The sequence below is a fragment of the uncultured Aquimarina sp. genome, from assembly GCF_947495315.1.
GTDB lineage: Bacteria > Bacteroidota > Bacteroidia > Flavobacteriales > Flavobacteriaceae > Aquimarina.
Genome location: NZ_CANLYD010000015.1, coordinates 57,672 through 173,014 on the forward strand (window position 1 = coordinate 57,672; position 115,343 = coordinate 173,014).

The 115,343-nt window shown below is 33.7% G+C and carries 100 protein-coding genes and 1 tRNA gene (2 of these 101 cut by a window edge); 56 read left to right on the forward strand and 45 right to left on the reverse strand.

From position 1 onward, the window contains the following. From Q0910_RS21875 to Q0910_RS21895, 5 genes are all read right to left on the reverse strand, one after another. Positions 1–2,239 carry the 5' portion of a TonB-dependent receptor gene (locus Q0910_RS21875; RefSeq protein WP_299221461.1) on the reverse strand. Its footprint begins 485 nt before the window's first position, so only the first 2,239 of its 2,724 coding nucleotides appear in the window; it begins with the start codon at positions 2,237–2,239; the stop codon falls past the left edge of the window. A gap of 278 nt (positions 2,240–2,517) precedes the next feature. Beyond that, positions 2,518–5,193 (reverse strand): TonB-dependent receptor, encoded by a 2,676-nt coding sequence (locus Q0910_RS21880; RefSeq protein ID WP_299221465.1) that lies wholly within the window; start codon positions 5,191–5,193, stop codon positions 2,518–2,520. Between the two features lie 205 nt (positions 5,194–5,398). Continuing rightward, on the reverse strand, positions 5,399–7,246 hold the full coding sequence (glmS, locus tag Q0910_RS21885) for a glutamine--fructose-6-phosphate transaminase (isomerizing) (RefSeq protein ID WP_299221466.1): 1,848 nt from the start codon (positions 7,244–7,246) through the stop codon (positions 5,399–5,401). 18 nt (positions 7,247–7,264) lie between these two features. Then, the gene (locus Q0910_RS21890; protein ID WP_299221469.1) at positions 7,265–9,004 is read right to left on the reverse strand and encodes a DUF4270 domain-containing protein; all 1,740 of its coding nucleotides are present in this window, start codon (positions 9,002–9,004) and stop codon (positions 7,265–7,267) included. Between the two features lie 14 nt (positions 9,005–9,018). After that, a complete protein-coding gene (locus Q0910_RS21895; RefSeq protein WP_299221731.1) occupies positions 9,019–9,828 on the reverse strand; it encodes a glycogen/starch synthase in 810 nt (269 codons plus the stop codon). A 108-nt stretch (positions 9,829–9,936) separates the two neighbouring features. Between Q0910_RS21895 and panC the strand changes: the two genes are divergently transcribed. The 5 genes from panC to radA all read left to right on the forward strand — a co-directional run bounded on the left by panC (position 9,937) and on the right by radA (position 14,883). Beyond that, positions 9,937–10,785 (forward strand): pantoate--beta-alanine ligase, encoded by an 849-nt coding sequence (gene panC / locus Q0910_RS21900; protein WP_299221472.1) that lies wholly within the window; start codon positions 9,937–9,939, stop codon positions 10,783–10,785. A 19-nt stretch (positions 10,786–10,804) separates the two neighbouring features. Then, a complete protein-coding gene (gene panD / locus Q0910_RS21905) occupies positions 10,805–11,155 on the forward strand; it encodes an aspartate 1-decarboxylase (RefSeq protein ID WP_118459936.1) in 351 nt (116 codons plus the stop codon). Between the two features lie 4 nt (positions 11,156–11,159). Beyond that, on the forward strand, positions 11,160–12,137 hold the full coding sequence (locus Q0910_RS21910; protein WP_299221477.1) for a lysylphosphatidylglycerol synthase transmembrane domain-containing protein: 978 nt from the start codon (positions 11,160–11,162) through the stop codon (positions 12,135–12,137). 110 nt (positions 12,138–12,247) lie between these two features. Further along, positions 12,248–13,396, forward strand: coding sequence for an alpha/beta hydrolase-fold protein (locus Q0910_RS21915; protein WP_299221480.1), 1,149 nt, complete (start codon positions 12,248–12,250; stop codon positions 13,394–13,396). A gap of 119 nt (positions 13,397–13,515) precedes the next feature. Then, positions 13,516–14,883: a DNA repair protein RadA gene (gene radA, locus Q0910_RS21920; protein ID WP_299221483.1), complete on the forward strand. Its 1,368-nt coding sequence runs from the start codon at positions 13,516–13,518 to the stop codon at positions 14,881–14,883. Positions 14,884–14,886: 3 nt separating this feature from the next. Here the strand turns inward: radA and Q0910_RS21925 are convergent, their stop codons facing one another. Further along, on the reverse strand, positions 14,887–15,918 hold the full coding sequence (locus Q0910_RS21925) for an aldo/keto reductase (protein ID WP_299221486.1): 1,032 nt from the start codon (positions 15,916–15,918) through the stop codon (positions 14,887–14,889). A gap of 617 nt (positions 15,919–16,535) precedes the next feature. On the opposite strand from Q0910_RS21925, the gene Q0910_RS21930 reads away from it, so the two are divergent. Then, the gene (locus tag Q0910_RS21930; RefSeq protein ID WP_299221489.1) at positions 16,536–16,754 is read left to right on the forward strand and encodes a hypothetical protein; all 219 of its coding nucleotides are present in this window, start codon (positions 16,536–16,538) and stop codon (positions 16,752–16,754) included. A gap of 446 nt (positions 16,755–17,200) precedes the next feature. On the opposite strand, the gene Q0910_RS21935 is transcribed toward Q0910_RS21930, so the two are convergent. The 3 genes from Q0910_RS21935 to Q0910_RS21945 form a co-directional block, all read right to left on the reverse strand. Continuing rightward, a complete protein-coding gene (locus Q0910_RS21935; protein WP_299221491.1) occupies positions 17,201–17,497 on the reverse strand; it encodes a hypothetical protein in 297 nt (98 codons plus the stop codon). A 211-nt stretch (positions 17,498–17,708) separates the two neighbouring features. Beyond that, positions 17,709–18,422: a DUF434 domain-containing protein gene (locus tag Q0910_RS21940; RefSeq protein ID WP_299221494.1), complete on the reverse strand. Its 714-nt coding sequence runs from the start codon at positions 18,420–18,422 to the stop codon at positions 17,709–17,711. A 29-nt stretch (positions 18,423–18,451) separates the two neighbouring features. Next, entirely contained in the window at positions 18,452–18,964 is a 513-nt protein-coding gene (locus tag Q0910_RS21945) for a hypothetical protein (RefSeq protein ID WP_299221497.1), read from the reverse strand. A gap of 281 nt (positions 18,965–19,245) precedes the next feature. Between Q0910_RS21945 and Q0910_RS21950 the strand changes: the two genes are divergently transcribed. Then, positions 19,246–19,647, forward strand: coding sequence for a hypothetical protein (locus Q0910_RS21950; RefSeq protein WP_299221500.1), 402 nt, complete (start codon positions 19,246–19,248; stop codon positions 19,645–19,647). 70 nt (positions 19,648–19,717) lie between these two features. Here Q0910_RS21950 and Q0910_RS21955 read toward each other — a convergent pair whose 3' ends face one another. From Q0910_RS21955 to Q0910_RS21975, 5 genes are all read right to left on the reverse strand, one after another. Continuing rightward, positions 19,718–20,677 (reverse strand): OmpA family protein, encoded by a 960-nt coding sequence (locus Q0910_RS21955; RefSeq protein ID WP_299221503.1) that lies wholly within the window; start codon positions 20,675–20,677, stop codon positions 19,718–19,720. A 147-nt stretch (positions 20,678–20,824) separates the two neighbouring features. After that, entirely contained in the window at positions 20,825–21,589 is a 765-nt protein-coding gene (locus Q0910_RS21960) for an exodeoxyribonuclease III (protein ID WP_299221506.1), read from the reverse strand. Between the two features lie 190 nt (positions 21,590–21,779). Next, positions 21,780–22,166 (reverse strand): endonuclease domain-containing protein, encoded by a 387-nt coding sequence (locus Q0910_RS21965; RefSeq protein WP_299221508.1) that lies wholly within the window; start codon positions 22,164–22,166, stop codon positions 21,780–21,782. Positions 22,167–22,202: 36 nt separating this feature from the next. Beyond that, the gene (locus Q0910_RS21970; RefSeq protein ID WP_299221511.1) at positions 22,203–25,472 is read right to left on the reverse strand and encodes a CHAT domain-containing protein; all 3,270 of its coding nucleotides are present in this window, start codon (positions 25,470–25,472) and stop codon (positions 22,203–22,205) included. 217 nt (positions 25,473–25,689) lie between these two features. Next, positions 25,690–26,118, reverse strand: coding sequence for a cytochrome c oxidase assembly factor Coa1 family protein (locus Q0910_RS21975; protein ID WP_299221513.1), 429 nt, complete (start codon positions 26,116–26,118; stop codon positions 25,690–25,692). 230 nt (positions 26,119–26,348) lie between these two features. Here Q0910_RS21975 and Q0910_RS21980 point away from each other — a divergent pair, with 230 nt between their 5' ends. Beyond that, positions 26,349–29,813, forward strand: coding sequence for a hypothetical protein (locus Q0910_RS21980; RefSeq protein WP_299221515.1), 3,465 nt, complete (start codon positions 26,349–26,351; stop codon positions 29,811–29,813). 78 nt (positions 29,814–29,891) lie between these two features. Beyond that, on the forward strand, positions 29,892–30,230 hold the full coding sequence (locus Q0910_RS21985) for a hypothetical protein (RefSeq protein WP_299221518.1): 339 nt from the start codon (positions 29,892–29,894) through the stop codon (positions 30,228–30,230). Here the strand turns inward: Q0910_RS21985 and Q0910_RS21990 are convergent. The 4 genes from Q0910_RS21990 to Q0910_RS22005 form a co-directional block, all read right to left on the reverse strand. Then, positions 30,227–33,223, reverse strand: a complete 2,997-nt coding sequence (locus Q0910_RS21990) for a GEVED domain-containing protein (RefSeq protein ID WP_299221521.1) — start codon at positions 33,221–33,223, stop codon at positions 30,227–30,229. The genes Q0910_RS21985 and Q0910_RS21990 overlap by 4 nt on opposite strands. A 180-nt stretch (positions 33,224–33,403) precedes the next feature. Then, positions 33,404–36,382 carry a GEVED domain-containing protein gene (locus Q0910_RS21995; RefSeq protein ID WP_299221525.1) on the reverse strand — a complete coding sequence of 993 codons (2,979 nt, stop codon included), beginning with the start codon at positions 36,380–36,382 and terminating at the stop codon, positions 33,404–33,406. Between the two features lie 135 nt (positions 36,383–36,517). Then, a complete protein-coding gene (locus Q0910_RS22000; protein WP_299221528.1) occupies positions 36,518–38,053 on the reverse strand; it encodes a glycine--tRNA ligase in 1,536 nt (511 codons plus the stop codon). Between the two features lie 146 nt (positions 38,054–38,199). After that, complete coding sequence (locus tag Q0910_RS22005; protein WP_299221531.1) at positions 38,200–39,081, reverse strand: hypothetical protein; 882 nt, start codon at positions 39,079–39,081, stop codon at positions 38,200–38,202. A 78-nt stretch (positions 39,082–39,159) separates the two neighbouring features. Between Q0910_RS22005 and Q0910_RS22010 the strand changes: the two genes are divergently transcribed. Both Q0910_RS22010 and Q0910_RS22015 read left to right on the forward strand, forming a co-directional pair. Continuing rightward, positions 39,160–39,840: a ComF family protein gene (locus Q0910_RS22010; RefSeq protein ID WP_299221533.1), complete on the forward strand. Its 681-nt coding sequence runs from the start codon at positions 39,160–39,162 to the stop codon at positions 39,838–39,840. Between the two features lie 59 nt (positions 39,841–39,899). Next, entirely contained in the window at positions 39,900–41,513 is a 1,614-nt protein-coding gene (locus tag Q0910_RS22015) for an Ig-like domain-containing protein (protein ID WP_299221536.1), read from the forward strand. On the opposite strand, the gene Q0910_RS22020 is transcribed toward Q0910_RS22015, so the two are convergent. The 3 genes from Q0910_RS22020 to Q0910_RS22030 form a co-directional block, all read right to left on the reverse strand. Further along, positions 41,500–42,291, reverse strand: coding sequence for an amidohydrolase (locus Q0910_RS22020; protein WP_299221539.1), 792 nt, complete (start codon positions 42,289–42,291; stop codon positions 41,500–41,502). The two genes, Q0910_RS22015 and Q0910_RS22020, sit on opposite strands and share 14 nt — an antisense overlap. Before the next feature lie 46 nt (positions 42,292–42,337). Further along, positions 42,338–42,802: a hypothetical protein gene (locus Q0910_RS22025; RefSeq protein WP_299221541.1), complete on the reverse strand. Its 465-nt coding sequence runs from the start codon at positions 42,800–42,802 to the stop codon at positions 42,338–42,340. Between the two features lie 130 nt (positions 42,803–42,932). Beyond that, a complete protein-coding gene (locus Q0910_RS22030; RefSeq protein WP_299221543.1) occupies positions 42,933–43,568 on the reverse strand; it encodes a MarR family transcriptional regulator in 636 nt (211 codons plus the stop codon). A 147-nt stretch (positions 43,569–43,715) separates the two neighbouring features. On the opposite strand from Q0910_RS22030, the gene Q0910_RS22035 reads away from it, so the two are divergent. The 9 genes from Q0910_RS22035 (at position 43,716) to Q0910_RS22075 (ending at position 54,385) form a co-directional block, all read left to right on the forward strand. After that, a complete protein-coding gene (locus Q0910_RS22035; protein ID WP_299221545.1) occupies positions 43,716–46,073 on the forward strand; it encodes a TonB-dependent receptor in 2,358 nt (785 codons plus the stop codon). A gap of 165 nt (positions 46,074–46,238) precedes the next feature. Continuing rightward, entirely contained in the window at positions 46,239–49,643 is a 3,405-nt protein-coding gene (gene ileS / locus Q0910_RS22040) for an isoleucine--tRNA ligase (protein ID WP_299221547.1), read from the forward strand. A gap of 4 nt (positions 49,644–49,647) precedes the next feature. Then, positions 49,648–50,031, forward strand: a complete 384-nt coding sequence (locus Q0910_RS22045) for a TraR/DksA C4-type zinc finger protein (RefSeq protein ID WP_298319767.1) — start codon at positions 49,648–49,650, stop codon at positions 50,029–50,031. A gap of 127 nt (positions 50,032–50,158) precedes the next feature. Continuing rightward, the gene (locus Q0910_RS22050; protein ID WP_299221552.1) at positions 50,159–50,692 is read left to right on the forward strand and encodes an RNA polymerase sigma factor; all 534 of its coding nucleotides are present in this window, start codon (positions 50,159–50,161) and stop codon (positions 50,690–50,692) included. Positions 50,693–50,696: 4 nt separating this feature from the next. Further along, positions 50,697–51,488, forward strand: coding sequence for a HEAT repeat domain-containing protein (locus tag Q0910_RS22055; protein WP_299221555.1), 792 nt, complete (start codon positions 50,697–50,699; stop codon positions 51,486–51,488). Positions 51,489–51,519: 31 nt separating this feature from the next. Beyond that, a complete protein-coding gene (locus Q0910_RS22060; protein WP_299221558.1) occupies positions 51,520–52,278 on the forward strand; it encodes a DUF4097 family beta strand repeat-containing protein in 759 nt (252 codons plus the stop codon). Between the two features lie 33 nt (positions 52,279–52,311). After that, positions 52,312–53,028 (forward strand): DUF4097 family beta strand repeat-containing protein, encoded by a 717-nt coding sequence (locus tag Q0910_RS22065; RefSeq protein ID WP_299221561.1) that lies wholly within the window; start codon positions 52,312–52,314, stop codon positions 53,026–53,028. A gap of 67 nt (positions 53,029–53,095) precedes the next feature. Beyond that, entirely contained in the window at positions 53,096–53,716 is a 621-nt protein-coding gene (locus Q0910_RS22070) for a hypothetical protein (protein WP_299221564.1), read from the forward strand. A gap of 42 nt (positions 53,717–53,758) precedes the next feature. Continuing rightward, the gene (locus Q0910_RS22075) at positions 53,759–54,385 is read left to right on the forward strand and encodes a lipoprotein signal peptidase (RefSeq protein ID WP_299221567.1); all 627 of its coding nucleotides are present in this window, start codon (positions 53,759–53,761) and stop codon (positions 54,383–54,385) included. On the opposite strand, the gene Q0910_RS22080 is transcribed toward Q0910_RS22075, so the two are convergent. From Q0910_RS22080 to Q0910_RS22100, 5 genes are all read right to left on the reverse strand, one after another. Continuing rightward, on the reverse strand, positions 54,377–54,778 hold the full coding sequence (locus Q0910_RS22080; protein WP_299221570.1) for a response regulator: 402 nt from the start codon (positions 54,776–54,778) through the stop codon (positions 54,377–54,379). The genes Q0910_RS22075 and Q0910_RS22080 overlap by 9 nt on opposite strands. A gap of 64 nt (positions 54,779–54,842) precedes the next feature. Beyond that, positions 54,843–55,409: a 5-formyltetrahydrofolate cyclo-ligase gene (locus Q0910_RS22085; protein WP_299221573.1), complete on the reverse strand. Its 567-nt coding sequence runs from the start codon at positions 55,407–55,409 to the stop codon at positions 54,843–54,845. Positions 55,410–55,412: 3 nt separating this feature from the next. Beyond that, on the reverse strand, positions 55,413–56,390 hold the full coding sequence (locus Q0910_RS22090) for a succinylglutamate desuccinylase/aspartoacylase family protein (RefSeq protein WP_299221576.1): 978 nt from the start codon (positions 56,388–56,390) through the stop codon (positions 55,413–55,415). A gap of 6 nt (positions 56,391–56,396) precedes the next feature. Next, positions 56,397–57,269 carry a 30S ribosomal protein S6--L-glutamate ligase gene (rimK, locus tag Q0910_RS22095; RefSeq protein ID WP_299221579.1) on the reverse strand — a complete coding sequence of 291 codons (873 nt, stop codon included), beginning with the start codon at positions 57,267–57,269 and terminating at the stop codon, positions 56,397–56,399. Next, a complete protein-coding gene (locus Q0910_RS22100) occupies positions 57,269–57,697 on the reverse strand; it encodes a RimK/LysX family protein (RefSeq protein WP_299221581.1) in 429 nt (142 codons plus the stop codon). The genes rimK and Q0910_RS22100 overlap by 1 nt, the downstream gene beginning before the upstream one ends. 161 nt (positions 57,698–57,858) lie before the next feature. On the opposite strand from Q0910_RS22100, the gene uvrC reads away from it, so the two are divergent. From uvrC to Q0910_RS22155, 11 genes are all read left to right on the forward strand, one after another. Beyond that, entirely contained in the window at positions 57,859–59,658 is a 1,800-nt protein-coding gene (uvrC, locus tag Q0910_RS22105) for an excinuclease ABC subunit UvrC (protein WP_299221583.1), read from the forward strand. A 7-nt stretch (positions 59,659–59,665) separates the two neighbouring features. Continuing rightward, positions 59,666–61,951, forward strand: a complete 2,286-nt coding sequence (locus Q0910_RS22110; protein WP_299221585.1) for a patatin-like phospholipase family protein — start codon at positions 59,666–59,668, stop codon at positions 61,949–61,951. A gap of 183 nt (positions 61,952–62,134) precedes the next feature. Then, positions 62,135–63,292: a homogentisate 1,2-dioxygenase gene (locus Q0910_RS22115; protein ID WP_299221588.1), complete on the forward strand. Its 1,158-nt coding sequence runs from the start codon at positions 62,135–62,137 to the stop codon at positions 63,290–63,292. A 67-nt stretch (positions 63,293–63,359) separates the two neighbouring features. After that, positions 63,360–63,728: a four helix bundle protein gene (locus Q0910_RS22120; RefSeq protein ID WP_118459892.1), complete on the forward strand. Its 369-nt coding sequence runs from the start codon at positions 63,360–63,362 to the stop codon at positions 63,726–63,728. Between the two features lie 142 nt (positions 63,729–63,870). After that, positions 63,871–65,010: a 4-hydroxyphenylpyruvate dioxygenase gene (hppD, locus tag Q0910_RS22125; protein ID WP_299221592.1), complete on the forward strand. Its 1,140-nt coding sequence runs from the start codon at positions 63,871–63,873 to the stop codon at positions 65,008–65,010. 388 nt (positions 65,011–65,398) lie between these two features. Then, the gene (locus Q0910_RS22130) at positions 65,399–66,175 is read left to right on the forward strand and encodes a DUF3108 domain-containing protein (protein ID WP_299221595.1); all 777 of its coding nucleotides are present in this window, start codon (positions 65,399–65,401) and stop codon (positions 66,173–66,175) included. Next, positions 66,175–67,140, forward strand: a complete 966-nt coding sequence (locus Q0910_RS22135; protein ID WP_299221598.1) for a tryptophan 2,3-dioxygenase family protein — start codon at positions 66,175–66,177, stop codon at positions 67,138–67,140. Before Q0910_RS22130 ends, Q0910_RS22135 begins: the two co-directional genes overlap by 1 nt. A 6-nt stretch (positions 67,141–67,146) precedes the next feature. After that, positions 67,147–68,403, forward strand: coding sequence for a peptidoglycan DD-metalloendopeptidase family protein (locus Q0910_RS22140; protein ID WP_299221601.1), 1,257 nt, complete (start codon positions 67,147–67,149; stop codon positions 68,401–68,403). Positions 68,404–68,407: 4 nt separating this feature from the next. Further along, positions 68,408–70,045 carry a glucose-6-phosphate isomerase gene (gene pgi / locus Q0910_RS22145; protein ID WP_299221603.1) on the forward strand — a complete coding sequence of 546 codons (1,638 nt, stop codon included), beginning with the start codon at positions 68,408–68,410 and terminating at the stop codon, positions 70,043–70,045. Between the two features lie 175 nt (positions 70,046–70,220). Further along, positions 70,221–72,824, forward strand: coding sequence for a TonB-dependent receptor (locus Q0910_RS22150; RefSeq protein WP_299221606.1), 2,604 nt, complete (start codon positions 70,221–70,223; stop codon positions 72,822–72,824). 94 nt (positions 72,825–72,918) lie between these two features. Continuing rightward, positions 72,919–73,359: a hypothetical protein gene (locus Q0910_RS22155; protein WP_299221609.1), complete on the forward strand. Its 441-nt coding sequence runs from the start codon at positions 72,919–72,921 to the stop codon at positions 73,357–73,359. On the opposite strand, the gene Q0910_RS22160 is transcribed toward Q0910_RS22155, so the two are convergent. Next, on the reverse strand, positions 73,356–73,778 hold the full coding sequence (locus Q0910_RS22160; protein ID WP_299221610.1) for a secondary thiamine-phosphate synthase enzyme YjbQ: 423 nt from the start codon (positions 73,776–73,778) through the stop codon (positions 73,356–73,358). The two genes, Q0910_RS22155 and Q0910_RS22160, sit on opposite strands and share 4 nt — an antisense overlap. A 97-nt stretch (positions 73,779–73,875) precedes the next feature. On the opposite strand from Q0910_RS22160, the gene Q0910_RS22165 reads away from it, so the two are divergent. Next, complete coding sequence (locus Q0910_RS22165) at positions 73,876–74,694, forward strand: HAD family hydrolase (RefSeq protein ID WP_299221612.1); 819 nt, start codon at positions 73,876–73,878, stop codon at positions 74,692–74,694. A gap of 222 nt (positions 74,695–74,916) precedes the next feature. Here the strand turns inward: Q0910_RS22165 and Q0910_RS22170 are convergent, their stop codons facing one another. Beyond that, on the reverse strand, positions 74,917–76,272 hold the full coding sequence (locus Q0910_RS22170; protein WP_299221614.1) for a carboxypeptidase-like regulatory domain-containing protein: 1,356 nt from the start codon (positions 76,270–76,272) through the stop codon (positions 74,917–74,919). Between the two features lie 100 nt (positions 76,273–76,372). Then, positions 76,373–78,169, reverse strand: a complete 1,797-nt coding sequence (gene lepA / locus Q0910_RS22175; protein ID WP_299221616.1) for a translation elongation factor 4 — start codon at positions 78,167–78,169, stop codon at positions 76,373–76,375. 279 nt (positions 78,170–78,448) lie between these two features. Between lepA and dusB the strand changes: the two genes are divergently transcribed. Then, the gene (gene dusB, locus Q0910_RS22180; protein ID WP_299221619.1) at positions 78,449–79,441 is read left to right on the forward strand and encodes a tRNA dihydrouridine synthase DusB; all 993 of its coding nucleotides are present in this window, start codon (positions 78,449–78,451) and stop codon (positions 79,439–79,441) included. Positions 79,442–79,454: 13 nt separating this feature from the next. On the opposite strand, the gene Q0910_RS22185 is transcribed toward dusB, so the two are convergent. Together Q0910_RS22185 and rbfA are read right to left on the reverse strand one after the other, a co-directional pair. Then, positions 79,455–80,660 (reverse strand): FtsX-like permease family protein, encoded by a 1,206-nt coding sequence (locus tag Q0910_RS22185; protein ID WP_299221621.1) that lies wholly within the window; start codon positions 80,658–80,660, stop codon positions 79,455–79,457. A gap of 98 nt (positions 80,661–80,758) precedes the next feature. Beyond that, complete coding sequence (gene rbfA / locus Q0910_RS22190) at positions 80,759–81,151, reverse strand: 30S ribosome-binding factor RbfA (protein ID WP_299221624.1); 393 nt, start codon at positions 81,149–81,151, stop codon at positions 80,759–80,761. A 202-nt stretch (positions 81,152–81,353) separates the two neighbouring features. Here rbfA and mce point away from each other — a divergent pair, with 202 nt between their 5' ends. From mce to Q0910_RS22205, 3 genes are all read left to right on the forward strand, one after another. Continuing rightward, positions 81,354–81,785, forward strand: a complete 432-nt coding sequence (gene mce / locus Q0910_RS22195; RefSeq protein ID WP_299221734.1) for a methylmalonyl-CoA epimerase — start codon at positions 81,354–81,356, stop codon at positions 81,783–81,785. 92 nt (positions 81,786–81,877) lie between these two features. Continuing rightward, positions 81,878–81,951: transfer RNA gene (locus tag Q0910_RS22200), tRNA-Ile, on the forward strand. A gap of 369 nt (positions 81,952–82,320) precedes the next feature. Continuing rightward, positions 82,321–82,494 (forward strand): hypothetical protein, encoded by a 174-nt coding sequence (locus Q0910_RS22205; protein ID WP_299221627.1) that lies wholly within the window; start codon positions 82,321–82,323, stop codon positions 82,492–82,494. 16 nt (positions 82,495–82,510) lie between these two features. On the opposite strand, the gene Q0910_RS22210 is transcribed toward Q0910_RS22205, so the two are convergent. Then, a complete protein-coding gene (locus Q0910_RS22210; protein ID WP_299221629.1) occupies positions 82,511–83,098 on the reverse strand; it encodes a riboflavin synthase in 588 nt (195 codons plus the stop codon). Positions 83,099–83,183: 85 nt separating this feature from the next. On the opposite strand from Q0910_RS22210, the gene pdxA reads away from it, so the two are divergent. The 10 genes from pdxA to Q0910_RS22260 all read left to right on the forward strand — a co-directional run bounded on the left by pdxA (position 83,184) and on the right by Q0910_RS22260 (position 91,925). Beyond that, positions 83,184–84,251: a 4-hydroxythreonine-4-phosphate dehydrogenase PdxA gene (pdxA, locus tag Q0910_RS22215; protein WP_299221632.1), complete on the forward strand. Its 1,068-nt coding sequence runs from the start codon at positions 83,184–83,186 to the stop codon at positions 84,249–84,251. A 255-nt stretch (positions 84,252–84,506) separates the two neighbouring features. Further along, on the forward strand, positions 84,507–85,046 hold the full coding sequence (locus Q0910_RS22220; RefSeq protein WP_299221635.1) for a DUF177 domain-containing protein: 540 nt from the start codon (positions 84,507–84,509) through the stop codon (positions 85,044–85,046). A 9-nt stretch (positions 85,047–85,055) separates the two neighbouring features. After that, positions 85,056–85,253 carry a 50S ribosomal protein L32 gene (rpmF, locus tag Q0910_RS22225; protein WP_027394691.1) on the forward strand — a complete coding sequence of 66 codons (198 nt, stop codon included), beginning with the start codon at positions 85,056–85,058 and terminating at the stop codon, positions 85,251–85,253. Between the two features lie 275 nt (positions 85,254–85,528). Beyond that, complete coding sequence (locus Q0910_RS22230; RefSeq protein ID WP_299221638.1) at positions 85,529–86,524, forward strand: beta-ketoacyl-ACP synthase III; 996 nt, start codon at positions 85,529–85,531, stop codon at positions 86,522–86,524. 28 nt (positions 86,525–86,552) lie between these two features. After that, positions 86,553–87,044, forward strand: a complete 492-nt coding sequence (gene accB, locus Q0910_RS22235; protein ID WP_299221641.1) for an acetyl-CoA carboxylase biotin carboxyl carrier protein — start codon at positions 86,553–86,555, stop codon at positions 87,042–87,044. A 92-nt stretch (positions 87,045–87,136) separates the two neighbouring features. After that, positions 87,137–88,489 (forward strand): acetyl-CoA carboxylase biotin carboxylase subunit, encoded by a 1,353-nt coding sequence (gene accC, locus Q0910_RS22240; RefSeq protein WP_299221643.1) that lies wholly within the window; start codon positions 87,137–87,139, stop codon positions 88,487–88,489. A gap of 47 nt (positions 88,490–88,536) precedes the next feature. Next, positions 88,537–89,649 (forward strand): FAD-dependent oxidoreductase, encoded by a 1,113-nt coding sequence (locus Q0910_RS22245; protein WP_299221646.1) that lies wholly within the window; start codon positions 88,537–88,539, stop codon positions 89,647–89,649. A gap of 22 nt (positions 89,650–89,671) precedes the next feature. Next, positions 89,672–90,346 carry a monofunctional biosynthetic peptidoglycan transglycosylase gene (gene mtgA, locus Q0910_RS22250; RefSeq protein ID WP_299221649.1) on the forward strand — a complete coding sequence of 225 codons (675 nt, stop codon included), beginning with the start codon at positions 89,672–89,674 and terminating at the stop codon, positions 90,344–90,346. Positions 90,347–90,404: 58 nt separating this feature from the next. Further along, positions 90,405–90,857 carry a 3-oxoacyl-ACP synthase gene (locus Q0910_RS22255; protein ID WP_299221652.1) on the forward strand — a complete coding sequence of 151 codons (453 nt, stop codon included), beginning with the start codon at positions 90,405–90,407 and terminating at the stop codon, positions 90,855–90,857. A 135-nt stretch (positions 90,858–90,992) separates the two neighbouring features. Next, positions 90,993–91,925, forward strand: a complete 933-nt coding sequence (locus Q0910_RS22260; RefSeq protein ID WP_299221654.1) for an alpha/beta hydrolase — start codon at positions 90,993–90,995, stop codon at positions 91,923–91,925. 4 nt (positions 91,926–91,929) lie between these two features. Here Q0910_RS22260 and Q0910_RS22265 read toward each other — a convergent pair whose 3' ends face one another. Both Q0910_RS22265 and recJ read right to left on the reverse strand, forming a co-directional pair. Beyond that, on the reverse strand, positions 91,930–92,235 hold the full coding sequence (locus Q0910_RS22265; RefSeq protein WP_299221657.1) for a hypothetical protein: 306 nt from the start codon (positions 92,233–92,235) through the stop codon (positions 91,930–91,932). A 110-nt stretch (positions 92,236–92,345) separates the two neighbouring features. Beyond that, positions 92,346–94,031 carry a single-stranded-DNA-specific exonuclease RecJ gene (gene recJ, locus Q0910_RS22270; RefSeq protein WP_299221660.1) on the reverse strand — a complete coding sequence of 562 codons (1,686 nt, stop codon included), beginning with the start codon at positions 94,029–94,031 and terminating at the stop codon, positions 92,346–92,348. Positions 94,032–94,219: 188 nt separating this feature from the next. On the opposite strand from recJ, the gene Q0910_RS22275 reads away from it, so the two are divergent. Further along, positions 94,220–95,932: a hypothetical protein gene (locus Q0910_RS22275; RefSeq protein WP_299221663.1), complete on the forward strand. Its 1,713-nt coding sequence runs from the start codon at positions 94,220–94,222 to the stop codon at positions 95,930–95,932. 76 nt (positions 95,933–96,008) lie between these two features. After that, on the forward strand, positions 96,009–96,599 hold the full coding sequence (locus tag Q0910_RS22280; RefSeq protein ID WP_299221666.1) for a carboxymuconolactone decarboxylase family protein: 591 nt from the start codon (positions 96,009–96,011) through the stop codon (positions 96,597–96,599). A gap of 112 nt (positions 96,600–96,711) precedes the next feature. Here Q0910_RS22280 and Q0910_RS22285 read toward each other — a convergent pair whose 3' ends face one another. The 9 genes from Q0910_RS22285 to Q0910_RS22325 form a co-directional block, all read right to left on the reverse strand. Next, positions 96,712–97,365 carry a response regulator transcription factor gene (locus Q0910_RS22285; RefSeq protein WP_299221669.1) on the reverse strand — a complete coding sequence of 218 codons (654 nt, stop codon included), beginning with the start codon at positions 97,363–97,365 and terminating at the stop codon, positions 96,712–96,714. A gap of 30 nt (positions 97,366–97,395) precedes the next feature. Continuing rightward, positions 97,396–98,178 carry an ATP-binding protein gene (locus tag Q0910_RS22290; RefSeq protein ID WP_299221672.1) on the reverse strand — a complete coding sequence of 261 codons (783 nt, stop codon included), beginning with the start codon at positions 98,176–98,178 and terminating at the stop codon, positions 97,396–97,398. Further along, a complete protein-coding gene (locus Q0910_RS22295; protein WP_299221675.1) occupies positions 98,154–98,804 on the reverse strand; it encodes a hypothetical protein in 651 nt (216 codons plus the stop codon). Before Q0910_RS22295 ends, Q0910_RS22290 begins: the two co-directional genes overlap by 25 nt. Positions 98,805–98,847: 43 nt before the next feature. After that, on the reverse strand, positions 98,848–99,642 hold the full coding sequence (locus Q0910_RS22300; RefSeq protein ID WP_299221678.1) for a hypothetical protein: 795 nt from the start codon (positions 99,640–99,642) through the stop codon (positions 98,848–98,850). Positions 99,643–99,785: 143 nt separating this feature from the next. Further along, positions 99,786–100,484, reverse strand: a complete 699-nt coding sequence (locus tag Q0910_RS22305; protein WP_299221736.1) for a M50 family metallopeptidase — start codon at positions 100,482–100,484, stop codon at positions 99,786–99,788. 340 nt (positions 100,485–100,824) lie between these two features. Continuing rightward, complete coding sequence (locus Q0910_RS22310; protein ID WP_299221681.1) at positions 100,825–101,172, reverse strand: HopJ type III effector protein; 348 nt, start codon at positions 101,170–101,172, stop codon at positions 100,825–100,827. Positions 101,173–101,175: 3 nt separating this feature from the next. Beyond that, entirely contained in the window at positions 101,176–101,847 is a 672-nt protein-coding gene (gene rsmI / locus Q0910_RS22315) for a 16S rRNA (cytidine(1402)-2'-O)-methyltransferase (RefSeq protein WP_299221683.1), read from the reverse strand. A 3-nt stretch (positions 101,848–101,850) separates the two neighbouring features. After that, on the reverse strand, positions 101,851–102,198 hold the full coding sequence (locus Q0910_RS22320) for a DoxX family protein (RefSeq protein WP_299221684.1): 348 nt from the start codon (positions 102,196–102,198) through the stop codon (positions 101,851–101,853). Between the two features lie 60 nt (positions 102,199–102,258). Next, on the reverse strand, positions 102,259–103,059 hold the full coding sequence (locus Q0910_RS22325; protein WP_299221687.1) for a hypothetical protein: 801 nt from the start codon (positions 103,057–103,059) through the stop codon (positions 102,259–102,261). A 170-nt stretch (positions 103,060–103,229) separates the two neighbouring features. On the opposite strand from Q0910_RS22325, the gene Q0910_RS22330 reads away from it, so the two are divergent. The 4 genes from Q0910_RS22330 (at position 103,230) to Q0910_RS22345 (ending at position 106,732) form a co-directional block, all read left to right on the forward strand. Then, positions 103,230–103,877: a thymidine kinase gene (locus Q0910_RS22330; RefSeq protein WP_299221689.1), complete on the forward strand. Its 648-nt coding sequence runs from the start codon at positions 103,230–103,232 to the stop codon at positions 103,875–103,877. Continuing rightward, complete coding sequence (gene alr, locus Q0910_RS22335) at positions 103,870–104,982, forward strand: alanine racemase (RefSeq protein WP_299221692.1); 1,113 nt, start codon at positions 103,870–103,872, stop codon at positions 104,980–104,982. Before Q0910_RS22330 ends, alr begins: the two co-directional genes overlap by 8 nt. A 101-nt stretch (positions 104,983–105,083) precedes the next feature. Then, a complete protein-coding gene (mscL, locus tag Q0910_RS22340; protein ID WP_299221695.1) occupies positions 105,084–105,503 on the forward strand; it encodes a large conductance mechanosensitive channel protein MscL in 420 nt (139 codons plus the stop codon). Positions 105,504–105,739: 236 nt separating this feature from the next. Further along, positions 105,740–106,732, forward strand: coding sequence for an aspartate-semialdehyde dehydrogenase (locus Q0910_RS22345; RefSeq protein WP_299221698.1), 993 nt, complete (start codon positions 105,740–105,742; stop codon positions 106,730–106,732). 84 nt (positions 106,733–106,816) lie between these two features. Here the strand turns inward: Q0910_RS22345 and Q0910_RS22350 are convergent, their stop codons facing one another. Further along, complete coding sequence (locus Q0910_RS22350; protein WP_299221702.1) at positions 106,817–109,363, reverse strand: M14 metallopeptidase family protein; 2,547 nt, start codon at positions 109,361–109,363, stop codon at positions 106,817–106,819. Positions 109,364–109,504: 141 nt separating this feature from the next. Between Q0910_RS22350 and Q0910_RS22355 the strand changes: the two genes are divergently transcribed. From Q0910_RS22355 to Q0910_RS22370, 4 genes are all read left to right on the forward strand, one after another. Continuing rightward, entirely contained in the window at positions 109,505–109,876 is a 372-nt protein-coding gene (locus Q0910_RS22355; protein WP_299221705.1) for a DoxX family membrane protein, read from the forward strand. Between the two features lie 307 nt (positions 109,877–110,183). Then, entirely contained in the window at positions 110,184–112,352 is a 2,169-nt protein-coding gene (locus Q0910_RS22360) for a prolyl oligopeptidase family serine peptidase (protein WP_299221707.1), read from the forward strand. Positions 112,353–112,431: 79 nt separating this feature from the next. Further along, positions 112,432–113,400, forward strand: coding sequence for an ABC transporter ATP-binding protein (locus tag Q0910_RS22365; RefSeq protein WP_299221710.1), 969 nt, complete (start codon positions 112,432–112,434; stop codon positions 113,398–113,400). 187 nt (positions 113,401–113,587) lie between these two features. After that, the gene (locus Q0910_RS22370) at positions 113,588–115,144 is read left to right on the forward strand and encodes an Ig-like domain-containing protein (protein ID WP_299221714.1); all 1,557 of its coding nucleotides are present in this window, start codon (positions 113,588–113,590) and stop codon (positions 115,142–115,144) included. A 64-nt stretch (positions 115,145–115,208) separates the two neighbouring features. Here the strand turns inward: Q0910_RS22370 and Q0910_RS22375 are convergent, their stop codons facing one another. After that, positions 115,209–115,343, reverse strand: the 3' end of a protein-coding gene (locus Q0910_RS22375; RefSeq protein ID WP_299221739.1) for a UDP-2,3-diacylglucosamine diphosphatase. The gene runs 627 nt beyond the window's last position; the window shows 135 of its 762 coding nt (coding positions 628–762); its start codon lies off the right edge, out of view; its stop codon occupies positions 115,209–115,211.

Here is a 115,343-nt window from a genome sequence, read left to right on the forward strand (position 1 = left end):
GAAAAGATTCTACAGAACCTACAGCTCCATAAAACGGAACCAAAACATTATCGCTAGTAATAAAATCTTTATACATATTATAATAACCACTTACCTCTAGTGATATCTTATTATAATCTCCTCTGTATCCTAGTTCTAAACTCGTAACCTTTTCTGGTTTTACCAATTCTATAGCTGATTGAATTAATTGTGATGGATCCGATGTTTGAGAAAAAGCAATTGAAGAAGCCAATGTATATGAATTTTCAAACGCATCTCTTCCTGTTATGGTTACAGAATCTTGCCCTACTAACACCGCTCCATTAGCGCTTAGCTCAAAATCTCTTTGCTCTCGATCCAAATTATCCTCTGCAGAACCAATAGTAATTGCTCGAACTACGTCTAATCCCATGTACAGATTTTGGGTAGTTGGATTCCTGAAACCGGTTTGAAAGGAAGCTCTAATATTATGATTCCTATCTTCTCCTAAAGTATAGCCTAATGCCAGTCTTGGAGAAAAATTACCATCAAACAACTCAGCTTTATCGAATCGTACGGATCCCGTTATTTTTAATCGCTCATCTAAAACCTTCTTTTGTAATTGAGCATATGCACCCAGTTCAGAATAGCGAATAGGTCCATCAACATCTGTAAATATTGTACCAAAAGATCTTAGCTTATATTCCCTAAAAGATCCTCCAACTTGTATATCTGCAAAATCCTTAGTCAAGTAACTAAGATTGTAATTAGCATCTACGTGTCGTAGTTGAGTTTCATCCTGAAATCTTGCCCCAGTAGAAAAATCCGGATCAGATATTACTGATTCAAATACTTCCTGGTACTCAGATGTTCCCGGTACTAACCTTCCTGTATCTGCTTGATCTCTTGCGGCCACATGTGCTTGATCAGAAGTCAAACCTCCATTTATAGCAGCAAAATACGTGCCCGCATATTCACCAAACCAAGTGCGATTATCCTTCCACCTATTATTAATATTAAATGCCGCAATTCTGGTATCATAAGTATCTCCAGCATCTCCATCGGTTATGTAACCTCTAATAAAAAAGTTGTTGTTTTTAACTTCTAATTTATGTTGTTGCAAGAAAAAGTCAGGAGAATAAAATCTATTTGCATTCTGAAAAATTGTTGTTCCTCTTCCTATTCTACCATTATAAATAATTTCAAAATCATCGGCAAATGGCCTGTAATGTAGTGCTCCACTAAATTTTAAACTTTCTGCATCATAATCTACTAAATCTCTTTCCTCATATCCTGTTCTACTAACAAAACCGATACCAGGAATATTTAGATTTATTTCATCACCATAAACATTAACACCATCATAATTGGGGTCTGTAAAGCGATCAAGTGAAGCATTATTTATATTCGTTTCATTAACAGCAAACCAATCTGTTCCTTTGAAAAAAGAGAAATTTACCTTTGCCGCAAATTTATCCGAAAATGCTTTTGCCATCCTAATACCAACATCATAGAAGGAATTATTTCCCGCAGCTTCTTGAGATGTTACACCTCCTCGAGCATAAGCACTTACCCCTTGATTATCAAATGGATTTTTACTATTAATAAATAAAATACCATTAAAGGCATTGGCTCCATATAATGCAGATGAGGCTCCTGGTAACAGTTCTATATTACTCACATCTAATTCTGAAACTCCTATTAAATTCCCTAAAGAAAAATTTAATGCTGGTGAACTATTGTCCATTCCATCAACTAACTGAACAAATCTCGTATTAGAAAACGATCCATATCCTCTCGTATTTACAGACTTGTAGGTTAAACTATTCGTATTAACATCTACTCCTTTAAGATTCTCTAATCCACTGTAAAAATCAATCGAAGGAGTGTTTTTTATTTGCCTTGATCCATAATATTCAACTCTTACAGGCGATTCAAATATCCTTTCCGGTGATCTTGAAGCAGAAACAATAACAACATCCAGCTCAGTTCCTTCTTTTAATACCACTAGAATTTCTTCAGCACTAGAAGCAACATCTAATGAGACGGTTTCATATCCAATACTGCTTACAATTAATGTCACCGGAAGTTTATCCTTTATTGTTAAAATAAACTCACCATCAAAGTCAGCAACGGCTCCAACTCTTTCACCTCTTAACTTTACATTAGCTAATGGAATCGGCTCACCAATCTCATCGGTAACCCTTCCTGATAATGTTGTTTGTGCAAAAGAAAATGCACACCAAAGAGACATACTAAATAATAGTAATTTTTTTTTCATAGATTTTTAGGTTTAAGTTCAAGTGTTTGGGACACTAAATTGAATTAACATAAGCGCCTACAGAAGTCGCTAATATTTAAAACATATCGCCTAAAGTATAAAAAAACCGATAAAAAACAATTTTTGCAATAAAAATATTACGGTTTACACGTAAAAATCTTACAATTTTAACAAATGTTCAATTCGTTTAAAATAAAAAATCCCCGTTTAGTTTCCTAAACAGGGATTGTATTACGGACAACAAGTTAGCTAACTAGCTTGTCATCTATTTTCTTATATTAAAAATTATTAATTGTCAATCCAAAGTAGTATAATGAACCAATTGGAGCTGTTCCTACAGCTGTAAAATACTCACTACCTCCAATATTAGTCCCACCAAGCTTAAGAGTTGTTTTTAATGATGGTATTCTATAATTAACCTGCGCATCAAAAACAGTAAACGATGGTACATCTCCTACCGCGAAAGCAGATTCCCAAACATATTCGCCACTCCATTTAACAGCTGTATTGAAACCAAAATTTCTAAATAAATTATCGTGTCCAAAACTTGCTTTAGCCTTATGCTCCGGAGTATTGAAATTAGTTCTGAATCCAGGATCTTCGTTTTGATCAAAATCTTGTTTAGCATACGTATAACTAGCATTTAGATCAAAATCTCCGAATACCTTAGCAGTAATTCCTAATACAGCTCCATACGAATTGATATCTGCTTCAGAGTTTGTAGTCGCTTGAAAACCTGCAAAACTACCTGTACCAATTGCAGCTTGACCTTCAGGAGTTCCGACTGTTCCACTTAGTGGACTTACTACATCAACTGTAGAGATAAAATCTTGATACATATTATAGTAACCACTTAAATCAAGCAATAGTTTCCCGAAATCCGCTCGATAACCTATTTCAATCGCTGTTACTCTCTCTGGTTGTACAATATTCGGATTTGCAACTACCAGTGCAGCTGTACCTCCAGATCTTATAAAATCCTCAACAGATTCTGCTGTATACGAATTTTCGTAAGCAGCACGACCTGTAATGGTAGTTCCGTTGATAATTCTTGAATATCGATCTAAATTATCTGGTGCAGAACCTACAATAGCCCCTTCACCAATATCAAGACCTAAATATAAATCCTGAGTTGTTGGATTTCTAAAACCTGTTTGGATAGAAGCACGAAGGTTACGGTTTCTATTCTTTCCTAAAGTATATCCTACAGAAAATCTTGGTGAAAAATTACCGTCAAATAACTGAGACTTATCATAACGAACAGATCCAGTTAGTTTTAATCGATCATCTAATAACTTTTTCTGAATTTGAGAATAAATACCTAGTTCAGAATAATTAATTGCTCCATCAAAATCCGTATAGAAAGTACCTTCAGAATTCAAAGAATATTCCCTGAACGATCCTCCTACCTGAATATCCGCAAAACTATTAGTAATATGACCAAAATTATAATTTGCATCAACGTGACGTAATTCTGTTTTAGAAATAAATCTTGATCCTGTTTGAAAATCAGGAGTACTTATTACTTCATTAAATGCATTTTCAAAACCAGTAGTACCAGGCTCTAACCTACCTGTATCTGCAAAATCTCTTGCAGCAGCATGTCTTTCCTGATCTGTACCTGATGTAGTCGCAAATGCAGTTGCATACTCTTGGAACCAATCTTCATCACTTTTCCAACTTCTGTTGATATTAATACCCGTAAATCGTAAATCATAAGTATCTCCAGCATCTTCCGCAGAAATGTAACCTCTTACAAAAAAGTTATCATTTTTTACTTCTAATTTATGTTGCTGAAAAAAGAAATCCTTTAGAGAAAACCTATTAGAATCCTGAAAGATTGTTTGTCCCTTTCCTAATTTACCAGCATAAATAATTTCGAAATCGTTCTTAAAAGGCTTGAAATGCAAGGCTCCATCAAATTTGATACTTTCAGCATTATAATCTGTTAAATCAGATTCGTTATATCCTGTTCTGGTTACAACACCAGCACCTGGTAGAAGCGCTCTAACTTCATCACCATAAACATTGAGACCATTATATGCAGGATCTAATTCGCGACTTAACCCTGGGTTTTCGATATTATCTTCGCTAAGTGCAAACCAATCCGTACCATTCATATAAGAAAAGTTCACCTTGGCAGCAAAAAAATCTGCAAACTTATGAGCCGCTCTTATTCCAACATCGTAATATTCATTATTCCCGGCAGCTTCCTGAGATGTAATACCTCCTTTTGCATATGCGCTGATACCTTCCTTTTCGAATGGGCTTTTACTGGTCATAAATAATATACCATTAAATGCATTGGCTCCATATAATGCAGATGAGGCTCCTGGAAGGAGCTCCACATTTTCAACATCTAGCTCATTCATTCCAATAAGATTACCTAATGCAAAATTTAAAGAAGGAGAAGTGTTATCCATTCCATCTATCAACTGAACAAAACGGGTATTTGTAAATGAAGCAAAACCTCTTGTATTAATAGATTTAAAAGTTAAACTATTCGTATTTACATCTACTCCTTTTAAGTTTTCTAAACCATCATAGAAATCTACAGAAGGTGTATTTTTAATCTCTTTAACACCGAATCTCTCAATACTTACCGGTGATTCAAATAAACGCTCCGGCGCTCTCGATGCAGATATTACGATCAAATCTAGAACATTACCTTCAGTAAGAACTATAGTCACTTCTTCTGATGTCGAAGTTACTTCTACCGAACTAGATTCATATCCAATACTACTCGCTGTAATCGTGAAGGGTGGTTTTTTGGTCACAGTTAGGGAAAAAAGACCGTCAAAATCAGTAACTGTTCCTATAGCTTCTCCTTTTAAAGAGATGTTCGCTCCTGGAATTGGTTGATTAAAGTCATCAACAACCCTACCATTAATAGTAGTTTGTGCATTACTAATAACACATATCAATAGTGTTACTATAAAAGTAATTTTTTTCATAAATAGGTTATTTTTAAAGCTTTAAGTTTTTTTGGGGTAACTTAAGTTTATTTAAAATGGTATATTTCCACTTTTCGGCCGCGAAACTAGAAAAAAAAAATTACAAACAATAGCTTTTTACTATTTTTTTATCGATTAAATGCAAAAATGTGCGATATATCGCACATTTTTGCATTTAAATAAATATTTTGGTGTGTTTCAAATATTACTCTACGGTAACTGATTTCGCAAGATTTCTTGGTTGATCTACATTCTTATCTAACATAACAGCAATATGATATGATAATAACTGAAGTGGTATTGTTGTTAAAAGCGGAGTAAGAAACTCAATAGTTTCTGGTATTTCGATTACATGATCCGCAAGTTTTTTTACCGTTTCATCTCCTTCTGTTACAATCCCTATAATCTTTCCTTTTCTGGATTTAATTTCTTGAATATTACTTACTACCTTCTCATAGTGTCCCTTTTTGGTAGCAATTACAACAACAGGCATGTGCTCATCTATAAGAGCGATCGGGCCATGTTTCATCTCTGCTGCGGGATATCCTTCTGCGTGTATATATGAAATTTCCTTTAATTTCAAAGCGCCTTCTAGAGCTACTGGGAAGTTATATCCTCTCCCTAAGTATAAGAAATTTTTAGCTTCTTTATACTTATCAGCAATTAATTTAATATGATCATTAGACTCCAATGCAAGTTTCACTTTTTCCGGAATGCGTTCTAATTCCTGTAAATAATAATGAAAATCACTATTAGAAATAGTCCCTTTTCTTTCTGCTAACTTTAATGCGATCAACGAGAGTACCGTAATCTGAGTTGTAAAAGCTTTGGTAGATGCTACTCCAATTTCCGGACCTGCATGTGTATAGGCTCCTGCGTGTGTTTCTCTGGAGATAGAAGATCCTACTACATTACATACTCCAAAAACAAATGCTCCTCGCTCTTTTGCTAATTTAATTGCAGCCATTGTATCTGCAGTCTCTCCACTTTGTGATATAGCTATAACTACATCATCCTGATGGATAACAGGGTTTCTATATCTAAATTCTGAAGCATACTCTACCTCTACAGGAATTCTTACTAACTCCTCAAAAATGTATTCAGCTACAAGACCAGCGTGCCACGAAGTACCACAAGCAATAATAAGAATACGTTTAGCATTGAGTAATTTTGCAAGGTTATCATCAATACCTGCCATTTTTATGATCCCTTCAGCGACTCTCATTCTACCTCTATAGGTATCACTTATTGCACTTGGTTGCTCATAAATCTCTTTAAGCATAAAATGGTCGTATCCACCTTTTTCTATTTGCTCTAGATTTATCTGCAATTCTTGAAGATAAGGATCAACTAGGCTATCATCTTTGATCTTTCTTACTTTTATCTCTTTATTTCTACGAACAATAGCCATTTCGCCATCTTCGAGATATATAGCATTATTCGTATATTCTATAAATGGAGAAGCATCTGAAGCGATAAAAAACTCATCTTCACCTACACCGATTGCCAGAGGGCTTCCTAGTCGGGCTACAACTATTTCATCGGGTTTTTGTCTATCAAAAACTGCAATAGCATAAGCACCAACTGTTTGATTTAATGCTATCTGAACAGCTTTTCCTAATTTGACATTTTCATTTGTCTTTACATCTTCAATCAAATTAACCAATACTTCCGTATCCGTCTCAGAAGTAAAAGTATACCCTCTATTTATTAATTCTTTTTTAAGTGATTCATAATTTTCTATAATTCCATTATGAATAATCACCAGGTCACCAGAATTAGAATAATGAGGATGAGAATTTACATCATTTGGAACTCCGTGAGTAGCCCATCTAGTATGCCCTATTCCAACATTTCCATCCGTTGAAATTTCTTTTACTAATCTTTCTTCAAGATCAGCAACTTTTCCCTTAGTTTTGGATAACTTAATATCCTGACCATCATAAAGTGCAATTCCTGCGGAATCGTATCCTCTATACTCTAATCTTTTTAATCCCTTTAATACAATTGGATAAGCCTCCCTATGGCCTATATACCCTACTATTCCACACATGGTTTACTTGTTTGTCAGTTAATTACTTTTTGATCTTGTATAAAAAATATCAAGCTTTAAACGTTTTTCTTCAGGAACATTGGTTGTATTTCCATAAAGAATTGTCCCTTCATGGGATATTATAGATGAAAAGGGGATAAGTTCATCTTCAGTGTTATTAGGGGTAACTCCTTCAGCGCTCGCTACAACATTAACGTTTTGAGACACTGATAATCCTAGTTTTACATTATCTGTATCTTCATTCAGAACATTGATCACATGACGTGTCAATCTTATTTTATAAAATTCTCCATTTTCGTCACTATCTCGACTAATCCTTCCCAAATGATTAGTAACAGATAGTATTGGACTAGTCTGATTAGATGTTGGGTCTGCTAAGAAATCAACAAGAACTTCTCCTGTTTCAAGGTTAAAGACATATATCCTCTCTGGTTCGGTATCTCCAGACACCATTTCATCCTGATTGATATAAATTTTCATACTGGCCTCATTAATCAACCAATTTTGTCGTTTTAAGAAATCTAATTCATTTTCTAATTCTCCATCTTCATTAGTTACCATACCATTAAATAAGTCCATAACGGCATAAGATCCTTCTCCACCTTTCAAAAACAAGTTTGCTTCACCATTAACTTCATCTTGATTATCTAAAGCATTTTCTATACTAGTGATACCATCATTTAATATAGCATTCGCAAAATTAAAATCAATACTATTTACAATATTATTTGAGAAATTAAGTATAAAACTACCCTCACCTCTAATGGGTTCCGTTATATCTCCATCTCCATCAGCATCATCCTCATCCTCCTCACTTGTATCAAAAGAATAGTGTAATGTGAAATTCGCATCAGCTATATCAAAAAACAAAAGATTTTCATCTTCAGTATTTATATTTGATTCTGCTTTAAAATAAAGACCTCTAAAATAGTTACGGAAATTATTAGTATTACTTAACTCTATACTTCCTTCTTTGTCTAAAAATAAGGTTTTAAAATAATCAATTAGGTCTTGATTATCAGTTCTTTCGTTATCAGGATTCAATTCTGTAGCTGCTGCTGCTGCATCTTCAGAAACTAACGTCAATCTTAAGGCTGGAATAAAAGTTGATAATTGAGGTTCATCATCCTCATCTGTATCATCATCCTCAGTTAACAAACGTATTTGGTTTGGTGAAGGTTTAAAATTATCTACCGTGAATAATAACCTGTTTTCCAAACTAGGTCCAAAATTTTCATTAATATCATCAGAATAATACACTTGTCTTTCTTCTGCTCCTTGATCAAAATCAAAATCTCTTAGGAAATAGTCAGAATGATAAATGGATAATTTTATTCCGTTGGAACCATACACAGAATCTAATTCAAATGTATTTGTAACTACTCCATCATCTCCTGTAGTTGATTCTGTTAAAGTACTAAAGTATGGTAGATTCAAGACTACACTATCCAAAATCGCATTATCCCCAAAACTAGGATTAAATTGACTAGGTAATACCTCAGAAACTACACTATAAACAGATTGACCATACACTGGATCATCATAAACACCTAATAAATTATTAGGTAAACCACTGGTTTGCACTTTTTCAAATCTTTTACTGTAGGCTATTGGAATAGCATTGTATTCATCATCTTCAAAATTTACATCTCCAATTACCTCACTTCCAACTGAATTAAAATCATCATCACAAGATACAGCAGTAAAAATAACAGCTACTATAGCTGTTATTTTGATCAAAACATTTTTCAAATTCATAATAGTTCCTTTTGCTACACCAACACTTCTGTCTGATAGAAGGCTTCATAGGCATCAGCAAATTCATCTGGTTTTTTATATTCTAATACAGGTTGATCTATAGTTTCTAAATGTTTGGAAAGTTCTTCAGGAATTTCTTCTGACCCAACAATTATTGCATCAGAATTATCTATTGCAACTTTCATTACATTATTATACGTTGGTTTAGCAAGATCAGTTATCTTCTCTTCATCTATTCCATCAAACTTAACTTTTTCTAACATATTTTTGTCTAATGTTCCTTTGTATCCATGATCATAAACAGAAGTTACAATCTTACTATGGCTAAATAACGGTTCATTAGCGTAATAATTTCTTAGATATAATGGCAACATAGATGCCAACCATCCATGAACATGAATTACATCAGGAGACCAATTTAATTTCTTAACAGTCTCAATAACTCCCTTTGCAAAAAATATTGCTCGCTCATCATTATCTGGAAACAAATTTCCTTCTTCGTCAGTAAGCGTAGCTTTTCGCTTGAAATAATCTTCATTATCAATAAAATAAACCTGCATCCTTTCTTTAGGGATAGAGGCCACTTTAATAATTAAAGGCATATCTAAATCATTAATAACAAGATTCATCCCTGATAAACGAATTACTTCGTGTAGTTGATGTCTACGTTCATTAATGTTTCCGTATCTGGGCATAAAAATTCTAATTTGCCCGCCTTTGCTGTTTACCATTCTTGGTGCTTCAAAAGACATAGATGAAATCTCTGTCTCTGGTAGGTAAGGTATTACTTCTGATGATACGTACAATATCCTCTTATCTTTCATATGATCTACTTTTCTCGTCTCCTTAGGAATAAATTTTTGCAAAATTACGAAAATTTATGTAGTCTGCCAGTAATATCTTATTTTTGCACGCCTTTAACTTTTAGATAAATGCGGGTATACGAGAAAAGACTGGACGTTGAACAGGATGTTGCAGACTTACATAAACAAAATAAGAGCATTGGTTTTGTTCCTACAATGGGAGCTTTACATCATGGCCATCTAGCGTTGGTACAAAAAGCAATCGACCAAAATCAAGTTGTGATTGTGAGTATATTTGTCAATCCTACTCAATTTAATAACTCTGAAGATTTAGTTAATTACCCACGTACTCTCGATTCAGACATAGCACTTCTTTCTAATATATCTAAAAATATTATTGTTTTTGCGCCAAATCCGGAAGAAATATATGGGTCAAAAAATAATTCTCTTAAGTATGATTTCAATGGCTTAGAACATGAAATGGAAGGTAGATTTCGTCCAGGTCATTTTGATGGGGTTGGAACTGTTCTTAAACATTTATTTACTATTGTTTCCCCAACCAAGGCTTATTTTGGCGAAAAAGATTTTCAACAACTTCAAATTGTAAAAAAACTGGTTGAAATTGAAAAAATGTCAGTAACAATTATTGGCTGCCCTATTTACAGAGAAGATAGTGGATTGGCATTGAGCTCCCGAAACAAAAGACTAAACAAAAAACAACTTCAAGAGTCTCCCTTGATATACAAGACATTAAAACAAGTCAAAAATGATTTTGGCACAAAAAGTGTAATAGATTTAACCGATTGGGTTTCAGAACAGTTTAAAAATAATGACACGCTAGAATTAGAATATTTTGAGATCGCTAAAGTTTCTAATCTTAAATCGATTAAAAGAAAACGAAAGAATACAAAGTATCGAGCTTTTATTGCAGTTTTTGCAGGAGAAGTTAGACTTATAGATAACATTGCCCTAAATTAAAAATAACTAAATTTGTAACATGTTTGTACACGTTGTAAAATCAAAAATTCATCGCGTTAAAGTAACAGGTGCTGACCTAAATTATATAGGTAGCATCACTATTGACGAAGATTTAATGGATGCCGCTAATATAATAGAAGGTGAAAAGGTACAGATCGTTAATAACAATAACGGTGAACGTCTGGAAACTTATGCTATTCCAGGGCCTAGAAATAGTGGAGAAATTACATTAAATGGAGCGGCCGCCAGAAAAGTAGCTAAAGGAGATATATTGATTTTAATCACTTATGCAATGATGGATATTGAAGCTGCTAAGAAGTTTAAACCATCATTGTTATTTCCTAATGAGGAAAATAATTTGCTAAAGTAAAAGAGTGAATCCTAAACTCATAAAATTCTTAAAAATAATACTCCCGCTTATGTTGGGAGTTTTTTTAATTTGGTATTTTCTCAGCTCTGCAACTCCAGAATACAGAACAAAATTATTACAAAACATTAAAAATGCCGATCCGCTTTGGGTACTAATATCACTTACATTAGGTATCATATCTCATATCTCCAGAGCATATCGCTGGAAGTTTTTACTAAACCCTCTTGGTTACAACCCTAAACTATATAATAGTTTTATGGCAGTAATGGTAGGTTACTTATCCAATCTAGGAGTTCCCAGGTCTGGCGAAGTGCTAAGAGGTTTTACAGCATCTACTTACGAAAAAATTCCTTTTGAAAAAGCTTTCGGAACTATAGTTTCAGAAAGAATAACTGATTTAATTATGCTTATCATAGTAACCACTATGGCAGGTATTCTGCAGACAGAGTATTTACTTAACTTTCTTGAAGAAAAAAACATTAATCCTTTACTTACACTTGGGATAATTCTATTACTAATACTTATTGGCTTTTTAGGACTAAAAATTCTTCAAAAATCTTCTAACAAATGGATTGTAAAAATTAGAGATTTTGGGATGGGTTTATTAGATGGGATGAAAAGCATTTTCTCTATGAAGCAAAAATGGGCTTTCCTTTTTCATACTATCCTGATCTGGTTTTTATATGTATTAATGTTTTATGTTGTAAAATTTGCCGTCCCAAATTTGGATAGTGCTTCTATAGGCGTAATTCTGGTTGCTTTTGTGGTTGGCTCTTTTTCCATGTCTACCACTAATGGAGGTATTGGGATATTACCATTCCCAATTGTTGTCGGAGCAGTATTTATTTTTTTTGGTTTCGAAAAAAGTGACGGAGAAGCTTTTGGCTGGATTCTATGGGGTTCGCAAACTGCAATAAATATTATCGTTGGGGCGTTATCATTTTTATTCCTACCAATTTTAAATAGAGGAAAGAAAACTTAATAAAACCCTTATAAACAATAGATTGATTATTTTATCGGTTTGTTATAAAATTTTAAAGGTTTAAAATAATTTATATATTGTCACTCGCTTAACCCTAATCTTTACCACTTATGAAGAAAAGTATATTTTTAATTCTTATATCAATCCTTACCTCGATCTCATATGGTCAGGTAAAATACGAAACATTTAGATCTATCAAACTAGATCAAAACCGAGATTTAAAAATCCAATTGCCTCGTAATTATGAGAAAAACGAGGATAAAACATATCCTGTAATTCTTGTATTAGATGGTGATCATTTATTCGAACCGGTAGCTGGTAATGTTGATTATTTCTCGTATTGGGAGGATATGCCTGAGTCCATCGTAGTAGGTGTTCTTCAGAGAAAAACAAGAGAAGATGATTGTAGATATGATTTAGCTAGCTATTTACCCGAAGGTAAAGGTGCAGAATTTTTTGAATTTATTGGTCAAGAATTAATGCCGCATATCGAAGAAACTTATAGAACCGCAGAACTTAAAATTATTGTTGGTCACGATTATACGGGAAACTTCATCAATTACTTTTTATTTAAAGACAATCCAATTTTTCAAGGGTATATTAATTTAAGTCCCGAATTAGCACCTCCAATGAAAGAACGCTTAGAAAATGTGCTTACTAGTGCAAAAACTGATTTATGGTATTATCTAGCTACTGCAAGTAATGATGCAGAAAATATTAAAAATGATCTGATTTCTTTAGATGAAAAACTAGCGTTAATTGAAAACACCGAATTAAATTATTTCTTTGATAATTTTGATGAATCATCACACTATACATTAGTAGGAAGAGCAATTCCAAAAGCTATGGAGGTTTTTTTCAAAATGTATCGACCAATTAGTAAAAAAACTTATAAAGAAGATATCCTAACGCTAGAAACATCACTATACGATTACCTTGTAGATATCTATGATACTACTGAAAAATTATATGGAATCAAGCGTCAAATTAGAATCAACGATTTTATAGCTATTTCTACAGCGATAGAAAAAAAGGAATTATGGGAAGAGCTAGAGCCACTCGGTAAATTAGCTATTAAAGAACATCCTGAAACTATGTTAGGGTTTTATTATCTAGGATTAGGTTATGAACAGCTAGGGGAACCTAAAAAAGCCATGAGGGCATATGAAAATGGATTTCAATTAAATGAAGTAGCTTTTTTAACCAAAGACTATATGTTAGAGAAAGTTAATAAAATAAAAGAGGATTTCGGTTATTAACACTTAGTTTAAAAGACAAATCAGATAGTAAAAAGATCCCGTTTTTGGGATCTTTTTGTTTTGGTACTAATTGCAGAATGAACTTAAATAATAGTATTTTTACAATCAATTTATAAGCTATGGCCAAAACCAAAACTGTCTTTTTCTGCCAAAACTGCGGTTCACAATATGCTAAATGGCAAGGGCAATGTACTTCTTGCAAAGAATGGAATACCATTGCAGAAGAAGTAGTCCAGAAGGCTCAAAAAAATGATTGGAAAGATCCTAACACGTCATCAAAAGAACGTCGAGTCTCAAAACCTTTAAAAATCTCTGAAATTGATACCAGCCACGAAGCTAGATATAACACAGATGATGCTGAATTAAACAGAGTTCTTGGCGGTGGGTTGGTTCCCGGATCACTCACATTATTAGGAGGAGAACCAGGGATTGGAAAAAGTACGCTGTTACTGCAGATTAGTTTAAAACTACCTTACAAAACCCTATATGTTTCTGGTGAAGAAAGTCAAAAACAAATAAAAATGCGCGCGGAGCGTATACATTCTAAAACAGATAACTGTCTGATTCTTACTGAAACCAAAACTCAAAATATTTTCAGACAAATAGAAACTACAGAACCAGATATTGTTATTATTGACTCCATACAAACCCTACATAGTGATTATATCGAAAGTAGTGCTGGTAGTATTTCACAAATAAGAGAATGTACCACAGAACTCATTAAGTTTGCTAAAGAAACGGCAACTCCAGTAATTCTTATTGGTCATATCACAAAAGACGGAAATATAGCCGGCCCTAAAATACTAGAACATATGGTAGACACCGTACTTCAGTTCGAAGGAGATCGAAACCACGTCTATAGAATTCTAAGAGCCTTGAAAAACCGTTTTGGTTCTACATCAGAATTAGGAATTTACGAAATGTTAGGTAGCGGTCTTAGAGAAGTCAGTAATCCTAGTGAAATTCTAATCTCTAAAAAAGAAGAAGAATTAAGCGGAACTGTCATCGCAGCCACTGTAGAAGGTATGCGACCATTGATGATAGAAATACAGGCACTGGTTAGCACGGCAGTTTATGGTACTCCTCAACGAAGTGCTACTGGATACAATCTCAAACGATTAAATATGATCCTTGCTGTACTCGAAAAACGTGCTGGCTTCAGATTAGGTGCTAAAGATGTATTCCTGAATATTACAGGTGGTATTTCTGTGGATGATCCCGCTATTGACCTTGCTGTTGTTGCTGCTATATTATCATCTAACGAGGATATCCCAATCGCTAAAGACTATTGCTTTGCCGCAGAAGTTGGACTTGCCGGTGAAATCAGACCTATAAACAAGGTTGAACAAAGAATACAAGAAGCCGAAAAGTTAGGTTTCTCGACTATTTTTGTTTCTAAATACAATAAAATTTCCCGAAAAAACACACAGATTAATATTCAATTAGTTGCCAAAATTGAAGACGTAGTAGAATATCTATTTGGTTAATTTTTAAGGCGCTGGATTAGGAATCTGCATATGAACTTCATTGATTTCGTTGATAATTTGATCGGACAAAGTAAGGTGAATACTACCAATATTTTCTGTAAGCTGATCGATAGAAGTAGCTCCAATGATATTGCTCGTTACAAAAGGTTGTTGATTTACAAACGCTAATGATAATTGGGTTAAACTGATATTATGTTTTTTAGCAATTTCGTTATATAATCTAGTTGCTTTATAGCTATTCTCATTCATATACCGATTGTAATTAGGGAAAAGATCAACTCTAGAATTTTTTGGAATTTCTTCAAGATACTTGCCAGTCAGCATCCCAAATCCTAGTGGTGAATATGGTAAATGACCGATATTTTCACGATGTAAAACCTCTGTAAGACCAATTTCATCCTTTCGATTTAGTAAATTATATGGATTTTGTATCGTAATCATTTTGGGAGCTCCTTTTCGGGCTTCTTCAGTATATCGCATCAACCCATATGCCGTTTCATTAGAAACTCCTACTTGTCTTATCTTACCTTCTTTTACAAATTCATTGAGATTTTCCAAAACTTCGACAAAATTATCAGTCCACGTGTCATTTTCATCATGTGTATATCCTAACTTGCCAAAATAGTTAGTATGCCTTTCTGGCCAATGTAATTGATAAAGATCTATATAATCAGTTTGTAATCTTTCTAAACTTTTATGGATGGCATCTGCAATTTCTTGTTTGCTAAATTCTCCTTTTCTTATGTGTTTCGAAAACTCTGCTGGCCCAACAATTTTCGAAGCAATTACTACCTCATCTCTTTTCCCAGATTTCTTTAACCAACTTCCTATAACTCGTTCTGTACTTCCCTGTGTTTCTTTTTTAGCAGGTACAGAGTATAACTCTGCAGTATCTATAAAATTAACCCCTTGACTAATTGCGTACTCAATTTGCTCATGACCTTCTGATTCTGTATTCTGCTGTCCCCAAGTCATAGAGCCTAAACATATTTTACTAACCTTTATATCTGTATTTGGTAATGTAGTATACTTCATTCTTTAATCTAAAATTTATTAAATGAACCAAAATTAAAGACTCTCTTCTTAGATATTCCAAAAATTATCATAATAAATCCGTCAATGCTACTTGCTTATATTTTTATCATCATAAAGCTCATAAAGTGAGAAATTTATCTACAACAACACCATAAATATCTACACATTAATTAAGTATTGAATCATTAATTCAAAATTCAATGTATTGATTATTAGTGTTTTATGTATTTTTAAGATTTGCGGAATAATTATTTCAATAAGTATAATATATCCGAATAAATTTCTAAACGGATATGCAAAAAATAAAATTACAGCTTGTTTTGATGATGAACAAAATCTAAAAAAGTTTATACCAACCAAAAGGAGGTACGATTGTTACCTCACTGAAAAGGGTTTGTATTCCCCGAACCCTTTACTTTTTTAACCGGAAAAAGAGCTTCTTAACTAGGAGCTCTTTTTTTATAGTATTTTTTCTTTAAAAAACACTTAACCAAATATGCTTGGTTATGACTAAATTAATTATTTTGTATATTATTTTATACAAAAAATGATATTTGTATATATTTTTATATCTTTAGTTTGCTTTTAACTTTATAACTAACTCGTGAGACAAATCCATGCTAAACACATATTATAAAGACTTAACTAAAGAAAATAAGCTATTTGCCATACACAGAATAGCCTCTAAAACTGATTTTACTGAAGAAATCGTAAAAAAAGTGCTACAACGTTACAATCCCTTGATGGAAATACAAGAAAACAGAATCGTGATCAATCGGAACTCTTATCATAAACTAGTTCGAGAAATATATAAAGAAAATGTACTGTCTAAATAAAAAAACGGATGCAGTTACCCCATTACTACATCCGTTTCACAACTAACCAACCTAAAAATTAATTCCTCACTCATCCAACACTTATTATTCTTTAGATTCATATAAAAGTATTGTCTTTCTATGATTGATAAAAGCAAGAATGAGGGAAGCAAGGTTTCTATTGAGGGAAATAGTGGATTTCCTTATGCTGTAATATACATTGTGATGCAGAGATGATGTTTTATAGCCTTCTTATTTCAGAAAAAACAGGAAAATTATTACCCGTCTATGAGTAATATGCAAAAATTCTTTCCTTTGGTACAAGGTTAGGACGGGTACTCTAAGTAAAAATCTCAATCCTTACTCGAAAAAAGGAAGTGTAATGTGAACTAAACACACTATGAGGACACAACTTTTTTGATTGATCTATCATTTTATAAACAAAAAAAGCGCTTATCGCGCTACCATTATGACATTGGTAATATCTCTATCACTTTGCCATATACATTTTTGGTCCATCCATTGATGCGACCTCGGTTGTTACCGATTAGTAATCCTCGTTTTACATTTTTGCCTTTGACTAAATGTGTAAAACAGTTTCCTCTTACTTTACAAAAAACAATATCTCCTGCTTTGCAATCTTCCCAATTTATGGGTTCCAATACCACAGGTTGTTTTGATCGTAAGATAGGCAACATAGAATTACCTGGTTCTTTGGAGACAATTGTCTCACCATTCAATAGTTTTTGAATTTTCCAATTCATCTTCATAGTTTTAAAAATTTATATTTAATTCAAGAACTATGGAGTATGGTTTTACAAAGAACGTGTACGTGAGTACGTTGCAAAGATAGATGTTTCTTAACAATCTTACTTTAATAGGAGTTGGACAGGAGCATTTGTATTTCTAAAAATCTACTTTCGATAGCTTTGCTAAGCTTATCAATGTACAATTTTTCGATGAAAAATAACTCTGTTATCTAGCAGTTACAACAGAAGCTTTGGATATATTATTTTCTATAAGATACGCTCCTAAATTAAAGCTTTGTAGTGCTCTATCCAGTACCCAGGCATCAGAGCTTACTACTATATGATCAGAATCCGCTAAGACTTTATCTGGATTATTCTCTAAATATATGTTCCAAGGGAATTGATACTGTTCTGCCAATTCACGCAGCATCGTTTTTAATCTACCACTATTAGAGACTGGGGCATCAAAATACCAGTCTACAGCAATTGCGCCCAATTCATTTAAGGTATTACCTATTAACAATAGCGTTTCTTCTGTTTTTTGAACTCTTTTATACGTTCCATGTACACCAGAAACATCTCGATAATATCCATCCAATCCCTTAAAAACATACGCTCCAGATATAGCACTTTCCATAATAATGAGTAGATTAAACCCATCTATTGCAATAGTTTTATCTTTAAGATTATCAGGAGTTATACTTCTTTCTCCGCGTAGTAGTATTTTTTGTTCACTTGCACTTATTCCTTGAAGCGCTCTTTGTTGCCGGGCATTAAGTCTGTATCGATTGCCTACTAATTGTAATGATGATTTTTCTGCAAATCCTCTACTAAGTAAATAACACATATCTTTTGCCGCTTCCTTTAGCTTTTCTTGCATCTTCGGATCACCAAATAATCGATCGTCACTGGCTTCTTTTCCTCGGTTTCTGACAGGCATTTTTACTTAGAATATGGTTAATAGTTATACTATTCCTTATTCACTTTTTTGGTGATACCGCATTTTCTGCGAATGGTTCTTTCGGAGAGCGCTGCAGCATTTCTAGCTTGTTGCTCAGAACGACCGTCTTTAATTATCGCATCATACACTGTTTTACTTTCGATAAGACCTTGTATAACACAATTAAAACCTGGACTGTCTTTACCCTTATAAGGACTCTTTTTTTTGGGTTTTGTAATCAACTCCCTGAATAATCTATCTTTTAATACTTTATCTTGCTGAACCTCTACCACAAATTTATATAGTATTTCTTCTTCTTCTGAACTCATCTCATTCACTTTATCCAAGACATTGGAATACTCATCATTAGTAAAATCAAAATATTTATAGAAATCGAAATAATTGTTTTGATCCTCCTCCTCATCCTGTACCTCTTCTTCACTTTGCGTTTCTTCTTCGTTCTGGTACTCTTCTTCACTTTCCTGACTCACTCCTTTAATTACAGATAATAATACTATTACAAAAATGGATAACCTCTTCATTTGCTTTATAGTTTTAAATTAATTGGGTATTATAAACGTCTGGTAATGTCCTTTTGTTATCTGCGCTCTTTGTTTTTACGCTTTTTACTACATGCATAATTAAGGATTTTATTTTTGTTTACTAAATTCATGGCACACTTTTTGGAAACTTCAAATTAAATTGGTTATTTTAAACCGATTTTTTAAGATAACTTTAATACTAAATTTATATTTATTCCGTTTTGGAATACGTGAAATCAAATACGCAGTTTTGATACTAAATTTTAATACACCCAAATATTATGAAAAAATTATTTCTACTTTTACTTATGGTAGGCGCAGGATTAACTAGTCAGGCTCAAGAAGATTGGACTAAAATGACTGAAATTTTTGATCAGGTATATAGTCTTGCTACAGATCTGAATGTACAAACGGATAAAGTAACCGCTCAAGGAAGTGTAATCTCAATTGTTACGGGAAAAGGTACGGTATCTGTTGAAAGAAAACTAGATCCTAAAAAAGCTAAAGAATTGAAGCATTATCAATATAACTTATTAACTTCTGCTGGAAAAGTTGTCGTTTTAGATAAAATGAATGCGGAAAGAGTTATTGAAACTTTTCAATCAAAACTTTTGAAACTTAAAGAGGAGTTAAGAGTGAATCAAGATGCAGATGTAGAGGATATTCTTAAGAGTTTATTTTAACAAACATATATATCTTAAAGCATAAAAAAGCGGTCCAATGGACCGCTTTTTTTATACGCTATACTTACCATTATATATCATTCAATAATTTGGATATTTCATCTAACTTAGGGGTTAAAATTACTTCTATCCTTCTGTTCTTTGCTTTACCCGCTGATGTTTCATTAGATGCTACTGGAGAATGCTCTCCTCTTCCTGCAGCAGTTAAATTCTCCGCATCGATTTGTTGATTCTCTAATAATAGATTTACAATTGCTGTTGCTCTTTTGGTAGACAGATCCCAGTTTCCTTTTAACTGTCCATTTCCTGTATACGGCACATTATCGGTATGCCCTTCTATTAACACTGCAATATCAGGATTTTCTGCTAATACAGACGCTAGTTGCTTTACTGCTTGTCTTCCTTGTGTTCCTACTGCCCAACTACCGGAGTCAAATAATAATTTATTCTCCATAGAAATATATACCTTACCATTTCTTTCCTCTACGGTTAATCCTTTTCCTTCAAAATTTCGTAAAGCTTTAGAGATTGCAGTTTTTAGGGCTTGCATTTTAGCATCTTTGGCCGCAATCAGTCCTTCTAATTCATCTACACGTTTAGAACGAGCATCTAAATCTCTCTGTAGTTTTTCTAATCGATTTCGTTCTGCCGCCAGTGTTCTTTCTTTTTCTTCTAACTGAGACAACAATTCTCTATTTCTCTTATTATTCGCATTTAATGCAGCTGCACTATTTTTTCCTAATGCATCATATGAATTCTTCAGGTTTTCATAATTACTAGAAAGTGCATCATACTTGGATTGTAATGCATCTCTTTCTGTTCTGGTTTTTTCATACGCATCATTAAGCTGATCCATAGCCAACTTATCAGCTTCACTGGTCTTTTGTAAATCTCTAAATTTGTCTTCCAGCTTACGATTATCACGTTTTAATCGTGCATACTTACCTTCTAATTCTTTATGTACTTTAGAAGAAACGCAAGAGGTAGCAAATACTCCTATGAATACTATTATTGCAATTCTTTTTATCATATTTTTTGTTTTTTATGTCAGTCTGAGCTTGTCGAAGACTAATTAACTAGAATACACTTCGACAGGCTCAGTGTGACAATTTTACATATTTTTGTATTCTCATGCTTGTCACCCCAACCCTCTCCTACAGGAGAGGGAGCTATAGTTTTACATATTCAATTCTACCATGATTGGGCAATGATCACTATGTTTAGCATCTGATAAGATAACGGCTCTTTCTAATTTATCTTGTAGTGGCTGAGCAACCATTCCATAATCCAAACGCCAACCTTTATTATTTGCTCTAGAATTAGCTCTGTAACTCCACCAAGAATAATTATGTGGTTCTGAATTAAAATGCCTAAAAGAATCTATAAACCCACTATCAATAAAACTTCCAATCCATTCTCGTTCTACTGGTAAAAATCCTGATACATTTTTGTTACGCACAGGATCATGAATGTCAATGGCTTCATGACAGATATTATAATCTCCCAGAATTACTAAATTGGGATGAGATTTCTTTAGATCATTTATATATCCCTGAAAATCATCCATAAACTTCAGTTTATGTTCTACACGTTCTATATTAGAACCACTTGGCAGATAGAGACTCATAATAGAAACTCCATTAAAATCGACTCTTAGATTACGACCTTCGTGATCCATATAATCGATTCCGGTTCCATATTCTATATGATCAGGCTCTGTCTTCGATAAAACGGCAACACCACTATATCCTTTTTTCTGAGCACTATACCAATAGTTATATTTATATCCAGCTTCTGCAAAAACATCCAATTCCAGTTGTTCCTTATTGGCTTTGATTTCTTGTAAACAAATCACATCCGGATCTGCTTGTTGTAACCATTCTATAAATCCTTTTTTTAATGCTGCACGGATTCCGTTTACGTTGTATGATATTATTTTCACTTGATTTATTGTTTGAATCTTTAATTACTTTTCATTTTTATTTTAAATTTCCCTCTTGAGAGGGATAGCATTTCAGCTTGCGCCGAAGGCAAAAGCTAGAAATTCTTGGGTGTGTTGGGAAAAAACTCATTTACTAATTCTAAAAAAACACACCCCTAACCCCTCTCAAGAGGGGAACATATACTCTCTATTATACTTTTTTCTTTTCATAATTTTGAATATAATCTTCTATTGCCAGTAAGATATTGAACATGTCCTTGAATACTTGTTGATCAGTAAATCTTAAGATTTTAATTCCAAGTTTATTCATAATCTTTTCTTTAATTACATCTATGTTGTGTATATCAACTAATTGATGGGAATATCCGTCAATTTCTATTCCCAACATCAACTCATAAGAAAAGAAATCTAATATATAATTATCAATTGGTTTTTGCCGATGAAAATCATACCCATATAACTGCTTTCTTTTTAATTTTTGCCATAATAAAATTTCGGATTTAGTACTATTATTCCTTAACTGCCTTGCGTATTCTTTTAGCTTAGGATTATACAGAATGATTTTTCTTTTTTTCATTTAATATCTTCTAATACAACAACCATAGTCTTCCTTCTAAAGAGCAGAATTTCTTCTTCTATACCAAAACAAACTTAGTAAGATCAATCCTAAAATACCAAATCCTATTAACCAATATATATAATCATTGTTTTCAAACTGAATCGGAGTCCTATCTCCAACCAAATAAAATCCTCCCCAATAAAACGGCTGAGTTCTATTTAGGTTTGCGTTACTCAAGTATTGTAATTTTGCTTGTTGGAGTGCTTTGGCCTTACTCATTCCTTCTTTTAGATTGGTATAGAAATATTTCATCAACTCTGGAGTAGTTTGATCGGATACTTCCCAACTACTTAACAACAAACTTTTAGTTCCTGCATACTGAAAAGCGGTTCCCAGACTCATAATACCTTCTCCTTTAGCAATCTTACCTGTTCCTGTATTACACGCACTCAATACAGTAAGTTCTGCAGGGATATTTAATGCAAATAGCTCATGACTATAGAGTAAATTATCTTCTATACTATCCTTATTTTTGGTGAAAAAAAGTCTAGAATTCTCTGGTCGTTCGTTATCCACTTCACCGTGTAAAGCTAGATGCAAAATATTATATTGACTCGCGTTTTTCTTAAAGTTAGCTTCTACTGCTTCTGATCCATAAAAATACTGTCCATCAATAATATCGGCAATGGCTTTAATCTCTTTACGGGTTCCAGGTAAATCATCACCTGTACCTCTAAGCGTTGCCAAACTCATTGTTTTAGCATCTAAATTATTAGTGCTATCCGAAAACGAAAACGCTAAACATTCTTTTTGTTTTTTAGATACTTCTAAGGCATTGTTATCTTCAGAAAATAACAGCGTTGCCGAATTCGCATATGAAATCATATACTTCTTCAATAAATATGATAATTCTTTTGGATTGTTAGAAGTATCTTCTTTACTCAATAATAAATCAAAATTAAGATGCCATAAAGGACCATCTGGTACTATGACTAATTCTTCTCCTACAATCTCTTTTTCTATAGGCGCTATTAATTGCTGATAGAGTCGATATGACGAAGTCTTATAAGTTTTTGTGTTTTTATCTGTAATAGTAGTTCGTAACTTTTCTATTTGTTCTGTGAGTTTAGGAGTAACTAGTTCTTTTACGGCAATCTTATTTTTTGAAATCGTAAAAGCATAGGTAGTACTATCAGCTGTAAAAAACTCTAGCAAGGTAGTTTTATCATTTAGTTTTTCTTGAATATCAGTAACCGATATGACCTCATTTTTATACTTTAATTGATGATATTCTGGATAGTTTTTTTCTAAAACTTCGGTTAAAGAATCTTGTCTTCTGGAGATATCGAATAGTTTACTTTCATAGCTAGAAAGGTTTGCAGAATCTATTTCTTTTTTAGAAAATTCTTCTTCTACTTTCGATTGATAAAATGCTTTATCAATTCTTACATCTTTTTCTAAACCAACCAAGTGAGTCGATAATCCAGAAAAACCTTTTGCATTTGTATCATTTAATAGATCCTTTAATGTATTAGATTTGCTTTTTTCTGAATAGTAGAATGCTTTTTCTAAAGCTTTCTTATCCTTAATAATTTCCTGATTTAATAATAACAATGCTTCTGTTGCACTTAAATAAGACATTTTAGACGTTCCAGAAAAACTTAGTTTGTCTTCATATTTCGTATACCTTTCTCTAATGAAATCAATTAGAGTATCAATTTTTTCATACATCTCTATGCTTTCGTGCAATTTTGCCTTATCCTTAGTTAATTTGTATATATCAACTATTGTTTTAGTCTTATTTTTGAAAATATTATGTAAAACATTTAAGTCACGAAAATCATTAAAATTTACCTCTGCTTTTCCGGTAATATCAATATTATCTTTTGCGTTAGCTATTATTGCATACTCATAATACATCAACGCTTTGTTATACATTTTTTTACCATTATAACAATCCCCAATAAGTCTATAAGTCCTTGAAATTTTTGGGTTTTTCTCACCAAACGCATTCTTAAAGAGCAATAACGCTTTTTCATAATTCTCAATTGCGCTATCAAACTCTAATATTTGTTTACTCATTAACCCAACGTGTAAATATGAAGCAGCCGTTCTAGAGGATCCATTGCCCAAAACAGATAAATACATTTCAAGTCCTTTTTTATGATATCCTAATGCCTTATAATATTCATTTTTGCTCTGATAAACTTCTCCAATACTGTGATATATCCTTGCAATACTTACGTGCTCTGCTCCATATACTTGTTTACATATCGATAGCGCTTTATCAAAATATATGAGCGCATTATCATTCTCTTCTTTATGTTCTGACAAAACGCCCAAATTATAATACAAGTTTATAAATTCTGCATTATTAGGATTAAATTTTTGACCCTTAATATCTAAGGATTTCTTTAAATATTCCAAAGCCTTATCCATTTGTCCTTTCGAAAAATACACTCCTCCAATATTATTATATGTACTAGCAACATATGGATGATCTTTACCATATTTCTCAATGAAAATATTAAGAGCTTTATGAAAATAATTTAAAGACTTTTCATAATCCCCTCTTTTATTATAGGTAATAGCCATATTACCATAAAGGGGTGCCATTTTTAACGACTTTTCTCCCGCTATCTTAATTTGAATATCAATGGCTTTATTAAAGTAAGCAATTGCTTTTTTATATTCTCCCTGTAAATTATAACAATCTCCTAAACTATTATATGTCAACACAATACCAGTGGCATTTTGATCTTTAGCTCTGCTAAATATTTGTTCACTTTTTTTGAGAAATTCTATAGCTACTGCATAAGATGACTTTTTATTATAAACAGAACTAATTTTAATATAAGAATGAGCTATACTAAATTCGTCGTCTATTCTATTTTCCTTTTTAAGGGCAAGGGATTTTTCGTAAAAAATAAGCGCATTATCATAATCTGACAAAGAATAATAATATTCTCCAATATTATCATTAGCATAAGCCGCTTCATCTATCCTTTTATCAAAATTTCCATTACTTAATTCTAAAGCAATTTTTGCATTCACTAAAGATTCTTCAAGATTTCTTTGTCTCCATTGACTTTCTGAGATCCTATTATAACAACCTGCCACTCGCTCCCATACTTTTGCTTTCTTATAAACAGGCAAAGCTTTTTTAAAATACACAATGGAGCTATCTAGTTTCCTGTTAGTTAACAAAGAATCTCCCTTCCTAAAATATTGAGAAGCTAGAATAGTATCATTTGTTATTTTAGTTTGGGAAAAAGTAACACTGGTAAAAAATAAAAAGAGGACGATGGTTTTTAGTGGGTTCATTTGGTTACGTTTATTAGCTAGCTATTTTTGGGTATGTTTATAAAACAAAGATACTATAAACAAAAACACTACTCCTACTTCGACACGGCTCACCACTAGCTTCAAGAAGGGGATTTAATTTCTTATTTTTAAAACTTTTACAAATTCAGATAACTCTTTCTAAAATATCTTGTTTTCGATACATCTGCCTATGACGAGCACTCAAACTCACCCTATTTTATTTATTACCTAAAATCTCTATAATTTTCCTTGGTCTTTTGGTCCGAACTCTGATAGTTTGGTATTGCCAAATGTTATTCTTTTTATTGGCAACAATATCCATCTTCCCTTTTTGTTTTGATCCTTTGACTCCAACTGTTATGATTGCTTTACCTTCTTCTGCATAGCGCACTTCTCCTTCCAAAAGTTCAAAAATACTAATCGGTTGTACTTCTCCTAATAATTTGATCACTCGCTCATCATCTTGTACCATATCGAAAGCATTGTTATACACTGATGGATCCACAATCGCTTTGGTAAAATCTCCGATAGGTTTTCCTAAAACTGTCAGTATTGTTAAAATAAATCCAAATACTAGCACTAAAACTACCAAAACCCAACTTCGGTTTTTACGCCACCAACTTTTTTTATGTATGTAATCGGTCATAAGTTTTTGTTTAAATAATTACAAACTGATAAAACTTAATGCTACTTTTATCGTTATTGCTACTATAAAAACCTTTCCAATCAATAGTTGTTGCATAAATAGTCATTTATTCCGTAGTGCTGCGTCAGGGATAGCAGTGGAAATCCCGGAGTTTTGTCTTCCTGAGCTTGTCGAAGGATATACAATGCGAGGAATTGAAACGTATAGCCCGCTTGGACGCCCAAAGGTCTATGAATAAACATATCAGGGTTTGTGCGAAAAACTTTAGTTTTGTATCGATGCGCATTTTTACGGTTTTAGGTTTTTTATTATTTTTCAGTACTAGCACTTTACTTGGGCAAGATACTTCTGGAAACTTCAGAAGTAAAAAAGTACGTGTTACTGATACTATCCGTATTGACTCTGTGAGTATCAACTCTTTTGATTTTAAATTACTTTCTAAGCAAGGTGTTGCAATTGATAGTACATTATACAAAGTTAGTTTTGAAAATGCTTCGGTTATCTTATCACCGCAACTAAAGTCTCAAAACGATTCAATCACCATACAATACTATCGTTATCCTAATTTTTTGACTAAAAAATATTTCGAATTTGATCCATCGATTATAGTTGAACAAAACGGTGATCTGCAGAAATTGTATAGCCTGTCTGAAGCAAATAACAAAAAAGAGTTTACACCTTTTGATGGGCTTACTACCAACGGAAGTATCTCTAGGGGAGTAAGCGTAGGTAGTAATCAAAGTACAGTTTTAAATTCTGAATTGGACCTACAAATTTCTGGAAAAATAAGCGATAATATATCCCTACGGGCTTCTATACAAGATGCAAATGTGCCTGTACAACAAAGTGGATATTCTCAAAATCTTGACGAATTTGATCAGGTTTTTATTGAATTGTATAGCAAAAACTGGAATGTTAGAGCTGGTGATGTACAATTGCAAAACACCACAAGTTACTTTAACAGGTTTACCAAAAATGTACAAGGAATATCTATCAATGGAACTTTAGACCATCCCGAATCTAAGACAGGTCTATTTGCTTCAGGAGCTTTGGTAAGAGGAGTTTTTACTAGAAGCCAGTTTACCGGACAAGAAGGAAACCAAGGTCCTTATAAACTAACAGGTCCTAATGGAGAATTGTTTATTCTTATTGTATCGGGTAGTGAACGTGTATATGTAAATGGTTTACTTCTGGAAAGAGGAGAAAACAAGGATTATATTATCGATTACAATGCGGGAGAGGTACGTTTTAATCCAACCTTTCCAATTACTTCGGATATGAGGATATCAATAGAATACCAAACTACAGAACGTAATTACTCCAGAATCATCGTTTACGGTGGTGGTGAACATGCTAGTGAAAAACTAAAAATAGGTGCTTTTGTATACTCGGAGAATGATGCAAAAAACCAACCTTTACAACAAAACTTAAGTGATCCGCAAAAAGAAATTCTATCCAATGCCGGTGATGATATTACACAGATGATTTCTCCATCTGCCGTTCCTGATGTATTTAGCGAAAACAAAATTCTATACAGAAGGGATATTATTGATGGTCAGGAAGTTTTTGTGTTTTCTAATAATCCAGAAGATGAATTGTTTAACGTTCGATTCTCTTTGGTAGGTGATAATCAAGGTGATTACATCGTAGGAGATGTTACTACAATTAGTCGAATTTTTGAATATGTAGCTCCCGTCAATGGCATACCACAAGGTAATTTTGCTCCAGTAATTCAGTTGGTAGCTCCAACTAAGCTTCAGACAGCAGTAGTTCAGGGCTCCTATATTCCAAATGAAAAAACAACCATTGGATTCGAAATTTCGGGAAGTAAAAATGATTTAAATCTTTTTTCGGATCTGGATGACGATGATAATGATGGAGTGGCAGGAAGACTTCAGTTGAAACAACGTATTTTTTCGAGAGATAGTAGTTGGACAATGAATGCATTTGCTAATGGAGATTATATTCAGAAAGAATTTAAAAGCATCGAAAGAATCTACAACGTAGAATTTAATAGAGATTGGAACTTAAATAATCCTCTGGGGGATCAGCAGTTTTTTACATCAGGTCTGGAGTTACTTCATCCTAAAAAAGGATTTACTAGATATTCTTTTCAGCATCTTAATTTCTCAGAAAATTACAATGGTAATAGACATTTGTTAAACACAGAACTTAGATTGAATAAACTAGGTGTTTCTTTATATTCAAGTTTGTTAAATAGTAAAAATACTGACTTAGATTCAAGGTTTTTCAGAATGTATAGCATATTAACTTATAGCTTTCCAAAAAACTGGATTGGAGCTAAAATTGCAACTGAAGAAAATAAAGAGATTAATCTAAGTGACCAGACTTTTACCTTAAATACCCAAAGATTTAAATCTTATGAGATCTTCAGTGGGGTAGGTGATAGTACAAAAATTTATGCTGAAGTTGGATATAGGCATCGTATCAATGACAGTGTAAAGAATAATCTTTTGGATAAAGTAAGTACCTCTAATACCTATTTTTTAAAATCTAATTTACTAAATACTACCAACACGCAATTATCCTTGTTCGTGAACTACAGAACACTAAACAATGAAGATCAAAACCGTGACACCGAACAATCTTTAAATTCTAGATTGTTATATAATCAAAAATTCTTTGCTGGTAAAATCAACTGGAATACTGTTTTTGAAACCAATAGTGGAACCTTACCTCAGCAAGAATTTACTTATGTTCAAGTGGATCCCGGGCAAGGAACCTATACTTGGAATGATTATAATGATAATGGAGTTCAGGAATTAGAAGAGTTTGAAATTGCTCAATTTACAGATGAAGCTATTTATCTGAGGGTATTGCTCCCCAACCAACTTTTTGTAAAAACACATCAAAATCGACTAAGTCAAATAATTACCTTAAATCCTCTTTCCTGGTCCGGGTCAGAAAATAAAACAAAAAAACTTTTATCTCATTTTTATAATCAAACATCTTATATAGTAGATAGAAAAAACCTGCGAGATGATACTTCTTTTGACATTAATCCCTTTAGAAAAGATGATAATGAACTAGCGTTAAATCTAAGCTTTAGAAACACCCTATTCTTTAACCGTGGAAAACAACGCTACACTACTTCGTACACTTTTCTTTCTACTAAAAATACTAACTTACAAGTTACAGGTCTTCAGGAAAATATTATAAACAGCCATCAATTAACTTTTGCACATAAAATGGCAAAAACCTGGCTTTTCGACCTAAAAAATGAATTTGTAGAAACCGAAAGTGTTTCAGAAAACTTCAGTAACAGAAACTATCTCCTAGAAGGTTATAAAATTGAACCTAAGTTATCCTACTTACTTTCTCCACAAACACAGTTTAGCGTATTCTATCTCTTAAATGATCAGGAAAATATTGAGGGAGAAGAGGCACTAGCTCAACAAAAATTGGGAGTTTCTTTTGCCTATGCGAATAAGCAGCAAGTATCAATTACCGGTGAGTTTAATTATTTTAATAATGAATTTACAGGAAATGCTTTTTCTCCGGTTGGATATCAACTACTTAACGGTTTGCAACCGGGTGACAACTATACCTGGTCCGTTTTAGCACAAAAAAAATTGACCAAATATTTGGATCTTAACATTTCATATTTAGGTCGAAAAAGCGAAACCGCTAATACAATTCATACGGGGAGTATACAACTTAGAGCATATTTTTAGCAATGACCTTAAGACTTATTCTTATCTTTATAAAACAAATTAAATACTATGAGAGGGCTTCTAAAAATTTCTTGCTTAATGGCTATTATTTGCTTCTACAGCTGCAATACAACTAAAAGAACAGATGGAAAAGCAGTTAACGATGATAAAAACAATTCTCAAACCATAAATTCGGAAAAAATGCTAGAAAAAGGGTTTATTAAAGGAACACTTTCTACTAATAAATCAAAAGGCTGTCCATATATTCTGACTGTAGAAAAATATGCTGATAAGCTAGACCCTATAAATATTCAGGATTTCTTTAAAAACGATATGCCAGAAAAGGTATGGGTAAAATATAGCGATCTAAGAATGAATAGTAGATGCAATGATGCAAGACCTGTCTCTATTCAGGAAATAAGTACACGTACTGATTAGTTTACAGAAAATTTAGCTGATTTCCCTGTCTTACTTCCACCAAGACGAACAAAATAGATTCCGGTACTTACATAAGACATATCTAGTAGATATGTAAACCTACTATTAGCATCTTTTTCTACAAAATTGGAAACTATTGTTTTTCCGGTGATTGTAAATACGCTTAATCTGAGGACATTGTTTGCATTCGCATCGCTCATAGTAATCAAAAACTGATTATTCGGCTGACTAATTACTATAAGGTCCGAATTGGGATTCGTGTTCTCTCCTATTTCTACAGTATAATCATGTGTAGTGCCAAACTGCATAGAACCACAAGGATCATTAAGATCTGCCCCATTATTGGTATTGGTATCACCAGCTCTAATTCTTAATAAGTGTCTTCCCAAAGTAGCTTCATTACCCAATGAAAAAAGAAAAGTTTGATTAACATTTTCTTCTGCAATTACTTGGTTACTGATAATCAATTCTTCATCTTCAAAAATAGTATCATCATCATAATCTATCCATAACGATAATTGTTCCGAATCACCTTGCGCAAAGCCTACCTGAACTGTTAATGTATACACTCCTATGGATCTATCTAGATTAATTACCATATTAGTGAAATCATCATAGCCATTTCCACATTCGATATTTCGGTTTGAGACATTGGATAATTCAAAAGATGACAATCCATCTCCAAACCTTAAGCAATCAGATGTGGGTGAACATAATCGATGCTCAATTACTCTATCTATTGCATCATTATTAATATCTTCGTCTGTTGTCAAGGAGGTTCCTACACGAAACGCATAGTTGCCAAATTCTGATAAATCAACAGTTGTCGTAAATGTATATTGGGCAGTTTCTCCAACATCGATAGTTCCTGTAAATATTTCATTCACTGCTGCTCCGCCATCAAGTGTATAAAAAACCGGAATATTGGATTGTGGAGAACCTCCATAATTTCTGATAGTTATCGTAATAGCTTCCGTAGACGAAAGACCTCCTCCAGATACAGGAGATACTAAACTAATGGCTCCCACATCATTTGGTAATAAATTGGAAACCTCTTTAGTTATACAATCATTTTCGGGCATAACATCACCAACTTGGTTTGTTTCTGCTACAATGAAAGAGGTACTACTACCTGTTAAATTTGCAGTTGTATTAAAAGTAAATGACGCCGTTTGGCCTGCTCCGATAGATCCTGTAAAAATTTCATCAACGGCTGTTCCTCCATTAATAGAATAACTTATCGGAATATTACTTTGTGTTGTAGTTCCAAAATTCTTAATCGTTACAGTAATCACTTCGGAAGTAGTAAAAGTAGCATCATCAGGAGCATCAATACTGATAACACCTACATCATTTGCCACGTTTTCTGCAATTTTGAATACTCCAACAATATTTCTAGCATTGTTTCCTGAACTCTCAAAGTACTCCGCAATATGCCAAAATGTTTGATCATCAATTGGATCTACCGTAATCTGAGCATAATCGCCATAACGGTTTCTTGTAGTTCTACTTACATCAGTACCTACAGCTATCGTTTGTTCTGCAAATGTCATAGTTCCTAAAGGATCATCAGCTAACCGCCCAGTATATCTAATAGAACCAAAACTATCAGTACTTGCAGCATCAGCTACTGTACCCATAGTCGTATAACCCATTCCGATATTTCCAAAAATATCCATAATCATACTCGCACACCAAGCACTTTTACCATCAGGAGAGGTGTAAGTCCCTTCCTGAAATACTGACCAAGGTTGATCATCGCCATTCTGACGGAGTTCATACCATCTAATTCCAGATACATTATCAGAATCTAGTCTATTGTCAATATCTACCGGAAAATTTAATACCACAGAATTATAACTACAAAATCTTCTATAATTAGTAGCAAACATTACAGTACCCTGTAGCACATCGATATCTTGACCATCTATACCAGGTTGTGGAAGATTAGCAAATGAACCTCCATTAAATGTAGAATCAAAAGGAGTTATATTTCCATTGCTAACATTTAGTTCTTCTGCTTCAGTAATCGTAGATTGTTCAGGATTAATCCAATCTACATTAATTGTCCATAATTTTAATGCATCTTCATTTACTCCTTCCCATTCATCGTCCTGAAAATAAATGATCTTTGCATTTCCTTCTGGAGGAAGAGAACTTCCTATTGCATTAAAAGAAGCTGGGCTATAAAACCCTCCTATTCTGGCTCCAGGCAATGGAAAACCAATCATTTGAGCTGTATCAACACCAGCTAGCATTTGTTCTCTATCGATAACATATACCACCTCACTTGTCATTTGTTGCCCCTGATCTTTATTGGCTGTCACATAATATCCATCTGACCAAATTGAAAATTTAGTATAATCTGGAAAGCTCCCGGTATTAAAACGATAGGTATACCAACCATCATTAACAGGATCTGATCCTCTGCAGACTGCCACTAAAAAACCATTAGGAGTCTCACTAAACTGTGTTATTACAAATCGATCAACAAAATTGTCATAAAACACTATTGGATCTCCCAAAGATTCTCCTGGAAAAATATTGGTCAAAGAAGTAGAGGGCACTAAAACATTTCCGTTTCTATCGTATATTGCAAACGCAGAATTTTTAGCAGTTATGTAATGATTAGGTCCTATTGCTCCTGTAGGATCAGTTGGAGAAACGGAACTGGAATTAGCCTCAAAAACTAATGAAGGAGCTCTATTAGCTCTAGTGTTACTAGCATTCTTCTGCCTCAGTAATAAAGCATCTTGCCCTTTTGGTAATCCTTTACCCGGTACAATTTTATTAGCATCAGTTCTCTTAGGATTCACTTCTCCTTCTCTAGATTCTTCAGGAATCAATTTCTTACCAATCAATGGCTCTACCTTTTTCATATAACTGGAAGTAGTAACCAAAGTAGCAGTCATGACAGATTTCTTTTTTTGTTGAGAAAAACCTGTCAAAGAGACTAGTAAAAAAGAAAGGAAAGCTATCCTTTTCAATGACATAAGAGAATTTTTAAGATGAGAATTATCTTGATTTTTGGTCTAAAATACAATTAAACTTCAAAATATGGTAAAAACTAAATACTTAATCTATACTTGCTTTAGAAAAAGAAAGAGATTTCTTACAAGTGAAACCTCCTTCTTTTCTAAAACACATTATGACATTTGCTAGACTAGACTGTTTTATCTAACAATTATTTTCTCAGTTATCCTGCTAGCATTGTCTCCCATACTTATTATATAGATTCCAGAAGCCGCATATGACATATCTAAATCGTATTCATATACACCTTGTTGGTTTTTAGTTATATAATTGGATACCAATATTTGCCCAGATAATGTAAATACATTAAAAGTCAATCGCCCTTCGAATTCTGTTTTCAGCTGTACGTTATACTGATCTTCTGGTGAACTTATTACAATCATTTCTCCATTAGTATCTGCAAAATCAGGAACCGACAAAGGTACTCCAACACTTACTGTATAGTCGTGTGTAGATCCGTATTGCATAGAATTACACGGGTCATTAAGATCTCCTCCAAAACTAGTATCTCCTACACGAGCTCTCATTAAATGGTCTCCTAATGGAGCATCTGCCGGAATAGTAATTGGAAAATCAGTCGCCGTATTTGCCGCCGTTATCACCCCATCAGTTACTAGTTGCTCTGAAAGATCAAAAGTATTACTATCGTCAAAATCAATCCAAAGCGAGAATTTTTCTACATCTCCACTTGCAAAACCACTTTGCACAGTAACGTTGTACTCTGTTGCTATTTCTAATGAAGCAGAAAGGTTCGTAAAATCTTCATAACCTGTATTACAAACTATTCCTGTATTTAACAAGTCGGAAAGTACAAAAGATACTATATTATCTCCAAAAGTACAATCAGAAGTAGGAGCACATATATCTTTAACTACTTCTACCGTAAGAGAATCATTTGATGTATCTGCATCTCCAGCTTGAGAAACGGTCAACACAAAAGTATACGTTCCAAATACAGAAAGATCTGCTGTTTGACCAAAAGTGTAATCCACGCTTTCTCCTATGGCTAAAGGACCCGCAATAACCCCATTAACCGAAGCTCCTCCATTAATAGTATAAGAAACAGGAATATCTGATTGAGTTTCTGCTCCTCCATTTCTTACAGTAATCGTTACGTTAGCAGTTGCAGAAAGCTCATCATTGGATTCTGGCGAAACTAACGCTGTCACTGATAGATCTATAGCATCTATTTTCTGTACTAATTTAGAATTACAGTCATTTTGTGGATTTTCATCACCCGCTAAGTTAGTTCTTGCAGAAACATCAAAAGAAGACGCTCCTGTTAAATCCGCTGTAGTGCTAAAACTGAAAGACGTTGTATCTCCTCCTGGAATTGATCCAGTAAATACTTCGTTTATAGCTGCTGCTCCGTCAATTTGATAACTTACAGGAAAATTAGATTGTGTTGCAGTTCCTAAGTTTTGTATAGTAACTGTAATCGTCTCAGCATTCGTTAAAACAGCATCAGATGGCGAATCAATAGAAACAATTCTAACGTCATTAACTGGATTTGTTGCAATTTTAAATACTCCAACTACATTTCTGGCATTATTACCCGAATTCTCAAAATACTCACCAATATGCCAAAAAGACTGATCATCTACCGGATCAACAGTTAATTGTGCATAATCTCCGTATCTAAAATTTACATCATCGGCAGTTCCTTCTGCGATAGTTTGTTCTGCGACAGTCATAGTTCCTAAAGGATCTCCGGCAAGTCTACCTGTATATCTTATAGAAGCAAAACTATCGGCTGTTGCATTATTAGCCGTAGTTCCCATAGTTGTATATCCCATACCTATATTACCAAAGGCGTCCATAGCCATACTAGCACACCAGGCACTTTTACCATCAGGTGATTCATAAGTTCCTTCTTGATATACCGTCCATGGTTGACCATCACCAGCCTGTCGTAATTCATACCATCTCACAGCTGCAATATTATCTGAATTTGTACGGTCATCTATATCTACCGCAAAATTCATTACCACAGAATTGTAGTCACAAAATCTTCTATAACTAGTCATATACATCATAGTCGACTGAATTACATCAATATTTTGTCCTCCTCCAGGTTGTGGAAGATTTTGAAAACTTCCTCCATCAAAAACCGAATCGAAATCAGTTATAGTGTTACTATCTGCAGTAAATTCTTCCGCTTCTGCTATAGTCGAAGAACCTGGATTCTCCCAATCTACATTAACAGTCCATAATTTCAATGCGTCATCTGATACACCTTGCCAGGAATCATCTTGCATAAAAACGATTTTCATATCTCCCGGTGGTGGAAGTTCGGGTCCTGTAGCATGAAAACCTCCAGGGCTGTAAAACCCATTATCCTCAACTCCCGGAAGAGAAAACCCTACCATTTGCGCATTAGGATCTCCTTGTAATAATTTTTCTCTTTCCAGAGCAAAAACCACTTCGTTAGAAGCCTGAGCTCCTTGATCCTTATTAGCTGTTACATAGTAACCATCCGACCAAATAGAAAACTTAGTATAATCTGGAAAAGTACCTGTATTAAAACGATACGTATACCATCCATCATTTACTGGGTCTGGCCCTTTACAAACCGCAACTAAAAATCCATTTGGAGTATCGCTAAATTGTGTAATTACAAATCGATCTTCATAATTATCATAAAATATTATAGGATCCCCTAAAGACTCTCCAGGCCATATATTTGCTAAAGAATTAGAAGCAACCAAGACATTACCACTTCTATCGTGAATGGCAAAAGAAGAATTTTTTGCGCTTATATAATGATTTGGTCCTACTGCTCCTGTTGGATCTGTAGGTGAAGAAGATGAGGAATTTACCTCAAAAACTAATGATGGCGCTCTACCTGCATGGGTTGCTGCAGTATTTCTCTGTATTTCTCTTAACGGGTCAACTCCTTTAGATCCCTTTCCTGGAATAACTTTACTTCCATTGGTACGTCTTGGATTAATTTCACCGCTTCTAGGTTTAGCAGGTATTAGTGTCCTGCCTGATAAGGGAGGGGTTTCTCCAAGATAGATAGCTTTTACTACTGATGAAGCTTTATTTACTTCTTTTTCTTGCGCATTCCCCATAATAATCGCAAAAAAGAGAAACAATAAGAATAATTGTGATCTCATAGTTTTATTTTAAATGATTTGATAATAAGTTAGTATATATTTAAACAAGTAAAAACCCATAAACCCTACTTGATTAATTTATTTTATCCACAAAAAAACCGCTTAAAAGGCGGCTTTTTCGTTATTATTAACACCTTATTTTAACCAAAATTCAGCGTCTACTTTTTCTGAGATAATGGATTTTAGTTCTGAAATCGGAACGCGTTTCTGTTCCATTGTATCTCTATCTCTTATAGTCACTGTTTGATCATTTAATGTATCATGATCTACCGTAATACATATCGGAGTTCCTGCTGCATCTTGTCTTCTGTAACGACGTCCAATGGCATCCTTCTCATCATATGCTACATTGAATTTCCATTTAAGATCTTCTACAATCTTTTCTGCAACTTCTGGTAAACCATCTTTTTTAACTAATGGAAGAATAGCTGCCTTCACTGGCGCTACCACTGCCGGTAATTTTAATACCACTCTACTAGATCCATCTTCTAGTACCTCATCCTGTAATGCGGTAGAGAATACAGCAAGGAACATTCTGTCCAATCCTACAGAAGTTTCTACCACATAAGGAACATAGCTTTCCTTCAATTCCGGGTCAAAGAATTGTAGTTTTTTACCAGAAAACTCCTCGTGTGCTTTTAAGTCAAAATCTGTTCTAGAGTGAATTCCTTCTAATTCTTTAAATCCAAACGGAAAATTAAATTCTATATCTGCTGCTGCATTGGCGTAATGTGCTAACTTATCGTGATCATGGAAACGATAATTTTCTTTTCCTAACCCTAATGATAAATGCCAGTTTAAACGCGTTTCTTTCCAGTGTTCGTACCACTTCATTTCTTCACCTGGACGCACAAAAAACTGCATTTCCATTTGTTCAAACTCACGCATTCTAAAGATAAATTGTCTTGCAACAATCTCATTCCTAAATGCTTTACCAGTCTGTGCAATCCCAAAAGGAATCTTCATTCGACCTGTTTTCTGAACATTCAAAAAATTAACAAAAATACCTTGAGCTGTTTCTGGTCTTAAAAATAAATCTGTTGCGGACTCTGCAGAAGCACCAAGTTTAGTCCCGAACATTAGATTAAACTGTCTAACATCTGTCCAGTTTTTAGATCCTGTATCGGGATCAGCAATACCTAATTCCTCAATTAAAGCCTTCACATCAGCTAGATCTTCATTTTCCAAAGATTTTGCCATACGCTTTAATACTCTCTGCTGTTCCGAAAGATATTTTACAACTCTTGGATTGGTCGTAACATATTGTTCTTCATCAAAAGAATCTCCAAAACGCTTTTTAGCCTTTACAATCTCTTTTTGAGCCTTTTGGTATTGTTTTTCAGCATAATCCTCTAACAATACATCCGCTCTATATCTTTTTTTAGAATCTTTATTATCTATAAGTGGATCACTAAAGGCATCTACGTGGCCTGAAGCTTTCCAGGTAGTTGGGTGCATAAATATTGCAGCATCGAGCCCTACAATATTTTGGTTCATATACACCATACTTTTCCACCAATATTCTCTAATGTTCTTTTTAAGCTCAGCTCCATTTTGTCCGTAATCATATACCGCACTCAATCCATCATAGATCTCACTAGAACCAAAAATATACCCATACTCCTTCGCATGAGCAATAACCTTCTTAAATTTATCTTCTTGATTTGCCATGGCGCAAAAATAACTGAATTTACAAGAATTGAAAACGAATTTATTTAATTAATGATCGGATAAAGTAATTTCTGACAAAAACACAAAAAAACCACCATATTACTAATAACATGGTGGTTCGGTATTTATGTTTTGAAAAATTATTCTTATTTCAATTCAAACTGTGTGTTAGAAATCATTCTAGGGCCTGAGAATAAGTTTACTACATAATTTCCTTTTACTAATTCTCCTTCTTCGGTATCTACCATTATACAAACATCTAGCGCATCGTTTTCATAAAACACTTTATTACGTCCACTATACGTAAGAACTGCATCATCAAAGTTTATCGAAACTTTATCTCCTATAAGATTATTTTCAGGATTAATAACCTGCGCAAACAACTCCTTATCTCCTTTTTCAGTCAATTTATTAGGTGATAGTGTAAAACATACCCTCACTTTTTCGGCTCTGCTTGATCTAGAAGTAGTGGTTACTTTACCATTATTACGAACACGTACTCCTTCTGCCCTAGTATCTGACGCTGTTAAAGCAGATCCTCTTTCTACAATTTCTGCCAATTTACTATTCTGTGATGCCAAAGAATCAGAGAATACAATTCTTTCTGATAAAGCTGTATTAGTGCTATCTAGATCAGTAGCCAACTGAGCATTAGCTGTCGTTAAACTATCTGCAAGTTTAAACAATCTTTCACGCTCTTTTTTCAGTTTACTTACTTCTCTTCTATATCGCGCAATCAATGCTACATTAGCATCATAGTCTTTTAAACTATCTAATAAAACAACAACACGCTGCTTTTCTTTTAATAAATGATCATCCATTACTTCATTAAGAGCAATAGCATTGTCATATTTTGTTATTAATTCTCCTAATTCACTTTCAATTAAATCCTTTTCTTGTTGCAAAATTGCTTTTTCTCTCTTTTCTTCGTTGTAAAACTTATACGTGAAGATCCCCAGAATTAATAAAAGAGCTCCCAGAACACCAATTAGTATCTTAAGGGTCAAGTTATTGTTTTGAGTTGTCATAATAAATTTCTAATTTTTGATGGTTACGTTAAATAGTAAATTTAGTTAAATATAATAATTAATGTTAATTCACCTAATATGTTAAGCGACTTAGCTTATTTATTCTATCCTATATATTGTGCTGCTTGTGACAATCCTTTATATAAAAACGAAAGGATCCTGTGTACTTCTTGTAGACACAAGCTCCCATTAGGTAATTTTCATAAGGTAAACGCTAAAAAGATCGAAAAAGTATTTTATGGGCGAGCCAAAATAGAAAATGCTACCTCATTATTGGTGTTTGAAAAGGATAGTTTAGTACAAAATCTGATACACAATCTTAAGTATAGAGGTAGAGAAGAAATAGGTAAAGAACTTGGTATTTGGCTAGGTCAAGAACTGAATCAATCAACTGATTATCAATGTGTTGATTCCGTAATTCCAGTACCTCTCCATCCTAGAAGATTGAGGGAAAGAGGTTTCAACCAAGTAGAGAAATTTGGGAGGGAAATTGCTAAAAAACTAGATGCAGAATATATTGATATTGTTTTGAAAAAAAATTCCTACAACAAAAAACAATCAAAAAATAGTCGTTTAACTCGCTGGATAAACACTTCTGAAACATTTGGAATACAAAATGAGTCCTTATTGATAAACAAACATATTTTGATTGTTGATGATATTGTTACAACGGGTGCTACCATAGAAGCTTGTATTCAAGTTCTTAAATCGATCCCAGGTATCAAAATAAGCGTTGCGACCATGGCTATCACTATATAGATTTTTTGTTTGTTATAAATAGTCGTTTCTTTGTGTCTTTAAAAAATTGTAACGGAGCTATGTATAAAAGATCCTATACGTTATTGTTAACTGCTTTTTATTTAATCTTGATTGTTAGTTGTGCTAAAAAAGGTACTATAACAGGAGGCGAAAAGGATGAAATTCCTCCCAAATTTGTGAAGGCCACTCCTCCTAATTTTTCGACAAATTTTGACAAGAATGAAATTCGGATTTATTTTGATGAATACGTAAAGCTGAAGGATCCCCAAAAACAAATCATTGTATCTCCTCCTATGGATCCCAAACCAGAGATAACACCTTTAGGAGGCGCTAGCAAATATCTGAAAATTAAATTTTTGGATACTTTATTAGAAAACACCACCTACAGTATCAATTTTGGTCAAAGCATCGAAGATAATAATGAAGGAAACGCTAATCCATTTTTTAAATATGTTTTCTCTACTGGAGACTCATTAGATTCGCTTAGAATACAAGGCACTGTTGGAGATGCTTTAGAGAAAAAAGCAGATCCTTTTATAACAGTTGCATTATATGAAATTGATAAAAACTACTCTGACTCCTTAGTTTTTAATGAAGTCCCCAGATATATAACAAGTACTTTAGACAGTATTAATTTTGACTTAGATAATCTAAAAGAAGGAAAATACAAGTTAATTGCTCTAAAAGATGTTGCTACAAACTATACCTACCAACCAAAACAAGATAAAATTGGTTTTTATGAAGAGATTGTGACACTTCCTGCGGATACAGCAAAAGCCTTTAACATAGATCTATTTAAAGAAATTCTAGATTTTAAAGCATTAAAACCAAAACAAGTATCAAAAAATTCTTTTGTTTTTGGATATAACGGTGTAGCCGATTCTATGAAGATCAACATAGTAAGTAAAACTCCAGAAAATTTTGAAACTAGAATTCTTCCGGATAAAACAAAAGATACTTTACACTATTGGTTTAGACCTTTTTTCGAGGCAGATTCGTTGATTTTTGAAGTAACCAACAGTAAAAATTTCCGAGATACTCTAGTTGCTAGATTTAAAGATCAATACAAAGACTCCATAAAACTTACGAGCAATATAAAAAGAAGTTTGGCTTTTAATCAAGATTTTACACTGTTCTCCAACACTCCTATAGAAACCATTGATGAAAAATTAATCTCATTAACAGATAAGGATACTTTAGACGTGCCATTTTCAGTGAAATTGGACAAAATTAAAAATGAAGCAATATTTACTTTCGAAAGAACAGAAAGTAATACCTATACCATGCAATTGTTACCAGAAGCTGTTACCGATTTTGTAGGCAATGTAAATGACAGTATTAATGTTAATTTCAGAACTACAAAATTAGCAGATTATGGTACGATCTTTTTTACACTCCAAAATGTAAAAGAATATCCAGTTCTGATTCAGGCAACTGATGAAAAAGGACTATTTATTGACGAAAAAGTAGTAAATAAAGAAGAGACAACCATTTTTGATAATTTAGATCCCGGAAAATATAATCTAAGGGTGATTTTTGATACTAATAAAAATGGAAAGTGGGATACTGGAGATTTTCTAAAAGGAATTCAGGCAGAAAAAGTAGTTTATTACCCTAAACCCATAGAAGTGAGGGCCAATTGGGAATTAAAACAAACCTTTATTTTGGAGTAATCCGAAAGTTATCCGCATCATCCAGAAAAGGTAATTTTTTACGAGTATTTTCGATATGGGATTTGTTCAGAGTTGCACATAATATCGCCTCTCTTTCAATTGGATTTTCTTCTAAAACAGAATTTCCCAGCACATCATAAACAGCAGAATGACCATTATACTCATACCCTTTTCCATCAAGACCTACTCGATTGACACCAATGCAATACGACATATTCTCAATAGCTCTTGCTTTTAGAAGTGTATCCCAGGCATTCACTCGTGGTTTTGGCCAACTGGCTACATAAAGTAATACATCATATCCAGATGTATTTCTTGCCCAAACGGGAAATCTAAGATCATAACAAATTTGTGGTTTAATTTTCCAGCCTTTATAAAGTATAATTACTTCTTCATCACCAGCTGTAAATACTTCTTCTTCTTTTGCTAATGTAAATAATTGATGCTTGTCATATTTTTGGATAGTACCATCAGGTCTTACAAAAAGAAAGCGGTTAAAATACCCTTCAGCGTCTTTTATGATAATACTTCCCGCAATAGCGCAATCTTTTTCTTTAGCCAAATTTCTTAACCAGCGTATCGTTTCACCATCCATAGTCTCAGCAACTTCAACAGCGTTCATCGTAAACCCGGTATTGAACATCTCTGGTAAAATAATCAAATCTGTCTCCCTATTTACGGATCTGATTTTTTGTTCAAAAACCGTCCTGTTCTGGATTGGATTTTCCCAAGCTAAATGAGATTGGATTAAGACAATGTTTAAGGTAGTAGTATTCATAAGTTAAAAATAATGAAATCCTAGGTTCTAAAAAGAACACAACGAACTATTCCTCTTCGTCAGCAATAACAATATTCTCGAAATGAGCTGTTTTCTTTTTAGAGGAAATAGTGATGTTATCTATTTGAGATTTTTCAATTTTATCAATATCCTGTTCTTCAATAACAAAATCTATTTGAGTTACACTTCTATTAGAAACATTAGAAAAGTCTGACTCTATTTCTTGCATATCCGAAACTAGATTTAATTCGAAATTTCTGCCTTTAATTAAAAGGTTTGCTCCTTTCCAGGTTTTAATATGAAAACTCCCTAAAATAATTGTTTTTACGTAGTAATAACCTGCTAACTCAATAACATCCATGTAGATTTCATTCAATGGAGAAGAAGCAAATCGAGTACCTTCAACTTTAATAATAATATCCTCAGTATAGGTATCCACATGTAATTTTTCCATAGCTCTTACATTACCAAGAGCCGCTTGCACTTTTAGGATAGAATGTTTTAAACTCATAATTAAGGTTTAGATCCCAAAAATAACTTTTCATTTGGAATCATAAGCATAGTCATTTAGATTTTACAAGTTTAATTTATTATGACATTTGAGTTAAACCAAAATTTTTAAAGATTAGATTTATCTTACTTTATCTAGAATACTTTTCAATTATCACTTCTAAATCCTTTTCTTCTTCTAAATAGATTGGCAGATGAAAATCATCCAATTTTTTAAGAGTATTCAATAATAATAACTGCTCGCTCTGTGTTAGACAACCACTTACCATTTTTGCGGCTTTACTTGCTTCGCCGTATGCCATAATTACATTTTCTTCTCCCTTTTTTGTCAAGCGTAAAAGTTTACTTCTCTTATCATCGGGATTTGGAAATTGTTCTATGATTTCATTTTTTAAAAGTCTCTTAATAACTTCCATTCCAGAAGATTTATCATAGACCATTTTTCTTATTAAATCTGTTTTACCTATCTCTCCTGATCGATGAAGAATAGCAGTAAAAGCAAAATCCATATCAGTAGTAAATGGTAAATCAACTAATGCCGATTTAATGTATGTATTAGAATATCTACTTAATCTACCAATGTGTGCAGCTATTTCAGCTTCTCGACTATGATCTGTAATAGTATAATCTTCTGTAGCACTAGTTTGGTCCATACGCTTAGAAAGCCAGTTTACAAATGATTTTAGATCCATATCCTTGCTTTTTCGCTCATGCACAAACTCTCCTACTAGGTCTACCAACTGCTTAATTAATTCGTAAATCTTCATTAAAACTATTTTTTAACACTAAATTATACAAAATTACTATTATATAATACATAATTGTTTAATATTTGCAATAAAAAATTAAACAAAAAATTCGTGATTACTACATTATTCATATTAAAACTCTAAAACCACTAAAAAACTATTGCTATGAATATCAAAAGTACTGCTTTAATATTTTCTTTACTATTTGTCTGTAATATACAGGCTCAAGTATATGGGGAACTTTCTGGTAATGTTACTGATCAGACAGGTCAACCTGTTTTAGGCGCTTCTATCCTAATTGAAGGCACAGAAAAAGGTGCACAAACAGATTTTGATGGAAATTATCGTATAGAAAACATTATCCCAGGATCTTATAACCTGACCGCCAGTTATATTGGGTTTCAAACACAGACAAAATTTAATATCATTGTTAAATCAAAAGGAACTCCCACGTATAATTTTGTTCTAAAAGAATCTGCGGAAGCCTTAGAGGAAGTTGTGATTAGTAACCTAAATAGAATTAGTAGGCCTAAAGAAACACCGCTTTCTATTCAAACACTCTCTGCGGTAGAAATTGCTACGTATCCAGGAAGCAATAATGACGTAGTGCAAGTTGCTCAAACACTTCCTGGTGTTTCTCCTTCCATTGGTGGTTTTCGTAATGATTTGATAATTCGTGGTGGTGCTCCAAATGAAACTGTTTACTATCTAGACGGAATGGAAGTGCCTAATATTAATCATTTTAGCACACAAGGTAGCGCAGGAGGCCCTGTAGGACTTATCAATGTATCCTTTATAGACAATGTTACTTTATCGACTTCAGCTTTTGGTACACAATATGATAATCCGCTTTCTGGAGTATTACAATTTAGTCAACGCAAAGGAAATAACAAGGATTTTGGTGGTAATTTTAGAATAAGTGCTAGTGAAGCAGCGCTAACATTAGAGGGACCTCTTTTTAAAGGAAAGAATAATGAAGAATCAAAAACTACATTTTTAGTATCTGCAAGACGAAGTTATCTTCAATTTTTATTCGAAGTGATTGGACTTCCTTTTAGACCTAACTACTGGGATTATCAATATAAAATAAATCACAAAATCAACGCTTATAATGATATCAGCCTTATAGGTTTAGGATCAATTGATGACTTCTCTGTAGAATCACCTGAAGATTTTGATGCTGAACAGCAAGCCCAACTAGAGCAAGCTCCATTTATCCAACAACGTACGAATGCTATTGGATTATCCTGGAAAAATAGATTTAAAGATGGTTCTGGTTTTATGGAAACTACTATAAGTAACAACACCTTAATGAATGAATTCACTAGATATGAAGATCCTGAAAATGAGACCGGAGTAATTTTTAGTAACGATGCTACCGAATCAGAAACTAAACTTAGATATCAATTAACAAAGTTTTTTGGTGATTGGAAATTGACTACAGGTTTTAATGTGCAATACTCTGATTACAATAATGAAACAATAAATCTAACAGATAATAATATTTTTAATACAGAAATTGACTTCTTCAAATATGGTCTATTTGCGAATATGACTAAGTCATTTTTTAACGATAAATTAGATCTATCTTTTGGTTTTAGAATGGATGACGATAGTTTTACAGAGGAGGATAATTTACTCTCAACATTCTCTCCTCGATTCTCTTTGTCATATAAATTTAAGGAAAACTGGAGGCTAAATGGTTCTTTAGGAAGATATTATAAACTACCTCCATATACCATTTTAGGCTTTAGAAATAATGACAATACACTTGTAAACCAAGATGTGACATATACAGTAAGTGATCATTATGTTTTAGGACTGCAACATGATTTTAGCCCTTCATCCAGTATTTCTTTAGAAGGGTTTTACAAGCGTTATGATGATTATCCAGTTTCTATTTTAGACGGAGTGTCACTGGCTAACAAAGGAGCCGATTTTGAAATATTAGGAAGCGAAGATGTTGCTACAGTTGGAAAAGGAAGAAGCTATGGAGCAGAACTTCAATTTCAGCAAAAGCTTTCTAATAATTTCTATGGAATTTTTGCCTATACCTTGTTCTACAGTGAATTTACTGGTTTTGACAGAGATGTATATCTTCCATCAGTATGGGATAGTCGTCATCTGGTTTCATTTACTGGAGGATATAAACTAAAGGGAAATTGGGAAATAAGTGCCAGATATCGTTTTGCTGGAGAAACACCTTTTGTACCCACGGATGAGGACGCTACCCTTTCTAATTATCCAGAAGTTATATTGGATTATGATCGTTTGGGCGAAGAAAAGTTAAACATTTTTAGTCAGCTTGATTTACGAATTGACAAAAAATGGAATTTTAAAAATTTATCACTAGATGTGTTTATAGAAGCACAAAATATATTAGGCCAGCAAACTCCACAACCTACTCAGTTTGGGCTTACTCGAGATACAAACGGAGCAATTATAGAGCCTAGAAGTTTAACAGCAATAGAAACAGAAGCCAGTCAAATTATACCTAGTATTGGGATTGTTATAGATTTTTAAAAGACCAAAAAAAATCATAAATATATCTTGCTTTTTTAGTAAATAGTAAAGGTCGTGTTAAAAAACAATACACCTATATAAATTATTTCATATCGCAGGGTCATTTCGCCCTTCTTTTTTCCAGAAAATCCTTATTTTCGCACACTTAATAGAAAGAACGATCAAATGAGCACGAAGTTTCCTGAGTATAAAGGACTTGACTTGCCAAAAGTGGCAGATGATATACTAGAATTCTGGCAACAGAATAATATTTTCGAGAAGAGTATTTCTGAGCGAGAAGATGCGACTCCTTTTGTCTTTTTTGAAGGACCACCATCTGCAAATGGATTACCAGGAATTCACCACGTAATGGCTCGCGCGATTAAAGATATTTTCTGTCGTTATAAAACCCAAAAAGGATATCAGGTTAAACGTAAAGCTGGTTGGGATACACACGGACTTCCTGTAGAATTGGGTGTCGAGAAAGAATTAGGCATCACTAAAGAAGATATTGGTAAAAAAATTACTGTAGAAGAATATAACGAAGCTTGTAAAAAAGCAGTGATGCGTTATACAGATATCTGGAATGACCTTACCGAAAAAATCGGATATTGGGTAGATATGGAAGATCCATATATCACCTATAAGTCCAAGTATATGGAAACCGTATGGTGGTTACTTGCTGAAATCTATAAGAAAGGATTATTATACAAAGGATATACGATACAACCCTATTCTCCAAAAGCTGGAACTGGATTAAGTTCACATGAATTAAATCAGCCTGGAACCTATCAGGATGTCACGGATACAACTGTTGTAGCTCAGTTTAAAACCAAAAAAGAAACACTTCCTTCATTCTTAACAGATGTGGCTGGTGATATTTATTTCTTAGCCTGGACTACTACTCCATGGACATTACCCTCTAATACTGCATTAACCGTTGGACCAAAGATTGATTATGTAGTTGTAAAAACTTTCAATCAATACACTTTTGAACCGATTAATGTGATTCTGGCTAAAAATCTAGTTGGAAAACAGTTTGGTGGAAAATTTGTCCTAGCAGAAAGCGAAGAAGATTTAAATGCTTTTAAAGAAGGTGATAAAAAAATTCCTTATTTCTTACTAAAAGAATTTAAAGGAGCTGATCTTGTAGAGATACGTTACGAACAACTACTAGACTATGCTACACCTTACAACAATCCGGAGAATGCGTTTAGAGTAATCTCTGGTGATTTTGTAACTACAGAAGATGGTACTGGTATTGTACATACTGCTCCTACTTTTGGTGCAGATGATGCTATGGTGGCTAAACAAGCCACACCAGAAGTTCCTCCATTACTTGTAAAAGACGATAATGACAACCTTGTTCCATTAGTTGATCTACAAGGTAAATTCACCAAACATGTTGGTGAATTTGGTGGTAAGTATGTAAAAAATGAATATTACAATGATGGTGAAGCTCCAGAGAAATCTGTAGATGTAGAGATTGCTATCAAGTTAAAAATAGAAAACAAAGCCTTTAAGGTTGAGAAGTATGTTCACAGTTATCCTAACTGCTGGCGTACAGACAAACCTGTTTTGTATTACCCATTAGATTCCTGGTTTATAAAAGTAACCGATTTTAAGGATCGCATGCACGAATTGAACTTAGGCATCAACTGGAAACCAAAAGCAACAGGAGAAGGACGTTTTGGAAATTGGCTAGCGAATGCCAATGATTGGAACTTATCTAGATCACGTTTCTGGGGAATTCCTTTACCGATCTGGCGAACAGAAGACGGTAAAGAAGAAATAATGATCGGTTCTGTAGAAGAACTAAAGGCTGAAATGCAAAAAGCTGTAGATGCTGGTATTCTGGAAGCCGATATTTTTGCAGATTTTGTTATTGGAGATATGAGTGAGGAAAACTATGACAAGATAGATCTTCATAAAAATGTAGTAGATAAGATTACGCTAGTTTCCCCTTCTGGAAAACCAATGAAACGCGAAAGCGATTTGATCGATGTATGGTTTGATTCTGGATCCATGCCATATGCACAATGGCATTATCCTTTTGAAAATAAGGAGAAGGTAGAATCTGGTGAGAGAAAAGCAGATTTTATAGCAGAAGGTGTGGATCAAACTCGTGGATGGTTCTATACACTGCACGCCATCGGAACAATGATTTTTGATGACGTTGCCTATAAAAATGTAGTATCTAATGGTTTGGTACTAGATAAGAATGGTCAGAAAATGTCCAAGAGATTAGGTAATGCTGTAGATCCTTTTGAGACCTTAAAAGCATATGGTCCAGATGCCACCAGATGGTATATGATTAGTAATGCCAATCCTTGGGACAATCTAAAATTTGATTCGGAAGGAATTGCAGAAGTGCGTCGTAAGTTTTTCGGTACTTTATATAATACGTATTCGTTCTTTACACTGTATGCCAATATTGATAATTTCACCTATGCAGAAGCTGATATTCCATTAGCAGAACGTCCGGAGATCGATCGATGGATTTTAAGTGAGTTGCATACGTTAATTAAAAGCGTAGACGAATATTACAATGAATATGAGCCCACAAAAGCTACCAGAGCTATTTCTGATTTTGTTCAGGAAAACTTAAGTAACTGGTTTGTCCGTTTGAGTAGAAGAAGATATTGGAAAGGTGATTACCAAAAAGATAAAATATCTGCATATCAGACTTTATATACATGCATGCTTACAATAGCAAAACTTGGAGCACCGGTAGCACCATTTTTTATGGATCGTTTGTATAAGGATCTTATCTCTAATTCGGGTCAAAAAACTTTTGAAAGTGTTCATCTTGCGCATTTCCCGGAATATGATAGTTCATTTGTAGATAAAGCTTTGGAGCACAAAATGCAAAAGGCACAATCTGTATGTTCTTTGGTTCTTTCTTTACGTCAAAAAGAAAAGATCAAAGTACGTCAACCATTACAGAGAATAATGATTCCTGTATTAAACGAAGCAGACAAAGCTGAGATAAATGACATTGCCGATTTAATAAAAAGTGAAGTAAATGTTAAAGAAATAGAGCTGATTGACGATGCTTCAGGGATATTGGTGAAGCAAATAAAACCAAATTTCAAAAATTTAGGCCCTCGTTTTGGGAAAGATATGAAATTGATTGCCAGAGAGATACAGTCTTTTGATCAAGAAGCAATCAAAATTCTTGAACAAACTGGAAGTTTTGATATAGAAATTAATAATAAAATTATTACTTTAGGAACCGATGATGTAGAAATCAGTTCTCAGGATATTGAGGGTTGGTTAGTTGCAAATTCAGGAACTCTAACAGTAGCATTGGACATAACCATAACTCCAGTGCTCAAAAAAGAAGGGATTGCCAGAGAGCTTGTAAACAGAATCCAAAATATCCGAAAGGACAGTGGATTAGAGGTGACTGATCGAATAGAAATTGTAATAAAGGAAAACAAATCGATACAAGAAGCCGTTGCAACTAATGAAGCATACATCAAGAATGAAACCTTAACCGAGACAATTGAATTTGCAACAGATGTAATAAATGGTACAGAAATTGCGTTTGACGACATTGCAACCCAATTGGTAATTAAAAAACAATAAGAGTATGGCAGCAGATGTAAAAGTAAGGTATAGTGATGCCGATTTAGCGATGTTCAAGGAAATTATCGTTGAAAAAATGGAAAAAGCGCAGAAGGATTTAGAATTACTTCAGAGCGCTTACAAAAATGATGGTAACAATGGTACGGATGATACTTCACCAACATTTAAAGCTTTTGAAGAAGGAAGCGAAACAATGTCTAAAGAAGCAAATACACAATTAGCAATTAGACAAGAGAAATTTGTACGTGATCTAAAAAATGCATTGTTACGAATAGAAAATAAAACATATGGCATTTGCCGTGTGACAGGAAAACTTATTAATCCAGAGCGATTAAAGCTTGTTCCGCACGCAACACTTAGTATTGAGGCTAAGAACATGCAAAGCTAACAAACCACAAAATATTGTAAATTTAAAGTGCTTTCCAGATTGGGAAGCACTTTTTTTTATTCCTAAATGTAACCTTTTTAAAAAACTCAGGTATTACTAATAGAGACTAACCATAAAGAGTGACATCTTGAAAAATTTAACCGATGAAGAATTAATGATTCTGGTATCTAATGGAAATTTAGATATGATGAGTATCCTTTTTGACCGATACCATATCAGAATATTTAATTTTTTACTAAAAATGACGAGAGATAGGGATATCAGTCAGGATATTACTCAGGAAGCTTTCTATAAAGCCATAAAATATAGAACCTCCTATAAAAAAGGTAAGTTTTCGTCCTGGATCTATACCATCGCTAGAAATATCTTTTCTGACTATTATCAAAGTCAGAAAAACAAAGATCAACCTTTAGATGAAATTGAATATAAAACAGAACGAGAAGAAGCTAATGGTATAGAGAAAAGTGAAATTAAAGAGCAACTAAATAGAGCTTTAGGACAATTAAATCAAAGTGATAGAGAATTAGTGATCATGAACAGATACCAAGGTATCAAATACCAAGAGATTGCAGAGATAACTGGATCAACTGCAGGAGCAGTGAAAACCAAAGTACATAGAGCAATTCATAAATTAAAAGATCACTACCTACAAAACATATAACGCAATGAACTGTAATCAAATAGAAGAACAACTTATAGATTATCTAGATAATAATTTAGATCAGAAAGAGCATCGTGTTATTGCAACTCATCTTACAACTTGTAATAGTTGTCAAGAATCATTACAAGAACTCCAACTAGTTTTTGGTGGAATTGATAATGATCCGGTGGAATTACCAGATGCGAGTATGAAAGTGAATTTTGAGGAAATGCTTCAAAAGGAAAAAGAAATATTAAGTGATTCCAAAATAGTTTCACTTCGTAAAAACTCTAAAAATTCCTGGAAAACAGTATTACAAATAGCCGCTACCGTTGCCTTAATTGTTTCAGCATATTTCTATGGAAAACAAGAAAACAATGAGTCCTTTTCTCAGGAAATGGCAGTATTAGAAAAAGAAAAAGTACAATTAAAGCAAGAAGTAACTATTTCTCTTATTGAAAATAAATCCGCAAGTAAACGTCTACAAGCCGTGAACTATGCAGAAGAATTTGAAAAACCCGGAAATGAGATACTAAAAGCCTTAATTAATAAAATGTTTTATGATGACCATATCAATGTGCGACTAGCTGCAGCAGAAGCACTTACTAAGTTTTCGGACTCAGAAATGGTACGTAAAGCATTAATAGATGCTCTGGAAATGGAACAAGATCCAGGCATGCAAATTGAATTAATTCAAATATTAGTTTCTATACAGGAAAAACGCGCAGTTCCTTCTATGGAAAAGTTACTTCAGAATGAAGAAACACCTAGTTATGTAAAAGATCAAGTAACTATTGGTCTTCCAAGTTTAATTTAAAATTTCAATCAAAAATCAAAAATCAGAACAGATGAAAAACATAGCAATCGCAATAGTACTTTTTATAACTATTGGACACATACAAGGACAAGAAGATTACACCCAATCCTTACAAGGCGTTAAAAACGTAGTAATTGGTTCCGAATCTGGAGTAAAACTGAAAGCACATGATAAAAATGAATTGTTGATTATAGGCAATGGTCGCAAGATGCCCGAAAAAGCGCGAGGCTTAAAAGCAGTATATGCAGGTGGAAGTGATAATACAGGTTTTGGCGTGTACGTGCAGAAAGAAGGAGGAACATTGATCGTTAGAAATCTAAAAAATATGCATAGTAAAATATTAGAAGTATTTCTTCCTAAAAGCATCAATATTAAAGTTGAAAGAAGCAACCTTGGAAAATTAGTCGCAGAAGGATTTTCTTCAGAAATTGAAGCCACCACCAATGTAGGTAATATGACATTTAGAGATGTTACAGGTCCTATTGTCGCTAAAACAGCGACAGGAGAGATTAACATTGTCTTTAACAAGGTAAGTCAGAGTTCACCAATTTCTTTGGTCTCAGCAACAGGAGCTATTGATGTCAGCCTTCCATCAGGTACTCCGGCAAACCTGGAAATGAAAACGGCGATGGGTGAAATCTTTACAGATTTTGATATAAAGTTTCCCGTTCCAGAAAGTGGCTTAAAAGTAGTAGGAGGCAAAAGGACTATAAAAACCGAATTAAATAACGGCGGAGTAGAAATCAGCCTAAGATCATCAACAGGTAATATTTACCTGAGAAAACAATAAAGAGGTCATATATTAATCAAAAACAATCAACTCATGAAAATTTTAGTAAACCTAATCGCGTTCTGCTGTATAGCATTTCAGCTAAATGCACAAAAAGTAATCGAAAAAGAAATCACTACTTCTGCTAATCGAATTAAGGTAGAGTTCAAATTTGCCGAAGATATTGTCATCAAAACCTGGGACAAGAGTGATGTCTATCTTAAAGCCGAAGTAAGTATCAATGATGGAGAATTTGACGATTATTTTGATCTAAAAATAGATAACGCTGATTCTGTTTTGGATATAGAATCTAGTTATGGAGATTTATTCGACAAATGGAAAAAAGAGAAAGGATCTTCTAACCGCAAAAATAATTGGGGACCATGTAACAATATGGATATAGATGCTAACTATACGATATATCTTCCTAAAAATGCAAAACTACGAGTAAAAAGCATATCTGGTAACGTAGCTTCAGAAAACTACCAGGGAGAACTAGAAATAGATATTATTAGCGGAAACATTGATATTAAAAAATATGGTGGAGAATTAACCCTAAAGACCATTAGTGGTGATATCGATATTAATATTGCACAATCAAAGTTATTAGCAGAAACTGTTACTGGCTTGATCTATTCTGACAAAGAAATGGAATTTGATCAAGGAAAAAATAGAATGGTTGGCAGCAAAGTAACAGGAAGCTTCGGTAATGTTAAGAGTAACTTACATCTTAAGACAGTTAGCGGAGATATCTTTTTGAGAAAACGTTAATCACATCACCAAAACACAATTATTTAGTGTTTTATAGAAATCAGAAAAAAAGCTACCTTAGAGCAATATGAGGCAGCTTTTTTTCTTTTTAATCTTTCTTCAGCTATCTATATCGGTACAATCACAATCTATTTTTAACAAAAGTATTGACGCTACTGATCTTTCAGAAGTTTTTATATTTCTTGATGACACATTTCAGATAGAAATAACTAATACTTCAGAAAACAAAATCATAATTAGTGCTATTTCTGAAGGGGAATACCAAAATAATATATTGATAAATGTTACGCGAAAAGAAAACTCGCTCACAATTATTGATGATATCCAGCCTTTTTCGGAAAGCCATAATGACAAACTAAGCGCACATAAAGTAATTGTATTGAAAGTAAAAATACAAATACCACAAAATCTCAGAGTAACAGTACAATCCAGGCTTGCTTCTCTACAATTAAATGCCAAAATAAAATCATTGTTCGTGGAGCTTAACTCCGGTGATTGTCTGCTACATAATTTTATTGGTAATACAACGATTAATACGCTAGGAGGAGACATTACTGTCTATACTAAAAATGCAACGATTAATGCTACGACAAAATCTGGAATTATTTCTATAGAGAAAATTTTCGGACAACATCAGATCGAATTAAAATCCATAACAGGAAATATTAGTGTTTACAAAACAAAATAAAACACTATTTTTGTCCGTCACTGTATGAAATAAGAGAAATTTATGTCCTTGAAGAAGTCTATTTTAGTTATAATCTTAGTTCTGCTAATAGATCAGATTTCCAAAATATATATCAAAACCAGCTTCACTCTTCACGAAGAAGTACCAGTTTTTAGTTGGTTCCGAATTGTATTTGTAGAAAACAAAGGAATGGCTTGGGGATTTGAACTTCCTGGAAATTACGGAAAACTCGTACTTACATTATTCAGATTGGTTGCAATTACTGGTATTGGTTATTGGCTATATGATTCTATAAAAAAGAATAGCTCTAGAATCCTAACATTTTGTATTGCTTTAATTTTTGCAGGAGCTTTTGGAAATATCTTAGATTCTATTTTTTATGGCATCTTTTTTAGCGCAAGCACTGATGTTCAAATAGCAGAATTTTTACCTGAAAGTGGTGGGTATGAAAGTGTATTTTACGGCAAGGTCGTGGATATGATCCAATTTACTTTTTATGATGATATTTTACCAGAGTGGATTCCGTTCTGGGGTGGCAAACATTTCTCCTTCTTTGATCCTGTATTTAACATTGCAGATTCTGCAATTAGTATTGGTGTATTCTTACTCTTAATTTTTAACAAAAGAGCTTTTCCTAAGAAAGAAGAAATAGTAGAAGTTTTAGACTAGAATCTTTTCAAAATCATCGAGATGAATCGGTTTGGTAAGATAATCAGATACCACCTTGATAGACTTTGCTCTATCAATATCTCTAGTATCGATAGAGGAACTTACCACATATAGATCTATTTTTTTGCTAATTTTATCCTTGATTTTTGTGAATTCTTCTAGAAATTCCCAACCATCCATAATGGGCATATTGAGATCAAGAAATATTACTTGAGGAACACTATTTTCTTCTGCTTCTTGTATTGATTTAATAAAAAAATCTAATGCTTCTTTACCATTGTTAAATACAATAACCTTCTCCGATAATTTTTTTAGTTCTATAATTTTACTAACTAAATTAACGTACATGTTGTCATCATCAATGATGCAAACACTCTTCGTATTATGGGGCATAATGGGGGTAAAATTAAAATCTTAAGACGGTATAACTATTCTTAATAATAAAAATTGTCTACAATTAGTTAAAAGTATATACATTTAACGGTGTTACGCAATAATCAAGACGAATATCAGTTGGCAAAACTTCTTTAATCTCTTTTTCTGGAGAAAAAAAAGAAAGTCCAATTTTAAGAGTATCCGGATTACACTTAGCCAAAAACTTATCATAAAAACCTTTGCCATAACCTATACGGTTTCCTTTACTGTCAAAAGCCAATAGTGGAACAAAAACTACTTCGATTTTAGCTTCAGGAATCGGAATACCATCAGTAGGTTCCGGAATACCCCAAGAATTTACCTTAAGCATAGTGCTATCGGTTAATAATATATGCTCTAAGGTATTATTTTCAAAATTACTTTTGGACACTACTACATTTTTATCCTTCCCTTGAAGAATATGGAGTATAAATTCTGTATTAATCTCTTTTTGGTTTTGGATCGATAAAAAAATGTGATAAAAAGATTGCTCCCAGATTGACATCTTCAGTAAATTATTTGCAATATCCATGCTTACATCATCAATCTCTTCTTCACTAAGTTTGGATCGCATTTCTTTATACTTATTCCTTAGTTCTTTTTTATTCATCTTTTATGATCCTAGTTGTGTAGTAATTCTAAAAATAGCATCCCCTTTATACACAATCGGAGCCTCATTCACATTAATGATATATCCCGTATTTGTCGCTTTTACCACATGCCTCATTTTACCGTAGGGATCTGTAATTGTTGCAAGCATCTCACCCTTTTCTACGTGTTTGCCAACTGGAACTTTGATATGTAATAGTCCACTGTATTTGGCTCGCATCCAGGAGCTTTTTTTAATGACAATACTACTTTCTGTTTTATTTGGTATGGTAAACTCTGGTTTCAGCATTTCCATATGATTTAATATCCTCATGGTTCCCAGCACACCTTCTACAGCAATATCTCTATTACTATTCTGAGATTTTCCACCTTCAAATAACAAAATATCTACTTCTTTTTTGGCACAAGCAGCACGGAAGGATCCATCTAATTTTTTAGACAAGAGGATAAATGATGTATCAAATACTTTGGCCAAAGCCACAAGTTTTTCATTCTCAGGATCAACTCTAATATGCGGTGCATTAAACCTACTTGCTCCACCGGTATGAAAATCCAAGCAAAAATCTGCTACTGGTAAGATCTCAGTAACAAATTGATGCGCAAATCGACTAGCCAATGAACCATTCTTAGTTCCAGGGAATACCCTGTTTAGATCTCGTCCATCAGGGAAAAAACGGTTCATACTCAAGAATCCGAACACATTGAGCACAGGAATACAGATAATTGTTCCTTTAGCAGGTTTATTAATTTTTTTTGAAATAATCTGGCGAACCACTTCTACTCCATTGATTTCATCTCCGTGAATTCCAGCAGTAATCAATATTGTAGGTCCTGGCTTTTTGGACCGTTCAATAATAATAGGAATTTCTACCTTTGTAGAAGTATATAATTTAGCAATATTAAAATTGATTGTTTTACTAGTCCCAAGTGGAATTTCTTCTCCAAGAATACTTAGCAAATCTTTCTCTTTTTCTCTTATCATATAATTTTATACACTTCTTTCAATATATCGAATAATAGTCTTTGCTATATCTTTTCCTGTTGCTGTTTGAATTCCTTCTAAACCGGGAGATGAATTCACTTCTAGTATCAGCGGCCCTCTTTCACTTTGTAACATATCCACTCCTGCTACTCCTAATTTTAGAGACTTTGCAGCCTTTATCGCTGCATTTTCCTCCTCCTCAGATAACTCAATAATCTGCGCACTACCTCCTCTATGTAAATTCGACCGAAACTCACCTTCTTTACCCTGTCTTTTCATAGCTCCAACAACCTGACCGTCCACAACCAACGCCCTAATATCAGCCCCCTTGGCTTCTTTTACATATTCCTGAACAATTACTCTGGCCTGTAATCCGTTAAAAGCCTCTAACACAGATTCTGCAGCAGTCTTTGTCTCGGCTAAAACAACACCTAATCCTTGTGTCCCTTCTAGTAATTTTATGATAAGTGGAGCTCCATCAACATGTGAAATCACTTCAGAAACATCCTTTGAATAATTAGTAAATACTGTTTTTGGCAATCCTAATCCTGCTTTAGATAAAATCTGGAGGCTTCTTAACTTATCTCTAGAATTTACAAGTGCCTGAGATTGTATAGTAGTAAAAACATTCATCATCTCAAACTGTCTTACCACCGCTGTTCCATAAAATGTAATCGAGGATCCAATTCTGGGAATTACAGCATCCACATGATCAAGTTTTTTCCCTTTGTAGTAAATTTCTGGTTTTTTCTTTTCAATAATAATATCGCAGTTTAATGGATCTATTACTTGCACATTATGGTTACGTTTTACTGCTGCTTGTACTAATGCGTTTGTAGAATATAAACTCGCGCTGCGAGATAGTATTTTTATGTTCATTAGGATTTCAAATTATACGACTGATCTTCTAGCTGAGGGTCTACCAAAAATTTTCCGCTTAGAAACTTACGACCAATCAATACAGGAAAACGCATATCATCACGAGAAGATAATGTGAGTGTTATAGGGTGAGTTTGATTAAATAAAGTAATTGTAGTTCTAATAGCATATCTAACTTCTACTTTACCATTGCTACTTTTAACCGCGGTAATATCATAGTTTTTAAAAGTAAACTTTTTACCATTATATTCAAGATGAGTGGGGTCAAGAAATCGACATTCCAAAATCTGACCTACCTCTTTTATTTCTTTACAATGTATTGAAGAAGTATATGCTCCCGTATCTACTTTTGCATCAATACCCTGTAAATCCAAAAGCGGGAAATCCACCTTGTCTGTTCTACCAATTATTTTTTTTTGATCTTTCAAAAAAATATCTTTAAAAATATAACTACTAAAGTAATAAAAAACCAGATGCATTCTATACTATAATACTTTTTAATAGTTAAATTCATTTTCTGTTTTTAACATAATATTCATGTCAAGTGTATTTAATAATTCCCGTAAAGCACTAAATTTACACTTAGATTATGCAGAAACCCTCATTAGATATACAACTTAAAATATTACCAACAGGTCCTGGAGTCTATCAGTATTATGATAAAGACGATAAGCTCCTTTATGTAGGTAAAGCCAAAAACCTTAAAAAAAGAGTTACTTCTTATTTCACAAAAAGTCATGACAATTATAAAACCAAAGTACTGGTTAAAAAAATCAGTACTATAAAACATATTGTTGTAGAAACTGAAACAGATGCTTTACTGTTAGAAAATAATCTTATAAAGAAGCATCAGCCTCGTTTTAACGTAATGCTTAAGGATGATAAAACGTATCCTTGGATTTGTATAAAAAAAGAACGTTTCCCAAGGGTTTTTCCTACCCGTAATCTTATAAAAGATGGTTCAGAATATTTTGGACCTTATACCAATTTCAAAACGGTAAATACACTCCTGGATCTTATTAAGGGTTTATACCAATTAAGAACATGTAATTATGATTTATCACAACAAAAAATAGAAAGTAGAAAGTACAAGGTGTGTCTTGAGTATCATTTGGGTAATTGTAAAGGTGGATGTGAAGGGTATCAAGAAGAGGAAGAATACCGTCAAAACATAGAAGCAATTCGTCAAATAGTGAAAGGTAATTTTAAAGATTCTCTTAATAGATTTCGAAAGCAAATGGCAGCTCATGCGGAAAAAATGGAGTTTGAGGATGCACAACGAATAAAAGAAAAAATTGAAGTTCTCGAGAAATACCAGGCTAAATCTACTGTTGTTAACCCTAAAATTAGTAATGTAGATGTTTTCTCAATAATTTCGGACGAATCTTATGGCTATGTAAATTTTCTTCAGCTTTCTTATGGCGCCATTATACGATCACATACCACAGAAATTAAAAAGAAACTAGAAGAAACAGATAAGGAATTATTAGAGCTAGCAATCATAGAATTACGACAACGATTCGGTTCAAGATCCAAAGAAATATTTGTTCCGATTAGGGTGGATGTTGGTGAAGACCTAAAAATTACAATTCCACAGCTAGGAGATAAAAAGAAAATCGTAGACTTATCGTTACGAAATGCAAAGTACTTCCGTCAGGAACGATTTAAGCAAATTAAAATTATTGATCCTGATAGACATGTAAAGAGGTTAATGGCTCAGATGAAAAAAGACCTAAGGTTACCAGAAGAACCAATACATATAGAGTGTTTTGACAACTCTAACATACAAGGTACGAATCCAGTAGCAGCTTGCGTGGTCTTTAAAAATGGTAAACCAAGTAAAAAAGAATATAGAAAATTCAACATTAAAACTGTAGAAGGGGCAAACGATTTTGCTTCTATGGAAGAAGTTGTATACCGCAGATATAAACGATTATTAGATGAAGAACAACCATTACCTCAATTGGTAATTGTAGATGGAGGAAAAGGTCAGCTTTCTTCTGGATTAAAAGCTTTAGAAGATCTAAATCTACGTGGAAAAATAACTATAATAGGAATTGCTAAAAGACTGGAGGAAATCTACTATCCTGGAGATTCAATACCCTTATATTTAGATAAAAAATCAGAATCACTAAAAATAATACAGCATCTTAGAAACGAAGCACATCGTTTTGGTATTACCTTTCATAGACAAAAAAGAAGTAAGGCCGCACTAGACACAGAACTGGATACAATTCCTGGAATAGGTGAAAAAACAGTAGTAGAATTATTGAAACATTTTAGGTCTGTAAAAAGAATTAGTGAAGCAACCAAAAAGGAACTTACTGAAGTAGTTGGAGATTCGCGCGCAACCAAAGTGTATAATTACTATCTTTCTAAAAAAGAATAAATTTCTTATGCAATCTACCTCAAATAAAGTTCTATATATACTGTTAATAGTGGTAGTATTTTTTGCATCCAAAACCGTATTCTCTCAAGATAAAGATATCCTTGAAATTCATGATAACCCAGAAGATCAAGATGTGAAAGTTGGGCTGGTTTTAAGTGGTGGTGGAGCCAAAGGGTTGGCACATATTGGTGCTCTAAAAATTATTGAAGAAGCTGGAATTAGAATAGACTACATAGGCGGAACAAGTATGGGAGCAATTATTGGTTCACTGTATGCATCAGGATATACTGCTAAAGAGCTAGATTCTATTTTTAGAGCTGTAGATTTTAATGTACTCATACAGGATGATTTACCAAGAAAAGCTAAAACTTTTTATGAACGTGAAGACTCTGAAAAATATGCGCTTACACTTCCTTTTGATGATTTCAAAATAGGGCTTCCACAAGGGTTATCAAAAGGACAGAATTTTTTTAACGAATTTGCACGATTAACCTCTCACGTTCACGAAGTTAATGATTTTAGCAAGCTTCCTATTCCTTTCTTCTGCATGTCTACCAATATAGCTACTGGAGAACAAATTCTGTTAGATAAAGGATATTTACCTGAAGCTGTCTCTGCAAGTGGCGCATTGCCTTCTATTTTTAGTCCAATCGAATTAGATGGTATTCTAATGACGGATGGAGGTGTTGCTAACAATTATCCAATAGAGGAAATCCGTAAAAAAGGAGCAGAAATCGTAATCGGAATTGATGTGCAAGACAGTTTGATGCCAAGAGATCAATTAAATTCTGTAACCAACATCATGTTACAAATAAGTAATTTCAGGACGATTAAAGCTATGAAAACTAAAATGCCTGAAACTGATGTTTATATAAAACCATCTATTTCGGAATTTTCATTAATATCTTTTGATCAGGTCGATAAAATTATTGCCAATGGAGAAAAAGCGGCATTCGCTAATTATGAAAAATTAAGAGCAATAAAAAGACGCCAAAAAATCTCAGAATCATCTGTTAAAATTCCTAAAGACTCTGATACACTTCTTATCAATAGCTTAGTTATTTCTGGAAATCAGAGGTATACAAGATCCTATATCAAGGGAAAATTAAAATTAAAATTAAAAAACCCAAAAACCACCACCTATAAAAAGCTATATGAAGGAATTAATAACCTATCTGCTACTGGTAATTTTGATAGGGTAAGTCATCGATTAATAGATAAAGAATCTGGAAAAGAGCTGGTTCTTAACGTTAAAGAATCAGAAAATACTATGTTATTGCGCTTAGCACTTCATTATGATGATTTATACAAAACCGCTGCATTGGTAAATTTTACCAAAAAAAGTTTACTCTTCAATAACGATGTGCTTTCATTCGATGTAGCATTAGGAGACAATATCAGATATAATTTAGACTATTATATAGACAAAGGTTTTTACTGGAGTATTGGTTTAAAAAATAGTCTCAATCGTTTCAATAGAAATGTGGAATATGACCTGGTGAGAGAAGATTTTAGTTTACCTGATATAGAAGTCAATAAGATTAATCTGGATTATTTAGATTTTAAAACTCAGTTCTATTTAGAAACCCTATTGAATCAGACTTTTTCTCTTGGTCTTGGAGCAGAATACAGAAGATTCCGGCTTATTTCTGAAACTATTGGAGAAGATGAAGATCAATTACCTAGAGTTGTTTTTGATAATAGTAATTACTGGAGTGCTTTTTCTTATTTAAAATTTGACAGCTACAATAATAAGTATTTTCCATCTTCAGGGTTTTTCTTTGATGGAAATGTTAATTATTATTTATTTGACGATAACCCAAACAGTGAAAACAGCAATTTTGTTATTGCAAAGGCTGATTTTGGATACGCTTTTAAGGTTTTTGATAAAACTTCAGTTAATCTAGGGGTAAGTGCCGGTAACAGATGGGAGGAACAGAATGTAAGAAGTCTTAATTTTTTTGTTGGTGGTTTTGGTGCAAAAATGATCAATAACAACATCCCCTTTTACGGCTACGATTTTTTAAGTATTGTAGGAGATAGTTTTACAAAAGCAGCTATTACTTTAGATTATGAAATATTTCCAAAAAATCATATCAATCTAGCGGCTAACTATGCCAATGTCGGCAATAGATTATTTGAAAATGGTGGATGGCTGGAATCTCCAGAATATTCTGGATATGCTCTGGGATATGGCTTAGAAACCTTTGCCGGACCGATACAAGTAAAATATTCATATTCCCCAGAACAAAAGGAAGGAGAATGGTTTTTTAGCGTTGGTTTTTGGTTTTAAAAAGTTTTACTATCAAAAAGATCGAAATATTTCCGATATTTGTATTATTATGAGCTTGTATTGGCAGGATTTATTATTGCTACTACACTACCTTATCAAGCGAAATCCGGAATAAGGTAGGGGTTTACTATTGCATTACTTTTTTTCAAACCTAAATAGTTAACACCATAATCTTTTAAAATCATGCCTTTTTATCATTCTTTAGGTAAAATACCTCCTAAGCGTCATACGATATTCAGAAAACCTGACGGAAACCTGTATTACGAACAACTATTCGGAACTATTGGTTTTGATGGGATGTCTACTAATTCATATCACAACCACCGTCCTACCCAAGTAAAAGAAATTAAAGGAAGTTACGGTGTAGCTCCAGAAATTGCAATTAATAACAATATTAAATCCTACCGTCTTCACGGTTTTAAAGTAAAGCCTGAAAAAGATTATTTGCAGAGCAGAAAAAATATGCTAACCAATAGTGATGTAAGTATTATTTTATCTGCTCCTCAGGAATCTACTTCAGAGTATTTTTACAAGAATACAGATGCAGACGAATTAATTTTTATACATCGCGGAAGTGGTAAATTCAGAAGTCACTTAGGAAATCTGGATTTTAAATATGGAGACTATATTTTAATTCCGAGAGGTACCATATATAAATTAGATTTTGACACAACAGATAATCGTTTATTCATTGTAGAATCCAGAAGACCAATTTATACACCAAAAAGATATAGAAACTGGTTTGGACAATTGCTGGAACATTCCCCTTTTTGTGAGCGAGATCTAAGAGCTCCTTACGAATTAGAAAGTAATGATGAGAAAGGAGATTTCTTAATCAAAGTAAAAAAGCAAGATGAGATCTTTGATATGATATATGCGACACATCCTTTTGATGTGGTAGGTTATGATGGATATAGTTTTCCTTATGCATTCTCAATTCATGATTTTGAACCAATTACAGGAAGAATACATCAGCCACCTCCGGTACATCAAACTTTTGAAACAGATGCATTTGTAGTTTGTTCATTTGTCCCAAGACTATATGATTATCATCCTGAGAGTATTCCAGCTCCATACAATCATAGCAATATCGATAGCGACGAAGTTCTGTATTATGTAGATGGTGATTTTATGAGTAGAAATGATATTGATGCAGGTCATATCTCTCTACATCCAGCTGGAATTCCGCACGGACCTCATCCTGGAGCTGTAGAAAGAAGTATTGGTAAAACCAAAACAGATGAACTAGCAGTAATGGTAGACACTTTTAAACCACTTATGGTAACTAAAGAAGCTATGAAAATAGCTGATGAAGAGTATCATAAATCCTGGTTAGAATAGTCGATAAGAAAATATGATAATGAGAAAATGAGAAGGCTCTTGATCTTGGTTCTAAAAAACTAATGATATGACTTTTAATGAAAAATATAAAGACAATGTAATTCTTATAAAAAGCTTTGAGTTTGCAATTAAAATTGTAGAATATTCTGAAGAATTGGAGTCTTTTAGGAAATATGTTCTGGCGAATCAATTACTTAAATCAGGAACTTCTATTGGTGCGAATATTAAAGAAGCGCAAAATGCTGAAAGTAAAAAAGACTTTATTCATAAAATGAAGATTGCTATAAAAGAAGCCGATGAAACAGAATATTGGTTGTTTATATGTGATGCCATAAAGAATTATCCTGAATGCAAATCGTTGCTGTTTGAATTAGAGTCAATTATAAAAATTTTAAATAAAATTATAAGTTCTTCTGTTAAATCATTAAATAAATAGAGAAATGTTAAATTTTAGGATAGATATAACTCCCCATCTTAGAGCTATGTGGTAGGTATGTTTATTTCAGAAAATCATTTTTTTGAAATAAATAAATCCATCATCTAATCTTCACATTTACTAATTATCAAATTATACTATTATGTCAACAAATATAACACCTCAAGATTTAGAAAAAACAGTTCCACAGGCTGAAGATTTCTTACCACTTTTAGGAACCGATTATGTAGAATTATATGTAGGCAATGCCAAACAAGCAGCATACTATTACCAAACTGCTTGGGGCTTTCAACCCATTGCATATGCGGGATTAGAAACTGGACTCAAAGACCGTGTTTCTTATGTGTTAAGACAGGACAAAATAACTTTAGTTCTTACTTCCCCTTTGCAACCGGATGGACATATCAACAAACATATTAATGCACACGGTGATGGTGTAAAAGTTGTTGCGCTATGGGTAGATGATGCAACAAAAAGTTATGAGGAAACGATCAAGCGTGGTGCAGAATCTTATATGGAACCTACCACAAAAGAAGATAAAGATGGCAAAGTAGTTTTCTCTGGGATACATACCTACGGAGAAACGGTTCATATCTTTGTAGAAAGAAAGAATTATAACGGAGTTTTTTTACCTGGCTACATGCCCTGGAATAAGCCCTACAAAACAGAATCCACAGGACTGAAATACATAGACCATATGGTAGGAAATGTAGGTTGGAATGAAATGAATAAATGGTGTGAGTTTTATGCTAAGGTTATGGGGTTTGCTCAACTGGTATCTTTTGATGACAAAGATATTTCTACAGAATATACCGCATTAATGAGTAAGGTAATGAGTAATGGTAATGGTAGAATAAAATTTCCTATAAATGAGCCGGCTGAAGGAAGAAAAAAATCTCAGATCGAGGAATACATTGATTTTTATAATGGTGCTGGTGTACAACATATGGCATTATCTACTGATAATATCATAGAAACGGTTACAGCACTTCAGAATCGTGGAGTAGAATTCCTAACGGTACCTGCAAGTTATTATGAAACCGTTCTGGATAGAGTTGGAGAAATTGATGAAGATCTTGAACCATTAAAGGAGCTTGGAATTCTTATTGATCGTGATGATGAAGGTTATCTTTTACAGATTTTTACCAAACCTATTTTAGACCGTCCAACCATGTTTTTCGAAATAATACAAAGAAAAGGCGCGCAATCTTTTGGGAAAGGTAATTTTAAAGCACTTTTTGAGGCGATAGAAAGAGAACAAGAACAAAGAGGAACTCTATAACACAAATGGCCTTGAAAAATTAAAGCAACATATGTTAATAAATTGAGATTATTGAAAAATTATTCGTTTCTGCCTAAATTTTTGTTAAATATGATAATAAAAAAACGTTTTCGTTTGATAATTATGCAAAAAAAGCGGATGTTTGTATTATAAGCGGAGTGGTTACTGCTTATACCAAAAACAATAATTATTCTCATAATTTAAGTTTTTAGTTGGTTAATAAAAGTAAAAGAGAGCTGTGGTGGCTCTCTTTTTTTATTACTTTTTTTAAAATTTAGTAATACTGCCGACTTTTATCTGTTTATATTATATAGTATTTTTGGAATGGATATTGTAAATATTGCTAAAGACAGTATTTACATTAAACAAAGCAACACCCAAAACAGTTATGAAAAGATATATTCTTTTATTGTTAATCTTTATTACAGCTACCTCTATTGCTCAAAACAGTCATAGCTCTTTTGATAGTGGAGAATGGTTTAAATTCAAAATTCGATATGGAATTTTTACAGCTAGTTTCGCCACCTTAGAGGTTAAGAATGAAACACTCAATGGAATGCCTGTGCATCATATTGTAGGTACAGGAAAATCTTCAGGGGTTCTTAGCATGTTTTTTAAGGTAGAAGACTATTATGAATCATATGTAGATAAAAACGAAGTCAAACCTTATCGTTTTATTCGTAAGATTAATGAAGGAGGACACACTAAAGATATTGAGATTAATTTTGATCATGAAAACAAAAAAGCTTTAGTATTCAATAAAAAGTATAACAAAAAGGAAACGTTTACTATCAAGGATAATATCCAGGATATGATGTCTTCATTTTATTATTTAAGAAACAATATTGATGTATCTTCGCTAAAAGAGGGGGATGAGCAATTAGTTAACATGTTTTTTGACAATGAAAACTATCTATTTAAACTACGTTTTTTAGGAAGAGAAACGGTTAAAATGAACGGTAACAAAATACGTTGTTTAAAATTTCGCCCGATAGTGCAAGCAGAAAGAGTATTTAAGGAAGAGGAAAGTTTGACGGTTTGGGTAAGTGATGATGATAATCGAATGCCGATTAGAATAAAAGCTGATATTCTTGTAGGATCTATTAATGCCGATTTAATAGCCTATAAAGGACTTAAACACCCTCTTAAAATTGTAATAGATTAATGGACGAATCCATAAAACCTGAGATTGCTGAAAAAATTAGGCAACTCGAGAAAAAGTTCAAAAATTCCGGTCAGGATCTGGGATCCTATTTAGATGGTTTACTGCACGACCGATACCTTACTTATTGGGATTATATACATTTAGACACCTTACTAAGTCTACAAATCCCAAGAACACATTTCCCTGATGAGGAAATTTTTATCATGTATCATCAGATCACTGAGCTTTACTTTAAGTTAATTATTCATGAGCTAAAACAGATTATTGATGATAAATTACAGACTGCAGAGTTTTTTACAAAAAAACTAGACCGAATCAATAGATATTTTAGAGTGCTAATAGACTCGTTTGATGTTATGATCAAAGGAATGGATCGAGAACAGTTTCTAAAATACAGAATGTCCTTGTTACCAGCTAGCGGATTTCAATCAGTACAATTCAGGATGATAGAAATATATTCTACCCCTTTGGCTAATCTAGTAAACAGCAAAGAAAGAAGTCAATTTTCTGAAGAAGACCCACTTGAAGAAGTATACGAACATTTATACTGGAAATCCGGCGCAACTGATATCAAGACTGGTGAAAAAACATTAACACTAAAACAATTCGAATACAGGTATACACCTAGAATGATGCGTATTGCACATCAGGTAAAACAGAGTACTATTTATCACAGATATCTGGAACTTCCAGAAAAAGAACAAAATAATGTGCAGCTTATTAATGCATTACGTACTTTTGACACCAATGTAAATATTAATTGGTTATTAATGCATATGGGTGCCGCCTACAGGTATCTCAATAGAGATAAGGGTCAAGTATTGGCCACAGGAGGAACCAACTGGAAAAAGTTTTTACCCCCTAGTTTTCAAAGGATTATATTTTTTCCTGATCTTTGGAGCGCAGAAGAAAAAGAAAATTGGGGACAACAATGGGTTACCCATCAATTTAATACCACAAAATAGAGTCAGTTGAAGAATTTAGGTTACATACTACTTTTAGCAGTAGTATTGATTTCATGTCAGCAAGAAAAAAAAGAAGAAGAAGTTGTCCTCCCTAAGGTAATTGAAAAAATAAAAGAGCCGCCTGTTGTTAAGGAATTTGGATTCAATCTTAACAACTTCACGGTAGTTAGAGACACGGTACGTCCAGGTGATAGTTTTGGAGCTATATTAGATAGTCACGGTATTTCTAGAGCTAAGGTTTTTGAAATTTCAAACAAAATCAAGGACACCTTTAACGTTGCTAGAATTATGGCTGGAAAAGCGTATACTGTTCTTAAATCCAAAGACACTACAGAACAAGCTCAAATTTTTGTTTATCAAAATGGACTTATCGACTATACTGTTGTAGATTTTAGAGATAGTATTATCGCCAGAAAAAGTGCAAAACCAGTAAAAATAGTAGAAAGAATAGCTTCTGGAACAATAGAAAGTAATCTATCCCAGACCTTTGATGATATGGATCTTAGTTTTCTTGTTGCTTATAAAATGGCAGACATTTATGCCTGGACTATAGACTTTACAAGACTTCAGGCTGGAGATCAATTTAAAGTTATTTACACAGAGAAATATATAAATGACACCATACCTGCAGGAATTGGTGAAATCAAAGCTTCGTATTTTGAACATCGAAGCAAACCTATATATGCCTTTAAATTCGAAGATGACACCATTAATGGGACATCAGATTATTTTGACCAGGAGGCAAACAATTTACGTAGAGCTTTTCTTAGAGCCCCTGTTCAGTTTAGTAGAATTTCTTCCAGATATAATCTTAAGCGAAGAATACGATATTATGGAAATAAAATAAGACCGCATCGTGGAACAGACTTTGCTGCTCCAGTTGGAACTCCCATCTTAGCAACTGCAGATGGTACTGTTACCAAGTCAGAGCGCAGAGGAGGAAACGGAAAATATGTCAAAATCAGACACAATGCTACCTACGACACTCAATACCTCCATATGAGTAGAAGAGCAGTAAAGGTAGGTGAATTTGTTAGACAAGGAGAGGTTATAGGATACATCGGAATGACAGGAAACACCAGCGGGCCTCATGTATGTTATCGTTTCTGGAAAAATGGTAAAGAAGTAGATCCGTTCAGAGAAGATTTACCTGCCTCAAAGCCTCTAAATGATAGTTTACGACCTGCCTATTTTAAACATATTGAACCAATGAAAACAAAATTAGACAGTATTATATTCAAACCAAAACAAGAAATTTTATAACCCAATGGCATTACCAACTATTAATCCCACCACCACAAAAGCTTGGGAAGCTTTACAAAACCATTTTGAGAATATAAAAGACTCACATTTAAAAGATCTTTTTGCACAATCTCCAGATCGAGCAGAAACATTCTCTATAAATTGGAACGATTTTTATGTAGATTATTCTAAAAATCGAATTGATGAAACAACAAAAAAACTTTTAATAGATCTTGCTAAAGAAGTACAACTCGATAAAGCAATACAAAGCTATTTTGAAGGTGAAATTATAAACGAAACAGAAGAAAGAGCAGTACTCCATACAGCTCTTAGAACTCCGTCAAGTAACACTGTTAATGTAGACGGAAAAAATGTAGTGCCTGAAGTATCTGCTGTAAAAAATAAGATTAAAACATTCTGTGATAAAGTTATTAATGGGCAAGTAAAAGGGTACACAAACAAACCATTTACAGACATAGTAAATATAGGTATAGGCGGTTCAGATCTCGGACCAGCTATGATCACTGAATCCTTAGAATATTATAAAAATCACCTGAAAGTACATTATATATCCAATGTCGATGGTGATCATGTACATCAAAACTTAAAAGGTCTTGATCCAGAAACTACCTTATTCGTAGTGGTTTCCAAGACTTTCTCTACACAAGAAACATTATCCAATGCGACTACTGCCAGAAATTGGTTCACAAAACAAGCTTCTCAAGAAGCCGTAAGCAAACATTTTGTCGCAGTATCCAGTAACATTCCAAATGTAACCGAATTTGGTATCGATTCATCTAATATTTTCCCTTTATGGGATTGGGTTGGAGGTCGTTTTTCACTTTGGAGCGCAGTAGGATTATCCATAAGCTTATCCGTAGGTTATAAAAACTTTGAATCTCTATTAGAAGGTGCTCATGAAATGGATGAACATTTTAAAACTGCAAGTTTCGAAGAAAATATACCTGTTATCTTAGGATTACTTAGTGTATGGTATAACAATTTCTTTGGTGCAGAGAGTGAAGCCATCATTCCATACTCTCAATACCTTCACAGATTACCAGCATATCTACAGCAAGGCATCATGGAAAGTAATGGTAAAAGTGTGGATCGGAATGGAAATCCTATTGACTACCAAACAGGAACTATTATCTGGGGAGAACCAGGAACTAATGCTCAACATGCATTCTTTCAGTTAATTCATCAGGGCACAAAACTTATTCCAGCAGAATTCATAGGTTTTAAAGATTCTTTGTTTGGAGATAAAGATCATCAGGATAAATTAATGGCCAATTTCTTTGCGCAGACAGAAGCTTTAATGAACGGAAAAACTGAAACTGAAGTACTGGAAGAGTTGAAATCCAAAAATCTTCCAAAAGAGAAACTAAAACAGTTGGTGCCTTTCAAAATCTTTGTAGGTAATAAACCAACCACAACCTTACTTATTAACAAATTAACTCCTAAAAGTTTGGGAGCATTGGTGTCCATGTATGAGCAACGAATTTTTGTTCAAGGGGTCATCTGGAATATATTTAGTTATGATCAATGGGGTGTAGAATTAGGTAAGCAATTAGCTACAAAAATTTTAAATGAAATCGATAATTCGCAGATTTCTGACCATGATTCGTCAACAAAAACACTGTTAAAAAAGTATTTGAGTTAGATTTTTTTTGGTTAATAACTTTTGAATATTTTCAATTTGTTATAAATCAATTAAATACAAAATAGGATTACCTTAAAACCGTTAAAATTTTATGTAAAAATTTTAACATTAAGATAAACTTAGATTGCGTAAAGATTTGTTTTTTTGCGCCAAACAATTAATTCAATTCATTATAATGAAAAAAATTACATTTTTATTTATTGTAATTCTTTTGGCAACCGTCTCAGGAACGTTTGCACAAGGAACAGTAACGGGAACAGTATATGATGCTGAATCGAATGCTCCACTTCCTGGAGCAAATATTTTGGAAGTAAGAACTAATAATGGAACTTCATCTGATTTTGATGGAAAGTTCTCATTAAAAGTTACTAATCAAAAAGGAATAGTTAACATTTCTTACGTTGGTTTTGGATCAAAAAATATTCAATATGACGTAACCAATGGCGATGTTGATTTAGGGATTATCACTCTAGCCTTAGACAATTCTCTAGAAGAGATTGTAATTGTAGGTACAGGAGTTGTAGATTTAGCAGAGGACAGAAAAACTCCAATAGCTGTATCTACTATTAAAGGAGAAGATATCCAATTAAAAGCTGCGGGTAACGTAGAATTTACGGAGACTATGAAAAACACTCCTTCGGTATATGTTTCTAACCAAGCAGGAGGATTTGGTGATAGCCAGATTTTCTTAAGAGGTTTTGATAATACGAATACTGCAGTATTACTAAATGGTCAACCGATTAATAGTCCGGAAGATGGAAGAGTTTTCTGGTCAAACTGGGCTGGTATGTCTGATGTAGCTAACGCGGTACAAGTACAGCGTGGTTTAGGTTCTTCTAAATTAGCAATCTCATCTGTTGGTGGTACTATTAATATTATCTCTAAAACTACAGATCAGAAAAAAGGAGGATTTGTTAGATTATTAGGTGGTAACGACAGTTATGGAAAAGCGACTGTAAGCTATAACTCTGGTTTGAATGATAGTGGATGGGCATTTTCAGTTTTAGTTGATCACTGGCAAGCACATAGAAAATACTCAGAAGGTACTGCGGGTGGAGGACAAAATTACCTATTCTCTGTAGGGTATAAACCTAACGACAGAAACATATTTAACCTATTGATAACTGGTGCTCCGCAATGGCACGAGCAAAATTTCTCTCAAGACTTAGAAGTTTTTGAAGAGTTTGGTGAAAAACACAATAGAAATTCAGGTTTCTTAAATGGTGAACGTTTCACAGAAAGAAGAAACTATTATCATAAACCTGTTGCCAATCTTAACTGGGATTTTGACATTAATGAAACTCTAGATTTATCTACAGTTCTTTATGCTTCGTGGGGACGCGGAGGTGGAACTGGAGGCCTAGGTAGAGGTCGAGTACGTGTTAATGACAATGACAATGACAATATCGACTTTGATCGAATTGTCGAAAATAATATCGCTAGCGCAGATGCTAATGGATTTGGAAACTTTGGAGACTCTTATATCCGAAGATCTTCTGTAAACAATCATAACTGGTATGGATTACTTTCTAATCTAAATATTGAATTAGAAGAAAACTGGACATTTAATGTTGGGTTTGATGGAAGACTATACAGAGGTGATCACTTTAGACAAGTAAATGATTTATTAGGCCTTAGTGGTTTCTTAGACAATTTTAGAACTGATAGACCTGACGATTATGTATTTACTGAAGAGTATGCTGCAGATCCTTGGTCAGCCCTTTTTGATTTTGCTGATGAGGCAAATCGTACACAATTCGATTATTCTGAAAATATTAATTATTTAGGAGGATTCGGTCAAGCTGAATACGCTACTGATAAATTTTCTATATTCGGGCAAGCAGCAGTGTCAACTCAATCTTACCAAAGAGAAGGTCGTTTTATTGGACGAGGCGAAGGTTTAGGTGACTCTGAAAAACTAAACAAAGTAGGATACAACTTAAAAGGAGGAGCTTCTTATAATCTTAGTGAGCAGCACTCTATATATGGTAATGCAGGATTTTTCTCTCGTCAACCATTCTTGGATAATGTATTCGTAGACATCAGAAACTCTAACGAATTAGTAGAACCAGAAGTTGATAATGAAGAAATTACTGGATTCGAAGCAGGATACCGTTTTAGAGGTAACAACTTTGCATTAAATGTTGACGTATACAGAACTGAATGGGCAAATCGTTTCTTAAGTACTGCCGGTCCAGAACTTGCTAATGGAGATTTTAGTACTTATAGATTGACAAGTGTTGGACAAATTCACCAAGGTGTTGAATTCGATTTCGAATACCGTCCTGATGGAGGAAAATGGAGATTAAAAGGATACGGTTCAATTGGTAACTGGAAATTTGAAGGAAACTCTCCTTTCACTCTTGCTAACAATGATACAGCAACTATTATTGATACTGGAGAAATTGAATTAACTGGAACCAAAGTTGGTAATGCTCCTCAAACATCATTTGGAGTAAGTGGATATTTTGATATTTTCGACAACCTATCTGTAGATGCTGATTATAACATATATGCTGATCTTTATGGTTTTGTAGACCCAGAAGACGTTGTTCAAGCTTCGATCGATGGAGAAGTTTTCCAAGCACCAAGATTACCATCATATGACCTTGTGGATATAGGTCTTACTTATAAATTTTACTTCGGTGATAACAGACTTACATTTAGAGGAAATGTAAAGAATTTATTTAATTCTTCTTACATTAATCAATTAGACTCTTTCGGTTATTTCTTAGGAATTGGAAGAACTTGGAATGCTAGTTTAAACTATAAGTTTTAATAAAATAAAATATTTAAAATTAAAAACCTCGCTCAAATTGAGCGAGGTTTTTTTATACATTATGTTTACCTTTGGATAAACTAAACACATCATTATGTACGAAGCTATACAAATCGTTCACTCTTATTGGGCATACCTAGTTGTTCTTGTTGTAACCCTTGCCACTATTAATGCGTTAATCGGTTTTTTTACGAAAAGAGAGTACGCTCCAAAAGATTTTAGAATATCACTTTTTGGATTAATAGTTACACATCTTCAATTATTAATAGGTATTATCATATTCTTTGTTTCCCCTACTGTTGTTTGGTTTACAGAAGGTATTGGAATGGGTGAAATTATGAAAGATCCTTTATTAAGATTATATAATGTAGAGCACCCTACAGTAATGATTTTAACTGTAGTTTTTATTACTGTTGGATATTCTAAGCACAAAAAGAAGTTAACCTCGACTCCCAAGTTTAAAATGTTAGCAATTTTTTATACAATAGCTTGGCTATTAATGTTATCAAGAATTCCTTGGGCTAACTGGTTTTAAGAACCAAAAGCTGTTAATACCAGTTTTCTAGAACCTCCATAATTTCGATGTTCACATAGATAAATTCCTTGCCAGATTCCTAGATTCAGTTTTCCATTGGTGATAGGTATTTGTATAGAAATTCCCATTAACGAAGCCTTAATATGTGCCGGCATATCATCGGGACCTTCATAGGTATGCAAATAATATGGCGAATTTTCGGGAACCATGCTATTCATATGACTTTCAAAATCCTGTCTTACCGTTGGATCTGCATTCTCATTAATGGTTAAACTTGCCGAAGTGTGTTTAATAAACACCTGTAATTGTCCGATTTCAATCTTACTAACCTCTGGAATTTCAGAAAGCACCTGATCTGTAATCAAATGGAAACCTCTGGAATATGGTCTTAGCTTAATTTCTTTTTGGAAAAATTTCATTCTTAAAATATTATAAAAGCAATTTAATCTAATTTTTACAGTAATAATATGCCTATTTCTTTTAACTCTAATACCTTTGTCTCTTAAAATTTAAGCTATGGATTTATCTCAAATAAAACTGGTTGCGACAGACATGGATGGTACACTTCTCAATTCAAGAGGAGAAGTTAGTCAATCTTTTTTTTACTTATTTGATGAGCTAAGAGCGTTAGGAGTTACTTTTGTTGCTGCTAGTGGTAGGCAATATTACAGTATTATACACAAACTAGATGCTATTAAAGATGATATGATTGTCATAGCAGAAAATGGTGCCTTAACGATGCACAAGGATCAAGAACTACAAACTACTGAGATTAATCGCGAAACATATTTAGAGTTATTAGAAATCACCAAGGACTTAAAAGGTTCGCAGGTAATATTATGTGGTCGAAAAAAAGCATATATAGAAGATTATGGAAAAGATTTCGAAAACATGCTTAATGAATTCTATGGAAGATATGAGGTCGTAGAAGATTTATCTCAGGTAATAAATGACCAGTATCTTAAAATTGCTATTTGTAATGAAAAGGGGTCAGAAAAGTATCTATATCCTGCTTTAAAACATTTAGAAAACAGATTAAAAGTAAAAGTCTCCGGCAAAGTATGGCTGGATTTATCTCATAATGATGCGAATAAGGGCCACGCACTTAAAAACCTTCAGAAAAGTCTAAATATTTCTACTCAAGAAACGATGGTATTCGGTGACTATAATAATGACCTGGAGATGATGTCACAAGCTACCTATAGTTTTGCGATGCAAAATGCACATCCTAATGTAAAGGCAGTAGCAAATTATACTACAAAAAGTAATGATGATAATGGTGTAGAGCACATCTTATCCAAAATGATCCAAGCAAAAAAGACAAAACTTATTTGATGCTAATTTTTAACTATGAAATGCAAGCTAATACAATAGAAATGATAAAAAAGTAAACGTATATCGGTTGCTTTGTAAAAAAATTCTGCATAGCTAAATGTGTTATAGTTGTTTAGTTATAGTGCAAATATAAAAAAACACAATCAACAAACACACTTTATCTCAAAAAAATGTTTTTTATCTTGTTTTTTATTTAGTATTGTAGGTTTTTTCCTAATTGACTTATAACTGACTATATAAATTGATTCTTGTTTTATCAATTTGATTTAAATCAATACTAAACAATCCAGAAGAAGGCATTTTGGAGATCCGACTTTCTTCATATCCTCCTAATATTAAAAGCCTGTCTTTATAACAGTACATCTCAGAACCTTGTAAATATAGGTTAATTAAATACTCACTAAAAGTATTAGTAATCGTATCCAGAGTATAAAGTTTACCATCTTCAAAAAAGTAAATCATATGATCATTACTTGTAATAGCAGGATTCTTAATATTCTTTGATAAAATTCCTATACTTTTCCACTTACCAGTAGTCAGATTGAAAGTGTGTAACTTTGCAGGCATATTATCATCAGAAATTTCAACTGTAAATATTTTATCATTTATCAATACTCCTTCAATTTTATTTAAGAAAGGAATATTACCCACTTCATACCATAAGCCTGTTTTCAAGTTATAACTATGAATTTTATCAGAATAGACCTTTTTCCCATTTCTTTTTATTTTAACAGAACCACCCATAACAATAAGATGATTTTTATATAAAACCGAAGCAAAATTTACAGCTTTATGAGGGTTCGTATCATCTATAGAAACAGTATTACTTATAAGATCATAGACTTCAATTTTAGGGTCGAGATATTCATACCTTCTACCAGGAGATAATTGCTTCCCTCCTAATGCATATATTTTATCGTTATAAAAATGAATATTATGATACGCCCTTTTTCTAAAATCCATACTAGATTTATTCCAAGTATCTGAACCGATATCATAAATCATAAGGTCCCCTTTATAACCTTGCCAGTTTCTACTTCGAAAAAAAGATTTTCTCATAAACTCAGAAAAAGGTGTAGTTGGGTGCGTTAAATTAGGATCAAGATCAATAGCTTGGATTTGAGACTTTACATTCGAGGAAAAATCTCCTCCCTGAACATAGATTTTGTCATCAAGCAATACCGAACCAAATGCATAAAGCGTTTCTTTCATATCAGAAAGACTTTCAAACTTCACGACTGGTTTTAACTTTCGGTCAGTGTAAATTTCAACCTTGCTAAGCTCTTCAGGGTTTGGTGTAAGATAAACCGTTAATCTCTTTTTATTGACATCAGAATAAGGAACTTCTTTTGTTTTATAACCTAGATAAGAAAAATAAATAGTATCCTTACTCACATCATTAAATGGTAAAGTAAACTTACCTTTAGCATTAGTGACAGTACCTCTTTTCTGATTTTTCACATAAACGTTTACACCACCTAAGGCTGTTCCATTTTGTGTATCTAATACAATTCCCTTAACATTCTGTGAAATTGATAGAAAGGGAGCTAATAAAAGTAAAATAATAAATCTTCTCATAGTTCGGGAATTTAACGAATGTATAATTACCTAAATATAAGGAACTAATTAGCACTTAACCAAAAACTTAACTGCGTCTTAACTATTGTAGAATCTAAGATTAATCATTCAACTTCAGTACTGCCATAAACGCTTCCTGAGGGATTTCTACATTTCCAACCTGACGCATACGTTTTTTACCCTTTTTCTGCTTTTCTAGTAATTTACGTTTACGTGATATATCACCACCATAACATTTGGCAGTAACATCCTTACGCAATGCTTTTACTGTCTCACGGGCAATAAACTTTGCACCGATAGCCGCCTGGATTGGGATATCGAATTGCTGACGCGGAATTAACTCTTTTAGTTTCTCACAGATTTTTTTACCAATACCATAAGCGTTATCCTTATGTAGCAAAGCCGATAAAGCATCTACTATATTCCCATTAAGTAACATATCTACTTTTACTAGTTTTGATTCACGCATCCCTATAGGTGTATAATCAAAAGAAGCATATCCTTTGGACACTGTTTTAAGTCGATCATAAAAATCAAAAACAATCTCTGCCAGTGGCATATCAAAGGTAAGTTCTACACGTTCGGTTGTTAGATATGTTTGATTGGTGATCTCACCTCGTTTCTCTATACATAGAGACATTACGGATCCTACAAAATCTGATTTGGTAATAATGGAAGCCTTAATATAAGGTTCTTCTACACGATTCATAGAAGATGGGTCTGGTAAATCACTTGGATTATTAACAATGATAATCTCATCTGGATTTTTATTGGTAAATGCGTGATACGATACATTAGGAACCGTAGTAATTACGGTCATATTAAACTCACGTTCCAGACGTTCCTGGATGATTTCCATATGTAGCATTCCCAAGAATCCACATCGAAAACCAAATCCTAATGCTGCGGAACTCTCTGGTATAAAAACCAATGAAGCATCATTAAGCTGTAATTTTTCCATAGAAGAACGAAGCTCTTCATAATCCTCTGTGTCTACTGGATAAATACCCGCAAATACCATAGGTTTTACATCCTCAAAACCTGCAATAGCATTCTGAGTAGGTGTTTTAGCATCAGTAATAGTATCTCCTACCTTTACTTCTCTAGCATCCTTAATACCTGTAATCAAATATCCTACATCTCCCGTCTTAATACTTTTCTTAACCACTTGATTAAGCTTTAATGTCCCTACTTCATCTGCAGAATAATCTTTTCCGGTAGCTACAAACTTAATCTGCTGCCCTTTTTTGATTTCACCATTCACAACTTTAAAATAGGTTTCTACTCCTCTAAAAGAATTATAAACCGAATCAAAAATTAATGCCTGTAATGGTTCATCAGGGTTCCCTTTTGGAGCAGGAATTCTCTCTATAATAGCAGTAAGAATTTCTTCGATCCCAATACCCGTTTTCGCACTTGCAGGAATTACTTCCTCGGCATCACATCCCAACAAATCCACAATATCGTCAGTTACTTCTTCGGGATTTGCACTCGGTAAATCCACTTTATTCAACACCGGAATAATCTCCAGATCATTTTCCAAAGCCAAATATAAATTAGAGATTGTCTGCGCCTGAATACTTTGTGCAGCATCAACTATCAGTAAAGCACCTTCGCAAGCCGCAATAGAACGAGAAACCTCATATGAGAAATCTACGTGTCCTGGAGTATCAATAAGATTTAGGATATATTCTTCGCCTTTATACGTATACTCCATCTGGATCGCGTGACTCTTAATCGTAATTCCACGTTCACGTTCCAGGTCCATACTATCTAATAATTGTGCCTGAGCTTCACGAGCCGTAACAGATCCAGTAAAATCCAAAAGCCGATCCGCCAGCGTACTCTTACCGTGATCAATATGCGCAATAATGCAAAAGTTTCTTATATTTTTCATGCTATCTCTTCAATTAATTTCTGGGGCGTGACCCACCTAAGGCGGGTCGGGCTTTTCGTTTCAATTCCTCGCACTTCCTTTGTCAGGCTGCGGGATTTCCTCTGCAATCCCTCACGCAGTTTCCACTACTGTAATGACTTGCAAATATAATCGATTTTAAAAGGTTTATGTCATCTATCTAAGCATTTTTAGACCTGTTGGGTTTTAGAACGTGAAGATTCACTATAATTCGTACTTTTGCCCCATATTTAATAACAAATAACCTAACAAAGAGAGATTGTGGCAAAGATTGGAGACATAGATGTAGGAGAATTTCCGTTGCTATTAGCACCTATGGAAGATGTAAGTGATCCACCTTTTCGTGCATTATGCAAAGAACAAGGAGCTGATGTAGTCTATACAGAATTTATATCCAGTGAAGGACTCATTCGGGATGCTGCAAAAAGCGTGATGAAATTGGATATTTATGAAAAGGAACGTCCAGTAGGAATCCAGATTTTTGGAGCTAACCTGGATTCAATGCTTAAATCCGTAGAAATTGTAGAAGCATCTAGGCCTGATATTATAGATATAAACTTTGGTTGTCCTGTTAAAAAAGTGGTAAGCAAAGGTGCAGGAGCTGGTATCCTTAAAGATATTGACCTTATGGTATCTCTTACCAAAGCTATGGTAGAACATACTAAGTTACCAGTTACAGTAAAAACAAGATTAGGTTGGGATCATGATTCCATAAAAATTGTAGAAGTTGCAGAACGATTACAAGATGTAGGAGCAAAAGCGATTGCTATCCATGGTCGTACACGTGCTCAAATGTATAAAGGTAATGCCGATTGGAAACCTATTGCAGCCGTAAAAAATAACCCCAGAATGCATATTCCTGTTTTTGGTAATGGTGATGTCGATAGTCCCGAACGTGCAATGGAAATGCGTGATCAATATGGACTGGATGGCGCTATGATTGGTCGTGCCAGTATAGGATATCCATGGTTTTTTAAAGAAGTAAAACATTTTTTTGAAACGGGAGAACACCTACCACCTCCTACCATAGAAGAACGTGTCATTGCTGCACGTAGACATCTGGAAATGGCTATTGATTGGAAAGGAGAAAAACTGGGTGTTTTCGAAACCCGAAGACATTATACCAACTACTTTAAAGGGATTCCACACTTTAAAGAATACCGAATGAAAATGGTAACCAGTGATCATTCTGTAGACGTTTTTGATACATTTAATGAAATTCAGGAAAAGTTTAGCGGATTTGAATTTGTGTAAACACCAACTTTGGTTAAAAACCAACTAACTTCTTATTAATTCTACTGGATGCTAATAATGAAGCTACAATACCAATTACCGTAATTGTTAGAAATACTATAATAAAACTGGCCACAGTAATCTTGGTAGGATAAGGCAAAGAAGGTGTGATCATAAGCAACCCAAACTGCTGTTGACATACAATCAGTATAAAACCTAAAAGCAGCCCTAATAATGCTCCTAAAATAGTCATTAACGATCCTTGAAACAAAAATATTTTTCTAATTTTTGGTAGTGCAGCACCCAAGTTGTACAATGTTTTGATATTGTTCTTTTTATCAATTATCATCATGATAATTGCTCCAGCAACATTAAATAATGCAATGATGGCTATCAATGTTATCACCAGATATGATGCCAGGTTTTCGGTATTGAGCATTTTATATAAGGTGTCATTAAGCTGTATTCGGTTTTTTATAATCACCTGATCCTCAAAAAGAGTTTGTAATTGCTCTTTAATATCACCTTCATCTACATCAGGAGATAGCTTAAGTTCTATATTCGTTATAACATCATCAGGTAATTTTAATAAATCTCTTGCCAATCCTATGGTAGAAAAAATGTACTTTTTATCGAGATCTTCATTTACCGTGTAAATTCCAGTGTTGACAACTGCTTTTTTTCTAAAAGCCTTAGATGGATCTTTGGGAATTCCTTTTCCAGGTTTAGGAACGTATATGTTTAAGAAATTGGTATATATCTGTTCTACACCCATTCCTAATTCTCTACTAATACCATATCCGGCAACCACTTGTGCATCATTACCAGTCAACCATTCTCCGGCAAACACAATACTATCAGTTTGAATTACATTTTTATAATTAACATCAACACCTTTTATAAAACCTGTTTTTTCTTTGTCTTTAAATCCTAGGAATACACGTTCTTCTATAATTTCAGAAAAACTAACAACCCCTTCTAAATTAGTTAGTTTTTCTTTTTGAGCATCTGTAAAAGTAAATGTTTTTCCACTTGATGGAAAAATCTTAAGATCTGGGTCAAAATAAGAAGAAAACTGCAGACTAAAATCCTTTAGCCCTGCAAAACCACATAAAACCAGAAATAACGCCATGGCACCTATTACCACTCCTGCTGCTGCAATACCCGTAATAATATTGATTGCATTACTGCTACCAGGAGAAAATAAATAACGCTTAGCGATGTAGTAGGAAAATTTCAAATCGTTAAATACGAATCTAAATAAATTTAATTTTTTGAATAAAGATAAAAGAATAAAGGATTATTACCTCTTTATTCTTTTCCAAACACTATAAAATTTCACTTCTTCTTGCGGCGTGGTAATAAATCAGGATTTTCTAATGGATTTTCTTTTCCTTTTATCGCCTTATCTATGTTATCTATATATTCTAAAGAATCATCTATAAAATAAGACAATTCCGGCATACGACGAAGCTGATTTTTAGTACGCTGAGCTACCTGATGTTTAATCTGTGATTTTACCGCATTTACTTCCGTCAGCACTCTTTCTCCTTCGTTATGAGGAAAAACGCTCATATATACTTTCGCAATCGATAAATCTGTTGTCACACTTACCTTAGTAACAGAAACTAAAATCCCTTGTACTCCCGCTTCACGTAATGCGTGTTGTATTACATCCGCAACGTCACGCTGTAATACTCCACCTATTTTTTTCTGTCTGTTTGTTTCCATGACTGCAAAAATAGGTAATTATGCGATGTATTAATTTCTTTTGTTATAAAATCCTTTACTTATCCCTATTTTGTACTTTTACTTCTTAGTAATAAAGACATCTCATGAAATGAGCCATAGAAATTAGGTTTATACCTTCCAAAATGATTCATGGCAAATTACATCTGACAATAAAAAAGAAGAAAATAAACAGATGAATCATATTAATAAAATAGAACATATCGGAATTGCGGTAAAAGATATTGATCAGGCCAATACATTATATGAGCAACTATTGGGTGTTCCTCCGTACAAACAAGAAATTGTAGAGAGCGAAGCAGTAATCACGTCATTTTTTAAAGTAGGAGAGAATAAAATCGAGCTTGTTGCCAGCATTAGAGAAGATGGACCTATAGGGAAATTTATTTCTAAAAAAGGTGAAGGTATCCATCATATCGCTTTTGATGTTGATGATATTGAACAAGAATTAGAAAGATTGGAAAAAGAAGGGTTTCAATTGATAAATAAAATCCCAAAAAAAGGAGCTGATAACAAGCTTGTTGCCTTTATACATCCTAAAACTACCAATGGTGTTTTAGTAGAGCTTTGTCAAGAAGCCCCTCCCCAACCCTCCCAAAAAAGGAGGGAGCATTAGGGTAGATTTTAAAGCGCTAAAAGTTTTCTCAAAATATAGAAAGATTTTTTTGGCGTGTTTATTACAATTACTTAAATTTGCGCTCCGTTTTAGGTCCCATAGCTCAGCTGGTTAGAGCATTTGACTCATAATCAAAGGGTCCTTGGTTCGAGCCCAAGTGGGACCACCTAAAAGCCTTAGTGAAAACTAGGGCTTTTTTTTATGAAACAAAGCTAAACAAATCTTGCAGGAGAAGCTTTTCCTTCAAGAAGAATTAGTCAAAGGAATCTCAAATAGGACTAAAACAAGATAGTAACAACGATAAAACCACTTCCCTTTCTTACCACATCTAATTGACGTGCTAAAGCAAAAAAAATATATTAAACATTGACAATCAACAATTTAAATAGTAATTGTTAATAAAACTTGATAAAATAATTTTTTAAATAGAATCCCTCCCACTACATTTACTATCTGAGATCACTACATTCTGGTATGTTTTTTGGGGAAAGAACATCAGTAATGATAAAGGGAATACAAATCAAAACTTGTAATTATGCAGTATAAAGTAATTGATACTAAAAGCCAACACTTTGGTAAAGTATTAGATTTTAAGTCTTGCGCAGATGTTAATGATTTAGGTGGCGTAATTTTAAAAATAGATGAAGAAACTTTTTCACTATTCCGATTTAACGAAGTCGAAAAAATAGACACCATTTTAGCTAGTTAAAATAGTTTTGGGGAACCTATCCCAATTCTGTAATTCTTTTTACATATTTACCGATAACATCAAACTCTAAGTTTACAACCGTACCCACCTCGAAGGTACTGAAATTGGTATGCTCATATGTAAAAGGAATAATCGCTACGCTAAATTCATTCTTTTTAGAATTCACAACAGTTAAACTCACACCGTTAACTGTGACCGATCCTTTTTCTATGGTAATATTACTTAAAGAAGGATCATACTGAAATGTAAAATACCAACTCCCATCTGCTTCTTTGATACTTGTGCAGGTAGCTGTCTGATCTACATGACCTTGTACAATATGACCATCCAAACGAGCACCCAGTTTCATTCCACGTTCTAAATTCACAACCTGTCCTTCTTTCAGATTAACAAGATTTGTTTTGTCCAATGTCTCCTTTATTGCAGTAACCGTATACAAATCACCTTCAATTGATACTACTGTAAGACAAACTCCATTATGGGCAACGCTTTGATCAATTTTTAGTTCAGAAGTAAAATTCACACGGACAGTAATATGCAGATTTTCCTGTTCCGTTTTCAGATTAGTGATCGTTCCTAATTCTTCAATGATTCCAGTAAACATAATTGCGAATTATTTAGTTAAATTTGTGACCTTAAAATTTGTCATCTGTTTTTAGATTTCAAAAATACTTATAAAGTAGGTTATAATGAAGAAAGAAGAAAAAATAAGATTAGGAATATCAATTGGCGACCTAAATGGTATCGGAAGTGAAGTAGCTCTCAAAACTTTCGAAGATCCGCGCATGTTGGATTTCTGTACTCCCGTGATTTTTGCATCTGTAAAGATTCTTTCTTTTCTTAAAAAACAGTACAATATTAATACGAATCTTCATGGTATTGATAAAACTTCTCAAATTCTGGATGGCAAAATAAATATCCTAAATGTATGGAAAGAAGGAGTGGATATTAATTTCGGACAAGAAGATTCAACAATTGGGGCATACGCTATTAAATCATTAAAAGCAGCGACTGCTGCACTAAAAAATAACGAAATAGATGTTCTGGTAACCGCACCTATTAATAAACATAGTATTCAATCAGAAGATTTTAATTTTCCCGGACACACAGATTACTTGGATCAAGAGCTGGAAGGAAACAGCTTAATGTTTATGATCACAGATACCTTAAAAGTAGGACTACTTACAGACCACGTAGCCGTAAAAGATATTGCCGACGCAATTACTCCAGAGCTTATCGAACAAAAAATAGGCACCATTTATAATGCATTAAAGCAGGATTTTGGAATCAGTAAGCCAAAAATTGCCGTTTTAGGAATCAACCCCCATAGCGGAGACAATGGTGTGATTGGCAACGAAGATGAAGAGATACTGAAACCCACCATCAAAAAAATAAACGAATCCGGTAAACTAGTGTATGGCCCATACGCAGCAGATAGCTTTTTTGGTTCAGATGGTTATAAAGCCTTTGATGCGATTGTAGCTTCTTATCATGATCAGGGATTGATTCCTTTTAAAACATTATCCTTCGGAAAAGGGGTGAATTATACTGCAGGATTAAATAAAGTGCGAACATCTCCCGACCACGGAACAGCTTTCGAAATTGCAGGAAAAAATAAAGCAGATAATGGATCTTTTAAAGAAGCTGTTTTTGCTGCATTAAAGATTTATAAAAACAGGCAACAATATGATGAGCTTACTAAAAATCCATTAAAAAAACAGCCTCGTAAACCTCAATTCAAAGGAAATAAGGAGTAGTTAGCTAGCTTAGAATACGTGATGAATCAATGAGTTCGTGGTCAATTAATTAGTGTAAAATCAAGTTCGAACACAAGTTTTTAATCCAGTTGTTCGCAGAAAAATTAGCCTCATAAACTCAAATACGCATCTGCTCACTAACTAAATACTAACTTTCTGATATAATTTTATTTACAAAAATGCTTTCATAACGTTTTTTTGTTATCTTTGCACCCGCCTTTGCCGAATTGGCAGAGACTCGAAACTGATGATGAAATGAAACCACTAAAAGAGTTTAATATCCCTTTTGTTGGACTGAAGCAAGGATTACACAAGTTTGAGTATCAAATTGGCAATACGTTCTTCGAACATTTTGAGTATGACGAATTTAATGCATCTGCAATAAAAGTCGATCTGGAGTTTAACAAGAAAACAACTATGTTAGAACTTCGGTTTGAGGCTAATGGCACGATAAATGTCAATTGCGATGTCACCAACGAACCTTTTGATTTACCTATTAAAAATGAATTCTTTTTAGTAGTTAAGTTTGGAGAAGAGTATAACAATGAGAACGAAGAAATTCTTATTATCCCTTTTGGAGAATATGAAATCAACGTTCAGCAATATATATATGAGCTTATTGTTTTAGGAGTACCTTCTAAACGAGTTCATCCTGGTGTCGAAGATGGAACATTAGAATCTGATATACTGGAAAAGTTAGATGAATTAAGCCCGAAAGAGGAAACATTAGAAAATAATAACGAGGAAATTGATCCTCGTTGGGATAAATTAAAAAACTTATTAAACGATAAATAATAGCTAACAATGGCACATCCTAAGAGAAAAATCTCCAAAACAAGAAGAGATAAGAGAAGAACACATTATAAAGCTACTGTACCACAAATAGCTACAGATCCTACAACAGGAGAAGCACATTTATACCACAGAGCACATTGGTTCGAAGGTAAATTATATTACCGTGGTCAGGTAATTATTGACAATACTGAAGAAGAAGTAGCATAAGTATACTGTTAAAATTCTATAGAGAACTCTCACAAATGTGAGAGTTTTTTTGTTTTTAGTTGAATATGTGTCAAAATCCCGTTATTTTGCGCCATATTTGCATGTAATTTAGTATTTTCGACCACTTTTTGCATATTAATTGTGTAATAGGTTCTGAAATGAGCTAAGTAATTTATTGATGCTAATTCCTGTAATGCAGGCACGCAGCGGAGTTATTAGCGAATTCCATCTGAAACGAATATAATAGAAGATTCAGATGAAACTAAAATCAAGATATGAGTAAAATCACAGCCGCTATCACAGCTGTAGGCGCTTATGTGCCGGACTATGTGTTATCTAATGAGATATTAGCAACAATGGTCGATACAAACGATGAATGGATCACCACTCGTACAGGTATTAAAGAACGTAGATTACTAAAAGAAGAAGGTAAAGGAAGTTCTTTCTTAGGAATAAAAGCAGCAGAAGATTTAATCGCTAAAAAGAATCTCGATCCTAAAGAGATTGATATGGTGATCTTTGCTACTGCTACACCTGACCTTCCTGTGGCTGCAACCGCAGCATACGCCGCTTCAGAAATAGGAGCAGTCAATGCATTCTCTTATGATTTACAAGCAGCTTGTTCCAGTTTTTTATATGGAATGTCTACTGCAGCCAGTTATATTGAAGCAGGAAGATATAAGAAGATCTTATTGATTGGAGCAGATAAAATGTCATCCATTATTGATTATACTGATCGTACTACTTGCATTATTTTTGGTGATGGTGGTGGAGCAGTACTTTTCGAACCTAACGACGAAGGATTAGGACTACAAGACGAATACTTACGTACAGATGGTGTAGGACGCGAGTTTCTAAAAATTGAAGCAGGTGGTTCTATTCTACCTCCATCAGAAGAAACAGTAGCGAATAAACAGCATTTTGTACAACAGGATGGAAAATCAGTATTTAAATATGCAGTTTCTAATATGGCAGATGCCAGTATGAAAATCATGGAACGCAATAACATCAGTGGAGAAGATGTAGATTGGCTTGTTGCACATCAAGCTAATAAACGTATTATCGATGCTACTGCAAACAGAATGAATCTGGATAAGGATAAAGTTCTTATGAATATTCATCGATATGGTAATACAACCTCAGCAACATTGCCATTATTATTAAGTGATTACGAAAAACAACTCAAAAAAGGAGACAATATAGTATTTGCTTCATTCGGTGGAGGCTTTACTTGGGGTTCTATTTTCTTAAAATGGGCCTATAATTCCTAAACAACTAAAACACACAATACCCAACATTATGGATTTAAAAGAAATTCAGAATTTAATCAAATTCGTTGCCAAATCTGGGGCTAGCGAAGTGAAGTTAGAGATGGAAGATGTAAAAATTACTATCAGAACAACTTCAGAGGAAAACAAAGAAACAACTTTTGTACAGCAAATACCAGTTGGTAATGCAGTGCCTGCTGCCCAACCAGCAACACAAGTACAAACTCCTGCTCCTGTGGCTACTGAGGCTGCAGCTGTGAGTAGTAATGAAGACGATTCCAAATACATCACTATAAAATCTCCTATCATAGGAACACTTTATAGAAAACCATCTCCGGATAAACCAACTTTTGTAGAAGTAGGAGATACGATCAAAGAAGGAGATGTACTTTGTATTATCGAAGCAATGAAGCTTTTCAATGAAATTGAAAGTGAAGTTTCAGGTAAAATCGTTAAAATTTTAGCTGATGACAATTCTCCTGTAGAATTTGATCAACCATTATTCTTAGTAGACCCATCATAACCCAATTTTAAAATTCCAATTGACAAATCCCAAAATCCAATAATACGTGGAATTTGGAACATGGAATTTGAGATTTTTAAATTTAGAACGTTATGTTTAAAAAAATTCTAATTGCCAATAGAGGTGAGATTGCAATGCGTGTAATCAGAACCTGTAAAGAAATGGGTATAAAATCTGTAGCAGTATATTCTACCGCTGATGCAGAAAGCTTACATGTTCGTTTTGCTGATGAAGCTGTTTGTATTGGACCAGCGCCTAGTAGCGAATCATACCTTAAAATGTCTAATATTATAGCTGCTGCAGAAATCACAAATGCAGATGCTATCCACCCAGGATATGGATTCCTATCAGAAAACGCCAAATTCTCTAAAATTTGTGAAGAGCACGAAATAAAGTTTATTGGTGCTAGCGCTGAGATGATTGACAGAATGGGAGACAAAGCATCCGCTAAATCAACTATGATTGAAGCTGGAGTACCCTGTGTTCCAGGAAGTGAAGGTATAATTCCTGACTTCGAAACGTGTATAAAAGTAGCTAAAGAAACTGGTTACCCGGTAATGCTTAAAGCTAGTGCTGGTGGTGGTGGTAAAGGTATGCGTGCTGTTTGGAAAGAAGAAGACCTGCAAAATGCTTGGGAATCTGCAAGACAAGAAAGTAAAGCGGCCTTTGGTAATGATGATATGTACATGGAGAAACTGATCGAAGAACCTCGTCATATCGAAATCCAAGTTGTAGGTGACAGTAACGGTAGAGCATGCCACTTATCAGAAAGAGATTGCTCTGTACAACGAAGACATCAAAAACTTACAGAAGAAACTCCTTCTCCGTTCATGACTGATGAATTAAGAGAAGAAATGGGAAAAGCAGCAGTAAAAGCAGCAGAATATATCAAATATGAAGGAGCTGGAACTGTAGAATTCTTAGTAGATAAACATCGTAATTTCTACTTTATGGAGATGAATACTCGTATTCAGGTAGAGCATCCCATAACTGAGCAAGTAGTAGATTATGATTTAATCAGAGAACAAATATTAGTAGCAGCTGGAGTGCCAATTTCTGGTAAAAATTATTATCCGCAGTTACACTCTATAGAATGTAGAATAAACGCAGAAGATCCTTACAAGGATTTCCGCCCTTCTCCTGGCAAAATAACGAATCTACACCTTCCTGGAGGTCACGGAGTTCGTATTGATACACACGTATACAGTGGATATACTATTCCTCCTAATTATGACTCTATGATTGCTAAATTAATTACTACCGCGCAGACTCGTGAGGAGGCAATTAATAAAATGAAAAGAGCTCTTGATGAATTTGTAGTAGAAGGAATAAAAACTACCGTTCCATTCCATAGACAATTGATGGATCATCCGGATTATGTTTCTGGAAACTATACCACCAAGTTTATGGAGGATTTTGAGATGGAAGAACCAAAAGACGACTAATCAACATTTAAGCCTCAGCAATGAGGCTTTTTTTATGAATTTGAAATATGCCTTTCAGCTATTGGGAACATAAAATCTGGTTATCTAATATTGATTTTACGATCATAGGTAGCGGGATCGTAGGACTTAATAGTGCGATTCGCTTAAGAGAAAAATTTCCAAAAGCTAAAATTCTAGTGCTGGAAAGAGGCATCCTACCAAATGGCGCCAGTACAAAAAATGCAGGTTTCGCTTGTTTTGGGAGTTTATCAGAAATTCTTGATGATCTCCATACACATTCTGAGAAAGAGGTGTTGCAGCTTGTACAAAAAAGATATAAAGGACTTCAGCTACTACGCAAAAATCTAGGAGACTCCGTTATTGATTATATCCCTAATGGCGGCTATGAACTTTTTACAAAAAGCGATTACAATTTATATGAAACCTGCCTTTCTAAAATCGAAGATATCAACTCATTCCTAAAGCCTGTTTTTAAGGATGATGTATTCTTACCAAAAGATAATGTTTTCAATTTTAAAAACATTCAACCTCAATATATTGTAAACCAATTCGAAGGACAAATTGATACTGGTAAGATGATGGATGCTTTATTACGCAAAGCCCAGATTTGTGATATCAGAATACTTAATAATTGCAGAGTACAAGCTGTTACTGATACTAATGATTCCGTAGAAATAAAAACGGATCATTTTACGTTATCATCAAATAAAGTATTAATCGCTACCAATGGTTTTGCCTCTCAATTAGGTCTTAAAGAGGTCAAACCAGCGAGAGCACAGGTTTTGATTACCAAACCTATTCAGAATTTACATATCAAAGGAACTTTTCATCTGGATAGAGGATATTATTACTTCAGGAATATTGATAATAGAATCCTCTTTGGCGGAGGAAGGAATCTGGATTTTAAAACAGAAGAAACCACAGAATTAGCACAAACCACATTAATACAACGAAAATTAGAGGAGATATTACAAACAGTAATTTTACCTGATAAAAATTTCGAAATTGAACATCGCTGGAGTGGAATTATGGGTGTTGGAAATCAAAAAAAATCTATAGTTAACCAAATTTCTAACAATGTCTTCTGCGGAGTACGACTTGGAGGAATGGGTGTCGCAATTGGTAGTCTTGTTGGCACGGAATTAGCCGATCTTTTATAGACAGTTACTTTATTAGTTAGCTATGAAAAAAATCTTTCGTTTTATATATAGAGGCTTTCTAGCTTTCTTTATCCTTAGCATACTATGGGTACTTGCATATAAATGGATTGATGTTCCGGGAACTCCATTAATGAGTATTCGACATTTTCAATCCGAAAATAAGACTTCAATAAAGCATCAATGGGTTCCATTAAAAAATATTTCTAAAAACCTACAACTAGCCGTTATCTGTAGCGAAGATCAACGATTTATAGAGCATAATGGCTTTGACACCAAAGCAATCCAAAAAGCAATTTCTGAGCATAAAGCAGGCAAACGATTACGAGGGGCCAGCACCATCTCACAACAAACGGCAAAAAATGTGTTTTTGTGGCCACAACGCAGTTGGATACGTAAAGGACTAGAAAGTTACTTCACTTTCCTAATAGAAACATTATGGAACAAAGAGCGTATCTTAGAAATATACCTGAACAGTATAGAAATGGGAGATGAAATATTCGGCGCTGAGGCTGCCGCCAAATTCTGGTTTAACAAATCTTCAAAAGATTTAAACGCTAATGAAGCTGCTGCAATAGCTGCTATTCTTCCTAATCCTAGAAAATATTTAGCCGATCCACCATCTAATTATGTTCAGAAAAGAAAGGAATGGATTCTTCAGCAAATGCATAATTATGGTACATTTTCTTTGCCTGAATAAAAATACTATTTGTTCAATCATCTAGGTTATTATATCTTGAAATCTTAAATAAATTTTCTTGAAAAACATAAAAGAACAACTATTTGATCATTGTAAGCAATTTGTACAGGATCGTCTTGATCGAATTCAGGATAGGATTACAAACATTCAGGAGTCATTGACCTCTGAAACAAAAAGTACAGCTGGTGATAAACATGAGACCGGAAGAGCCATGCTCCAGTTAGAAAGAGAAAAAGCAGGTGCACAATTAGCCCAAGTTCAGAAGTTACAGGAAGTTTTAGTTAAAATCGACAAACACTCATCTTCTAAGACTATGCGATTAGGAAGCATCGCAGAAACCTCTAAAGGAAATTATTATTTAAGTATTTCGGTAGGGAAAATCACTATTGAGAATAACACCTATTTTGCCATAGCTACCAATACTCCTATTGGGAAATTGTTGTTAGGAAAAACAATTGGAGATCATTTTAGCTTCAATGGGAACGAAGTAACAATAGAAAATATACTTTAAAAGAAGTTTAAAAAACAGGATCATATTCCTGAAATTAACCTATCCCTGAAAAGGAATTAGTATAAATTTGTTAAATGTGATAGTATAAAAAAATGATTTTAAGTAAATTGCTTGCTCACAAATCATAGGGGCAAAATGAAGAAAATTTCTTTACTACTTTTAGTCGTAGTATTCGTTTTTGGGTGCAAACCATATCAAAATACCAAAATCCGAAAAGGTCAGATGACCTATGAAGAATTTAGAGCAGAGCAACGTTCTTTTCCAACTGACGATGGTATCATAAAATATATTGACAAAGGAAATGGTCCTGTGATTGTATTACTTCATGGAGTTCCTACTTCTGGTTGGTTATATCGTAAAATGATCGATCCATTAGTTGAAGGAGGATACCGTGTTATTGTTCCTGATATGTTAGGGTATGGCTCTAGTGACTCTCCTGAAGGATATAAAATCTACAGTGAAAAAGAACACGCAAAAAGACTTATTGCCCTTATGGATGGATTGGGTATTGATTATTGGTCTCATGTCATGCATGATGTAGGTGGCGTATGGACCTGGGAACTTTTTAATCAAGCTCCTAAAAGAATCGAAGAATTAATCGTATTAAATACGCTATTATACGAAGAAGGATTTTATCCTCCGATACGATTTAGTCCTGGCCCAGCTGCCAAAGCCGCTATGTGGTCATACCGCAATGGAGTAACAACCAACACGTTACTAAAAACACTTTTTAAAGAAGGACTAAAAGAAAATACATTAAATGAAATTGATGTAGAGGGCTATAAAGCCCCTTTGTTAGAAGGAAAAACAGACGGAATGTACTATTTCTTCACTAGAACGTGTAATTATTTTCCCGACTACTCATTGGTCTTTGAAAGTATTGATATTCCTGTGGCAGTAATTTGGGGGATTCACGACACCATGCTACAGTGGACTCCACAGCAAACTAAAGTAGCCAATGCGCTTAAGATAGATGAGGCAGATATCCATTTTATTGACGAAAAGCATTTCATTCAGGAAACAAAAGCGGAAGAAATCTCTTATAAAATTCTAGATTTTCTTAGATAGCATTTTAGTTAAGACCTGAATTCGTTACCCAATGTTGTAATTCTACTCTAAAAATAGTACCATTAATTAGTTCTTGTACCTGTTCGAGTTCGTCTTTACTTATGGCTAAGTCAATTTTTTCAGAAGGCGTTCTAAGCAATAAAGATCTGCAACTCTGATGATCGATACATTGATCACAGCACTGTGATTGCTCTGTAATTCTACAGGCATCCGAAAAATCTTTTAACTCATTTAGGGTAAGTAAAAATCCTATATCTCTAAATACCAATTGAACTTTGGGTGTAGTACAAGCTGCTGTTGTTTCTTCCAAAAAAAAGATATACCAACTTTATTACTATATATTTTATCAATAGCACTCATTCTGAATCATATTTGATTCAAAAGTATTAATTATTTGTAATTAATCTAAATAAAAATAAATTAAATTATATCTTTAAGCTTTAATTGTAGAGATACAGTCCCATTCCATTCATTTTCATCAATTGTATAAGCAACCTTAAAACTTTGTGCTCCCGTTATCAAATCGCGCTTTGATCCAAGATTGAAACCAATGGCACCAAAAGCTAATCCGTTTTTCTGTACTTTACATTTCAGATGTTTCTCATCAGCTCCGACACATTTTGCATATCCAGTATCCTTTACATTTTCAGTCATAAAAACCGGTGTCATATTTCCTGGACCAAATGGACCAAACTGTTTTAAAATCCTAAAGAATTTTGGTGTGATCTGATCCAACTCAATAATTCCATCTATTAGAATTTCCGGAGTTAATAATTTTTTATCAATAGTAGATGATACGACCTGCTCAAATTTTCGTTTGAACGCTTCATACTGTTCTTCTATAAGTGTCAATCCAGCGGCGTATTTATGACCTCCAAACTGTTCTATATATTCTGAGCAGGCATCCAAAGCATTGTATACATCAAATCCTTTAACAGATCTTGCAGAAGCTGCGAGTTTCTCTCCGCTTTTAGTAAAAACCAACGTTGGACGATAATAGGTTTCCGTAAGTCTGGATGCTACGATTCCAATTACGCCTTTATGCCAGTTTTCATTATACACTACGGTAGTACATCTATCTTCTTCTGAGTTTTGGATTATTTGTGTCAAAGCTTCTTCAGTGATACTCTTATCTGCATCTTTTCGATCACTATTATACGTTTCTATTTCTGAAGCATACTGCAATGCAATTTCAGGATTTTCTTCCTTAAGGAGATTCACAGCGTGCAATCCGTGTTTCATTCTTCCTGCCGCATTAATTCTGGGAGCCAATATAAATACTACATCTGTAATTGTTAAAGTATCTTTTTTAACTTGAGAAAGCATTGCCTTAAAACCTGTTCTAGGACTTTGATTAATAACTTGTAAACCAAAATATGCCAGTACCCTATTTTCTCCCGTGATCGGAACAATATCTGCTCCGATAGCAGTAGCTACCAAGTCTAAATACACTAACAAATCATCAATAGTTTGGTCTTTTTTAATAGCAAGAGCTTGTATCAATTTAAAACCTACTCCGCAACCACATAGTTCTTTATAAGGGTATTCACAATCTTCTCTTTTAGGGTCCAGCACTGCAGCTGCATCTGGGATTGTATCTCCTGGTCGGTGATGATCGCAGATTATGAAATCAATTCCCTTGGATTTTGCATACGCCACTTTTTCTATAGCTTTGATGCCACAATCCAATGCAATAATCAATGAAATATCATTATCAGAGGCATAGTCAATCCCTTGATAAGAAACGCCATATCCTTCTGCATAGCGATCTGGAATATAGGTAGTAACCTGCGACGATATGGTTTCTAAATATGAAGACATTAACGCCACAGAAGTAGTCCCATCTACATCATAATCTCCATATACCATGATGTTCTCATCATTAGATATGGCTTTATCAATTCTGGAAACAGCCTTATCCATATCTTTCATTAAAAAAGGATCATGCAGATGTTCTAATGAAGGTCTAAAAAACTTTTTGGCTTGATCATAAGTTTCAATTCCTCTTTGCACCAATAAAGAAGCAATTATAGCATCTACATTTAGAGCTTCTGCTAAGTTGTTGATGATTGCAGTGTCTAGTTTTGGTTTTAGGGTCCATCTCATTGGTATTCTCGTTCCGAAATTATTTAAAAAATCCAAAGTACAAAAAGTAAGGATGAGTTTAGATTATTTACAAAAGTTCTATAGAATTAATATATACTTTTCACTACAATCAGGGTATTTAATGAATACGAATTTCTATATTTTTGGAAAAAGATGATCAATCCTATTCTCTAAAAGGGTTAAGTAAAATGAAAAAAAACGTTATTATATTATTTTTAATAATAGGCCTAGCAATTATGAATGCACAAGAAAATAATTTTTTTCCAAATCCGCATATACCTCCTAAAATCTACACTTCTTTAGAAGAAGCACTTGCTCATAAAGAAGATGTACAATTTTTACAGATTAGTACCCAAGGTGCAAGCTTATTACCAGAATCTATTGGCGAATTAAAAAATCTTAGAAACTTAAGAATTTCTTCAGACCATCTGGGGTTTCAAAAAGGTAGGTTAAAGAAATTACCTGAGTCACTGTCAAAACTTAGAAAACTGGAAATGCTTAGTGTTATAAATCAAGAGCTTGAGGAAATTCCTAAATTTTTAGGTATTCTTAGTGAACTAAAGGCTCTTGTAATTGTTGGAAATAACATACGAAACATTCCAGAATCCATAGGGTCTTTAAAAAAATTATATTCAATTGATCTATCAAACAACCAATTGACATCTATTCCTAAATCTATAGAAACACTTTATGATTTACACGAATTAAACGTATCTAAAAATCAATTGGAATTATTACCAGATGAAATAGGGGCGCTGAGTACCTTAACCAATCTTAATGTATCTAAAAACAAATTAACTAAACTGCCTAAGGCAATAAGCAAATTAAAACGTCTACAATTGTTTGATGTTTCTGACAATAAACTTTTGGGTATTCCTGAATCCTTTTCGGACCTGTCTGCACTTGAAGAAATGATTATTTACAATAATCCCTTGTCTAATGACAAAAAAGAAGAAGCTAAAAAAATAATATCTACCTGCTTTATATCATTTATTCCAGAACAAACTGTTACATATCATTCAATTGATAACGCACTTGAAAATAAAAATAATGTTTATAGGTTGGTGTTAGATAATAATGCGGTAATGAAAGAATCGATTGGTGAATTACACAATTTGCAGCAACTTCTAATCTTTCGTAAAAAAAGTAATTCTTTACCGACTTCTTTAAAAAATCTAAAACAGTTGCAATGGCTAAAAATTTCTAATGGCCAATTACAAGAAATTCCAACAATTATTTATCATCTTAAACAACTAACTCGACTTGATTTATCAAACAACAAAATTACCCAAATATCAAAACAGATTAGTTCACTTAATCAACTAAAAATATTAAACTTAAGTAAAAACAACCTAGAAACCTTACCGATATCTATTGGACATCTTTATAGTCTAGAAGAACTTAATATAGAGTGGAATCAACTAACCTCAATACCTGAATCTATTGGCAGTTTAAAGCAATTAAAGTGCTTATATCTTTTAAATAGTAACATTTCGGAACTTCCTTCTTCTTTTGGGAATCTTAAAAGTTTGGAGGTTCTAAGCCTATCTCAAAACAGATTAAATAAATTACCAGACAGTTTTTATCAATTATCAAATATCATTCATTTAGATGTTAGTAATAATGGATTAACAAGTTTTCGTGTCTCAAAAAAATTTAATCAACTAAAAACACTTCATCTAGGAGGCAATCAACTAAAAGAACTACCAGAAAATATGGATTCTCTGGAATCTTTAGAAAAATTAGATATTAATTATAATCAACTTCAAACATTGCCTTCCTCATTATACAAATTAGAGCATCTTACGCATATAGTGTTGGATAGGAATTTATTTTCTGAAACAGAACAAGAGAACATCAAATCTTGTATACAAATTCCCCAGTCAGAAATTAGTTTTTAATCCCGCTAAAAGCAAAAACATATTTTGTATTTTGCTATGCTAAAATTTAAAATTAACTCAAAAAAAATACATACACATGCCATTAGTAACACCTCTATCCGCTGATCACGATTTAGAAACTAAAGAATTGGCCGAATTCTTTAATGAAACCTTGGGATTCTGTCCTAATTCTGTCCTAACTATGCAGAGAAGACCTGCCATTTCTAAAGCTTTTATCAATCTAAATAAAGCAGTTATGGCCAATGAAGGTCGTGTAACCTCAGCTCTAAAACGAATGATTGCCTGGGTGAGCAGTAATGCTACAGGTTGCAGATATTGTCAGGCTCATGCAATTCGCGCTGCAGAAAGATATGGCGCAGAACAAGAGCAATTAGATAATATCTGGGAATACAAAACACATTCTGCGTTTAACGATGCAGAACGTGCAGCACTTGATTTTTCTTTGGCTGCATCCTTGGTTCCTAATAACGTAGATGAAGCTATCAAAACAGAGCTTTATAAATATTGGGATGAAGGTGAGATCGTAGAAATGCTTGGTGTAATTTCATTATTTGGATACTTAAACCGTTGGAACGATTCTATGGGAACTACCGTAGAACAAGGAGCTATCGAATCTGGAGAGCAATATCTTGGCAAACACGGCTGGGAAAAAGGAAAACACGTTTAGGACCTTTTAGATCGTTGGATTTTTAGAATGTTAGATTAATTCAGACGATTAGAATATTTTATCAGACCTGTCAGTTCGCCGAGGCGAACTGACAGGTCTTTTTATAGGGTCGTCACACAGAAATAATCTTTTCTCTTACTGCTTTAATTATCAATCCTGCGGTATTTTTTACCTCTAACTTCATCATTAAATTTTTGCGATGGCCTTCTATGGTCCGGACGCTCAGAAATAATTTTTCTGCAATTTCTGCAGTGGTATATTCTTTAGTAACTAATTCCAACACTTCCATCTCTCTTGAGGAGAGATGATAGTCTTTTCCAATTAAAGGAGGCTTAGCTGATTTATTCTTTAATCCCTTTAATAATGCTTGAGAAACAAAAGGATTGAAATAAAAACCTTTTTCGCGTACAGATCGTATAGCATCCTCTAACTCTTGCCGGTTCGTATCTTTTAATAAATATCCATTTGCACCAACTTCCATAAGATACGATATCATTCGTTCTTCTTTATGCATAGTCAGTATAATAACTTTCATATCTGGATACAACTCTTTTATTTTTACTGTTGCATCCATTCCATTCATTTCTTCCATTTCAAGATCTAATAGTATCACATCAGGAACTGTATTATTTAATTTGGCTAACAAATCTTTTCCGCTAACTGCTTCTAGAACAAGTTCTATATTGTTCATTTTATCCAATAACGATTTGATACCTTCCCGAAATAAATTATGATCGTCTATTAATCCTAGTGTAATAGTTTCCATGGTTGTTGTCTTTTAGGTTGTTAAGAGTGCTCATTCTGGTATTTTTAATTGAACTTTCATTCCTGATTTTTCTTCCAAAAAACTAATGGTTCCTGATAATACAGATAACCTACTTTCAATGTTTTTTAGCCCTAGTCCTTTTCTGTATTGAAGTTGTTTTTGATCTAGTCCTTTTCCATTATCCTCATACACAATAATTAATGCCTGATTTTGATTCTTCATCTCGATTTTTATATCCGAGGCTTCTGCATGCTTAAGCGTATTGGTAATTAGCTCCTGGATAATTCTATAAATATTCAACTCTTTTGTTTTGGCTATAGACAATGTCGTATTATTTACAAAAGAAATTTTGATTTTTCCCGAATCCTTTATTGTTTGTACCAAGCTATCAATGGCTTCCATGAACCCTAACTTCTCTAATACAACTGGTCTTAAATCCTGAGAAATACTACGTACACTCTGGATCATATCGTCAAAAAAACCTCCTATTTTATCAGCTATATCTGTTAGCTCTTCTGACGATAATTCTGGTTCAATCTGGCCAATATAGAGTTTAGTAGTCGTGAGCATAGCACCTACATCATCGTGTAACTCTTTAGCTATTCTCGTGCGTTCCTCCTCTTGACTCTGGATAGAAGTTTTTAGCAATTCTTTCTGATAATCTGATTCTATCTTTTGATGTTTTTTTTGCTGAGCAAGTAATCTCCGCTGGTACACAATAAAAAACAGAATCACCGATAGTGATAGCAAAAAAATTACTACCATACCGATGATAATAATCTTTAGTGTTATGGCTTCTTCGGATTCACCCATAAAGCAATGGTATAAAAAATAGTCAATACAATGTTTACAATAGCATGAAGTCCCCAAACCAAATAACTTGCTTCAGTAGACCCTTTGAACATATTATTATTAATAAAAAACAGTATTAAGTTACTCGAAAAATATATCAAAAACCCAGAATTGATCCAAAACATTGGATTAGTTTCTAAAGCGCTATATTTTACTTCCTTTAATAAAGCATAAAAATAGCTTAAACTAAAAAAAATAACCAGTAATCCTATAAGGGTTGTCACATTAGAATTAAAGGTATACAAATCCTGAAAAAATAAGGTATTAGCCAAAGAAAATATTCCAAAACCAATCCCCAGAATAATAAAGAAATTTTTAGAGAATAGTCCAGATAATACTTTTCTGTATATATTAATGATCAGCAAAAATTCAATCACTGCGTAAAAATGATATAATGGTAAGTTATTCATTTTTTTATACCAAAGTATCCAAGAGATTATTTCCACTAAACCCGTAGTTAAAACTAGAACTAATAATTTTTTTTGAGATGAATCCAAAAATCTGAATCTAAAAATAGACACTAGGATGGGAACTAGCAAAATAACCGAAGCAACTAGTGTTAAATTTTCAAATAAAATTTTACTCATCAAGCTTGTTTTTTAAACCAAATTAAGATTTCATCTAGTTTTATTACTTAGGACATGTCGGAGGACAAGGTCTAAGATATTCCATAAAAATCTCACCACTATCTTCTTTAGGGATTTCGATTACAGAATGTCTGGACATGATCTCAGTCATAATAGTTTCTTGAGGTACTATACCAATGGTAGGAGTAAAAGAGATTAGATTTTTATTCTGAAATTTGTTCATATCTACTCCTGGATATAAAGTAAAATCTTTAATATTACCAAGTATTTTATCATTAATAAAAGTAAGTAGATCTCCACTTATCTCATAAAAATCGACTCTAAGTCTTCCTCTTGTGTCTGAATCCACTGCAACAAAAAGATCATCAATTAAATTAACATCAAAGATATCCCAGTTTTGTGTAATCATCTCTTTAAAAATGCCAGGTACGATCTGACCGCCACTGTTTACCGTTTGCTCTGTCGTTCCGGGAACTAATTCATCTCTTCCTTTTGGAATAAGAGGGAATGTTATTTCGAGACCATCTTTTAACAGTAAATATATGATAGGGATAAAGGTAAACTCATCTTTACTCTCTCCATCAAGACTCATATAAATCCTAAAAACTTCAATTCCGAAAGGCTTTACCGCATTAAGTATATCAACTCCCAATTGACCAGCAATAAAGGAATCTACACGTTTAAATTGTCCTTTTGTATGATTCAGTTTATGAAAATGTCGGGCTAGTAATAGTACCTCTTCTTCCATCCAGTTATTTGTATATTCTTCGAATAATTCTGGTGAAATAATACCTTCATATTCAAGTATTTCTTTCGATTGTGTGAGTACGTTTTCCATTGTGGTTTTAATTAAGTGATTAAAAAATATCTTAAAACTAAACAAAAAATGACTCAACAAAGAATATACAGAGTATTATTGGGTAATTACACTATTAAAACAGGGGTTTTCCACATAAAACAATTACACCTGTTCTTGGTCTTTTATCTCTTAAAATAATATCGAAAACTCTTCCAAACCAAATAGATGCTTATTATAATTATAAGAATGGCCCATATCCAATAGGTTCCGATCGTGTTCTGAGCAATAGCCTGCGTATCAGAAATCTGAATAACACCATCTCTTTCAAACTGTTTTGTAAACAAATAGTCTAACTGAAGATAGGTACTTAACACAGATTGTAAGCCTAAAAACAGAATCACAACTACTTCTAACTTTCTACTTTTGAATAGCGTAATAACGAATAAAAACACAGCAAAACTACTCATTACCGCAACTCCCCAAAAAGACCTGATCCATAGTAATAAAGAAAGTATCATAACACCTATCAATATTCTAAGAGCGATCATAGAACTTCTATGTGATTTTGCTGATATAATTAATAAAGCTCCCACGACAGCTGGTCCTAATAATCCACCAGCGGCTACCAATGCATTACCCATAAAAGCTGGTAAATAACTTCCTCCTAAATGATAAAAGGCAACACCTCCACCATTTTCATAAATTTCTAAATACTCAAAACTCCCACCTGCTAATAAGGCCGTTAGTCCGTGACCCATTTCATGAAACCACGTTCCTAATAATCGAAAAGGATATTGAAACCATCCAAAATAGGGTAACTGCCATAGTACAATAACTACTAAGGCAACAACAACTATGGTATAATCAAAACGTTTAGAGATACTTGTATTTTTTAAATTCGTTTATAGTATGTAAAGCAAACCAAATATGTGACTTTATATTTCATAAAATCATCCATTATGAATGTTTCGATCCATAAGTGTCTTTTTATTATTCTGGCTTGTTTTATAACTATTGGTATTCACAGCCAGGAAAAAGTTACAGAACAATCTGCTTTTTCAAATAAGAAATCTTTTAAAGATATCATTGTAACAAGTTCGTCACAAGATTCAAAAACGCCAATTTACAAACCATATCTTTCTTTAATCCTCACCTGTAACGGCAGTAAACTTAAAAACAATCGATGAAATCAGAAAAGGTTTAGATACAGGCAACAATAAATTATAGAAGCCTATTAGTCAACGCCTGACCTTCAAAAGATATCCCGCTCCATCCTGTTTTCATAAAATTACGGATGTTTTGGTGATCCGTTCCTTCAGGATTTTCCAGAACATCTTTATAATACTGCCCAAAACAATGTAATGTTTCTTCTTTCTCTAGGTTTTGCAATTTTGCAAAAGAAAATAGCTTACAAGAACCAGAATTTTCTCCAGCTTGATTGGTTATATTTCCATTAACAAAAGATACAGGTTCAAAACTGTAATGAGCATCTATGATATCCATTGTGTTCTGAAATGTAATTTCTGCTGTAGTGTTTCTAAGTTTTTTGATAAATTCGGATATGTTCATATGCTATTTTTTACCTCCAACTACAATAACTATCTCTCCTTTGGGAGGTTTATTTTCAAAATGAGACAGTACTTCTTTTGCAGTTCCTCGAACGGTTTCTTCGTGGAGTTTACTTAATTCTCTGGACACAGATACCAATCTTTCCGATCCAAAGTATTCTACAAAATTTCCTAATGTTTTTATAAGCTTATGCGGAGACTCGTAAAAGATCATGGTTCTGGTTTCTTCTGCTAATATTTTGAGTCGAGTTTGCCTTCCTTTTTTTACCGGAAGGAATCCTTCAAAAACAAACTTGTCGTTTGGCAAACCACTATTGACCAAAGCCGGCACAAATGCTGTTGCTCCAGGCAAACATTCCACTGCTATATTATTTTCGACACAAGCTCTGGTTAATAAAAATCCAGGATCACTAATAGCTGGTGTCCCTGCATCGCTAATCAAAGCAATCGTTTCGCCACTCTGTAATCTTCCGATAATGCGCTCTATCGTTTTATGTTCATTATGCATATGATGACTTTGCATGTGTGTCATGATTTCATAATGCTTTAACAATTTACCACTGGTACGGGTATCTTCTGCCAAAATCAGATCGACTTCTTTGAGTACTTTAATAGCTCTAAAAGTCATATCTTCCAGATTACCAATAGGAGTAGGAACTAAGTATAATTTAGACATGTATTAAGGTCTTACTTTTTTACCGGTTGCATATGATATGATCAGGAATATCAGCCCTAAAGTTGCAAATAATCCTTGTCCATCATCTTTTATATAATGAGCAGTATAGGCAAGTACCATATCAAAAAAGAAACCTGCATAGGCCCATTCTTTTAACCATTTTATTTTATTGGTAAGGATCACAATGATTCCTCCTATTTTCGCAATCGCCAGAGGTATAACCAAATAGGTTGGATACTCCAGGTTTTCAAAAAATCCTCTTACCATTTCGGTATTCCTAAAATACATCTGCGCAGAAAACAGCATAATTCCACACATTGCTATCGTAGCAATCCAGTAGATAATTTTCATATAAATCGTTGTTATTTTATTTCTTGAGGGCTTTAGTTATCAAAAAACGTTAATCCTTACTTAGAATTCATATTTATTGGTTACAATCTCCATAAAACGCTCTTCATATTCCTCTTTTCCTACCCAATTATTATAATCTGGTTTCACAATATTCTTAACAAACTGTCTCGCTCCACTTTTACTATTCAGTGTATTTAGTTGTGAAAGCACCCGGTTATAATCGGTAGAACTTCCATCAAACAAATGTTTTATAAAAGCCAAACGATCATTAAGTCCGATATTTATACCCTTTTTTAATTGGTCATTAAGTGATTTTGGTTTTTCATCTACATCATTGACCTTATCCAAAATAGGCATACTCTGTGGTACCGATCCTATCTCTTCTTTATCATTTTTTTCATATACTGGCTCTGATAATGAAACATTTTCTTCGGTAAATTTTGGAACAGGTACAAAAAGATCTTCAGTCACTTTCTCATTGATTTTTTCAATAATAATTTCAGGTTTTTGTTCTTCAAATTCCTCTATTGGTGGTTCAATCGTTTCGTTTCCGAGATTAAACATGGTTTCCGAAACTTCTTCTACTTCGGTTTTCTCATCAAGACTTATAATAGGTTTTGATTTTATCTTATCAATAGTTTCCTCTTGAATCTCTTGCGTATCTTGTTCTTCTAAAACATTTTTAATCTGTCCTATTGTGGGTTGTGTATCCGTGAAATGAGATTCCGCAAAATTTAGAATACTTATTTTTTCATATAGCTGTCTCACCTCTTCCTGTAATTGTGGTAAGGTAGATCTATCCCTAAGTTGTAATATCCTATGAGCAATGCTTATTAGTTCTGCTTCCAATTTCTTCTTCATAACTTTCTTATTCGTTTGGGCTATGCTTTTTGTTTTTTAATAAATTTACCTCATCTTTAGAGCAATACCAAATAATAAAGTGAAATGTAAGATTGTTTAATCTATAGTCTTAAATTTCAATTGGTATTAAAGGAGTAGGATTTCTTTTAATTGACGCTGAAAAATACAAAATGTTTCTCGAAAATACGGTAAATCATAAAGAGCAATTTGGGTGGATAGAAGTTATCTGTGGTTCGATGTTTTCGGGTAAGACCGAAGAATTGATCCGTAGACTGAAACGCGCACAGTTTGCTAAACAAAAAGTTGAAATTTTTAAACCAGCCATCGATGTGCGTTATGATGACGAAATGGTTGTTTCTCACGATGCTAATGAGATTCGTTCTACTCCGGTTCCAGCAGCAGCCAATATTAGAATTCTGGCAGATACTTGTGATGTGGTAGGCATTGACGAAGCACAATTTTTTGATGATGAAATTGTAAGTGTATGTAATGATTTGGCCAATAAGGGTATCCGCGTTATCGTTGCGGGATTAGATATGGATTTTAAAGGAAATCCTTTCGGACCGATGCCAGCACTTATGGCTACTGCAGAATATGTTACCAAAGTTCATGCGGTTTGCACACGAACTGGTAATCTTGCTCAGTTTAGTTTTCGAAAATCAAAAAAAGACGATCTGGTATTACTCGGAGAAACCGATGAATATGAACCCCTAAGTCGTGCCGCTTATTATAAAGCTTCTCTTAGAGAAAAAGTGAAAGAAATAGAGGTTACTGATCCTAAAGAATTATCTGAAAATTCTGAAAAATCTAATGAGTAGTGTAAAAGAAACCATTCTGGAAATTAACTTGGCTCACCTTACTCATAATTATAACTATTTAAGAAGTAAGCTCAAACCAGATGTTAAACTATTAGCTGTAGTAAAAGCTGCAGGGTATGGAAGTGATGCTATAGTTATGGCAAAGCACCTGGAAAGAATAGGAGCAGATTATTTTGCTGTCGCTTATGTTTCTGAAGGAATTGCATTAAGAGAAGCTGGAATCACAACTCCGATCCTGGTACTACATCCTCAACCCATAAATTTTTCGGCATTAATAAATTATCAACTAGAACCTAGTCTGTATAGTCCAAGAATTTTAAGGGAATTTGTAGCAATAGCTGAGGTTGAAAAACAAAAAGAATATCCCGTTCATATTAAGTTCAATACCGGATTAAACCGAATAGGGTTTTGGGAAAATGATGTAGACTATATTATTGATCATTTAAACAGCACTGAATCAGTTAAAATAAAATCGCTATTCTCTCATCTTGCAGCAAGCGAGGATCATAATGAAAAAGAGTTTACGCTAAACCAGATCAGCTCATTTAAGAAAACTGCTTCAGAAATGATTGCAAAATTGGGTTACGCGCCAATGCTACATCAATCTAACACTTCAGGAATACTAAACTATCCCGAAGCACATTTTGATATGGTACGCACAGGAATAGGCTTGTATGGATATGGTAACGAGGCAATTTATGATAAGGAATTAAAACCGGTAGCATCTTTAAAATCTATTATCTCCCAGATCCATATGTTAGAACCCGGAGAAACTCTGGGATACAACAGAGCTTTTAAAGCAGATGGTTTTATCAAAACTGCAACCATTCCAATCGGGCATGCGGATGGTATCGGAAGACAATACGGAAACAAAAAAGGTTTTGTAACTGTGCATGGTAAAAAGGCTTATATTATTGGTAATGTATGTATGGATATGATTATGATAGACATCACGGACATTGAGTGTAAAGAAGGAGATGAAGTAATTATTTTTGACAATACATCTTCTGCTGCTATAATCGCTGAAGGTGCCGGCACCATTTCTTATGAGCTTCTTACTGCAATTTCTCCAAGAGTAAAACGGGTTATTATCGATAATAATTGATTTTCATCGAAAAAAGAGTTTTTTGAAGTTTCGACAATTCTTAATTTGTCCCTTAATTTTTGTTAAATTAGTAGCATACTAATTATCTAAATATAATAAAAATGGGATTTTTTAAAGATTTTAAGTCTTTCTTATTAAAGGGAGATATCGTAGCATTAGCAACAGCTGTTGTTATTGGAGGTGCATTTAATAAAATTGTAGGCTCTGCAGTTGCGGACATTATCATGCCAATTGTTGGTGTTATTACAGGAGGAACTGATTTTACGCAAAAATTTATTGCTTTAGATGGTGGAGAATATGCTAATCTAGCAGCTGCAACTGAAGCCGGAGCAGCGGTTATGACGTATGGAAATCTCATTCAGGCAATTATCAACTTTATAATAGTAGGTCTTTTCATTTTTATTGTTCTAAAAGCCTATGAAAAATCTAAAAAGAAAGAGGAAGCAGCTGCTCCAGCTCCTCCAGCTGGTCCTACTCAAGAAGAGTTATTAGCTGAAATCAGAGATTTACTTAAAAAATAAAATCTCACATATCAAATGAATTATCTATAGCTACCGCTATACTACATCTTCTAACTAAACCGCTCTATAAACAGAGCGGTTCTTTTTTATGATATGTTAAATATATAACAAAATGTTTAAATTCATATAATTTCCGAAAAAATCATTCCCCTTATAGAAATAATCAGCACATTTGCTGGAATTTAAAAACAAAGACCGATTTTTGTATCATTAAAAGTCAATAATAAATAAAGCAGATGAAAGTAGCTGTTGTAGGTGCCACTGGATTAGTAGGTACTGTCATGTTAAAAGTACTAGAAGAACGTAATTTTCCGGTAACGGAATTAATTCCTGTAGCCTCAGAAAGATCTGTGGGTAAAAAAATATCCTATAAGAATCAAGAATTCACAGTAGTTGGATTGGCTACAGCTATAGAAATGCAACCGGATGTAGCATTGTTCTCTGCAGGAGGAAGCACTTCTCAGGAATGGGCTCCTAAATTTGCAGATGCCGGAATCACAGTGATCGATAATTCATCGGCTTGGAGAATGGATCCCACTAAAAAGTTGGTGGTACCAGAAATTAATGCAAAAGAGTTAACCAAAGAAGATAAAATCATTGCCAATCCTAATTGTTCAACCATACAATTGGTGATGGCATTAGGTCCTTTACATAAAAAATATGGAATCAGGCGTGCTGTCATTTCTACCTACCAATCTATTACTGGTACCGGAGTAAAAGCCGTACAACAGTTAGAGAATGAGTACGCAGGTGAAAAAGGAGAAATGGCATACCCATATCCAATCCATCGTAATGCTATTCCACATTGTGATGTATTCCAGGAAAATGGATATACTAAAGAAGAAATGAAGTTGGTTAATGAGACTCAAAAAATCCTTGATGATCGTACTATCGCTGTTACCGCTACAGCTATTCGAATTCCTGTTGTTGGAGGACATAGTGAGAGTGTAAACCTTGAATTCGATAATGAATTCCAGGAAAATGAAATTCGTCAGTTGTTAAATAACACTTCTGGAGTTACCGTACAGGATAATCCAGATACCAATACCTATCCTATGCCTATCTATGCAGAAGGAAAGAATGATGTTTTTGTAGGTAGAATCAGAAGAGATCACTCCAGAGAAAATGCTCTTAATATGTGGATTGTATCGGATAATCTTCGTAAAGGAGCAGCTACTAATGCTGTACAGATTGGAGAATACTTAGTAGAAAATAATTTAATCGGATAAATAACCAACCTTTATTATAAAAACCCTTGTTATCATAAAAGTATAACAAGGGTTTTTTCTTTATTCACATTTTATAAATTAGAATTACTCTCTCACTCTAGGAACATATATGTGCTTTCCTAAAAATAATGCATTCAGAAATAGCCGGTTAGTTCCGTACCACGAACCTCTAAAATTAGGGTTATCCGCAAAGAGAATTACTCTACCACTTCCTATAGCACTCACTAGCAGTGAGGCTGATGGTTTTAAATAATTCTCGTAATTATCACTAGATACATATCCATCAATATGAGCGTTTTCTGTATATTTTGCCACGGTAGCGTATGGGTTCTTACTAGGAGCTATAAATACCTCATTATTCTTGTAAACCGGCAATGAATTATCTCGATATCCAAAACCTAATGGATGGGTAATGTCCAAATCTACTTCGAAAATCACTCCTCCAACACGTTCTCGTCCGATATTTTCACCTGCATCGACATACGGTAATCGCTTCACAACTTTATTCTTTGTAGTGTCCTTTTCTTTTTTAATAAGGTTCTCTTTCACTATTTTCTTATCAATGACCCATTTCGAAGCATTTGCAATGGTAACCAGTGTATTTCCGTGAGACACCCATTCTTTTATTTTTTTCTGTTGAAGAGAATCTAACTGTTGATATCTTCCAGACACCATCACTAAGGTGTTATATTCTTTTAAAGGAGCTCTATTAAACATGCTCATTCTTAACTTGGTTATTGGCATATGAACTCGGGTATCCAACAAATGCCAAACCTCTCCTGCTTCATAAGAATTTATTCCATCACCAATCAATAATAGTGCTTTGGGAGTATCCAGCTTTCTAAAATTACCACTTCCTAAATCAATTCCTGATGTACTAAAACCAGTATTTGTACTAAAAATAGGGACATTAAACTTTTCTTGTACTTCTTTAACTATTGTAAATACTTCGTCACTATTTTTTTTCTGCTTGCTTACCGGAATCAAAACACTTCCGTAGTTAAAGCTTTTGTTTCCATTAGAGGTTATGATACTAAATGGTTTAAAGGCTGATGCTACAAGTAATCCCTTGGATTGCATATAATATAGTGCAGCTGGAGCGTTATAGTCATCCCAGTCTATGATATACGCATAATCAGATTTTGAAACCTTTGAAATATCAACTATTCCTTCGGTAGAAATTACTTCTTCTCCTAAGTTTATAGATTTTAATCCTTTATATTTCAAGTTATAAAAATTGGCAACACTCCAGGCTGAAGCATCATAAAATACACTATCTCGATACTTATTATAGGTTTCAAAAATGGTCTGTACCATTCGTTTTTGTGGTTGTTTTACCGGTACAACATACCGATCTCCTTTTTTATATACCTTAATTTTATGAAGCAATAATTTATCAATAAAGGCTTTATTTCTATTCTGGTCATACGCATCTCCAAACTCGTAACCTGCTACGTTGTTGTTTACCGCATTAGTCACTGCAGATTTAAAAAAGTTTTGTTGATACTTGCGGAGTGTTCCCTTATTTTCGACAGCGGCTTTTATAGTAGCTATGCTCGAAACATACTGATTTCTAATTGTAAAAGGAAATGAGATTGTTCCATAATCTGTATCCTGCAAATGCCCTCTGGAACTAGCTTGTTCAAATAATAAGGCCAATGCTCCCTGTAAATCAGGATAGGAAGATCCGTAACCCGGATATGTCCCATCAAAGGCTTCCTTTGTAAAATAAAAAGATCCTATATTATCTAAAGCACTAGAAAAATAGGGCGCAAATAGATTATTTAAATCTTCATAATTCTCTTTGGGCATAATAGGATCTTGTGAGCCAATGGGTTTCATCGGTTCAAAAAAGTATGTGCTATTCGTTCCCATTTCGTGAAAATCCGTTACCACATTTGGATACCATTCGTGATACCACGTTAATTTCCCACGACTTTCTGGATTGATCCCAAGTAACCAATCTCGATTAAGATCAAACCAGTAATGATTCGTTCGGCCACGAGGCCATCCTTCATTATGTTCAGCATCATAAGGATCACTTACCAATGGATTTCCTTTGAATTGATTAGCCCATTGGGTATGTCTCTCACGTCCATCTGGATTAATCGTAGGATCAATAAATACAACCGCATTATCCAGATATGTTTTTATTTCCGAGCTGTTAGAAGCGACTAAGGTATAAGCTGTTAACATGGCCGCTTCAGAACTGGAAGGTTCATTGCCGTGAACATTATACCCTAATTGAACAAAAATCGGCACATCATTGTAGTTTGTAGGAGTAATAGAAGTTTTGGTAAATGCTAAATGCTGCTCTTTGAGCTTTGGTAGATTATTTAGATTATCCGGTGTAGAAACCGTTAATATGACTAATTTTCTATTCTCATGAGTTTTTCCATAGCTTTTAATAGATGCTCTTTCTGATAATTCTGCAAGCTTTGTAAGATATCCCACAATTTGATCATGACGTGTATGTTGTTCACCTATTGGATACCCCAGAAATTCTTCGGGTGTGGGAATTTCTGAAGCAAAAGGAGCTTTGTCTTTTAAAAAATAATCTTGTCCAATAACAGCAGTCGTACATAGCAAAGAAATAAAAGAAGTGAGTTTTAGAAAATGTGTCAGCCTCATTATTTATGGTATTAAAATTACTTCAATTAGTTAGTTTTCAATAGGTGAAGATATTTTTTTAACTCCGGTTTTTAATAACATTTGTAAGGTTTTTAACATTTGCTCCTCTAATACATCACTTAACTATAAAAAAATAAAACAATGAATACTAAATTAATATTAGCCTTAAGAATCTTATTAGGAATCTTATTAATCGTTTTTGGAAGTAATAAGTTTATCGGTTTTTTACCTGATTTCGAATTTGCTAATCCAGAGGCAGGAGTTTTTTTTGGAGCATTAGCAGGTAGTTATATCCTTAAAACCGTTGGATTAATCGAAGTAATCGTCGGACTTTTATTGGTAAGCAACAAAGCAGTGCCCTTTGGATTAGTATTAATGGCTCCTATTTCTGTAAACATAATTCTCTTTCACACTACTCTTGATCTTGCAAACATAGGGCCCGGAGCGTTTGTTTTTCTGGTAAATGCATTCTTAATTTATGCAAATTGGAATACTTTCAAAAACTTATTTTAACAGGTTACTCCTATAATTTTACTGGTATAAAAGTAAAATTTTTCGTTTCTTAGAGGACGGAAAATTCCGACTGCTCTGCATAAACGATCAACAGGGTTGCTAAACCCCAAAGCAACACTATAAATGTGTAATAACCATATGATCGTTGTTAGAGCAGTCTTTTTTTATACTTTCTTTAGCATATTTCAGTTAGGACTTTTAATAGATTTGTGAGTTAACTCGCTACAGGTATTAAAAAAAACAAGTTGAATTACTTATGAAATAAATAATGTACAGTTAATTATTATACTTCAAAATTTAACTCATCATGAAAAAATCACTTTTAATACTATTTTTGATCTCATCTATCATAGGATGTAAAAAAGAAACGAAAATAGAAACTGCTAAAACTATTATTCCATTGAATTACCCTGAAACTAAAAAAGTAGATACTGTAGATACTTATTTTGATACTAAGGTCACAGATCCTTATCGCTGGTTAGAAGATGATCGCAGCGAGGAAACAGAAAACTGGGTTGCTTCACAAAACAAAGTGACATTTGGGTATCTGGATAGTATACCATTTAGAGATCAACTAAAAAAACGATTATCTAGCTTATGGAACTACGAAAAAGTTGGAGCACCTTTTAAAGAAGGTGACTATACCTATTTTTATAAAAACGACGGATTACAAAATCAATATGTAATTTATAGATTTAAAAATGAAGGTGATGAACCAGAAATATTTTTAGACCCAAATACTTTTAGTGAAGATGGAACAACTTCTCTTGGAGGATTGAGTTTTTCTAAAAATGGAAAACTTCTAGCCTATTCAATTTCTGAAGGTGGTAGTGATTGGAGAAAAATAATCATTAAAAATTCAGAAACCAAAGAAATTATAGAAGACACATTGGTGGATATTAAGTTTTCTGGCATGTCCTGGAAAGGAAATGAAGGTTTCTACTATTCTAGCTATGATAAACCCAAAGGAAGCGAACTATCTGCTAAAACAGACCAGCATAAAGTGTATTATCATAAACTGGGAACTCCTCAAAAGGATGACACATTAGTTTTTGGAGGTACGCCAGAGGAAAAACACAGATATACCAGTGGTCGTGTAACTGAGGACGACCGATATCTCGTTATTACAGCTAGTACTTCTACCTCGGGAAATAAGTTATTCATTAAAGATTTAACTAAACCAAATAGTAAATTAGTTACTATTTTAGACACAACAGAAAGTGATACCTATGTAATCGAAAATGTAGATTCTAAACTATACCTTGTTACTAATCTAGATGCTCCGAATCAAAAAATTATAACCGTAGATGCGGCTAATCCGACACCCGAAAACTGGAAAGATTTTATTCCGGAAACTGAAAATGTTTTAAGTCCAAATACAGGTGGCGGTTATTTCTTTGCAGAATATATGGTAGATGCTGTATCCAAAGTATTGCAATATGATTACGATGGAAAACTGGTACGTGATGTAGAATTACCAGGAGTAGGAAGCGTAGGAGGTTTTGGAACCAAAAAAGAAGAAAAAGAATTATACTATTCATTTACAAATTACAAAACTCCAGGAAGTATCTATAAATATAACATTGTAGAAGGTACTTCAGAATTATACCGTAAGCCTAAAATCGACTTTAACCCGGAAGATTACGAAAGTAAACAAGTTTTCTACAACTCTAAGGATGGTACTAAAGTCCCAATGATTATTACGTATAAAAAAGGAATAGAACTTACCGGTAAAAACCCTACTATATTGTACGGATATGGTGGGTTTGATATTAGCTTGACTCCAAACTTTAGCATTGCTAATGCCGTATGGATGGAACAAGGTGGTATCTTCGCCGTTCCTAATCTAAGAGGTGGCGGCGAATATGGTAAAAAATGGCACGATGCAGGAACCAAAATGCAAAAACAAAATGTATTTGATGACTTTATTGCTGCTGCTGAATATTTAATAGAAAATAAATACACTTCCAGTGAATATTTAGCCATTAGAGGAGGGTCCAATGGTGGATTGTTAGTAGGAGCTACAATGACACAGCGTCCTGATTTAATGAAAGTAGCACTACCTGCGGTTGGTGTTTTGGATATGTTACGCTATCATACCTTCACAGCTGGTGCAGGATGGGCATATGATTATGGAACTGCACAAGATGATAAACAAATGTTTGAATACCTAAAAGGATATTCTCCGGTACATAACGTAAAAGAAGGTGTAAAATATCCGGCTACACTGGTTACTACTGGAGATCATGATGATCGTGTTGTACCTGCACACTCCTTTAAATTTGCAGCAGAATTGCAGGCAAAACAAAAAGGAACTAATCCTACATTGATAAGAATAGAGACTAATGCTGGTCACGGAGCAGGTACACCTGTTAAAAAGACAATTGAACAGTATGCAGATATTTTTAGCTTTACGTTATTCAATATGGGATATGAAGTCTTACCAGAACAAGTAAATGATGAGATAAAAGGATAATTGTTTTATTATTAAAATTAAAAGATCCGTTTTCTGAAAAGAGACGGATTTTTTTGTTGAAGTTATTTATATTTGAAATATGCTTACAGTTCAAAATGTTTCCTTCGCTTATGATACCGCTCCGGTTTTAAAAAACATCAATTTTACTATTGAAAAAGGGCAACATATTGCACTCATTGGAGCTAGTGGTTGCGGAAAAAGTACCTTGCTAAAAATCATTTATGGGCTTTTGGATGTTGCTCATGGAACGCTATTTTGGGATGATCAAAAGATATTAGGACCAGCACATAATTTAGTTCCCGGACAAGAAAACATGAAATATCTTTCTCAAGGATTTGAACTGCAGTCCTATAGAACTGTCGCAGAAAATATTGGTCAATATCTATCTAATTTTGAACCGGAACTGAAACTTGGTCGTGTCAATGAACTTCTGGAAATAGTAGAAATGACTCCATTTGCCGATATTAAAATTGAAAACCTAAGTGGAGGTCAAAAACAAAGAGTTGCTCTGGCAAAAGCGCTTGCAAAAAGACCAGAGTTATTATTGTTAGATGAACCTTTTGGAAATATTGATAATTTCAGGCGAAGTTCTTTACGTAGAAATCTATTTGCCTACTTAAAAAGAAATAAGATTACTAGTATTACTGCAACTCACGATAAAACAGATATATTATCTTTTGCTGAAGAAACTATTGTAATTCATAAAGGAGAGATTGTTACCAAAGGAAATACTCATAGCATATATCAAAATCCTGATAACTATTATATCGCATCACTTTTTGGTGAAGTAAACGAATTACCGATTTCTACTATTATACCAGGTTCTGACAATGATAACACAATTCTCTTATATCCGCATGAATTAAAATTAGTAGAAGATTCCAATCTAAAAGCACGAGTAAAGAAATCTTATTTTAATGGGAATCATTTTCTGATTGAAGCTATTTTTAATAATCAGGTAATCTTTATAGAACATCCGAATTCCGTAGAAGATTCTAAAGAAATAGGAATACATGTTTCTAAAGAAATTATTGCTTCAAGAAGTTAATATAATATCATTTCTAGGAGAATAAACTATCACTTTTAGAAATCTATTTTACCTGTTTATACGAAAGCTCATTCATCCTTTACGGATTCTATTTCTTATTCTTCGGATTCACTTTATTAAAATACTTTTGTAGTTTGTAGATTCAATAAACCTCATTAATGAATACTAACTTTTAAAACCAACAACTATGAAACGTAAATTATTTATTTTAAACATTTTAGCAGTTTTCTTTACTGCTAACTTAATGCTCGCACAGCAATCGAACGCGCAACAACAAAGTCCAACCGATAATGCTGTAGCCAATGTCCCAGATACAGGTTGCACTGGTCAGGATACTTTTGACCAAGGTGTGAGAATTGTTCCTAATGCAAATTCGTGGAAGGATAGCTATCAGGCAAATGGCTTTTGTTTCTGTAAATCTTCTTTTGATCACGGTGTTGGTAATTTCAAAATCGATATCAATGGACAAGGGAGAAATATTAAAGATATTTGTGATGAGCTTAAAAAACATCCTAGTTATAGGGATCTAGCAAATGGAGATCCCAGATATAATACGATACAATGTGGTAACGAGCCTGGACATGACGACGCCATTACTATACAAGGTAAGAGAATTAAAGATGAAAAAGTATGTCCTGGTCGTGTAGACCAAGGTAGTCAAGGGTGCCAATGTAAAGGACCTAAATTCGATATGAACTGGTTAAGTTCCAGACCTCGATTTGGCGGCAACGGAGGTGGAGACAATACTGGTCCTAACATTTCATTTACCACTCCTTCTAATAATGCCACTTTTTCAGCGCCTGCAACTATAGAAGCTATCGTTAACGCAACTGATAATGATGGTGTTAGTAACGTACGCTTATATCTTAATAATTCTCTTATAAGACAAGAAAATGTTAGCCCATATACTTGGAATAACAACAATCAGGATAACGCCTTAAAGAATCTTGGAGAAGGAAATTACACATTAAAAGCAGAAGCTACAGATAACAAAGGAGCAAAAACAACAAAAACTATTTCCTTTTCTGTAGGTAATGGAGATGGTGGAGGAACCAATGATTTTGTAACAATATTAGGACAAAGTATTAATAAATATGTAAGCTCTGAAGGTGGTACCAGAACGATGCGAGCTAATCGAAATTCTGCTGGAACGGACGAACAATTTATTGTTGAATCAGCAGGAAACGGAACAGTAAGTTTTAAAGGCAGCAATGGTAAATATGTGGCTTCTGAAAATGGTACTAAACCAATGAACTGTAATAGAAATGCTGTAGGATCTTGGGAAAAATTTACCTTAGAATCTCTGGGAGGTGATCTTTATGCTATTAAAGGAAATAATGGTAAGTATGTAAGTCATGAAAATGGTACTAAAGCTATCAACTGTAATAGAGACGCTGTTGGGCTTTGGGAAAAATTTATTATTAAAGGTTTAAACACAAACAGGTTAAATGAATTAGTTAAAGGAACTACAGAACCTTATTCGATTAGTGTATACCCAATTCCAATGACCTCTGATGATATTAACCTAACGATCTCATTACCTAAAAAAGTAGCATATTCTTCTATTGAAATTATAGATCTCAAAGGAAATAGTATTGCAAAAAAGAATACGGGTGCTATGGAATCAGGGACCAAATCTATTTCATTAAATGAAATGAAACAAAGTATGCTTTCCAGTGGACTTTATATTATAAAGGTACGATTAGATGGTACTATAATAACTAAAAAAATAACAAAGCAATAATTCATTAGCTAAATTTTCCAATCTAAGCGGATGATCAAAAAAATGATCATTCGCTTTCTTTTTATTATTCGTTTGTATATCGCTCCAATTTCATTTCAGTACCATCAAAAACAGCATAGGTGTAATGCACTATCCAATCTCCAAGATTGGTATATCTCGATTTTGAACTTAGTTCAATCTCCATAGGAAGGTGTCTATG

Excerpts from the sequence above, each read along its gene's own strand:
- Q0910_RS21970 (WP_299221511.1), bottom strand. The coding sequence starts at position 25,472 with ATGAACCCACTAAAAACCATCGTCCTCTTTTTATTTTTTACCAGTGTT.
- Q0910_RS22090 (WP_299221576.1), bottom strand. The coding sequence starts at position 56,390 with ATGATAAGAGAAAAAGAGAAAGATTTGCTAAGTATTCTTGGAGAAGAA.
- Q0910_RS22300 (WP_299221678.1), bottom strand. The coding sequence starts at position 99,642 with ATGGAAAACGTACTCACACAATCGAAAGAAATACTTGAATATGAAGGT.
- panD (WP_118459936.1), top strand. The coding sequence starts at position 10,805 with ATGTTTGTACACGTTGTAAAATCAAAAATTCATCGCGTTAAAGTAACA.
- radA (WP_299221483.1), top strand. The coding sequence starts at position 13,516 with ATGGCCAAAACCAAAACTGTCTTTTTCTGCCAAAACTGCGGTTCACAA.
- Q0910_RS22035 (WP_299221545.1), top strand. The coding sequence starts at position 43,716 with ATGAATATCAAAAGTACTGCTTTAATATTTTCTTTACTATTTGTCTGT.
- accC (WP_299221643.1), top strand. The coding sequence starts at position 87,137 with ATGTTTAAAAAAATTCTAATTGCCAATAGAGGTGAGATTGCAATGCGT.
- Q0910_RS22310 (WP_299221681.1), bottom strand. The coding sequence starts at position 101,172 with ATGAACATATCCGAATTTATCAAAAAACTTAGAAACACTACAGCAGAA.
- Q0910_RS22075 (WP_299221567.1), top strand. The coding sequence starts at position 53,759 with ATGTCCTTGAAGAAGTCTATTTTAGTTATAATCTTAGTTCTGCTAATA.
- Q0910_RS21950 (WP_299221500.1), top strand. The coding sequence starts at position 19,246 with ATGAAAAAATTATTTCTACTTTTACTTATGGTAGGCGCAGGATTAACT.
- Q0910_RS22045 (WP_298319767.1), top strand. The coding sequence starts at position 49,648 with ATGGCAGCAGATGTAAAAGTAAGGTATAGTGATGCCGATTTAGCGATG.
- Q0910_RS22015 (WP_299221536.1), top strand. The coding sequence starts at position 39,900 with ATGTATAAAAGATCCTATACGTTATTGTTAACTGCTTTTTATTTAATC.
- Q0910_RS22150 (WP_299221606.1), top strand. The coding sequence starts at position 70,221 with ATGAAAAAAATTACATTTTTATTTATTGTAATTCTTTTGGCAACCGTC.
- Q0910_RS22000 (WP_299221528.1), bottom strand. The coding sequence starts at position 38,053 with ATGGCAAATCAAGAAGATAAATTTAAGAAGGTTATTGCTCATGCGAAG.
- accB (WP_299221641.1), top strand. The coding sequence starts at position 86,553 with ATGGATTTAAAAGAAATTCAGAATTTAATCAAATTCGTTGCCAAATCT.
- Q0910_RS21915 (WP_299221480.1), top strand. The coding sequence starts at position 12,248 with ATGAAGAAAAGTATATTTTTAATTCTTATATCAATCCTTACCTCGATC.
- Q0910_RS22070 (WP_299221564.1), top strand. The coding sequence starts at position 53,096 with ATGAGGCAGCTTTTTTTCTTTTTAATCTTTCTTCAGCTATCTATATCG.
- Q0910_RS22245 (WP_299221646.1), top strand. The coding sequence starts at position 88,537 with ATGCCTTTCAGCTATTGGGAACATAAAATCTGGTTATCTAATATTGAT.
- mscL (WP_299221695.1), top strand. The coding sequence starts at position 105,084 with ATGGGATTTTTTAAAGATTTTAAGTCTTTCTTATTAAAGGGAGATATC.
- Q0910_RS22205 (WP_299221627.1), top strand. The coding sequence starts at position 82,321 with ATGCAGTATAAAGTAATTGATACTAAAAGCCAACACTTTGGTAAAGTA.
- Q0910_RS22080 (WP_299221570.1), bottom strand. The coding sequence starts at position 54,778 with ATGCCCCATAATACGAAGAGTGTTTGCATCATTGATGATGACAACATG.
- Q0910_RS22065 (WP_299221561.1), top strand. The coding sequence starts at position 52,312 with ATGAAAATTTTAGTAAACCTAATCGCGTTCTGCTGTATAGCATTTCAG.
- Q0910_RS22275 (WP_299221663.1), top strand. The coding sequence starts at position 94,220 with ATGAAAAAAAACGTTATTATATTATTTTTAATAATAGGCCTAGCAATT.
- Q0910_RS21985 (WP_299221518.1), top strand. The coding sequence starts at position 29,892 with ATGGCTATTATTTGCTTCTACAGCTGCAATACAACTAAAAGAACAGAT.
- Q0910_RS22055 (WP_299221555.1), top strand. The coding sequence starts at position 50,697 with ATGAACTGTAATCAAATAGAAGAACAACTTATAGATTATCTAGATAAT.
- Q0910_RS22060 (WP_299221558.1), top strand. The coding sequence starts at position 51,520 with ATGAAAAACATAGCAATCGCAATAGTACTTTTTATAACTATTGGACAC.
- rbfA (WP_299221624.1), bottom strand. The coding sequence starts at position 81,151 with ATGGAAACAAACAGACAGAAAAAAATAGGTGGAGTATTACAGCGTGAC.
- alr (WP_299221692.1), top strand. The coding sequence starts at position 103,870 with ATGAGTAGTGTAAAAGAAACCATTCTGGAAATTAACTTGGCTCACCTT.
- Q0910_RS21995 (WP_299221525.1), bottom strand. The coding sequence starts at position 36,382 with ATGAGATCACAATTATTCTTATTGTTTCTCTTTTTTGCGATTATTATG.
- Q0910_RS22110 (WP_299221585.1), top strand. The coding sequence starts at position 59,666 with ATGCAATCTACCTCAAATAAAGTTCTATATATACTGTTAATAGTGGTA.
- Q0910_RS22170 (WP_299221614.1), bottom strand. The coding sequence starts at position 76,272 with ATGAGAAGATTTATTATTTTACTTTTATTAGCTCCCTTTCTATCAATT.
- Q0910_RS22350 (WP_299221702.1), bottom strand. The coding sequence starts at position 109,363 with ATGAGGCTGACACATTTTCTAAAACTCACTTCTTTTATTTCTTTGCTA.
- uvrC (WP_299221583.1), top strand. The coding sequence starts at position 57,859 with ATGCAGAAACCCTCATTAGATATACAACTTAAAATATTACCAACAGGT.
- Q0910_RS21945 (WP_299221497.1), bottom strand. The coding sequence starts at position 18,964 with ATGAAGAGGTTATCCATTTTTGTAATAGTATTATTATCTGTAATTAAA.
- Q0910_RS21980 (WP_299221515.1), top strand. The coding sequence starts at position 26,349 with ATGAATAAACATATCAGGGTTTGTGCGAAAAACTTTAGTTTTGTATCG.
- lepA (WP_299221616.1), bottom strand. The coding sequence starts at position 78,169 with ATGAAAAATATAAGAAACTTTTGCATTATTGCGCATATTGATCACGGT.
- recJ (WP_299221660.1), bottom strand. The coding sequence starts at position 94,031 with ATGAGATGGACCCTAAAACCAAAACTAGACACTGCAATCATCAACAAC.
- Q0910_RS22360 (WP_299221707.1), top strand. The coding sequence starts at position 110,184 with ATGAAAAAATCACTTTTAATACTATTTTTGATCTCATCTATCATAGGA.
- pdxA (WP_299221632.1), top strand. The coding sequence starts at position 83,184 with ATGAAGAAAGAAGAAAAAATAAGATTAGGAATATCAATTGGCGACCTA.
- mtgA (WP_299221649.1), top strand. The coding sequence starts at position 89,672 with ATGAAAAAAATCTTTCGTTTTATATATAGAGGCTTTCTAGCTTTCTTT.
- Q0910_RS22370 (WP_299221714.1), top strand. The coding sequence starts at position 113,588 with ATGAAACGTAAATTATTTATTTTAAACATTTTAGCAGTTTTCTTTACT.
- Q0910_RS22295 (WP_299221675.1), bottom strand. The coding sequence starts at position 98,804 with ATGAGTAAAATTTTATTTGAAAATTTAACACTAGTTGCTTCGGTTATT.
- Q0910_RS22030 (WP_299221543.1), bottom strand. The coding sequence starts at position 43,568 with ATGAAGATTTACGAATTAATTAAGCAGTTGGTAGACCTAGTAGGAGAG.
- Q0910_RS22285 (WP_299221669.1), bottom strand. The coding sequence starts at position 97,365 with ATGGAAACTATTACACTAGGATTAATAGACGATCATAATTTATTTCGG.
- Q0910_RS22345 (WP_299221698.1), top strand. The coding sequence starts at position 105,740 with ATGAAAGTAGCTGTTGTAGGTGCCACTGGATTAGTAGGTACTGTCATG.
- Q0910_RS22325 (WP_299221687.1), bottom strand. The coding sequence starts at position 103,059 with ATGAAGAAGAAATTGGAAGCAGAACTAATAAGCATTGCTCATAGGATA.
- Q0910_RS22210 (WP_299221629.1), bottom strand. The coding sequence starts at position 83,098 with ATGTTTACTGGAATCATTGAAGAATTAGGAACGATCACTAATCTGAAA.
- Q0910_RS21880 (WP_299221465.1), bottom strand. The coding sequence starts at position 5,193 with ATGAAAAAAATTACTTTTATAGTAACACTATTGATATGTGTTATTAGT.
- Q0910_RS22085 (WP_299221573.1), bottom strand. The coding sequence starts at position 55,409 with ATGAATAAAAAAGAACTAAGGAATAAGTATAAAGAAATGCGATCCAAA.
- Q0910_RS21955 (WP_299221503.1), bottom strand. The coding sequence starts at position 20,677 with ATGATAAAAAGAATTGCAATAATAGTATTCATAGGAGTATTTGCTACC.
- Q0910_RS22230 (WP_299221638.1), top strand. The coding sequence starts at position 85,529 with ATGAGTAAAATCACAGCCGCTATCACAGCTGTAGGCGCTTATGTGCCG.
- Q0910_RS22025 (WP_299221541.1), bottom strand. The coding sequence starts at position 42,802 with ATGAGTTTAAAACATTCTATCCTAAAAGTGCAAGCGGCTCTTGGTAAT.
- Q0910_RS22120 (WP_118459892.1), top strand. The coding sequence starts at position 63,360 with ATGACTTTTAATGAAAAATATAAAGACAATGTAATTCTTATAAAAAGC.
- Q0910_RS22020 (WP_299221539.1), bottom strand. The coding sequence starts at position 42,291 with ATGAATACTACTACCTTAAACATTGTCTTAATCCAATCTCATTTAGCT.
- Q0910_RS22005 (WP_299221531.1), bottom strand. The coding sequence starts at position 39,081 with ATGACAACTCAAAACAATAACTTGACCCTTAAGATACTAATTGGTGTT.
- panC (WP_299221472.1), top strand. The coding sequence starts at position 9,937 with ATGCGGGTATACGAGAAAAGACTGGACGTTGAACAGGATGTTGCAGAC.
- Q0910_RS22155 (WP_299221609.1), top strand. The coding sequence starts at position 72,919 with ATGTACGAAGCTATACAAATCGTTCACTCTTATTGGGCATACCTAGTT.
- ileS (WP_299221547.1), top strand. The coding sequence starts at position 46,239 with ATGAGCACGAAGTTTCCTGAGTATAAAGGACTTGACTTGCCAAAAGTG.
- pgi (WP_299221603.1), top strand. The coding sequence starts at position 68,408 with ATGGCATTACCAACTATTAATCCCACCACCACAAAAGCTTGGGAAGCT.
- Q0910_RS21930 (WP_299221489.1), top strand. The coding sequence starts at position 16,536 with ATGCTAAACACATATTATAAAGACTTAACTAAAGAAAATAAGCTATTT.
- Q0910_RS22290 (WP_299221672.1), bottom strand. The coding sequence starts at position 98,178 with ATGGGTGAATCCGAAGAAGCCATAACACTAAAGATTATTATCATCGGT.
- Q0910_RS22135 (WP_299221598.1), top strand. The coding sequence starts at position 66,175 with ATGGACGAATCCATAAAACCTGAGATTGCTGAAAAAATTAGGCAACTC.
- Q0910_RS22115 (WP_299221588.1), top strand. The coding sequence starts at position 62,135 with ATGCCTTTTTATCATTCTTTAGGTAAAATACCTCCTAAGCGTCATACG.
- Q0910_RS21890 (WP_299221469.1), bottom strand. The coding sequence starts at position 9,004 with ATGAATTTGAAAAATGTTTTGATCAAAATAACAGCTATAGTAGCTGTT.
- Q0910_RS22355 (WP_299221705.1), top strand. The coding sequence starts at position 109,505 with ATGAATACTAAATTAATATTAGCCTTAAGAATCTTATTAGGAATCTTA.
- rsmI (WP_299221683.1), bottom strand. The coding sequence starts at position 101,847 with ATGTCTAAATTATACTTAGTTCCTACTCCTATTGGTAATCTGGAAGAT.
- Q0910_RS21935 (WP_299221491.1), bottom strand. The coding sequence starts at position 17,497 with ATGAATTGGAAAATTCAAAAACTATTGAATGGTGAGACAATTGTCTCC.
- Q0910_RS21895 (WP_299221731.1), bottom strand. The coding sequence starts at position 9,828 with ATGAAAGATAAGAGGATATTGTACGTATCATCAGAAGTAATACCTTAC.
- Q0910_RS22330 (WP_299221689.1), top strand. The coding sequence starts at position 103,230 with ATGTTTCTCGAAAATACGGTAAATCATAAAGAGCAATTTGGGTGGATA.
- Q0910_RS21925 (WP_299221486.1), bottom strand. The coding sequence starts at position 15,918 with ATGAAGTATACTACATTACCAAATACAGATATAAAGGTTAGTAAAATA.
- rpmF (WP_027394691.1), top strand. The coding sequence starts at position 85,056 with ATGGCACATCCTAAGAGAAAAATCTCCAAAACAAGAAGAGATAAGAGA.
- hppD (WP_299221592.1), top strand. The coding sequence starts at position 63,871 with ATGTCAACAAATATAACACCTCAAGATTTAGAAAAAACAGTTCCACAG.
- Q0910_RS22365 (WP_299221710.1), top strand. The coding sequence starts at position 112,432 with ATGCTTACAGTTCAAAATGTTTCCTTCGCTTATGATACCGCTCCGGTT.
- Q0910_RS22010 (WP_299221533.1), top strand. The coding sequence starts at position 39,160 with ATGTTAAGCGACTTAGCTTATTTATTCTATCCTATATATTGTGCTGCT.
- Q0910_RS22165 (WP_299221612.1), top strand. The coding sequence starts at position 73,876 with ATGGATTTATCTCAAATAAAACTGGTTGCGACAGACATGGATGGTACA.
- Q0910_RS21965 (WP_299221508.1), bottom strand. The coding sequence starts at position 22,166 with ATGAAAAAAAGAAAAATCATTCTGTATAATCCTAAGCTAAAAGAATAC.
- Q0910_RS22130 (WP_299221595.1), top strand. The coding sequence starts at position 65,399 with ATGAAAAGATATATTCTTTTATTGTTAATCTTTATTACAGCTACCTCT.
- Q0910_RS22280 (WP_299221666.1), top strand. The coding sequence starts at position 96,009 with ATGCCATTAGTAACACCTCTATCCGCTGATCACGATTTAGAAACTAAA.
- rimK (WP_299221579.1), bottom strand. The coding sequence starts at position 57,269 with ATGAACATAAAAATACTATCTCGCAGCGCGAGTTTATATTCTACAAAC.
- Q0910_RS21940 (WP_299221494.1), bottom strand. The coding sequence starts at position 18,422 with ATGCCTGTCAGAAACCGAGGAAAAGAAGCCAGTGACGATCGATTATTT.
- Q0910_RS21975 (WP_299221513.1), bottom strand. The coding sequence starts at position 26,118 with ATGACCGATTACATACATAAAAAAAGTTGGTGGCGTAAAAACCGAAGT.
- glmS (WP_299221466.1), bottom strand. The coding sequence starts at position 7,246 with ATGTGTGGAATAGTAGGGTATATAGGCCATAGGGAGGCTTATCCAATT.
- Q0910_RS22160 (WP_299221610.1), bottom strand. The coding sequence starts at position 73,778 with ATGAAATTTTTCCAAAAAGAAATTAAGCTAAGACCATATTCCAGAGGT.
- Q0910_RS22260 (WP_299221654.1), top strand. The coding sequence starts at position 90,993 with ATGAAGAAAATTTCTTTACTACTTTTAGTCGTAGTATTCGTTTTTGGG.
- Q0910_RS22320 (WP_299221684.1), bottom strand. The coding sequence starts at position 102,198 with ATGAAAATTATCTACTGGATTGCTACGATAGCAATGTGTGGAATTATG.
- Q0910_RS22220 (WP_299221635.1), top strand. The coding sequence starts at position 84,507 with ATGAAACCACTAAAAGAGTTTAATATCCCTTTTGTTGGACTGAAGCAA.
- Q0910_RS21990 (WP_299221521.1), bottom strand. The coding sequence starts at position 33,223 with ATGTCATTGAAAAGGATAGCTTTCCTTTCTTTTTTACTAGTCTCTTTG.